This is a genomic window from Streptomyces sp. NPDC007971 (assembly GCF_042958635.1).
Taxonomy (GTDB): domain Bacteria; phylum Actinomycetota; class Actinomycetes; order Streptomycetales; family Streptomycetaceae; genus Streptomyces.
Genome location: NZ_JBIBJK010000020.1, coordinates 113,447 through 198,622, shown reverse-complemented (window position 1 = coordinate 198,622; position 85,176 = coordinate 113,447). Strand labels below are relative to the sequence as shown.

Annotated in this window: 82 protein-coding genes and 5 pseudogenes (1 of these 87 running past the window's edge); 46 read left to right on the top strand and 41 right to left on the bottom strand. The window is 71.6% G+C overall.

Going from position 1 to position 85,176, the window contains the following annotated elements:
* Nucleotides 1-343 precede the first annotated feature (343 nt).
* The 3 genes from ACFZCP_RS34765 to ACFZCP_RS34755 all read left to right on the top strand — a co-directional run bounded on the left by ACFZCP_RS34765 (nt 344) and on the right by ACFZCP_RS34755 (nt 2,250).
* Entirely contained in the window at nt 344-670 is a 327-nt protein-coding gene (locus tag ACFZCP_RS34765; protein ID WP_391435634.1) for an MmcQ/YjbR family DNA-binding protein, read from the top strand.
* 172 nt (nt 671-842) lie between these two features.
* Complete coding sequence (locus tag ACFZCP_RS34760) at nt 843-1,490, top strand: FAD-dependent oxidoreductase (protein WP_391435630.1); 648 nt, start codon at nt 843-845, stop codon at nt 1,488-1,490.
* A 124-nt stretch (nt 1,491-1,614) separates the two neighbouring features.
* Nucleotides 1,615-2,250, top strand: a complete 636-nt coding sequence (locus tag ACFZCP_RS34755) for a TetR family transcriptional regulator C-terminal domain-containing protein (protein ID WP_391435626.1) — start codon at nt 1,615-1,617, stop codon at nt 2,248-2,250.
* A 223-nt stretch (nt 2,251-2,473) separates the two neighbouring features.
* Here ACFZCP_RS34755 and ACFZCP_RS34750 read toward each other — a convergent pair whose 3' ends face one another.
* The 4 genes from ACFZCP_RS34750 to ACFZCP_RS34735 form a co-directional block, all read right to left on the bottom strand.
* On the bottom strand, nt 2,474-3,355 hold the full coding sequence (locus ACFZCP_RS34750; RefSeq protein ID WP_391435623.1) for a zinc-binding dehydrogenase: 882 nt from the start codon (nt 3,353-3,355) through the stop codon (nt 2,474-2,476).
* A 55-nt stretch (nt 3,356-3,410) separates the two neighbouring features.
* Entirely contained in the window at nt 3,411-4,037 is a 627-nt protein-coding gene (locus ACFZCP_RS34745) for an NAD(P)-binding domain-containing protein (RefSeq protein ID WP_391435620.1), read from the bottom strand.
* A 109-nt stretch (nt 4,038-4,146) separates the two neighbouring features.
* On the bottom strand, nt 4,147-5,121 hold the full coding sequence (locus ACFZCP_RS34740) for an alcohol dehydrogenase catalytic domain-containing protein (protein ID WP_391435617.1): 975 nt from the start codon (nt 5,119-5,121) through the stop codon (nt 4,147-4,149).
* A 793-nt stretch (nt 5,122-5,914) separates the two neighbouring features.
* Nucleotides 5,915-6,475, bottom strand: coding sequence for a MarR family winged helix-turn-helix transcriptional regulator (locus ACFZCP_RS34735; RefSeq protein ID WP_362685756.1), 561 nt, complete (start codon nt 6,473-6,475; stop codon nt 5,915-5,917).
* 87 nt (nt 6,476-6,562) lie between these two features.
* Between ACFZCP_RS34735 and ACFZCP_RS34730 the strand changes: the two genes are divergently transcribed.
* A complete protein-coding gene (locus ACFZCP_RS34730) occupies nt 6,563-7,471 on the top strand; it encodes an alcohol dehydrogenase catalytic domain-containing protein (RefSeq protein WP_391435613.1) in 909 nt (302 codons plus the stop codon).
* Nucleotides 7,472-7,517: 46 nt separating this feature from the next.
* Nucleotides 7,518-7,901 carry a limonene-1,2-epoxide hydrolase family protein gene (locus ACFZCP_RS34725; RefSeq protein ID WP_362685750.1) on the top strand — a complete coding sequence of 128 codons (384 nt, stop codon included), beginning with the start codon at nt 7,518-7,520 and terminating at the stop codon, nt 7,899-7,901.
* Between the two features lie 782 nt (nt 7,902-8,683).
* On the opposite strand, the gene ACFZCP_RS34720 is transcribed toward ACFZCP_RS34725, so the two are convergent.
* Entirely contained in the window at nt 8,684-9,379 is a 696-nt protein-coding gene (locus ACFZCP_RS34720) for an SDR family NAD(P)-dependent oxidoreductase (protein WP_362685747.1), read from the bottom strand.
* Between the two features lie 134 nt (nt 9,380-9,513).
* Between ACFZCP_RS34720 and ACFZCP_RS34715 the strand changes: the two genes are divergently transcribed.
* On the top strand, nt 9,514-10,440 hold the full coding sequence (locus ACFZCP_RS34715) for a helix-turn-helix domain-containing protein (protein ID WP_391435608.1): 927 nt from the start codon (nt 9,514-9,516) through the stop codon (nt 10,438-10,440).
* Between the two features lie 177 nt (nt 10,441-10,617).
* On the opposite strand, the gene ACFZCP_RS34710 is transcribed toward ACFZCP_RS34715, so the two are convergent.
* A complete protein-coding gene (locus tag ACFZCP_RS34710) occupies nt 10,618-12,093 on the bottom strand; it encodes an MFS transporter (protein WP_391435605.1) in 1,476 nt (491 codons plus the stop codon).
* Between the two features lie 507 nt (nt 12,094-12,600).
* Between ACFZCP_RS34710 and ACFZCP_RS34705 the strand changes: the two genes are divergently transcribed.
* Nucleotides 12,601-14,193, top strand: a complete 1,593-nt coding sequence (locus ACFZCP_RS34705) for an ISL3 family transposase (RefSeq protein ID WP_391435656.1) — start codon at nt 12,601-12,603, stop codon at nt 14,191-14,193.
* A gap of 63 nt (nt 14,194-14,256) precedes the next feature.
* A complete protein-coding gene (locus ACFZCP_RS34700) occupies nt 14,257-14,769 on the top strand; it encodes a hypothetical protein (protein WP_391435596.1) in 513 nt (170 codons plus the stop codon).
* A 214-nt stretch (nt 14,770-14,983) separates the two neighbouring features.
* Here ACFZCP_RS34700 and ACFZCP_RS34695 read toward each other — a convergent pair whose 3' ends face one another.
* Nucleotides 14,984-15,262 (bottom strand): hypothetical protein, encoded by a 279-nt coding sequence (locus tag ACFZCP_RS34695; protein WP_391435593.1) that lies wholly within the window; start codon nt 15,260-15,262, stop codon nt 14,984-14,986.
* Between the two features lie 32 nt (nt 15,263-15,294).
* Between ACFZCP_RS34695 and ACFZCP_RS34690 the strand changes: the two are divergent.
* The 3 genes and pseudogenes from ACFZCP_RS34690 to ACFZCP_RS34680 all read left to right on the top strand — a co-directional run.
* A pseudogene (locus ACFZCP_RS34690) lies at nt 15,295-15,741 on the top strand (transposase); the annotation flags it as partial.
* A gap of 97 nt (nt 15,742-15,838) precedes the next feature.
* Entirely contained in the window at nt 15,839-15,967 is a 129-nt protein-coding gene (locus tag ACFZCP_RS34685) for a transposase (protein ID WP_391435590.1), read from the top strand.
* Between the two features lie 1,209 nt (nt 15,968-17,176).
* Nucleotides 17,177-18,676, top strand: coding sequence for an FUSC family protein (locus tag ACFZCP_RS34680; protein ID WP_391435653.1), 1,500 nt, complete (start codon nt 17,177-17,179; stop codon nt 18,674-18,676).
* 49 nt (nt 18,677-18,725) lie between these two features.
* On the opposite strand, the gene ACFZCP_RS34675 is transcribed toward ACFZCP_RS34680, so the two are convergent.
* On the bottom strand, nt 18,726-19,190 hold the full coding sequence (locus ACFZCP_RS34675; RefSeq protein WP_391435586.1) for a tyrosine-type recombinase/integrase: 465 nt from the start codon (nt 19,188-19,190) through the stop codon (nt 18,726-18,728).
* A gap of 369 nt (nt 19,191-19,559) precedes the next feature.
* On the opposite strand from ACFZCP_RS34675, the pseudogene ACFZCP_RS34670 reads away from it, so the two are divergent.
* Nucleotides 19,560-20,243, top strand: a pseudogene (locus ACFZCP_RS34670) (FUSC family protein); the annotation flags it as partial.
* A 52-nt stretch (nt 20,244-20,295) separates the two neighbouring features.
* Nucleotides 20,296-21,321 carry a beta-propeller fold lactonase family protein gene (locus ACFZCP_RS34665; RefSeq protein ID WP_391435650.1) on the top strand — a complete coding sequence of 342 codons (1,026 nt, stop codon included), beginning with the start codon at nt 20,296-20,298 and terminating at the stop codon, nt 21,319-21,321.
* Between the two features lie 309 nt (nt 21,322-21,630).
* On the opposite strand, the gene ACFZCP_RS34660 is transcribed toward ACFZCP_RS34665, so the two are convergent.
* The 4 genes from ACFZCP_RS34660 to ACFZCP_RS34645 all read right to left on the bottom strand — a co-directional run bounded on the left by ACFZCP_RS34660 (nt 21,631) and on the right by ACFZCP_RS34645 (nt 25,631).
* Entirely contained in the window at nt 21,631-22,554 is a 924-nt protein-coding gene (locus ACFZCP_RS34660; RefSeq protein ID WP_391435581.1) for a sirohydrochlorin chelatase, read from the bottom strand.
* A 150-nt stretch (nt 22,555-22,704) separates the two neighbouring features.
* Nucleotides 22,705-23,670: a BadF/BadG/BcrA/BcrD ATPase family protein gene (locus ACFZCP_RS34655; RefSeq protein ID WP_391435578.1), complete on the bottom strand. Its 966-nt coding sequence runs from the start codon at nt 23,668-23,670 to the stop codon at nt 22,705-22,707.
* Complete coding sequence (locus tag ACFZCP_RS34650) at nt 23,667-24,344, bottom strand: uracil-DNA glycosylase (RefSeq protein ID WP_391435576.1); 678 nt, start codon at nt 24,342-24,344, stop codon at nt 23,667-23,669. Before ACFZCP_RS34650 ends, ACFZCP_RS34655 begins: the two co-directional genes overlap by 4 nt.
* A 201-nt stretch (nt 24,345-24,545) precedes the next feature.
* Entirely contained in the window at nt 24,546-25,631 is a 1,086-nt protein-coding gene (locus tag ACFZCP_RS34645; protein WP_391435573.1) for a WD40/YVTN/BNR-like repeat-containing protein, read from the bottom strand.
* A 282-nt stretch (nt 25,632-25,913) separates the two neighbouring features.
* Here ACFZCP_RS34645 and ACFZCP_RS34640 point away from each other — a divergent pair, with 282 nt between their 5' ends.
* Nucleotides 25,914-26,492: a hypothetical protein gene (locus tag ACFZCP_RS34640; RefSeq protein WP_391435569.1), complete on the top strand. Its 579-nt coding sequence runs from the start codon at nt 25,914-25,916 to the stop codon at nt 26,490-26,492.
* A 15-nt stretch (nt 26,493-26,507) separates the two neighbouring features.
* Here the strand turns inward: ACFZCP_RS34640 and ACFZCP_RS34635 are convergent, their stop codons facing one another.
* Together ACFZCP_RS34635 and ACFZCP_RS34630 are read right to left on the bottom strand one after the other, a co-directional pair.
* A complete protein-coding gene (locus ACFZCP_RS34635; protein WP_391435566.1) occupies nt 26,508-28,481 on the bottom strand; it encodes a HEAT repeat domain-containing protein in 1,974 nt (657 codons plus the stop codon).
* Nucleotides 28,482-28,625: 144 nt separating this feature from the next.
* Nucleotides 28,626-30,287 (bottom strand): acyl-CoA dehydrogenase family protein, encoded by a 1,662-nt coding sequence (locus ACFZCP_RS34630; RefSeq protein WP_362685626.1) that lies wholly within the window; start codon nt 30,285-30,287, stop codon nt 28,626-28,628.
* A gap of 72 nt (nt 30,288-30,359) precedes the next feature.
* Here ACFZCP_RS34630 and ACFZCP_RS34625 point away from each other — a divergent pair, with 72 nt between their 5' ends.
* From ACFZCP_RS34625 to ACFZCP_RS34610, 4 genes are all read left to right on the top strand, one after another.
* Nucleotides 30,360-31,109 carry a PaaX family transcriptional regulator C-terminal domain-containing protein gene (locus ACFZCP_RS34625; RefSeq protein WP_391435560.1) on the top strand — a complete coding sequence of 250 codons (750 nt, stop codon included), beginning with the start codon at nt 30,360-30,362 and terminating at the stop codon, nt 31,107-31,109.
* A 5-nt stretch (nt 31,110-31,114) separates the two neighbouring features.
* Entirely contained in the window at nt 31,115-31,549 is a 435-nt protein-coding gene (locus ACFZCP_RS34620) for a DUF6221 family protein (protein ID WP_391435557.1), read from the top strand.
* Nucleotides 31,550-32,050: 501 nt separating this feature from the next.
* A complete protein-coding gene (locus ACFZCP_RS34615; RefSeq protein ID WP_391435553.1) occupies nt 32,051-32,233 on the top strand; it encodes a hypothetical protein in 183 nt (60 codons plus the stop codon).
* Nucleotides 32,234-32,243: 10 nt separating this feature from the next.
* Nucleotides 32,244-32,987, top strand: coding sequence for an N-acetylmuramoyl-L-alanine amidase (locus ACFZCP_RS34610; RefSeq protein ID WP_391435548.1), 744 nt, complete (start codon nt 32,244-32,246; stop codon nt 32,985-32,987).
* Between the two features lie 224 nt (nt 32,988-33,211).
* Here the strand turns inward: ACFZCP_RS34610 and ACFZCP_RS34605 are convergent, their stop codons facing one another.
* A complete protein-coding gene (locus tag ACFZCP_RS34605; RefSeq protein ID WP_391435544.1) occupies nt 33,212-34,552 on the bottom strand; it encodes an FAD-dependent oxidoreductase in 1,341 nt (446 codons plus the stop codon).
* Between the two features lie 205 nt (nt 34,553-34,757).
* On the opposite strand from ACFZCP_RS34605, the gene ACFZCP_RS34600 reads away from it, so the two are divergent.
* Nucleotides 34,758-35,291, top strand: a complete 534-nt coding sequence (locus tag ACFZCP_RS34600) for a DUF6214 family protein (protein ID WP_391435541.1) — start codon at nt 34,758-34,760, stop codon at nt 35,289-35,291.
* Between the two features lie 192 nt (nt 35,292-35,483).
* Here ACFZCP_RS34600 and ACFZCP_RS34595 read toward each other — a convergent pair whose 3' ends face one another.
* From ACFZCP_RS34595 to ACFZCP_RS34580, 4 genes are all read right to left on the bottom strand, one after another.
* Nucleotides 35,484-36,161 (bottom strand): TetR family transcriptional regulator, encoded by a 678-nt coding sequence (locus ACFZCP_RS34595; RefSeq protein ID WP_391435538.1) that lies wholly within the window; start codon nt 36,159-36,161, stop codon nt 35,484-35,486.
* Nucleotides 36,162-36,447: 286 nt separating this feature from the next.
* Nucleotides 36,448-37,137 (bottom strand): HAD-IA family hydrolase, encoded by a 690-nt coding sequence (locus ACFZCP_RS34590; protein WP_391435536.1) that lies wholly within the window; start codon nt 37,135-37,137, stop codon nt 36,448-36,450.
* 194 nt (nt 37,138-37,331) lie between these two features.
* A complete protein-coding gene (locus ACFZCP_RS34585; protein ID WP_391435533.1) occupies nt 37,332-38,267 on the bottom strand; it encodes a M48 family metalloprotease in 936 nt (311 codons plus the stop codon).
* Between the two features lie 122 nt (nt 38,268-38,389).
* Nucleotides 38,390-38,941, bottom strand: a complete 552-nt coding sequence (locus tag ACFZCP_RS34580; protein WP_391435531.1) for a DUF5134 domain-containing protein — start codon at nt 38,939-38,941, stop codon at nt 38,390-38,392.
* Nucleotides 38,942-39,106: 165 nt separating this feature from the next.
* Between ACFZCP_RS34580 and ACFZCP_RS34575 the strand changes: the two genes are divergently transcribed.
* Nucleotides 39,107-40,789 (top strand): FUSC family protein, encoded by a 1,683-nt coding sequence (locus tag ACFZCP_RS34575; RefSeq protein ID WP_391435527.1) that lies wholly within the window; start codon nt 39,107-39,109, stop codon nt 40,787-40,789.
* Nucleotides 40,786-41,400 carry a MarR family transcriptional regulator gene (locus ACFZCP_RS34570; protein ID WP_391435524.1) on the top strand — a complete coding sequence of 205 codons (615 nt, stop codon included), beginning with the start codon at nt 40,786-40,788 and terminating at the stop codon, nt 41,398-41,400. Before ACFZCP_RS34575 ends, ACFZCP_RS34570 begins: the two co-directional genes overlap by 4 nt.
* Nucleotides 41,401-41,403: 3 nt before the next feature.
* Here the strand turns inward: ACFZCP_RS34570 and ACFZCP_RS34565 are convergent, their stop codons facing one another.
* The 3 genes from ACFZCP_RS34565 to ACFZCP_RS34555 all read right to left on the bottom strand — a co-directional run bounded on the left by ACFZCP_RS34565 (nt 41,404) and on the right by ACFZCP_RS34555 (nt 43,902).
* Nucleotides 41,404-42,456, bottom strand: a complete 1,053-nt coding sequence (locus ACFZCP_RS34565; RefSeq protein ID WP_391435519.1) for an aldo/keto reductase — start codon at nt 42,454-42,456, stop codon at nt 41,404-41,406.
* Nucleotides 42,457-42,549: 93 nt separating this feature from the next.
* A complete protein-coding gene (locus ACFZCP_RS34560) occupies nt 42,550-43,314 on the bottom strand; it encodes a VOC family protein (RefSeq protein ID WP_391435516.1) in 765 nt (254 codons plus the stop codon).
* A 195-nt stretch (nt 43,315-43,509) separates the two neighbouring features.
* On the bottom strand, nt 43,510-43,902 hold the full coding sequence (locus tag ACFZCP_RS34555) for a VOC family protein (protein WP_362685586.1): 393 nt from the start codon (nt 43,900-43,902) through the stop codon (nt 43,510-43,512).
* Between the two features lie 69 nt (nt 43,903-43,971).
* Between ACFZCP_RS34555 and ACFZCP_RS34550 the strand changes: the two genes are divergently transcribed.
* Entirely contained in the window at nt 43,972-44,511 is a 540-nt protein-coding gene (locus ACFZCP_RS34550; protein WP_391435512.1) for a GNAT family N-acetyltransferase, read from the top strand.
* A 57-nt stretch (nt 44,512-44,568) separates the two neighbouring features.
* Here ACFZCP_RS34550 and ACFZCP_RS34545 read toward each other — a convergent pair whose 3' ends face one another.
* Nucleotides 44,569-45,252 (bottom strand): glycerophosphodiester phosphodiesterase family protein, encoded by a 684-nt coding sequence (locus tag ACFZCP_RS34545; RefSeq protein ID WP_391435509.1) that lies wholly within the window; start codon nt 45,250-45,252, stop codon nt 44,569-44,571.
* A gap of 412 nt (nt 45,253-45,664) precedes the next feature.
* On the opposite strand from ACFZCP_RS34545, the gene ACFZCP_RS34540 reads away from it, so the two are divergent.
* The 6 genes and pseudogenes from ACFZCP_RS34540 to ACFZCP_RS34515 all read left to right on the top strand — a co-directional run bounded on the left by ACFZCP_RS34540 (nt 45,665) and on the right by ACFZCP_RS34515 (nt 51,488).
* Nucleotides 45,665-47,062, top strand: coding sequence for a DUF6421 family protein (locus ACFZCP_RS34540; RefSeq protein WP_391435504.1), 1,398 nt, complete (start codon nt 45,665-45,667; stop codon nt 47,060-47,062).
* A gap of 38 nt (nt 47,063-47,100) precedes the next feature.
* Entirely contained in the window at nt 47,101-47,865 is a 765-nt protein-coding gene (locus tag ACFZCP_RS34535) for an SDR family NAD(P)-dependent oxidoreductase (protein WP_391435501.1), read from the top strand.
* On the top strand, nt 47,862-48,932 hold the full coding sequence (locus ACFZCP_RS34530; protein ID WP_362685571.1) for a low specificity L-threonine aldolase: 1,071 nt from the start codon (nt 47,862-47,864) through the stop codon (nt 48,930-48,932). Before ACFZCP_RS34535 ends, ACFZCP_RS34530 begins: the two co-directional genes overlap by 4 nt.
* A gap of 83 nt (nt 48,933-49,015) precedes the next feature.
* Nucleotides 49,016-49,609 carry a transglutaminase domain-containing protein gene (locus ACFZCP_RS34525; protein WP_391435497.1) on the top strand — a complete coding sequence of 198 codons (594 nt, stop codon included), beginning with the start codon at nt 49,016-49,018 and terminating at the stop codon, nt 49,607-49,609.
* A gap of 10 nt (nt 49,610-49,619) precedes the next feature.
* Nucleotides 49,620-50,329: pseudogene (locus tag ACFZCP_RS34520) on the top strand (B3/4 domain-containing protein).
* A gap of 34 nt (nt 50,330-50,363) precedes the next feature.
* On the top strand, nt 50,364-51,488 hold the full coding sequence (locus ACFZCP_RS34515; protein WP_391435492.1) for a hypothetical protein: 1,125 nt from the start codon (nt 50,364-50,366) through the stop codon (nt 51,486-51,488).
* 366 nt (nt 51,489-51,854) lie between these two features.
* Here ACFZCP_RS34515 and ACFZCP_RS34510 read toward each other — a convergent pair whose 3' ends face one another.
* Nucleotides 51,855-52,583: a 1-acyl-sn-glycerol-3-phosphate acyltransferase gene (locus tag ACFZCP_RS34510; protein ID WP_391435489.1), complete on the bottom strand. Its 729-nt coding sequence runs from the start codon at nt 52,581-52,583 to the stop codon at nt 51,855-51,857.
* 208 nt (nt 52,584-52,791) lie between these two features.
* On the opposite strand from ACFZCP_RS34510, the gene ACFZCP_RS34505 reads away from it, so the two are divergent.
* The 4 genes from ACFZCP_RS34505 (at nt 52,792) to ACFZCP_RS34490 (ending at nt 55,943) form a co-directional block, all read left to right on the top strand.
* A complete protein-coding gene (locus ACFZCP_RS34505) occupies nt 52,792-53,184 on the top strand; it encodes a thioredoxin domain-containing protein (RefSeq protein ID WP_391435486.1) in 393 nt (130 codons plus the stop codon).
* Nucleotides 53,185-53,412: 228 nt separating this feature from the next.
* A complete protein-coding gene (locus ACFZCP_RS34500; protein WP_391435483.1) occupies nt 53,413-53,922 on the top strand; it encodes a flavin reductase in 510 nt (169 codons plus the stop codon).
* A gap of 219 nt (nt 53,923-54,141) precedes the next feature.
* On the top strand, nt 54,142-54,927 hold the full coding sequence (locus ACFZCP_RS34495) for an electron transfer flavoprotein subunit beta/FixA family protein (RefSeq protein WP_362685547.1): 786 nt from the start codon (nt 54,142-54,144) through the stop codon (nt 54,925-54,927).
* Between the two features lie 53 nt (nt 54,928-54,980).
* Nucleotides 54,981-55,943, top strand: a complete 963-nt coding sequence (locus ACFZCP_RS34490; RefSeq protein ID WP_362685544.1) for an electron transfer flavoprotein subunit alpha/FixB family protein — start codon at nt 54,981-54,983, stop codon at nt 55,941-55,943.
* Nucleotides 55,944-55,998: 55 nt separating this feature from the next.
* On the opposite strand, the gene ACFZCP_RS34485 is transcribed toward ACFZCP_RS34490, so the two are convergent.
* Nucleotides 55,999-56,904 (bottom strand): endonuclease/exonuclease/phosphatase family protein, encoded by a 906-nt coding sequence (locus ACFZCP_RS34485; RefSeq protein WP_362685541.1) that lies wholly within the window; start codon nt 56,902-56,904, stop codon nt 55,999-56,001.
* A gap of 294 nt (nt 56,905-57,198) precedes the next feature.
* Between ACFZCP_RS34485 and ACFZCP_RS34480 the strand changes: the two genes are divergently transcribed.
* Both ACFZCP_RS34480 and ACFZCP_RS34475 read left to right on the top strand, forming a co-directional pair.
* Nucleotides 57,199-58,518: a DUF6986 family protein gene (locus tag ACFZCP_RS34480; protein ID WP_391435476.1), complete on the top strand. Its 1,320-nt coding sequence runs from the start codon at nt 57,199-57,201 to the stop codon at nt 58,516-58,518.
* Between the two features lie 165 nt (nt 58,519-58,683).
* Nucleotides 58,684-60,687 (top strand): annotated as a pseudogene (locus tag ACFZCP_RS34475) (protein kinase).
* On the opposite strand, the gene ACFZCP_RS34470 reads toward ACFZCP_RS34475, so the two are convergent.
* Both ACFZCP_RS34470 and ACFZCP_RS34465 read right to left on the bottom strand, forming a co-directional pair.
* Nucleotides 60,633-61,427: a hypothetical protein gene (locus tag ACFZCP_RS34470; RefSeq protein ID WP_391435473.1), complete on the bottom strand. Its 795-nt coding sequence runs from the start codon at nt 61,425-61,427 to the stop codon at nt 60,633-60,635. The pseudogene ACFZCP_RS34475 and the gene ACFZCP_RS34470 overlap by 55 nt on opposite strands.
* A 7-nt stretch (nt 61,428-61,434) precedes the next feature.
* Nucleotides 61,435-62,484, bottom strand: coding sequence for a substrate-binding domain-containing protein (locus ACFZCP_RS34465; RefSeq protein WP_391435470.1), 1,050 nt, complete (start codon nt 62,482-62,484; stop codon nt 61,435-61,437).
* A gap of 216 nt (nt 62,485-62,700) precedes the next feature.
* Here ACFZCP_RS34465 and ACFZCP_RS34460 point away from each other — a divergent pair, with 216 nt between their 5' ends.
* Nucleotides 62,701-63,654, top strand: a complete 954-nt coding sequence (locus ACFZCP_RS34460) for an ROK family protein (protein WP_391435466.1) — start codon at nt 62,701-62,703, stop codon at nt 63,652-63,654.
* 40 nt (nt 63,655-63,694) lie between these two features.
* On the opposite strand, the gene ACFZCP_RS34455 is transcribed toward ACFZCP_RS34460, so the two are convergent.
* A complete protein-coding gene (locus ACFZCP_RS34455) occupies nt 63,695-65,713 on the bottom strand; it encodes an NPCBM/NEW2 domain-containing protein (RefSeq protein ID WP_391435463.1) in 2,019 nt (672 codons plus the stop codon).
* 209 nt (nt 65,714-65,922) lie between these two features.
* Nucleotides 65,923-66,276 (bottom strand): hypothetical protein, encoded by a 354-nt coding sequence (locus ACFZCP_RS34450; RefSeq protein WP_391435459.1) that lies wholly within the window; start codon nt 66,274-66,276, stop codon nt 65,923-65,925.
* A 279-nt stretch (nt 66,277-66,555) separates the two neighbouring features.
* Here ACFZCP_RS34450 and ACFZCP_RS34445 point away from each other — a divergent pair, with 279 nt between their 5' ends.
* Nucleotides 66,556-66,747 carry a hypothetical protein gene (locus tag ACFZCP_RS34445; protein WP_391435455.1) on the top strand — a complete coding sequence of 64 codons (192 nt, stop codon included), beginning with the start codon at nt 66,556-66,558 and terminating at the stop codon, nt 66,745-66,747.
* A 135-nt stretch (nt 66,748-66,882) separates the two neighbouring features.
* Nucleotides 66,883-67,938 (top strand): NUDIX domain-containing protein, encoded by a 1,056-nt coding sequence (locus ACFZCP_RS34440; RefSeq protein WP_362685514.1) that lies wholly within the window; start codon nt 66,883-66,885, stop codon nt 67,936-67,938.
* Between the two features lie 353 nt (nt 67,939-68,291).
* Here ACFZCP_RS34440 and ACFZCP_RS34435 read toward each other — a convergent pair whose 3' ends face one another.
* The gene (locus ACFZCP_RS34435; protein ID WP_391435451.1) at nt 68,292-69,005 is read right to left on the bottom strand and encodes an MBL fold metallo-hydrolase; all 714 of its coding nucleotides are present in this window, start codon (nt 69,003-69,005) and stop codon (nt 68,292-68,294) included.
* A 62-nt stretch (nt 69,006-69,067) separates the two neighbouring features.
* The gene (locus ACFZCP_RS34430) at nt 69,068-70,423 is read right to left on the bottom strand and encodes a M20/M25/M40 family metallo-hydrolase (RefSeq protein ID WP_391435448.1); all 1,356 of its coding nucleotides are present in this window, start codon (nt 70,421-70,423) and stop codon (nt 69,068-69,070) included.
* A 133-nt stretch (nt 70,424-70,556) separates the two neighbouring features.
* Here ACFZCP_RS34430 and ACFZCP_RS34425 point away from each other — a divergent pair, with 133 nt between their 5' ends.
* Entirely contained in the window at nt 70,557-71,798 is a 1,242-nt protein-coding gene (locus ACFZCP_RS34425) for a geranylgeranyl reductase family protein (protein WP_391435445.1), read from the top strand.
* Here the strand turns inward: ACFZCP_RS34425 and ACFZCP_RS34420 are convergent.
* Nucleotides 71,788-72,243 carry a nitroreductase/quinone reductase family protein gene (locus tag ACFZCP_RS34420; protein ID WP_391435442.1) on the bottom strand — a complete coding sequence of 152 codons (456 nt, stop codon included), beginning with the start codon at nt 72,241-72,243 and terminating at the stop codon, nt 71,788-71,790. The genes ACFZCP_RS34425 and ACFZCP_RS34420 overlap by 11 nt on opposite strands.
* A gap of 143 nt (nt 72,244-72,386) precedes the next feature.
* Between ACFZCP_RS34420 and ACFZCP_RS34415 the strand changes: the two genes are divergently transcribed.
* On the top strand, nt 72,387-73,079 hold the full coding sequence (locus ACFZCP_RS34415; RefSeq protein WP_391435437.1) for a WHG domain-containing protein: 693 nt from the start codon (nt 72,387-72,389) through the stop codon (nt 73,077-73,079).
* A 33-nt stretch (nt 73,080-73,112) separates the two neighbouring features.
* Here the strand turns inward: ACFZCP_RS34415 and ACFZCP_RS34410 are convergent, their stop codons facing one another.
* Nucleotides 73,113-74,150, bottom strand: a complete 1,038-nt coding sequence (locus tag ACFZCP_RS34410; RefSeq protein WP_391435432.1) for a zinc-binding dehydrogenase — start codon at nt 74,148-74,150, stop codon at nt 73,113-73,115.
* A 184-nt stretch (nt 74,151-74,334) separates the two neighbouring features.
* Here ACFZCP_RS34410 and ACFZCP_RS34405 point away from each other — a divergent pair, with 184 nt between their 5' ends.
* From ACFZCP_RS34405 to ACFZCP_RS34395, 3 genes are all read left to right on the top strand, one after another.
* Nucleotides 74,335-74,991: a WHG domain-containing protein gene (locus ACFZCP_RS34405; RefSeq protein ID WP_391435428.1), complete on the top strand. Its 657-nt coding sequence runs from the start codon at nt 74,335-74,337 to the stop codon at nt 74,989-74,991.
* A gap of 91 nt (nt 74,992-75,082) precedes the next feature.
* A complete protein-coding gene (locus ACFZCP_RS34400) occupies nt 75,083-76,303 on the top strand; it encodes a histidine kinase (protein WP_391435424.1) in 1,221 nt (406 codons plus the stop codon).
* Entirely contained in the window at nt 76,300-76,965 is a 666-nt protein-coding gene (locus ACFZCP_RS34395) for a response regulator (RefSeq protein ID WP_391435420.1), read from the top strand. The genes ACFZCP_RS34400 and ACFZCP_RS34395 overlap by 4 nt, the downstream gene beginning before the upstream one ends.
* On the opposite strand, the gene ACFZCP_RS34390 is transcribed toward ACFZCP_RS34395, so the two are convergent.
* Together ACFZCP_RS34390 and ACFZCP_RS34385 are read right to left on the bottom strand one after the other, a co-directional pair.
* Nucleotides 76,926-77,210 (bottom strand): DUF6332 family protein, encoded by a 285-nt coding sequence (locus ACFZCP_RS34390; protein WP_391435417.1) that lies wholly within the window; start codon nt 77,208-77,210, stop codon nt 76,926-76,928. The two genes, ACFZCP_RS34395 and ACFZCP_RS34390, sit on opposite strands and share 40 nt — an antisense overlap.
* Before the next feature lie 77 nt (nt 77,211-77,287).
* A complete protein-coding gene (locus ACFZCP_RS34385; RefSeq protein WP_391435413.1) occupies nt 77,288-78,778 on the bottom strand; it encodes an MFS transporter in 1,491 nt (496 codons plus the stop codon).
* A gap of 85 nt (nt 78,779-78,863) precedes the next feature.
* Between ACFZCP_RS34385 and ACFZCP_RS34380 the strand changes: the two genes are divergently transcribed.
* Nucleotides 78,864-79,262: a MarR family transcriptional regulator gene (locus ACFZCP_RS34380; protein WP_362685478.1), complete on the top strand. Its 399-nt coding sequence runs from the start codon at nt 78,864-78,866 to the stop codon at nt 79,260-79,262.
* 7 nt (nt 79,263-79,269) lie between these two features.
* Here the strand turns inward: ACFZCP_RS34380 and ACFZCP_RS34375 are convergent, their stop codons facing one another.
* The 3 genes and pseudogenes from ACFZCP_RS34375 to ACFZCP_RS34365 form a co-directional block, all read right to left on the bottom strand.
* Nucleotides 79,270-80,010 carry a maleylpyruvate isomerase family mycothiol-dependent enzyme gene (locus ACFZCP_RS34375; RefSeq protein WP_391435407.1) on the bottom strand — a complete coding sequence of 247 codons (741 nt, stop codon included), beginning with the start codon at nt 80,008-80,010 and terminating at the stop codon, nt 79,270-79,272.
* Between the two features lie 81 nt (nt 80,011-80,091).
* A pseudogene (locus ACFZCP_RS34370) lies at nt 80,092-80,406 on the bottom strand (cupin domain-containing protein); the annotation flags it as partial.
* A gap of 29 nt (nt 80,407-80,435) precedes the next feature.
* Nucleotides 80,436-80,891, bottom strand: coding sequence for a hypothetical protein (locus ACFZCP_RS34365; protein ID WP_391435404.1), 456 nt, complete (start codon nt 80,889-80,891; stop codon nt 80,436-80,438).
* Nucleotides 80,892-80,981: 90 nt separating this feature from the next.
* On the opposite strand from ACFZCP_RS34365, the gene ACFZCP_RS34360 reads away from it, so the two are divergent.
* Entirely contained in the window at nt 80,982-81,347 is a 366-nt protein-coding gene (locus ACFZCP_RS34360) for a MerR family transcriptional regulator (RefSeq protein ID WP_391435401.1), read from the top strand.
* Nucleotides 81,348-81,527: 180 nt separating this feature from the next.
* Here the strand turns inward: ACFZCP_RS34360 and ACFZCP_RS34355 are convergent, their stop codons facing one another.
* Nucleotides 81,528-81,806: a glutaredoxin domain-containing protein gene (locus ACFZCP_RS34355; protein WP_362685466.1), complete on the bottom strand. Its 279-nt coding sequence runs from the start codon at nt 81,804-81,806 to the stop codon at nt 81,528-81,530.
* A 201-nt stretch (nt 81,807-82,007) separates the two neighbouring features.
* Entirely contained in the window at nt 82,008-83,174 is a 1,167-nt protein-coding gene (locus ACFZCP_RS34350; protein WP_391435647.1) for an MFS transporter, read from the bottom strand.
* A 556-nt stretch (nt 83,175-83,730) separates the two neighbouring features.
* On the opposite strand from ACFZCP_RS34350, the gene ACFZCP_RS34345 reads away from it, so the two are divergent.
* Together ACFZCP_RS34345 and ACFZCP_RS34340 are read left to right on the top strand one after the other, a co-directional pair.
* Nucleotides 83,731-84,441, top strand: a complete 711-nt coding sequence (locus ACFZCP_RS34345) for a DUF899 family protein (protein ID WP_391435397.1) — start codon at nt 83,731-83,733, stop codon at nt 84,439-84,441.
* A 307-nt stretch (nt 84,442-84,748) separates the two neighbouring features.
* The gene (locus ACFZCP_RS34340) at nt 84,749-85,144 is read left to right on the top strand and encodes a luciferase family protein (protein ID WP_391435394.1); all 396 of its coding nucleotides are present in this window, start codon (nt 84,749-84,751) and stop codon (nt 85,142-85,144) included.
* A gap of 2 nt (nt 85,145-85,146) precedes the next feature.
* Here ACFZCP_RS34340 and ACFZCP_RS34335 read toward each other — a convergent pair whose 3' ends face one another.
* On the bottom strand, nt 85,147-85,176 hold the 3' end of the coding sequence (locus ACFZCP_RS34335) for a DeoR family transcriptional regulator (RefSeq protein WP_391435389.1). Its footprint extends 750 nt past the window's final position; 30 of the gene's 780 nt are visible here — the last part of the coding sequence; its start codon lies beyond the right edge, outside the window; its stop codon occupies nt 85,147-85,149.

The following is an 85,176-nucleotide window of genomic DNA, read 5'->3' as shown; positions in this document are numbered from 1 at the left end:
GCACAACCTCGCCCTCGCCGGATAGGCAAGCGGGCCGCACTGCGGCCAACCATGCCCGAGACGTCTCGGAGATCATTTACGGGACAACCCTTAGGCCGAAAATCTCAGTAGCGCTGATGGCGACTCCCAGCCGTCGGAGAAGTAGGGGTCGGAGCGGTCGTGATGTTGACCCCTGAGGAGCCGCTGCCGATCATCGACGTCCGGATTGCCCCACCGTTCCCCGTGGGGAATTCCGTCAGACTCCACGTGGCCGTCTGTGACAACGCTGCCGTCAAACTGGACGCGCCACATCGGATGAAGCCGAGTAGGTTGACCGTGTGTCGGCTATGGAAGCGAGGTAGCCATGACCGTGGACGACGTCAGGGAGCTGGCGCTTTCCTTCGCTGGAGTCAGCGAGTCGCGTCCGTTCGCCCCGGACCGTGTGGTGTTCAAGACCACGGCGAACAACAAGGTGTTTGCCATCCTCAGTGGCCACGAGTTCCCGGACGACCAGGTGACAGTCAAGGCTGATCCGGAGCGAGTCATTGAGTTGCTGGAACGCTTCGAGGCAGTGCATCCAGCGTACAAGCTGAACAAGCGAAACTGGGTCAACATTTCGTTGGCCGGTGACGTCCCGGACGAACTGATCCAGAAGCTGATAGGGGACAGCCACGACCTGGTCGCACCATGAGCGGCGCGCATTCAGGAGTTACGAGGGGACTGCCTTCCCTTCAAACTCGACGAGGGCACTAATGCGCACGCTAAAGCCCTTGCTCTTCCCGACTCGGAGGCTCTTCGATGCTTCCGGCAAGAATCAGCCCGTCAAGGACTGAGGTAGCAGCAGTTCCCAGACGCATCGACCAGTGGCTGCGTTTGGCCAAGACCGCGCTCAAGAGCCTCAGGCTCGTAGCCCGAGCCCGTCGGTGCGGACCCGTGCCCCGGCTCCTTCGCGTGCTGCACACCCCGGCGGGTGGCTCCTTATCTCTGCAGGCCAAGCGGCTCTGTTCCTGGCCGGTAAGTCAATTTCAGTGAACATCATCCTGCGCCGCGACGACATCGCGGCTCGTATGTCCTCCTATCTTGTTCGCTGGCTCCTCGCGGATCCGCGCGTTACCGTGCATACGTCAAGTGAAGTGACAGCACTCGAAGGGGAAGACTCCCTGGAGGCCGTCAGGATCAGAAATTCAGCCACCGGCGCCGAATCTCTGCTGAGATGCGGCGGGCTATTCTGCTTCATAGGTGCAACACCGGCAATCGATTGGCTGAATGCGGCCTGCGCAGCTGACAAGGATGGATTCATATATACTGATGTGCACATTGCTGACAAAGATCTGGGGCCGTCCTGGCAGGAACTGCAGCGCCCCCCTCTTCCCTTTGAAACGAATATTCCCCGTGTCTTTGCCGCAGGCGATGTACGGCATGGGTCAATCAAGGGTGTGGCAGTCGGCGAAGGGGCCTCTGCCGTTTCTTCCGTTCATCGGGTCATAGGGGTCCCTGGGGTGCCCTTCTGAGGGCGAGCGGGGCGGGAAGCGCAAGCTTGGCCGTCAGGGCGAGCCGGTGTCGCAAGCCTCGAAACAGGCTCGTACTGCCCTGTCTTCGCCCCGTAATGCCCCACTCGCGGCGTACAGTTTTCTCATGGCCCGGCCTCGGCAATTTGACGACGAGGAGGTTGTGCGGGCTGCTCGCGACCAGTTCTGGTCCCACGGTTACGACCGAACCTCCATCGACGATCTGAGCGCCGTCACGGGCTTGGGACGCGGAAGCCTGTACGGGGCCTTCGGAGACAAACACGCCCTGTTCCTGCAGGCTCTGGACAGCTACAACAGTGACGCGATCGGAGCCTGGCGTTCGGCTCTGCGCGGCCCGGGACCGGCCCTGCCTCGGCTGGAACGCCTTGTATGCGACATCTCCGAAGCGATCAGCAGGGACGTGGAGCGGCGCGGTTGCATGATGGCCAGGAGTGCCACGGAACTCGCCGCAGTCGACAAGAGCGTTGCCGAGCGGACTACTGCCACCGTCCGCGGGCTGTACGGCGAGCTGGCGGACTGCATCGCCCGGGCCCAAGAGGAGGGCTCGCTGGATGCCGACGCGGACACGGACGGGCTCGCAAGCCTTCTCCTTGCTGTGCTGCGAGGGCTGGAGGCCCTGGGCAGGGCGGGAGCCGCAGCGGAGGTTGTCATCGGGGCTGCCAAGCAGGCTTTGGACCTTCTGCCCCGCGCTTCGACGAACGAGCGGGCGCCGGATCGGCAGGAGGGCCGTTCAGCGCCGTGACCCGGGGCCTTACGTAGACGGCCCTTGGGTTTCAGTGCCAGGGTCGCACGCCGTGGAGGTCTGGCCCCGGACAGGACGATCAGCAGCGCAGGGGGCGTCTACCAGGGGCGGATGAGGACGGTTCCGACCTTGCCGGGCCGTTGCGCGTGTTCCACGGCCTCTGCCAGGTCACCAAGACCATAGGTGCCGGCTACGTCGAACTGGTCCTTGGCGGCCGTTGCGATCAGCTTCGCGGCGGCGACATCGGATGCTTGCCTGTCGAGGGAGGTGTCCGACAACCAGTGGCGACGGTCATGCCGCGCAGCGTCGGCGATTTGTGCAGCAGCGTCGACGCGGGCAGCGAGATCGGCTCCGCGGCCATCTGCCCGTAGCAGATGAGCGTTCCGCCTGGCGTCAGCAGGTCCACAAGGCTCTCGGCGAGTTTCCCGCCGATCGGATCGAGTGCCACGCCCAGCGGGCGGCCGTCGGCCGCGCCGCGGACTTCATCGGCCCAGCCTGCATGGTCCGTCGTCACCACCGGCACGTCCGGGAAGCGGTTTCGCAGTTCCGCGGCACCGCGTTCGCTGCGGACGACGTTGACGAGCGAGATGTTGTGGGCCAGGCTCACGGCGGTCAGCAGACGTCCGACCGACGAGCCGGCGGCAGTCTGCAGCAACACACCGTCGTACCCGATGGAGGCGTGTGCCTCCGCCTCGCGGCGCAGCATCACGGCGGTGATCGGGTTCACCAGCATCTGCGCGGCGACCTCGTCCGACACCCCTGGCGGTACGGCGACCACTGCCCGGGAGGCCGTCATGATCCACTGGGACCAGGCGCCCGGGTGCGGGAAGACCGTCACCCGCGCGCCGGGCTCGACCCCCGGCGGCACCGGGGTGCCCGGGCCTACGGCCTCCGCCACGCCGGTGGCCTCGACACCGGCCGGGACCGGTTGTCCGCCGCTGCCTTGATACGCCTCGACCGCTTGGAGGTCACCAGGGTGAATGGGGAACGCGGTGACGCGGACGAGTACTTGACCGGTCTGGGGCGCAGCCGGCTCGGGCTCCTCGATGACGGTCAGGACGTCGGCGGGAGACCCGCCGCAGGTGTAGACGACACGACGGCTCATGACGCTCCTCCTGTGTGTTCGGCGTGCGTGGCCGGGGTGCGCGAGGTCTGGGACGTCAGCCGGCATCCTGAAGCAGGAAGTGCCGTGCGCTGAGCGGGCCGTCGAGCTGCATCAGCCGCCCGCCCTCCCGCAGACCGCCAAGGTCCAGTGCGGCGAACCCGAACCGGTCCAGCAAACCGGACACGGCCGCCTTAGCGCCAGCGTCGTCGCCCGCGTAGAAGACCACCTGACGGCCCTCATCGTGCTGGGGGTCCGCGGCGATGAACGCGGCGAACAGGCTGTTGAACGCCTTCACGATCCGAGCTCCGGCAAGGCGCTCGGCGACCCACTCGCTGCCCGTGAGGTCACCGACGTCGTACCGGCCCCTCCAGGGGTTGGCCGCGGCGAACTGATTCGTCGTGTCGACGACGATCTTCCCGGACCAGTCGGTAAGGCCGGTCAGGTCCGGTACGGCGAAGAACGGCACGGCGAGGAAGACGAGGTCCGGCTGCGCCGCCTCCTTTGCTGTCACGGCGTGGGCCTTCGGCCCCAGCTGCTCCACGACCGCCTTGAGTGTCTCCGGGCCCCGGCTGTTGCCGATGAGTACCTCATGTCCGTGGCGGACGGCCTTGTCGGCGATGGCCTGCCCGATCTCGCCCGCGCCGAGGATGCCGATGGTGCTGTGTTCGGCCATGCTGCCCATCCTTGATCGTATGTCGGGGCCGTGCCGACGCCCCGGCAGCGGCGGTGTGATCGGCTCCGGCCGCTTCCTGCCGGGATGGTCCCGGCTTCAGCGGCAGGTGCGGCGGCGCCTACGCGCGATGCGGGTTGAAGTCCAGGAGGACCTTGCCGTTCTCCCGGAAGTACGCGAGTGCCTCGGGAAAGTCCGCCGCCTCGTAGACGGGCGCGGAGGGCAGGACGAGTCTTCCCTCGGCGACCAGCCGCGCGGACTGCGCGTTCAGAGCCGGAAGCCGAGGAAGAAACTCGTCCTGGTACATCCAGAATTCCGTCGTGGTGATGTTCTTCGTCCCCAGCACGTCAGGATCGGGCGTGAACGGCCGGCCGCTCAGATACCCGTAGATCACCAGCAGGGCGCCGTCGGTCAACACGTCCAGCAACAGCGCGGTCGCCGCCCCGCTGACACCGTCGAGGCCGAGGAGCACCGGATCGGATCCGATGGCTTTCCGCACGCGTGCGCCGGCGTCCGCGGAGTCAACCACCACGATGTCGGCGCCGAGGTCACGGAGTTCGCTCACGAGTTCCGTGCGGCGCACGATGTTGATCGTGCGCAGCCCTCGTTCCTTGGCGAACACGATGACAGACCGGCCTACCCCGCTATTGGCCGCGTTCTGCGCCACCCAGGAACCGGCCGGAAGGTCACGCATGCCGACCAGAAGCCCCGCGCTGACGGGATTGATGGTGAGCATCGCTGCCTGTTCCAGACTGATGGACTTGTCCACGACGGTCAGGTCCGCTGCCTCGGCCACGACCCGCTCGGACCAGGAAAAGACGCCGAAGGGAAGCAGGACTCTCTCGCCGGGACGGACCTCCGTGACGCCGGGCCCCACGGACACGACCGTGCCGACGCCCTCGTTGCCGATGGCGGTGGGCAGCTCAGGGCGTACGGGGTAGATGCCTTGCGCCAGGAGGAGGTCGTGGTGGTCGAGCGGGGCATACTCAACCTGGATCAGCGCCTGTCCGGCGGCGGGGGCCGGGGGCTCGGGCACGTCCGTCACCTCCAGGCTCTTCTCCGGCTCCCCGAACTCGGTGAGGTGGATGGCGAGCATGGGACACGACTCCTTGCCTCGGCGAAGTTCGAGAGACCGCCGTGGACGTCGACGACTCGGCCCCCGAGGATTTCCGCGGTTGTATCCAGTTCGGTTCTGCTCCGTCCGCGAGGGGAACGGCAGAGCCCTCGGAGAGGAACCGGTGGGCTGTAGACAGACTGATGCCGGTCAAGCAGCTACCAAACCGGCCTTGTCATTAAGTTGTCTGCTGATGTCCGCTTCTTCTTCGATGCAATCCCTCCGGAGACCGGCTGAAACCACAGCAGAGAGACACGCGGCAACTCGTGCCCGGCAACTTGGTCACGCGCCCACCGACGACGGATTGCTCCGGCACGCCACCTCGTGCAGCCAGATTTGTACCTACCAGTAAAGAATCCTTACCGGGGCGCCGCAACCGGAGAGGCACTCGCCCTGACCGGTGCCGCAGCTCCAGCCACACCGTGTCCTGCCCGGCGGCGAATCGGGAGAAGCGGCGCAGGCAGTACTCGAACGTCGGCGGCACCAGGAACGGTGTTCCTGCCTACCGTCCAAACTCCCGTCGCCACTGCGTCAGGTCACGCGCCATCTGCAGACCGAACGGCGAAGGCCCGGTTCGGACCTCGATGTCCCACAGGGTCGACCGGACCTTCTGCCTTCTTCCGATCACGAGGGAAGGTCATTCGGTCAATGAGCGAATTCCAACTTGAAGCTGCTGGTGGGCGGGCTGGTATGGCACTCATGTGGGGTACTCACCGTGGTAGGGGGTTGTGATCGCCGGGATTGATCGTCTGTCGCGTGACCTATCGGGTGGTCTCTAAGTCAAGCCCGGCGCCCGCCGCCGGTCACTCGCCCCGGGCGGGTGCCAGTCCACCGGCGGCGGCAGCGTACCCTGCGCGATTATGTTCGCGTAGACGCTCTCCAGCGCCTGGCTGAGCGGCCCGACAAGCTCGCGCGGCAAGCCGTCGAAGAACAGGCGACGCACGAGTTCCACGTGTCCCAGAGCCGCGGCCTCGAGCACCTTCCGGCCGTGTTGGGTCAGACTCACCTCGGTCACGCGCCGGTCGTTCGCTGACAGGCTGCAGCTCACCAGTTCCCGCTTGGCCATCCGCCGCACGTGGTGCGAGACCCGGCTGCGCTCCCAGCCGATCTGCGCGGCCAGCATCGTGATCGGCATCGGGCCCCCGTCGGCGACGCTCAGGGCCGTCAGGACGTCGTAATCCGGCAGGGACAGATCGCTGTCGGACTGCAGCTGGCGATTCATCTCGTAGGTCAGCCGCAGCTGAACCCGGATGTACGCCAGCCAGGCTCGTTGCTGTTCGCCGTCGAGCCACCCGCCCTCGGGCACCGGCGCGCCGCCGTTGGCATTGCGTGACATGTCACCTATGCTTTCTGTCTAGCACCACCGTCGAGGTGTGCCGGTCCCATATCATCTCGCGCGGACCGCCAGGAGCAGGAGGTACCGATGCCGTACGCCGCAATGCTCACCGGATACGGATCGCCCGAGACGCTCGTGTGGTCGGAAGTCGCCCTGCCCGCACCCGGACCTGGTCAGATCAGGATGCGCGTACACGCGGCGGGAGTCGGCCCGACCGACCTGAAGATCCGGCGCGGCGACCTCCGAGAGGTCTTCCCGCTGCCCGACCCCGCCGTTCTCGGCTTCGAAGCCGCCGGCACCGTCGACGCTCTCGGCCCGGGCGTGACTGGCGTGTTGCCGGGTGACGAGGTCGCCGCCCAGCTGCCCACGCTCGGTGGGTACGGCGAATACGCCCTCGCCTCGGCCTGGACCGTCAAGCCGGCCACCGTCAGCTGGGCCGACGCCGCAGCGCTGCCCGCCTCGGCCGAAGCCGCCGTCGGCGTCCTGCGTCAGCTCGGCGTCACCTCCGGCGAGACTCTGCTCGTTCTCGGGGGCGGAGGCTCGGTCGGCGTGATCGCCACCCAGCTGGCCGTATCCCAGGGCCTCACAGTCTTCAGTGCCACCGGCCCGAGCGACGAGCAGTTCGCCAAGGATCTCGGCGCGATCCCGGTCCGCTACGGATCGGCGCTCCTTGCGCAGATGCGCGCGCACGTCGGCAAGGTGGACGCCGTCTTCGACGCCGGAGGCAAGGGCGGCCTCCGCGACGCTGTCGAACTCGCGGGCGGCCCCGCGCGCGTGATCACCCTCGCCGACGAGCACGCGGCCGACTTCGGCGTCGCCCTCTCCGCCCCCACCCCGGACCGCGCCCCCGACGCGGTCGAGCAGACCATGCCACTACTCGCTTCCGGGCAACTCCGCCTGCGAGCACAGCGGCTGCTGCCGATGCGGGACGCCGCGCAGGCGCACGCCCTCCTCGAAGTGGGCACAGCGCACGAAAAGCTCATCCTCACCGCTTAGCGGCCTATCGCAGCGTACTGTCAAGATCAACCGCAGGGGGAGCCAGATGGAGAGCCCAATCGAGGTAGTGCGCAGGTTTTGCGCGGCGTGGTCGGACAACACTGGGGCCGCCGAACTGGCAGCATTTTTCACCGACGACGCCATCTACCACAACATCCCGCTGGCGCCGATCACCGGCCGGGAGGCCATCGCCAACACCATCACCTCGTTCATCCGCCCTGGCCCGCCAGGCATTGAGCACATCGAGTTCCGCGTCATCAACATCGCAGCCAACGGACCGATCGTGATGACCGAGCGGGTGGACGTCTTCAAGCTCCCTGACAAATCGTTCGAACTGCCGGTCATGGGGACCTTCGAGGTCGCTGACGGCAAGATCAACGCCTGGCGCGACTATTTCGACATGAACCAGTTCACCAGCCGGATGGGATAAGGCTGGACCTCCTCAGCGCTCCAGCTCACATTGAGGTTTTTCATCCTGTTTTCGCAGGTGGGATGGGGCGGCCTGGGTTCGGTCGGTGTGATCGGGCTGGTCGGCGGTCGTGATCGTCACTCGTGATCGTTTGCTGCACAGCGCCAGGATGTTCAAACTCAATGATGTCCCGCAACTGTGGGTTCGCTCGCTACGATTGTGTTGGTCGGCGGGCCCGCGGCCGCCTTCCGCACCGCCGACTCAAGGCGCGACGGGACGTCCCGGCCTGCCAGTAGTAATCACCGAAAACAACGGATATCCCTGACCAGCAGTGATCCGCCGCCGACGGCGGCCAGGGCAGGCTCAGAGAGCCTTCACGCGGCCGGCGGGGTACACGCCTCGGCCGACTTCCTCGACACCACCAACTGAGCGCACGTGCCTTCGCCGTGCCGGGAACTCGGGCGGCACCGGCAGGTGATGCGGAGACAACGGCTATGACCAGATACCAGATCGGCATCTGACAGGCAGTGATGCAGCTGCTTGCCTGACCGTGCTCCGCCAAGGGCGCTACGGCCGAACGCCTCGACCTGGCGGGCCGTCCCGGCGAGGTCCTCCGGCCTGGACATCAGGTAGTAGATGGTGTCGATCTGGTCCGCGAGATCGATGGCGATGATGTCCGCGCCTTCCTCGGCGAGCCGGACCGTATGGCTGCGGCCCTGGCCACGGGCCGCGCCGGTGATGAAGGCGACCTTGCCGTCGAGCTGTCCAACGCGTGTTGCTCCTCTGGTCCGGATGGAGTCGGCTCAGGCCCCGTTGAAGTGCTCGTCGACGAAACCCGGCTTGGCGTCGTCGATCGCCCGCCGGTACCGCTCGGCGATGTGCTCGGGGTCGAACGGGGTGCCCGGCTCGACCATCCCGTTCACCGTGAGGGTGAGGACCCGAATGCCGTCGTCGGCCAGCTGGGTGCCCAGCAGGCTCGCGACCCCGCGCAGCCCCAGCTTGCCCAGGGACAACGTGGCGAGGCTCGGGTGCGGCTGGTCGGCCAGACCACCACCGGTGAACAGCAACGTGCCGCCGCCGGCGGCTCGCATGGCCGGCACCGCGACCTGGGCGGCCACCACCCCGCCGACGACGTCGACGGTGTAGGCGCCCAGCAGGTCCTCGGGCGCGGCCGACAGGAGGTCGTCGGGCGTCAGCTGGGCAACGTTGTACAGCACGACGCCGGGCGGGTTCGGGGCCGCGTAGAGCGAGCTCAACGCCTCGCGCAGCTGCCCGGGGTCGGCCGCGTCGACGCGCACGACGGCCACCTCGGCCCTGGTTGGGTGCAGGTCGGCGGCGAGCTCCTCAAGCTTGTCCCGGTGCCGGGCGGCCAGGGTCACCCGGTAGCCGTCACGGGCGAAGCGACGGGCAGTGGCGGCGCCGATGCCGGGGCCGGCACCGATCACGAGCAGGTGGCGTGCGTCGGCGGGATGCGGCGAGGGGGACGTAACGGCGGACACGGTAGGAGGGCTCCTTCAGGGCAGGGTGCACAGGGCCGATGGCCGTATCGTTTCGGGTCTCAAGAGTGGTATCAAGTCACCGCTGATGCTAGTTTCCAGACTGAGTGGGGGCTGGCTGGCCCCGGAGGTTCCTGATGGTTGTGTACACCGTGCCGCGGCCCGAGGAGCCGGTCGCCCCGTCGCCCGGTTCCGGCAACGCGAGCGGTCTTGAGAGCCGCGGCGACTCCGACGGCGCGTCTGCCCGGCGCCGAGAGCTCGCCGTCTTCCTGCGCAGCCGACGCGAGCGCATGTCGCCGAGCGAGCTCGGTATCGCGGCGATCACTCGGCGGCGCACCCCCGGTCTGCGCAGGGAGGAGGTCGCGCAGCACGCCGGGATGAGCGTCACCTGGTACACGGCCCTGGAGCAGGCCCGCGACGTACGCCCCTCGCCGCAGGTACTCAACGCACTCGCCCGCACGCTGCGCCTGGACCACGACGAGCGCCACCACCTCTACCGGCTCGCCGGTGCCGCGGACGACGCCGTGGTCACGGAGTGCAACGCCGTGAGCGCCGAGTTGCACGCCGTGCTGGACAAGCTCGACCCCTACCCCGCCTGCGTCCAGAACGGCAAGTTCGACCTGCTCGCCTACAACAGCGCGATGCGCCTGCTGATCACCGACCTCGACGAGGTGCCGATCGCACAGCGCAACTGCGTCTGGCTCACCTTCACCGAGCCTCGCTGGCGCGAGCGCATCGTCGACTGGGAGCAGGCCGCGGCTCGCCAGGTCGCGAACCTGCGCGTCGCCATGGCCGAGCACGTCGACGACGGCCGATGGAAGGCGCTGGTTTCGCGGCTGCGCGCGGAGTCGTCGGAGTTCGCCGCACTGTGGGACCGGCACTCCGTCCGCGGTGTCGACGCCGGTGTGCTGCGCCAGATCGACAACCCGGCGATCGGTCGAATGACCTTCACTGTCTCCAACACCTGGGTCGCGCCCGGCTCGACGACCCGGCTGCAGGTGTTGCTCCCCGCGGACCCGCACACCGTCGAGCGGCTGACCAGGCTCGTCGCCGACGCCGGCTGAGCCAGCCCCGCGCTCGGCCCGGTCGTCGGGTCAGTCCCCCGCGGATCAGCAGACCGGCCAGAGCGGCATCGGCCACCGTCTCGCCGTTCGCCCCTGGTCAGCGGCGCGTGCCCGACGATCAGCCGCGGAGGCGGATCAACCCGTTATGGCCACGCCACTCCTGCGGTCCGCGGGCGATCACACGTCGACCGCAACCCCGGTCTCCCCTTGTCGCGCATGCAGGTGGGGCAGGGTGAGCGAGCCGCCCGCGATCGCGAGCATGATCGCGGCCTGGACCGCGAGCGACACCACGAAGGCGGTCCCGACGCCGGTCTTCTCGAGCCCGACGAACAACGTGCCCAGCGTCGCCACCCCGAGCGCCAGGCCGGACTGTTGCACCGTGGTGACCACACCGCCCCCCACCCCCACCAGGTGCTCGGGGACGTCGAGCAGGATCAGCCGGAAGAGGCAGGCGAAGACGAGCGCCTGGCCGGCCCCCGCCAGCACGAGTCCTGGTGCGAACGCCCAGTAGTCGGTGTGCGGCCACGTGGTCACGGTGACCAGGACGAGCGCCAGGAGGCCGAGGGCGACGGCCACCGCGGCGACGGCGACGACGCGGCGGGCGTCGAACCGGGCGATGGCGCGCGGCGCGGCGAGGGACCCGGCGAGGTAGGCGACCGCCAGCGGGAGGACCGCCAGACCCCCGCCGAGCACCCCGCTGTGCAGGCCCGTCTGGACGGTGAGGGCGAACACGAACATGAAGGCGCCGTAGGTGAGCATGAAGGGGAGATGCATCGCGAAGCCGCGCCGCATCGACCGCAGCCGCAGCAGCGAGGGGGGCAGCAGAGGCACCCGCCCGGCCGCCTCGGCGCGGCGTTCGACGACGACCGTCGCCGCCGCGAGCACCGGCACCAGCGCCAGCGCTCCCCAGCTCCACGGGGGCCAACCGATCGTCGGTCCCTCTGCGAGCGGCACCAGCAGGGCCACCAGGGTCCCGGCGAACAAGAGCGTCCCCACCACATCGAGCCCCAGCGGGTGCGGGGAGCGGGACGCCGGGACGAGGCGCCTGGCCGCGATCAGGGCCACCGCACCGATCGGCACGTTGACCAGGAAGATCGGCCGCCATCCGGTGCCCGCGACGTCGGCGGTCACCAGCAGGCCACCGACGAGCTGGCCGACCACGATCGCCGCGCCCGCGGCCGAGCTGTACAGCCCCAGGGCCCGGTGCCGCCGTTCCCCGCTCAGCGTCGCGTGGAGCGTCGCGATCACCTGGGGGACGACCATGCCGGCCGCGACCCCCTGCAGGATCCGCGCCGCGACCAGGACGCCGATCCCGGGAGCCGCCCCGCAGACCAGCGAGGTGAGCACGAAGCCGGACATCCCTGTCAGCAGCATCCGCCGGCGGCCGATCATGTCGCCCAGCCGCCCGCCGAGGACCAGTGTCGCGGCATAGGCCGTCCCGTAGCCGGCGACGACGAGTTCGAGCGCGCCGCCACTCGCCTCCAGTGACGACTGGATCGTGGGAAGCGCGACGTTGACGATGAAGAAGTCGACCTGGGGCAGAAAGACCGCGGTGATCAGCACGGCGAGGCCGGCCCTGGTCAGGCCGGCGGCCGGCTGGGCGGAATCGCCCGCGGTCCGGGCGGTGGCTGTAGGACGGGGGGACGAGGTCATGGCCCCCATGGTTGGCGCCCTCTGCGCGGGCAGCCAGCAACGCTTCATCCTAGGAGTCGCAGTGACCGGCTCGAAGCGGAAGCATCGGTTCGACAGGGCCGACAGACCGGGGCCACATGGCGCATTGCCGCCTCCCCGCCTGAGCGAGCAGCGCCGTGAACACACGCTCCCAGGTGCCGTCGATGCCCCAGTACCTCAGCCTGCTCTGGCATCGCCGATCCGGTTGGAGTGATGAAGCGTCGCTGCGGGGCAGCTGTCGAGTGGCCGAGGTGATTTTGGTGTTCGGGCATGGAGGAGTGCCGGCGCGGTGGTCGGGTTCTCCAGGGGCCTTCGGGTCGCGGCGGGCAAGGGTTTGCTGGCTCTGTTCGCCGAGTTTCGGTTCTGGCTCGCTTTCCGTGAAGCGCGCACGCTGAGTGACGGCTAGCGCTCCGATCGGGCTCCGGGAAGTTGCCTGAAAACGACCAGGGCCGATCTTGATGTGGTCGACAGTGCGGCGTCGTGGAAGAGATGGCGCCCCGCCTGGAGGGCCTGCTGTTACCGTCCATCGCGGACGTTTCGGTGCTGTCGCTGGACGTGAGCCACGAGGCGATACGCATGGACGTCTGCAGTACGGCGGACGGGGCGGCATGCCCGGACTGTGGGAGCGAGTCGACGCGGGTGCACAGCTCTTACCTGCGGTTTCCAGCGGACGTGCCGAGTGGGGGACGTCTGGTGATCCTGCAACTGCGAGTCCGGCGGTTCTTCTGTCGGGAGCCTTCGTGTGCTCGGCGGACGTTCGCTGAGCAGATGCCGGGACTGACCCGGCGGCACAGCAGGTGGACGGAGCGGTTGCGGTCGGCTCTCGCCGCGGTGGGTCTCGCCCTCGCCGGCGGGGCCGGCGCCCGGCTGTTACGGGCCTTCGGGGTGTCCATCAGCCGCAGCGCGGTGTTGCGGCTGCTCGATACATTGCCTGAACCCGAAGTCCCGGCCCCGCGAGTGGTGGGGGTTGATGAGTACGCCACACGCAAAGGACGGGTCTACGGCACCGTGCTCGTCGACGTCGAAACCCGCCGGCCGGTGGATCTGCTGCCCGACCGAGAGGCGTCCAGCCTGGCCGCATGGCTGGCGAAGCGACCCGGGATCGAGATCGTCTGCCGGGACCGCGCGCCGTTCTTCGCGGAAGGCGCCACAGCCGGCGCACCACAGGCAACGCAGGTCGCCGACCGCTGGCATTTGTGGCACAACCTCGGCCAGGCCGCAGAGCGGGCTGTCGCCCGCCACCGCCAGTGCCTTCGCGTCCTGGTCCCCGATCGCGAGGCGAAGGCCGAACCACCGGGGCTGCCCGAGGAGAAGGCGGACTCTCCATGGCGGAGCGAGCGGTTCGCCAACCGCGTCCGAGCGCGGCACGCCACGGTCCACGCGCTGCTGGAAGCTGGCCACAGCCGCCGTTCCATCGGGCGTCAGCTCCAGATGACCCACCGCACCGTCAAGAGCCTCGCCGACGCTGCGAAGCCGGAGGACCTCTTTCGCGGCCAGTGGCAGCACAACCGGATCTCCGTCCTCGACGAGTACAAGCCCTACCTGGACGAACGTTGGGACGAGGGCTGCACCAACGCCTGGAAGCTCTGGGAGGAGATCGTTCCCTTGGGCTATCGAGGCAGCTACGGCCGGGTCAGCGCCTACTTGCGAGGGAAGCGCACCTCGCCACGGCCGGTCACCGCACAACCGCCGGCACCCCGCGTGGTGACGAGATGGATCCTCAGCCGACCCGAGACGCTGACCGAGACCGAACAGCTCCGGCTCAAGGCCGCCCTTGCCAACTGCCCTGAACCTGACGCCCTGACCGGTCACGTCCGGTCCTTCGCCCAGCTGCTCACCGAGCGGCAGGGGGAACGACTCCCGCAGTGGCTCGACGCCGTCCGCCAGGACGACCTTCCCAGCCTCCACACTCTCGCGGCCGGCATCGACCGAGACCGCGATGCCGTCATCGCCGGACTGACCCTGCCCTGGAACTCCGGCGTCGTCGAAGGACACGTCAACAGGATCAAGATGCTCAAGCGCCAGATGTTCGGCCGAGCCGGTTTCAACCTGCTACGCAAGCGCGTATTGCTGGCCACCTGATCAACCACCCGGCTCTCGGTGATAGGACTTCCCTCTACGGAAAGATGATGAGAAGGCGACAGCGTGGACGCAGTAGTAGCGATCAGCCTGATCCGCATGGCCGCTGCAGACTTGGCCATGGAACCCTGGCAGCGCCCCTCGGATGCTTACCTGGTCCACTTGGGCCTAGACGCCCTGATGGCCGACATCGAGGCTCCCTCGCTTCCCCCGCTGGCTGGCCTCGCGCGTGGTGAGTATCCCCAGGCCCGCGAGCTGTTCGACCTTGTGCTGGAAGAGTTGGGTCTGCTGCCGCTGACCTCGGAAGATCTTGCCAAGGCGCGATGGTCCGCGGCCCAGTGGTGGGCCAGTCAGATCGTGGCGTGCCAACTCGATCCCGTGCACGGAGCGAAGCTGATCTATGAGGAAGCTGCAGCCGAACTCGACTACCCCGACGCGCTGCAACCCATCGTTGATCTGGCGAGAGCGCTCGACCTGCCGAACGATCAACCTCCGGACCAGCAGCACATTCGCGACCGGGTCACCTCCGCGGCGCGAGACCTTCTCGCCACAGAAGCGCACCAGAACCACAGCCCTTGAGCTACGTCGCATGACCCACCGTGACCGGTTCACGGAAAGCGAGCCAGAACCGAAACTCGCGAACAAAGTCAGTTTGCCGTTTCTCGCGGTGTTTCATCCGCGAATGTGCAATGGGTGTAAAGGTCAGGATCCGTCGGCGCTTCCACCGCCCAGCGTTTCGGGACCGCAGTGAATGCCCTCGGGCGCCCCGGTTGAGTTGGTTCTCAGCGGAGGCTTACTGCCCGGCGTCGACCAGTTCCTTGTCACTGATTGCAGCGTCGAACAGCGCTGCGGCTGCCGCGCGGGCGGTCGTCGCCGCGGACTTGTCGCGGTCCATATGGACCCAGACCCCGGCGCCGTCGTACAGAAGGTGCAACTGCCGCGCCAGGCCCTCGGCGTCGGTGACGCCGGCCTCCCGCGCCAGATCCGTGTACATGGTCCGCACCCACAGCCGGTACCGGTCCGCAGCGCACTCGACGGGGCTGCCGTGCCGCGCCTCCGCGCTGGCCGTCATGTGCGCACAGCCGTTGAAGTCGGGTTCGGTGAACAGCTGCCGCCCGCATCGTCGACCACGTCGGGCCGTTGCTGGTCCTCAAGCAGCGGCAGCGCTTCCGCGCCGGCACCGTGCTCATCGTAGACGGCACACTCGTGCCCACCCGCGACCACAGCGCCGCCGAGCAGTCCAAGAATTACGGGTATTCCACCAACCACCAAGTGGTCATCGACGCAGACACACGGCTGGTCGTTGTGGTCGGCCGGCCGGTGCCTGGGAACCGCAACGACTACAAGGCGTGGGCTGAGTCCGGCGCGAATGCCGCCGTCGGGAAGACCACCACGATCGCCGACGGCGGTTACCCGGGCACTGGACTGGTCATTCCGCACCGCTGTCCCGTCGGCGGCGAGCTGTGCGACTGGAAGCGAGAGCACAACCGCTCCCACAGGCAGGTCCGGGCCCGTGTCGAGCACGCGTTCGCGCGCATGAAGATTTGGAAGACCCGGACAGCGCCGTCACGCTCCTGATCACCATGGGAGACAACCCGAGCGGCTGAAAACCGAGGCGTCCATCGCCGCTTTGTGCGGGGTGAGCCCCGTGGAGTACTCCTCGGGCCGTCGGACCTCACGTCGGCTCAACCATGGCGGCGACTGCCAGGCAAACGCCGCCCTGCACCGGATCGTGTTCACCCGGCTGCGCGTCGACCCCCGCACCCAGGCGTACTGAGCGCCGCACTCAGGAGGGCAAGACCCGGCTGCCAGTTAGCCACCGAGCCTGGGGCCCAAACGGTGGGGCAGGTCAACCCTGTCACCCGAACCTGCATCAGACCCCAGTGCTGCCCGGACGCAGCGCCACGAACGGCCCTTGGTGCAGCAACTCCCTTGCAGTCCGTGGCCAACCCACGCTGATCCCTCCAAGACCGGACCGCAACGATCAGTCGCTGAAGCCACACCGGCCCGGGCGCGGCTCTTCCACCCTGACGCGAGGTGCCGGCCACGACGACCGTAGGCCGTCTGGCCGTCGTGGTCGATCTCGGCTGTGGGTGTGGCTGGGAGTCCCAATCCCAAGTGGATCTTCTGCTGCTCAAGCCACTTAAGGACCTCGGTCCTTTTGTGTGGAACCTTTGCATTTCGACCTTTACCGAGTTTGTAGCTCTTTAGTCCCATTTTTGCCGCTTCCCGGTAGACCCAGCTTGCCGACATGTTCAGCATCGCTGCGAGCTCATTGGTATCCATGAGGACGGGCTCCACTCGGTGGGCCCTTCGAGGGGGGTTGGGCGAAGGCTGGATGCCATCAGGAGGTGTATTCGCGGCGTCGAGCATCGGAGTCCTTCAGGCGGGTATCGGTCAACATCTTCCGCAGTGCGCTACTGCCACGTATCGCACACGGGCGACCCCTATGTTCCGGAGCATCCCCGGTTTCCATAACCGGGGATTCGCTGCCATATACGGTCGGTTCGCCAGCAGGTCTGGTGTCCATGGCGGTCGGTTCACGGGCGCTGGGCAGATCGGCTCGCCGTGAGCCGGAATCGGGTACGTCTTCACAATCGTCGGGGAGCCGGCCAAGTGAGGTGCGGCGGAAGTCGCCGTGAGATCGCAGATGGGCGTGGCGCGTGGCTACCAGAGTCCCGTGGGGTAGGCCAGGTGTTACCCAGGGCCTGGGTGAAGTCTGATCCATTGGCCTCCCGGCGGTCGACATCGAGACGGGCCAGCTGTGCCATTGGTGCAGTCAACGGTGCGACAGTTGAGCCAATGGGTAGGGCGGTGGTTACCTTTGTCCCATCCATGTACTTGTGGCGCCGCGTAGCGCCGGACGGTGACGAAGCCGATTCCGGACCGCGGTGCCTTCGTCGTGCCTGCTTGTTGTCCGCCACCCGGGACGACCGTCGGCAGGACGCGTACCACCATGAGGGGGCGGCGCACCGCCGTGAAAAGGATGTTCGTGGCTCCGGACCCGGGGCGCTTGAGGCTGCGGAACGCGACCCGTGCTGTCATCGGTGTCGCCGCCGCCGTCGCCGTTTCCGAACTCTGCGGGCTATCGCTCACCGCATCGATCACCGGAGGGCTCGCGGCACTTCTCGCCCTCTTCACGGTCACCGATGCGACCGTCCGTGGCCAACGGCTCACCACCGCCCTGCTTCCTATCGCCGGATTCCCCGTGCTGGCGCTTGCCACCACACTGCACGGCATCGCCCCGGCCCGTGACGCCGCGTTCCTGGCCGTCGTCTTCTGTGGGGTCTATGCCCGCCGCTGGGGCCCGCGGGGCCACGCGCTCGGGATCTTCGCGTTCATGAACTTCTTCATCCCGCAGTTCCTGCACGCAGTTCCCGTTCAGCTGCCCGAGCTGTACGCCGCCATGAGCCTTGCCCTCTTCGCGGCCGGTGCCATGCGCTTCGTGCTCTGGCCCATCGAGCGTTACACCCCACCCGCGGCAGCCCCGCCGGCCTTGCCCGGCAGCGGATTGGCGCGGCCCACCACCCGGCAAGCCTTCCAGGCCACCGCTGCCTCGACTCTCGCGCTTCTGGTCGGGCAGCTGCTCTCCGAAGAGCGCTGGTACTGGGCCGTCGGTACTGTCTGGTGGATCTTCGTCAACACGGCTTCTCGCGGCGAAACCCTGGTCCGCGGTTTCCGCCGGGTCTTGGGAACTGTGATCGGTATCGCCGTCGGCCTGCTGGTCGCCATCCCGCTGCATGGCGCGCCCGCGCCGACGGCCGCCCTCGTTGCCGTCTGTGTCTTCGGCATCTTCTACACCGCCGCCGTCTCGTATTCCTGGATGATGCTGGCAGTGACGGTTATGGTCAGCCTGCTCTACGGCTTGCTGGGCGTGCTGGACCTCAGCCTGCTCGGGCTCCGTCTTGCAGAGACCGGTGTGGGCGCGCTGTGTGCTGCGCTGGCCGTGGCCCTCGTCCTGCCGGTCACCACGCACGCCACGAACGATGCCTGGATCCGGCGGGCACTGCACTGTGTCCAAGCGGCCACCGCCGAAGCGACCGCTCGTCTCGCCGGAGACCCGAAGGGCGACCCCGGCCCGCACGCCGCCGAACTGGAACTGCTGCTCGGCCGGGTGCGGATGGCACTCGCTCCGTTGATGCACCCTTTGACTCCCTTTCGTGCTCGGAAATCCCGTGCCCGCCAGGTCATTGAGCTGCTCGACGACTGCGCCCGCGAAGTGCGGGGTCTGGTGTCCGTTGCCGCCGATCCCGTCGCGTCGCACGACGCCCGTCTGGCCGCCGCCTGCTGGCGCGTCGAGGCGGCGGTGGATGCACTCACTGTCAGCGACCTGGGGCGCAGACGAGTGGCGTCCGCTAGCGGCGGGCTGTCCCGGCAGGACGAGACGGAGTCGGCCCTCGTGCATCTGCATGGCTTGGAGAAGGCTCTGTCGGAGCTGGCGACGCCGCTTGGGGTGTCTTCGCGCCCTCCCCTTGTCCGTTCCTGAACGGGAGGAAGAGCGTCGACCCACGGTCCGGCGCTCTCTGCCGGACGGCTCACAGCCGCTCGTTGAGGATCTTGGTTGCTCTCGTGATAGAGCCCGGCACGAGGTGCCGGTAGATCCGGTAGGTGACCTCGATTGATTTGTGTCCCATCCACTCCGCGACATCAGTGATGGGAATGCCGTGGGTAAGGCAGTTCGATGCGAAATAGTGGCGGAGGGAGTACATCGTGTACTTGACCTCTACACCGGCCCGTTCGAGACACCTGTCCCATCGCCACCGCAAGGTCTGTTTCCCGTAGAAGTAATGCTGCATGTGCTGGTTGCCGGAGCCATTTCCTTGAAGAAGGTTCCCATGCCGCGGGTGAGGGTTTTGGTGGCCATTGCTTGATTTCTTCAGGGTGGGGTCGATCTGCTTTGAGGGGAGGGGCTGAGCTGAATCGGGAAGGTGCAGATGGGCAGTCAGGTCCGGTTCAAAGGCGTTCCATTGGCGAAGAAGGCTGCAGGGGACAATGGTCATGGTCCGGGGAATCCCTGATTTCCGTAACCGGGGATCGCGTGGTACGCGTGACCGCTGTCCTGGGCACAGACCTGTTGGGAGTCGGCTGCTGCCCATGCGAGCTGTCGGCTCAGGCGGGGCAGCTTGGGGAGTAGGGCTGGTTGTCGAGGAGGTTGTGCCACCGCAGCGAAGGCGAACCGTCAGCAGCTGGGATGGACCCGTCGAGATGTGACATGGCTTCGCTACGTCACGGATAGCGCACCGGCCTTCAAGCGCGATCGAAGTGGCGACGACTCCTGCCGTCGGCGCGTGGCATGCTGATGCTGACTCTTTGCTGACCCCCTCTCGGCCGGCAGCCTCTTGACCTGCGAGAACCGCTGCACCACAGCGTTCATGATGCTCTGGGTGACCCTGCTCGCCGAGCTTCTCTACGGCCTGCTCGGGGTCCTCGGCCCCGGTCTGCTCGCCCTGCGTCTCACCGAGACCGCCGTCGGCGCCCTCGGCGCGGTGCTCGCCGTGCTGTTCGTGTTGCCCGTCACCACCCCACGCCACCACCGACGCCTGGATCCAGCGCGCCCTGCGCTGCGTGCACGACTGCACGGCCGAGGCCGCCGCACGTCTGGCCGGCGTGGCCGGTGCCGATCCCGCGCCGCGTGTGGCCGAGCTGGAACAGCTGCTCGGCCGGGTCCGGCTCTCGGTCGCCCCGCTGGTCCACCCGCTGAACCCGATGCTCGGCCGCAAGCGGCGCGCCCGCCGGTGCTCGCCCTTCTCGACGACTGCGCCCGCGAGGTCCGCGGCCTGGTGGCCGTCGCCGCCGACCCCGAGGCCTCCCACGACGCCTGGCTCGCCGCCGCCTGCCGGCGGGTGGAGGCTGCGGTCGAGGCGCTCACCGAGGGCGGCTCGGACCACGTGCACCTGCCCGGCGAGCCCCCGGCCGAACCCGCTCTCGCCCACCTCCACGGCCTGGAACGGGCCCTCGCCGACCTTGCCGAGCCCCTGCGGGATCGCCGCTGGTGGGAGCCTGACGGGAGCCGACGCACCACGCCCCCTTCCTCCATTTGGTCTAGACCTTGAGTGATCGGCTGCTACCGTCGGCACTGGCTCCGACGGAGAGGGGACAGTGGTGGTGGCAGACGGCCGGCGGCACAGGGCGTTCATCGGGTCGTTCACGGCGGCGGGCGGCCCCGGACTGGTCACCGCCGAGGTTCACGAGGGCACCGGCGCCCTGATCCTCACCGGCGGTCTCGGCACCGTGCCCGATCCCTCTTACCTGGCCCTGTCGCCCGGCGGCGACATTCTCTACGCGGTCAGCGAGACGGCCGACGGCGCCGTCGCCGCGTTCCGCGTCGGTGACAAGCCGGAACCCGCCGGGCCGCCCGTGCGCGTCGACGGCAGCGGGCCCACCCACCTCAGTGTGTACGCCGGTCACGTCCTGACCGCCAACTACGGCTCCGGCAGCGTCACCGCCGTGCCGCTGCTCCCGGACGGCACCCTGGCCGCCGCACCCTCGGGACTGCTCCAGCACACCGGCTCCGGCCCGCACGACCGGCGCCAGCGCGGCCCGCACCCCCACCAGGTGCAGCCCGACCCCAGTGGCCGATGGGCGCTCAGCGTCGACCTCGGCACCGACTCGGTCCGGGTGTGCACCCTGGCGGGCGGGGCCCCCGCCGTGCACCGCGAGATCGCGCTGCGCCCCGGCTCGGGGCCGCGCCACCTGGCCTTCCATCCGGCCGGCGAGCACGCCTACGTGGTCAACGAACTCACCCCGACCGTCACCGTCTGCCGCTGGGACGCCGGAGCCGGTTCCCTGAAGCCGCTCACCGAGGTCCCGGTCCTGCCGGGCGCCCCCGCCGGTGACGCCCACCCGTCGGGCATCGTCGTCTCGCCCGACGGCCGCTTCGTGTGGACCGCGACCCGCGGCGAGGACGTCCTGTCCGTCTTCGCGGTCCAGGCGGACGCGCTCCGGCTGACCGCCACGGTGCCGTGCGGAGGACACTGGCCGCGCGCCCTGGCCGGGCACGCAGGCTTCCTGTACTCGGCCAACGAGCGCTCGGGCGACGTGACCTGGTTCGCGGTCGACGACAGGACCGGACTGCCCCGCTACGACGGCTCCGTCGAGGTCGCCGCGGCCTCCTGCGTCGTCTTCGGCTGAGGCGGCCCGCCGGACCCCGTGCCCCGGCCGAATCGGCCTGCCCGCCCGGTGTACCGGCCGAGGCGGTGTGCCCGCCGCACCCGACCTGGGGCATCCTGCCCACGCCGTACTCCGGCCCAGGCGGCCCGTCCCGCCCGTACCCCGGCCCCCGGTCGAGGCGGCCCGCTCCCTACGTGCGCCGCCTCGGCCCGCCCCGTACATCGGTCGAGGCGGGCCGCTCCGTACGTGGGCCGAAGTGGCCTGCATACGTCGCAGGGCCCGCTCCGATGACCGGAGCGGGCCCTGCGACGTTGCGGGTGCGGTGCCGCGTCAGCGGACGGGCGTGCCCTGCGCCTGCTGCGGGGCGATGCCCAGCGCGGTCGTGTACTTGGCGAGGGCGAGCTTGCCGATCGCCGGGTAGGCGCCGAGCGGCTCCGCCGTGGCGCAGCCCGCCTCCTCGGCGGCCGCTGCCAGCAGCCCCGGGTCGATCTCCGGGCCGATCAGGTACGGCGCCAGGGCCAGCTGCTGCGAGCCCGAGGAGCGCAGCTGGTCGGCGACGGAGGAGATCGAGCCCTCCTGGTCCAGGGCCGCGGCCATCACCGGCACGGCCAGGCGCGCGGCGAGCAGCATGCCCGTGATGCCGGCCGCCTGCACGGCCTCCTCGCCGCCCACCGAGGCCAGGACGATGCCGTCCGCGGCGGTGGCCACGGTGAACAGACGGGCACGGTCGGCGCGGGCCAGACCGGCCTCGGACAGACGCACGTGCAGCGCCTCGGCGAGCAGCGGGTGCGGGCCGAGGGCATCGGTCAGTTCGGCGGCGACCCGGCTGTCCATCACGGACTGGCGGACCTGGCGCAGCAGGGCGCTGTCCGGACCGGCCAGCAGTGGGACGACGACGGCGACCGGGCCGTCGGGCTCCTTGACCTCAAGACCCGCGGCGACGGCCTGCTCGTAGCGGGCGGTGCGCTGCTCGGCCGCGCGCGACAGCACCAGCCTCAGGCTCGGGAACTCGGCATCGTCCCCGTCCACGTACCCGATCCGGGCGTCCAGACCGGGCAGCTCGGAGCGGGCGATGCTCACGACCTCCTCGGCGAGGCTGCGCGAGGCGGCGCTGGGCGCGCCGGGCACCGCGAGGACGAGCGCGGGCGCGCCCTCGGGAGCCACCAGCGGCTCCGGTCGACGGTGCCGTCCGGGCTGGCGGGGTCGCGGCATTCGTACTGGCAGGCCGGACGCGGGTCCAGTGGGGGAGCTCATGGCGCCGCATGTTACTGGTTTCCTGGGCTCCTCTGTTCGGGGAGGGTGCAGGTGAGCGGTTTCCGTCCGCTTTTGTCTGATGAGTTACGCCCCTTTGGCACATGTTCCGGGCACGTGCCGGACACATGGTCCGTGCAAGGATCAATCCCCTTATGTGATGACCACGCAGAGCAGGTGCGATTCACCCGGAAGAGTGAGGTTCCCCGTCGCCAGCTCGGTCGCGATCCGTACACAGCCGTGCAACGGGTCCCCCTCGGCCGCAACCTGCCGTGCATGCGGCAGCTGCTCGGCCAACTCCTCACGCAGCGGGACGAGCAGTGGGTCGCCCATCCGGACGAGGCCGCCGGTGAGCGCCACTTCGGGTTCCCCGGCCGACGGGCACACGGCCGCGGCGGACTCGGCGATGCTCCGGGCCGCCGCGCGCAGGATCCGGGCGGCGACCGGGTCACGCGGGGCGCAGGCGGCCACCTGTGGTGCGAAGGACGCCAGCATCGCGGGGCGGTCGGTGCGCGGGTAGAGCCGGGCGGGCAGGCCCCGCACCGGGCCGAACTGCTTCTCGGCGCACGCCAGCAGATCGGCGGAGCCGCCGTCCCGGCCGTCGTGGGCGCGCAGGGCCGCCTCCAGCCCGGCCCGCCCGATCCAGGCGCCGCCGCCGCAGTCGCCCAGCAGATGGCCCCAGCCGTCCGCCCGCCGCCATCCGGTCAGGTCCGTGCCGATGGCGATCAGGCCGGTGCCAGCGGCGACGACGGCGCCCGGGCGGAGCCCGAGGGCGCCGACATAGGCCGTGACGGCGTCGGCGGCGAGCGCCACCTTCCGGACCCCCAGTTCCCGGGCGAGCGCGCCCGGCAGTTCGGCGCGCAGACCGTCACCCAGGCTGGCGAACCCGGCTGCGCCGACGACCGCCGTGCCCGGCTCGCCCATCCCGGCCTCCGCCGTCAACGCGCGGGCCAGGGGTACGAGTTGTGCCATCAGATGGCCGGGGTCGATTCCTCGCTCCCCGGTGCGTACCGGCTCCCCGGACTCGCCCCTGGCCGACGGCGGCTGCCCCGGAACACCGACGGCGACCCGGAGGCCGGAGCCTCCGGAGTCCACGGCCAGGTACCCGGGAAGGGTCACGGCAGGCGCCAGTCCACCGGCTGCCCGCCCTGCTGGATCAGCAGGTCGTTGGCCTGGCTGAACGGGCGCGAGCCGAAGAAGCCGCGGTCGGCCGACATGGGCGAGGGGTGCGGGGCCTCCACCGCCGGCAGGTTGCCCAGCAGTGGCCGCAGATTGCGGGCGTCCCGGCCCCACAGGACGGACACCAGCGGCCTGCCGCGGGCGGCCAGGGCCCGGATCGCCTGCTCGGTGACCTCTTCCCAGCCCTTGCCGCGATGGGCGGCGGGGCTGCGCGGCGCCGTGGTCAGCGCCCTGTTGAGCAGCAGGACACCCTGCTGCGTCCACGGGGTGAGGTCGCCGGTGGACGGCTGGGGCAGCCCCAGGTCGGTGTTCAGCTCCCGGAAGATGTTGATCAGGCTCGGCGGCAGCGGGCGCACCTCGGGCGCGACCGAGAACGACAGGCCGACCGCGTGCCCCGGTGTCGGATACGGGTCCTGACCGACGATCAGGACGCGCACCTCGTCGAAGGGCTGCTGGAAGGCGCGCAGGACGTTCGGTCCCGCGGGGAGGTAGGTGCGTCCCGCGGCGATCTCCGAGCGCAGGAAGTCGCCCATCGAGGCGATCCGTCCGGCGACGGGTTCCAGGGCCTTCGCCCAGCCCGCTTCAACGATTTCATGCAAGGGTCGTGGTGCCACGGGCGTCACCCTACTGCCGTACACCGGTCGGCGATCAAGCTGCGACCGGCACCCGACCGAGGTTGACCGGACCGGCTTGGCGCGGCATGGCGGAGTCGGCTGGTCTGTCCTGGCACGGCGGCGTCGGCAGGTCTCCGTGGTGATGTGGCGTGGCGTGGCGTGGAGTGGTGGCATCGGCCGGTCCGCAGTGGCCCGGCCGCGTCAGCCGGTCACCGCGGCCCGCACGCACAGGACGTCCGGCAGATGCGACGCCAGTTGCTCCCAGCTGTCGCCGTCGTCGGCGGAGGCGAACACCTCGCCGTTGCGGTTGCCGAAGTACACCCCGGCCGGGTCCGCGTCGTCCGTGCACAGTGCGTCGCGCAGCACGGTGCCGTAGTGGTCCTCCGTGGGCAGTCCCCGGGACAGCGGCTCCCAGCTCTGGCCCGCGTCGGTCGTGCGGTAGACCCGGCAGCGGTGGTCGGCCGGCACCCGGTCGGCGTCGGCGTTGATCGGGAAGACGTACGCCGTGTCGCCGCGGTGCGGATGGGCGGCCACCGTGAAACCGAACGTCGACGGCAGGCCCGCGCCGATGTCCGTCCAGTGCGCGCCCGCGTCGTCGCTGCGGTAGACGCCCCAGTGGTTCTGCAGATACAGGCGGTCCGGGTCGGCCGCGTCCCTGGCGACCTTGTGCACGCACTGGCCGAACTCCGGGTTCGGATCCGGCAGGAACACCGCGGAGACACCGGAGTTGGACGGCGCCCAGCTCGCCCCGCCGTCCGTGGTGCGGAACACCCCGGCCGTGGAGACGGCCACGGTCACCGCCCGTGGGTCGCGGGCGTCGGTGAGCACCGTGTGCAGTCCCTCACCGCCGCCGCCGGGCACCCACCGGGAGCGGGTCGGGTGCTCCCACAGGGGGCGCACCAGGTCGAAGCTCTCCCCGCGGTCCTGCGAGCGGTACAGCGCGGCCGGTTCCGTGCCCGCGTACACCACGTCCGGCTCGGCGGCGGCCGGATGCAGCTGCCACACCCGCTCCAGGGAAGCACCGGTTTCCTTGGGGAACTTGACGGCAGGCCGGGCCGGTTCCGTCCAGCTGCGGCCGAGGTCGTCGGAGTGGAACACCGACGGGCCCCAGTGCGCGCTGTCGCCGCCCGCGAGCAGCCGCGGTGTGCCGCTCCTGGTGTCGATGGCGACGGAGTAGACGGCCTGCGCGTTGAAATACGGACTGCCGTCGAACTCCCAGGCGCCACCGCGCCGGCGCCCGATGAACAGGCCCTTGCGGGTGCCCACGGCGAGTAGGACTTCGGCCATGCCGATCACCTCCGGGACGTCTTTGTCCAGGTAGTCGTCAGATACCGGCCAGTCTGCACCCAGCCACTGACAACCACCCCAGGTATGCGTGTCACCGCAGGTCACAGCCGTGCCATCGGCCTGTCGCGGAGATCGGCCGGGTCCGTTGCGGCATGTGCCTGCGCAAGAGGGGTGTCCCGTGCGACCGTCGACGAGAACGGCTCGTCGTGAGCAACGGGGCGGCCCTGCCCGTATGGGAGGTCGGTCCGGCCTGTCGGTGCGCTCGTGAGGAGGATGCCTTTGATGGCGTTCCGTGGTCCCAAGGTGTGGCTGTGGCGCTGGCGGCGCAATCCGCTCAGGCGCCGCGCCGATGTGGTGGAGGCCTGGGTGGTGCTGGCCGCCTGGCTGCTGACCGTCGTGGCCGGGGTGCTCGCCGGTCTTGCCGCCGCCCGGTCGGTGGAACACGGACTGGCCAGGGAACGCGCCGACTGGCACCCCGCCGTCGCCCGCGTCGTCGCCCAGGCTCCCGGAAGGCCCGCCGCCCCGGGCGTCGGCGGCGAGCGGGTCTGGGCCGAGGTGCGCTGGACGGTGGCCGACGGGTCGGCGCGCACCGGCCAGGCCCGGGTCGCCCCGGGCAGCAAGGCCGGTACACCGGTCACCGTCTGGACCGACTCGCACGGACACCTGGTCACCCGCCCCACGACCGCCTCCGAGGCCGCCTTCCGCGCGACCTTGATCGGCGGCCTGGTGGGCGCGTGCGCCGCGACCGTCCCCTTCGTCGGCGGACTCGTCCTGCGGGGACGTCTGGAGCGCCGCCGCATGGACCGCTGGGACGCGGAGTGGGCCCGACTGGGGCCCCAGTGGGGCCGGATGACCGGCTGAGCCCTGCCCGGGCGCCTACAGCCCCGCCAGCACCTCCCGGCACGAGCCGAGCAACGCCTCGTCCCGCGCGATGTCCTGGCCGGCGTACGCGCCCCTGCGGGCCGTATGACGCCGGGGTGCGGCCAGTTCCGCCGTCACCAGGTCCCGCAGGGGTGACGCCGCCGGGCCCAGGGCGGCAAGGCACCGGGCGATCGGACCGCGTGTGCGGGGGCTCTGCGACCAGGCGGCCCGGAACACCGGCAGCACGGGCTGCGGGTCCCCGCCGATGTGCCACAGCGCGCACGCGGCCGACGTCCGCTGCCGGACCGGCCCCGCACCGGCCGCCCGGCGCAGCTCGGGCAGGGCCGTGCGGGCGGCCGGGCCCAGCCTGCCCAGCTGCCGGGCGGCCAGGCGGCGGACCTCCGGCTCCCCATGGGTCAACTCCCGCAGGAGTACCGGCAGGACGGCCCGGGCGTCGCCGTCCGCCGACCACAGCGCGCCCGCCGCCACGGCCGCGTGCCGGGTGTGCAGCAGGCTCCGCAGGACCGGCACCGCCTGCGCGGCCGCCCCGAGCGCGTCCAGTGCCTGAACGGCCCGTGCGGTGAGGGCGCCCCGCGCCCCGAGTCGGTCCGGCGCACCGGACAGCAGGCGCAGGATCTCCGGTGCCGCATCGCTGTCTCCGGCGGCCTTCAAGGCGCACAGGAGCGGGGCGGCCAGCGTGTCGACGGCGGGGGAGTCCAGCGGGATCCGGCCCAGCCGGAACCGCAGCGCGGGGGCCAGGGGAGCCGCGGCGGGGCCCAGATGGGCGATCTCGAACCCCAGGCCGGCAGGCACGACCGCACCCGCCAGGACCTGGGCCAGAAAAGGGAGCGCTCGCGGATCGCCGGTCCTGGTCAGGGCCTTGAGCGGGCCGCCCAGGGTGGGGGAGCCGCGTTCCCAGCGGTGCGTCCACAGATCGGGCCGGGCGGCCACCAGGGCATGCAGGTCGTCCGCGGCGGGAGCGGCCAGGCCGGACAGCTCCGCCAGGACCGAGACCGCGGCGTCCCGTAATCGCTCGTGATCTGTGTCCAGTTGGGCGCCCACCAGCGCCACGGGCCGGGCGCAGTCGGTGCGCCAACCGCGGAACAGCGTCGCCGCCATCCACACCGCGTTGCACCGGTCCATCGGGTCCGGACTGGTCAATTGCCCGGTGAGCAGCACGGTCCGGTCGGCGGCCCGGTCACCGAGCGCGGTGTGCAGGGTGCGCAGCAGCTGGGCGCCCTCCTCGTCCGAGGGGCGCAGCCGCCGGATCCGCCGCACGAGGGTGTCCGTGCCGTCGTGGTCCGGGACGCGGGGGCGGTGCGCGGACCTGTCCCGCAGCAGCCGGACGGCGGCAGGTACCAGGTCGGCGGGGAGCCGGTCGGGGGCGGCGAGCGCGAGCTGGCCGAGTGCGGCCAGCCGCAGCCCCGGTCCGTTCGGTGGGGCACTCTGGGCGGTCAGGACGTCCAGCGCGGCGGTGTGCGCCGGATGGCGGCGGGCGAACAGACCGACGGCCTGTATGAGCGCGAGCAGGACCCGGTCCTCCCGCTCGGCCGGAATCCGCCGCCTCAGAAGGTCCAGGACACGAGCCGGACCGTCGACGAACCGCACGACCGCCCCGGGGGCCGCCCGGCGCACCCGCGCGTCCGGATCCCCGAGGAGGACCACGAACACCTCGCCGTGCGCACGCACCGCCTCACGCGCACGTGCGTCGCTGCTCTCCGCACCGATGCTGACCAGCAGGTCCACGATGCAGACCCGGTCCGGCACCGTCTCGCGGGCCGCGAGCGAGCACAGGAAGGGAACGCAGGCCAGCGTCGAGTCGTACACGTTTCCCTCGTGGTGCACCGTGCCGTACAGGCCGTCGAGCGCGCCCTGCCGCTCGCAGACGTCCTCGGAGGCCAGTGACCGCAGCCGTCCGGGCACGTCCTCCGCGCTGCCGTGCGCGTGCCGCAGCGCGGCCCAGTCGACCTCGTCGATCCCCGTGAACACGTTGTCCTCCCCAGGCCGGTGCCAGCTGATCGCGAGTGTGCACCACGGCACTGACAACGGTCCGGAACCGGGCGCTGACTGTGTGCGATCCGTCGGCTGTCACCGGCCACGGGAGCGGATGTGTTTCCGGGGCCCGGGAAGGGATCAGTTCCGGTCGGGCAGGGCCCGCTCCAGGATCGCGTCGAGGCCGGCTCCGGCGGGCAGTGTGCCGAACGCGTGGCCCCAGTCGCCGCCCAGCCGGGTCGCGCAGAACGCGTCCGCGACCGGGTGCGGGGCATACCGGACCAGCAGGGAGGCCTGCAGGGCGAGGGCCATCCGTTCGACCAGCCTGCGGGCGCCCACCTGGTCGGTTTCGGCCAGCTGCTGCCTGAGCGAGACCACGGCCGCGTCCAGGCGGGCGTCCGCCCCGCCCGCGAGGGCGAGTTCGCCGAACAGGGCCTCGGCGGTGTCCGGCTCCCGGCCGAGGGCGCGCAGCACGTCGAGCGCGTTGACGTTCCCGGAGCCCTCCCAGATGGACAGCAGGGGAGCCTCCCGGTAGTGGCGGGGCATGCCGGAGTCCTCGACGTACCCGTTGCCGCCCAGGCACTCCAGGGCCTCCGCGGTGAACGCCGGGCCCCGCTTGGTGACCCAGTACTTGCCGACGGCGGTGGCGATCCGCCTGAAGGCCCGCTCCCCGGCGTCCCCGCGCACCGCCCGGTCCGCCGCCCCGGCCAGCCGCAGCGTGAGCGTCGTCGCCGCCTCCGACTCCAGTGCCAGGTCGGCCAGGACGTTGCGCATCAGCGGCTGGTCGATCAGCCGGGCGCCGAACGCGCTGCGGTGGCGCGCGTGGTGGCCCGCCTCGACGAGCGACTTGCGCATCAGGGTCGCCGAGGACATCACGCAGTCCAGACGGGTGCAGTTGACCATCTCGATGATCGTCTTGACCCCGCGGCCCTCCGGCCCGACCAGCCATGCCACCGTCCGGTCGAACTCGGGCTCCGAGGAGGCGTTGGAGCGGTTGCCGAGCTTGTCCTTCAGGCGCTGGACGCGGAAGGTGTTGCGGCTGCCGTCCGGCAGGATGCGCGGCACCAGGAAGCAGGACAGGCCCCCCGGTGCCTGCGCCAGCACCAGGAACACGTCGCACATGGGTGCCGATGTGAACCACTTGTGCCCGCGCAGCGTGTACACGCCGGGCTCGTCGGTGGGGGTTGCGGTGGTGGTGTTCGTCCGGACGTCGGAGCCGCCCTGCTTCTCCGTCATGCCCATCCCCGCGAGCAGGCCGGGCTTCTCGGCGGGCACCCGCAGGCCGGGCTCGTAGACGCGGCTGGTGAGCAGCGGCTCGTAGACCTTGGCCAGATCCGGCTGGGCGCGCAGCGCGGGAACCGCGGCGTACGTCATCGACGTCGGGCAGCCGTGCCCGGCCTCGGTGTGGCCCCACACCAGCCCGCCCGCGGTGCGGGCCACATGGGCGCCGGGCCGGTCGTCCGCCCACGGCGCGCCGGCCAGGCCCTCGGCGACAGCCGTCCGCATCAGGTGGTGCCAGCTGGGGTGGAAGTCGACCTCGTCGATCCGGTGGCCGTAGCGGTCGTGGGTGCGCAGCTCCGGCTCGTGCCGGTTCGCCTGCTCGCCCCACTCCTGGGCCTCCTCGCTGCCCGCGCGCAGCCCCAGCCGCCGGACGTCGTCCTCGGCCCAGCCGGCGCCCTCCCGGCGCAGCCCTTCGAGCAGGGCACGGTCCTCGGAGGCGTCGTAGGGGGCCAGGGGCGGGGCCTGGTTGGTGACGTCGTGCGTGGCGGACTGCGGCGGCGACTGCGCGGGAATCGAGACCATACGGTCATGTTGCACTCTTCTTGCGGTTGTAGCAATAGTGCAACACCTGGAGCGCACGTACAGTACGTGCCCATGCGCATGAACGTGTCGGCCGAGCCGGATGAAGCGGTTCTGCGGCCCCTGTCCGCGCGGTCGGTCGTGCTGAGCCTGCTGCTGGGCGTGCACCCGCCCGAGCTGCCGGTCAAGGACCTGGTCCGGCTGGTGGAGCCGTTCGGCGTCGGCGGCTCCACGCTCCGGGCCGCGCTGAGCCGAATGGTGGCCGCGGGCGACCTCAGGCGCACGGACGCCGTCTACCGGCTCAGCGACCGGCTGCTGGCCCGCCAGCGCCGCCAGGACGACGCACTGCAGCCACGTACGCGCGCGTGGCGCGGCGACTGGGAGATGGTGGTGATCACGGCGACGGGCCGCGGCCCCGCCGAACGCGCCGAGCTGCGCTCCCGGTTGGCCGCCCTGCGCCTGGCCGAACTCCGCGAGGGCGTGTGGCTGCGGCCGGCCAGCCTCGGCCGGTCGCTGCCCGGCGACCTCGCGCGCGTGGCCCTGTCGTACACCGCGCGACCCGACGGCCCCCCACGGGACCTGGTCGCCCGCCTGTGGCCGCTGGAGGCCTGGGCGGACACCGCGCGGAGCCTCCTCGACCGCGCGGCGCACGCCCGGGGCCCGGCCGACCGTCTCACCGCCTTCGCCGCGGTCGTACGCCATCTGCTCACCGACCCCGTGCTGCCCCCCGAACTGCTGCCCGCGGACTGGCCGGGGGAGACCCTGCGGACCGCCTACGCCGGATACCGGCAGGAGCTGGCCGCCTCGGTCGGACGTCCGGAGTGACGGCCGTGAGCGGCCACGAAGCGCTGGTGCGGTTCCTGCGGGCTCGCCTCCAGGAGGACGCGCAGGTGGCCCGGGACGCGATCGACGGCGCCCCGGGCGCGGTCTGGGGCGTGATCGCGGACGACATCGAGCAGGTGCTCACCTCCCGGGCCGGCCGCACCACGCACACCCCTCTGGTGCAGTTCGGCGCCGACGACCCGGTGAAGCTGCTCACGCACGTGGCGCGGCACGATCCGGCTCGGGTGCTGCGCGACGTCGACGCCAGGCGGGCACTGCTGGACGAGCACGGGGCACGGCACGGCCGGTGCCGCACGTGCACCGGGCGCCGGCTGACGACCGGACTCCGCTCGCCGTGCGCCACGCTGCGCCTGCTGGCCCTGCCGTTCGCCGGTCATCCCGACTACGACGCGTCCTGGTGCGATCGGCCGCTGAGCCGGTGAGTCGCTGAGCCGGTGGGTCGGTGGGTCGGTGGGTCGGTGAGTCGCTGGGCCGGTGAGCCCGGAGAGCGTCGGGACGTCCTCCGTGGTCCCTGCGGTTCACATCCTCCCGCTCGTAGAGCGCGTTGTCGGCCACCTCGTCCTGGTGCACGAGCGGGAATGCCGCCGCATGAGATGCGCGGTGAAATCGAGCGCCTGACGGAGCGCTACGGCATCATGGAAGGGAGAGTCGAAAAGAACGCCAGTCAGGCCTCCACCACGCAGGACCAGCCGATACGCAAGTACTCCGCCGGCCGCGGGTGCCTGATCTCCGGTCACCACACGAACAGCAACCAGTGGGACCCCGGACTTCGGCGTGGCTTCCATGGCGAACCTTCGAAGGGTGACGGGACGGCGACAACCTGATCCGTCCTCCCTCGCAGGCTCGGCCCGAGTTCCTGCGCGCGCTCAGCGAGCAGCTCTGCTCGTGGTTCCCGGAGAAGCAGGGGCCTGACGGACACGGTCGTGGCGCCGTGGTCCGCGGAGTTCCGCTGCCGCGCACCCATGGCGCCGGACCTCTCCGGCCGGCCTGCGCAGACCTCGCAGTGCACGAGCGAGTGCGACCGGGCCGGACGGATGGTCATGGACCTTTACTTCGCCCTGCAGGAGCAGGGCCCCGGCGCCCGGAACGGCGTCATGAGCCGGTGAAGGAGCAGACGTGGCAACTCCGCTGACCGCCGATCGACTGGTCGCGGCCCTCAGGGCCGAAGGCCTGGTCGTGCACGAGGTGCGCGACTGGCGCCACCACAACCGCAACGCCAAAGGGGCCTGGGGCCCGGTGAACGGTGTGATGCTCCATCACACCGTCACCTCCGGCACGCCCTTCTCCGTGGACCTCTGCTACGACGGCCACCCAGGCCTTCCCGGCCCGCTCTGCCATGGGGTCATCGACAAGAAGGGCGAGGTCTGGATGGTCGGCAACGGCCGGGCCAACCACGCCGGAGGCGGGGACCCCAAGGTCTTGGCCGCGGTGGTCGCCGAGGACTTCGGCGACAGACCCCCGCCGACCCACGAGCACGAGGGCTCTGCGGGGTCCGTTGACGGCAATGCGCACTTCTACGGCTTCGAATGCGTCAACCTCGGGGACGGTGAGGATCCGTGGCCGGCCGTCCAGGTCGCTTCCATGGCCAAGGCCGCTGCCGCCCTCTGCCGCGCTCACCAGTGGAGCGCGAAGAGCGTGATCGGCCATCTGGAGTGGTCCGACGAGAAGTCGGACCCGAAGGGCGTTCCCGTGGCCATGCCCGACATGCGGGCCAAGGTCGCGGCCCGCCTCAAGGGGCAGCCGGGAGCCTCCGCGGTTCCGGCTCCGCCGAAGCGTGCCCTCGTACCGGACGCCGCTCTTGAGAAGCGCATGGCCGCCTTGGAGAAGCGCCTCACCGCCCTGGAATCAAGGGTGACGTGACCACTGTGCCGTTGGTTCGCAGGAGGTGATCCGGGCAGGCGTCCGGCAGCTCAGGCACCCGGCTTGGGACGCGGCGGCGGTCATCGGACCTGCCGCGATGCCGATCAGTACGTGCCGATGAGTACGTGCCGATGAGTACGGTGCCGATGAGTACGGTGCCGATGAGTACGGTGCCGATGAGTACGGTGCCGATCAGTGCGGTGCCGATCAGTGCGGCGGCCCGGCTACGCGGACCGGGCCGCCCCCATCAGCGCGTCCCAGTCGTCCAGTTTGACCACGCCCCGGCCGAGTTGGGCGCCGAGGGCGGCCTCGGCCCGTTCGATGGCCAGCCAGCCCGTCCACGGCACCGGTTCGATGCCCGCGGCCCGCAACGCGGCGAGCGGGTCCTCGGGCACCTCCTCGCGGGCGAGCGCGGGTGCGTCGGCGAGCAGGGAGGTCGCGGTCTCCTTGGCGCACGGCCGGTTGGTGCCGATGACGCCCGTCGGACCCCGTTTGATCCAGCCGGAGACGTACTCGCCCGGGGAGGCGACGCCGTCACGCAGGACACGGCCCTCCTGGTGCGGGACGGTGCCGCTCGCCTCGTCGAACGGCAGCCCCTCCAGCGGCACTCCGCGATAGCCCACCGAGCGCAGCACCAGCTGGGCCGGCAGGTCCTCGTACCGGCCGGTGCCCGTCACCCCGCCCTGCCCGTCCGGTGCCGTCCGCTCGAAGCGCACGGCACCCACGCGGCCGCCGTCCGCGAGCAGTTCCACGGGCCGCAGGAAGAACCGCAGCCTTATCGTGCGCGCCGTCCGCCGGGGCGGTCCGTCCGCCCAGCCGCGCAGCGCCTCCACGTTGCGGCGCTGCACGGCGGGCAGTGCGGAGGGGTCGGCGTATTCCGGGTCGAGCGCCAGCTCGCCCGGATCGACGCTCACTTCGGTGTCGGGTAGGGCGCCCAGCTCCCGCAGCTCCTTGGTGGTGAAGCGGGCCTGCGAAGGGCCGCGCCTGCCGACCATGTGGACCTCGGCGACCCCGCTCGCCGCCAGCACGTCCAGCGCCGCCTGCGGCATGTCCGTCGGGCGCAGCTCCCCCGCGCCCCGCACCAGCATCCGTGTGACGTCCACGGCCACGTTGCCCACGCCGATGACCACCGCCGACCGCACTCCGCGGACGAACCCCGCGTCGCCCGCGTCCGGATGCGCGCTGTACCAGGACACGAACTCGGTCGCCGACCAGCTGCCCGGCAGCTCCTCGCCGGGGATCCCCAGGTGGCGGTCGGCGGCGGCGCCGACGCAGTAGACGACCGCGTGGTACAGCGTCCGCAGCCGTGCCACCGGCAGTCCGCCGGGGCCGCCCACCAGGACACCGCCGAGGAAGCGCACCCGGTCGTGCTCCAGCACCGTGCGCAGGCTGCCCTGCAGGGACTTGATCTTCTCGTGGTCCGGGGCGACGCCGTAGCGCACCAGCCCGTAGGGGCAGGGCAGCCGGTCCAGCACGTCCACCCGTACCTCGGGATCCTGCCGGACCAGGGTCTGGGCGGTGTAACACCCGCTCGGTCCGGAGCCCACGACGGCGACACGCAGCACGGCGGTGCTCCTTGCTCGAAGGATTCGAAGGAGAAAGGTGTGCGGACGGCTCCAGCATGTCACCGCCCGGCCCACACCGGCAGGGGCCGGGGGGGTGACCCGGACGCGTGTCCGCCCGAATGGAATGTGATCATGAGGTTACGTTCCGTGTGTGCTAGAAGCATCCTTTCTTAATCTTTCCGATCGGCGTGTCCAGGACGGCACCGTGTCCGTGCGGCCCGCCTGGAAGGTGCAGGGGCACGGCGGCGTCTCGTCCTGGGTCCACGTCCGCCTGGCCTTCCCCGACGGGGCACGCGTCGACGCCATGGCCGTGGTGACCGGGGGAGATGTGTCCGTCGAGGACGTCAAGGCGCAGCCCGCACTGTCCCTCACCGATCTGACCGTGCTCGCCGACTGGATCGAGGATCCGCTGCTGGAGGCGTGCGGGGCGGCGGCCGAGGCGTCGCACGAGGGCTCGGGCGAGGGCTCCGGCCAGGGCTCGGGCCAGGGGGCCGACGCAGGAGGCCGGGCGCCGTGGGACGCGGAACACGCGGGAGGGCGGCGCGCCCGCCCCGCCTGGCCGCGCGGCATCGAGGGGTGCCGACTGGCCGCCCGGGAGTACCGCGCGGCCCAGGAGGAGGGCGTCGACCCGGTGCTCGCGGTGATGTGCGCGACCGGGCACAGCCGCCGGCGCTCCCTCTGGCTGATCGCGCAGGCGCGGGACGCCGGTTTCCTGGCGCCTCGCCACGCCAAGCGGTGAACGGGCCGGCGGTGAAAGGGACGGCGGCGAAGAGGTGGGCCGTGACCGGGTCGGCGGCGAAGGGGCGGGCCGCGAGCGGGCCGGCGGTGAACGGGCTCGGCGGTGGACGGGCCGGCGGTGACACAGGGCCGACAGGGAGCCGGGCGGCGGCGGGTCCGGTGCCCGCGGCGCGTCCACCCGCCGCTCGTCCCGCTACTGGTCCCGTTGCTCGTCCCGCTCCTCTGTCGCGAAGAAGCGCGACAGATCCTGCTGCCGCCCCGCCTCGGAGCCCGTTTCGCTTCCGGGGGGCGTGCCCAGCTCCCAGTCGAGCCCGTACCGCTTGAACAGCTCGGCCCGGAGCGCCGGGACGGGCATCGGCACCCCCGGGACCAGCACCGCGTACACCGCTCCCATCAGCAGGGCCCGCAGCAGGGGATAGTCGGCCGCCGGGTCCTCGGAGCCGTACCGGGCGACCGTGTCGCCGAGCAGTTCCGCCAGGCGCCGCTGCTCCGGACACTGCACGAAGCCCTCGGCCTGGAGCAGCCCCGCCATGTGCTGGCGCATGAGCACCGGCCGGTCGTGGGCGAGGCCCAGGATGGCGTCGACGGCCCGGGCCAGCCGTTCCCGGCCGTCCTCGGTGTGCGGCTCCCGCTCCAGCGCCTCCTCCAGCGTGCGGTGCATCAACCGGTGCACGGCGGACTGCACCAACTGGCGCTTGCCGGGGAAGTAGTAGGACACCAGTCCGCGCGCCGAACCCGCCCGGTCGGCGATGTCGGCCAGCGTGGTGGCCTCGAACCCGTGCTCGTCGACCAGCTCCACCGCGGCCTGCAGCAGCCGCTCCCGGGAACGTCGCCGCAACTCTTCATTGACCGAGGCGCTGCGCGGGGACATCCTGTAACTCCTGCGTTGACTGGCTGCCAGCCAACTATACTCAACGCGGACGGCACCGCTCTGCGCGGGGCCAGTTCAGAGCTGCCGCCCGTCTGGGGCGACGCGGGGGATCGTCTCAGACGGGCGGCGCGGGGGCGCCGGTCCCGCCGATCCGCCCACCGGGCCCCCGTTCCCGCAGGTGGCACGGGTGCCAGCTGGAGTGGGGCGGCGGTCCGCCCAGCCAGATCGGCGGTCCGCCCAGCAGGATCGCGCATTTCACCGGGGCCGGGACGCGGCGCAGCGCGGGTCAGCCCACCAGGTCCAGCACCGGCAGCAGCGCGTCGGGCCGCTCGGCCACCGGCCGATGGTCCACGAAGTGCACCCGGCAGCCCAGTGCGGCCGCACCGCCGTCGGCCGCCCTGTTGTCGCCGACCATCAGCACCGTCCGCGGATCGGCGCCGAGCGCCGCGCAGGCGACGGAGAACAGCCTCGGGTCCGGCTTCTGGACACCGTGTTCGTACGACAGCACGTACGCGTCCACGTATCCGTCGAGCCCGTGCTCGCGGAAGACCGGCCGCAGGTCCCAGCCGATGTTGCTGACCACGCCGACCCCGATCCCGCGCTCACGGAGCGTGTGCAGCACCTCGGCGGCGTCGGGGTACGGGGACCAGGCGGCGGGGGACATGTGCCGGTCGTACAGCGCGTCGTGGAGGCCGGGGTCGGGCAGGGGCACACGCCGGGACAGCCCGGTGTAGGCGGCCCGGTGCAGTTCGGCGCTCTCGTCCCGTACCGCCCACAGTCCGGCGAGGTCCTCCGGCACTTCGGTCGGGTCCGCACCGCCCGCCAGTGCGCCGGCCTCCTCCAACTCTCGTGCGATCGCGGCGAGTTCGGGTTCGTCGAGAGTGAAGGGTGTCCGTGCCAGCACGGCTCGCAGCCAGGACTCGGTGGACTCGATGCGGAAGAGGGTTCCGGAGAAATCGAAGAGGACGGCAGCCATGCGTCGGACCCTACAGGGGTCCTGTCCCGCGCCGACCGCCGTCCGGCGTGCGTCGGTTGCGTCGGTGGTGCGTCGGTCGTGCCGGGGCCGAACCTGAATATCGACAGGTCGACGCCGAACCTGATGTCGACAGGGTTCGATCAAGCGGCGGGCCGAACCGCGTCGTCCGCAGGCGCGGGCGCCCCGCCGACGGCTCAGCCGAGCGCGCGCAGTGCCGGCACGAGCGCGACCAGCACCGGGATCACCGGCACCAGGGATGCCGCCGCCGTCAGCCGCAGTCTGCGCATCGCGCTCAGCCGGTCCGGGGGCGTGAGCAGTCGGTGTACACGCTGCGGGACGTGGGCCTGCGGGGTGGGGCCGGGCCCGAACACGCCCCGGTCCTCGTTGAGTTCCACCAGGGCCAGCGCGGTCGTCAGGCGGCCGAAGCGGCGCGAGGCCATGTCGTCGGCGGCCAGTTCGACCAGCCGGTGCATCTCGTCGCGGAACGCGGCGAACACCGGTACCTGGGGGAATCCGCCCGCCAGCGCGGCCGAGCAGTGCAGCAGCCAGTCGTGCCGGGCCTGCGCGTGTCCCTGCTCGTGGGCGAGCACGGCGTCCAGCTGCCGCCCCTTCAGCCGGCGCAACGCGGCCGTGGTGACCACGAGCTGGGGCGCCGCACCGGGCAGCCACCAGGCGTCGGGGCGCTCCCCCTCCAGCAGGACGAGCCGCCCGCCCACGGGCTCCTCGCCCGGCAACAGCGGTGCGCGCAGCAGGAGTTCGGCCCGACGGCGGCGGCGTCCCGCCCCGGCCCGCACGACCTCACGGACCAGCATCGCCGCGCTCCACAGCCCGCCGCAGGCGAGCACCACCGCGACCGTCGCCGCCCAGGGGCCACTCGCGCCGAGCGCGTACGCGTCCACGACCGCGCGGGGCGCCCGGGCGAACACGTGCCCGCGCACCGCCTGCCAGGCCACCGCGGCGCTCAGCGTCATCGACAGCGCGCAGCACAGCAGAACGGCGGCCACGGCGCACTGCCACATCCAGAGGGCGACCACCGGCTCGCGGTCCGTCCAGTCGGCCCGGGCGAGAAGCCGTGGGCCCATGACGGCGGTCAGGGCGCCGAGCAGCAACAGTGCCACGGGGACCATCATGGGCAGCACCCTATGAGCCCCGAGCCGCTCGCGGGTACGGTCCCCGGCACCGAAGTGACGCAGGCAACGCCCGTGCCTCCCGCGGGCGACACTCGTGCCCGCCTCGGTGATGACCCGTCGGCTCACATCGTCATGAGCATCGCGACCATCCCTATCCCCATCGACAGCCGGCACGCCCGCGCCAGTTCGGGACGGTCGCCCCAGCGTGGTGCCACCGTCCCGCCCGCGGGGGCGGCCGCGGGCACCAGGCGGGCCCCGGACACCAGGACATAGCCGGTGAAGTAGAGCAGGAGCGCACCCGTCACCAGGGGTTCCCCGGCGCCGGTGTGCACGTGGTGATGTGAGGTGGGGGAGGCCGCCATGGCGAGGGACATGTAGACCATCGCGCCGGTGCCCACCAGGTGGTGCAGGTGGTGCGGGCCGCTGCGCGCGGCCCACAGGGTGCGCAGTGCCGCCGCCCCGAACACGGCCGCGTACAGCGGCCACGCCCATCCCGGCGGGGTGAACGCCGTGGCGGGCACGGCCATCACGGCCATCCCGAACCCCATCAGTGCCTCGCCGCCCGCGGCACGGCGTTGCTCCTCGACCCCGCTGCGCATCCGCAGCAGGCAGTAGGCCCCGGTCGCGGCGCACAGCGCGACCAGCAGCCAGGCCGGCGACGTCGATCCGTGCACGCGCACCTCCCCAGCTCGACGGAGGGTCGAGGGATGCGATGCCCACGCCATGCGGGGCGCACGCAAGCGCAAGGGTGTACACGGGGAGCATTCACCGGAGCACAGCAGGTGAGAGCGTGCCGACCGCAAATCTTTTACATATAAAACACATGCTAAATTGTTGCTATGAGCAATGCGACCCGCCACCGTCTTCCCGTCGCCGGTGCGCTCCGTCTCGGGCGGCCCTCCGACATCTGGTTCAAGCCCGCGCTGAGTGTGGTCGCCGCGGTCGCCCCGCCCAACCTGATCCTGCTGGCGCTCGGCCGACTCGACCTCGCCCTGTACACGATGGCCGGGTCCCTGTGTGCGCTCTACGGCCACAACCGGCCCTACGCCGCCCGGGCCCGGGCCCTCGCATGGGTCGTACTCGGCATGACCGGCGGTCTCGCCGTCGCGCTGGTCGCGGCGTCGCTCACCGGCGACGCCGTCGTGCTGGTCACCGTCGGCGCGCTCATGGCGGCCGTGCAGAAGGCGGTCTGCGACGCCACCCGCATCGGTCCGCCGGGCAACGTGGTGCTCACCTTCATCAGTTCCGCGTCCCTGTTCGCGCCGCAGGGCCTCGGACAGGTCCCCGGCCATGTCGCACTGGCCCTGGCGGCGGGCGCCTGGGCCTGGCTGATCGGCATGGCTCCGGGGCTGCTGCGCCCGCACGGCCCCGAGCGCCGCGCCACCGCCCAGGCCCTGAACGCGGCCGCCGCGTACGCCGGTACCGGCGGCACCGGCGAGGGCCACGCCCGGGCCCGTACCGCGTGCGCCGCCGCCGTCCACGCCGCCTGGCAGTCCCTCTCGGCCGCAGGAGCCCGCCCCGATCCCGCCGCCCGCCCCGATCCTGTCCGCCGCGCCCTCGAACGACTCCTCGTGCGCGCCGAGGCCGCCCTCGGCGCCCCTGCCGGCGCCGACCCCGAGCGGCTGCGCGGCTGGGCCCGTGACGTGCGCGGCACCGGCCGGATCCCACGGGCCGACCTGCCCCGCGACGCGGCCGGTGAACTGCTCGGCGTGGACACAGAACTCGCCTGCCCGAGACGCCCGTTGCGGCACCGGCTCGCGCCCCTCGCCCCCCTCGCCGTACGCACCGCGACCGGCTGCGCCCTCGCCGGCTACGCCTCCCTCGCGCTCGGCGTCGGCCGCCCGTACTGGGCCCTGGTCACCGCGGCCTCCCTCTACCAGGCGAACGTCACCCTGACCTGGAGCCGGGGCGTCCAGCGCGTCGTCGGCAATCTCGTCGGCGTCCTGGTCTTCGCCGCCGTCGCCCCGCTCGCCCACCTCCACCCCGCCGCCCTGGTGCTGTGCTGTCTCGCCCTCAACTTCGGTGCCGAGGCGTTGATCGGCCGCAACTACTGGCTCGGCAGCGTGTGCGTCACGCCGATGGCGCTGCTCATCACCGAGTTCGCCCGCGCCCAGGACCCCGGCCGGCTGATCACCGAGCGGATCGCCGACACCGTCGTCGGCGCGCTGGTCGGCTTCGTCGCGGCCGTGGCCGTCACCAACCGGCGTGCCGGTGACCGCATCGAGCACGCGCTGACCGCCGTCGAACGCGCCCGCGAACAGGCCGCGCGCCTGCTCGCCGGCCCGCACCCGGCACCGGGCGCCCTGGAGACCGCCCGCCGCGCCCTTGCCGCCGCCCTGGCCGACCTGCGCGCAACGGCCGACGCCGCCTTGGGCGAATGGTGGCAGCGCGCCCTGCCCGAGGAGCGGGTCGTGCTCGCCGAGCGGGCGGGACACCGTACGCTCGCGGCGACGGTACGACGCCAGGGGCTCGCCCCCCTGGACCAGGACACGGGCAGGACGACGGAGGACATACGGCCATGACGGCGACGAACGGACGGCCGCAGGCCCGGGGCGACGCGGCGAACGGTCGGGCGGGGAACGCGAGCGGCGCGCCGGGCGGGCAGCCGGGACACGGGAGCGGTGCGGGGCACACGGACACCGTCTCCGCCGTCGTCCGGCAGTGGCAGGACGTACACCCCGACCTGGACACCGGCCCCATGGAGGTCATCGGCCGGATCAACCGCTGCGCCGCCCTCCTGCAGCAGGCCGAGGACGCTCCGCTGCGCCGGGCCGGTCTCAGCCGCCCCGAGTTCGACCTGCTCGGCGCCCTGCGCCGCACCGGCCACGAGCTGACCCCCGGAGACCTGGTCCGGGAGACCTACTCCTCCGGGGCCGCCGTCACCAAGCGGCTCAAGCAGCTGACCGAACGCGGGCTGGTGGAGCGGCGCGGCGACGCCCGGGACCGGCGCGTGGCCCACGTCCGTCTCACCGACGCCGGCCGTGACCTCGTCGACGGCATCCTTCCGGAGCAACTCGCCTACGAGACGACGGTACTGTCCGCCCTGGCCCCCGAGGGCCGGGGCGAACTGGCCGAACTGCTCGGCGGCCTGCTCAGCCGCCTGGAGAGCCGGGCGGGCGCGCTGCACGCCTGAGCGCTAGAGCACGTCGTGCACTGTGCGGCGATGGGTCGAGCGGCGGTCCTCGATCTGTGCCCAGCGGTCGCCGTAGACGTTGCGCGTGATGGCCGGGTCCCGCAGGAATGCGTGCGGGAAGCCGAGCGGTACGGCGCTCACCTCGTCCAGTCGGGCCACCGCGTCCGCGTCGAGCCGGACCCCGGTGCTCGCCAGATTGTCGGCCAGCTGCGCCTCCTTGGTCGCCGCGACGATCGGCACGACGTTCCCCGGGCGGCCGCGCAGCCAGGCGAGGGCCACCTGTGCCGGGCTCCAGCCGCCCTGTTCGGCGATCTCGACCACGGCGCCGATGACGTCCTCCTCCCAGGCCTCGGTCCCGGTGCCCAGGGTCGCGAGGCGGCCCGCCTCCCCGCGCCGGTACTTCCCGGTGAGCTTGCCCGACGCCAGGGGTGCCCAGGCGAACACGGCCAGGTCGAACGCCCGGGCCTGCGGCAGCAGTTCGCGCTCCGGAGTGCGCTCCAGCAGGCTGTAGCGCAGCTGCGAGCCCGCGAAGCAGGTCCAACCTCGCAGCTCCGCAAGGGTGTTGGCCTGTGCGATCTCCCAGGCCGGCCAGTCCGAGACCCCGATGTAGAGCACCTTCCCGGAGCGCACCAGGTCGTCCAGGGCCCGCATCACCTCCTCGACCGGGGTGAAGTTGTCGCGGGCGTGCACCCACAGGACGTCGAGCCGGTCGGTGCCCAGCCGGTCCAGGCTCGCCTCGATTGACTGCACCAGGTTCTTGCGGTGGTTGCCCGCCGCGTTGACGTCCCCGTCGCGCGTGCCGCAGGTGTACTTGCTGGCCAGTACGAAGGAGTCGCGCCGCCCGGCGAGCAGTTCGCCGAGGATCCGCTCCGAGCTGCCGTCCGTGTAGTTGTTCGCGGTGTCGAGGAAGTTGCCGCCCGCGTCGGCGTAGGCGTCGACGATCCGGGCGCTGGTCTCCTTGTCGGCGCCCCACCCCCAGTCGTCGCCGATGGTCATCGCGCCGAGGGCCAGCTCGCTGACGCGCAGACCGGTCCGTCCGAAGAGCGTGTAACGCACGTGTGCTGTGTCCTTTCCGAGCAGGTACAGAACAGGTCCCGGGGCCGTGGGCACGACGCTAGGAGCTGGAGCCCGCTCGAAGGCAAGCCGTGGTCAGCCCTCCTGGCCCGCCCTGTGCACGCCGAACGCCGCTCCCTGCGGGTCCCGCAGCACCGCGATGCGCGGGCCGTCCGGCACGTCCGCGGGTGCCATGACGACCTCGCCGCCCGCCTGCCGGGCGACCTCGGCCGTGGCGTCCACGTCGTCCACCGCGAAGTACGGCAGCCAGTGCGCCGGCACCTCGGGCGGATACCGGTCGCCCATGTCGGCCATCCCGCCGAAGTCCTCCCCGCCGATGCCCCACTGCGTGTACCACTGCGAGGCGTTGACGCTCCAGCCGAAGACCGTGGTGTAGAAGTCCCGGGCCCGGTCGGGAGTGCGGGTCGCCAGCTCCACCCAGCCGAGCGTGCCGGGCGCGTTGAACAGCCCGGCGCCGGGGAAGGCCCGCGCCTGCCACAGCTGGAACGCCGCGCCCGTCGGATCGACGGCCACGGCGAACCGGCCCACGTCGAAGACGTCCATCGGGCCGAGGACCACCATCCCGCCCGCCTCCTCCACCCGGCGTGCCGCCTCGTCCGCGTCCGCCACCGCGAACGAGACGTTCCAGGCGACCGGCTGGGACTCCTGGTACAGCGGGGTCAGCGCGGCCACCGCCGCGTCGCCCAGGTGCGCCACGGTGTAGCCGCCCGCCTCCTGCCGCGGATCCGTCTCGGGCCGCCAGCCGAACAGCTCGGTGTAGAACCGCTTCGCCCCCTCCAGATCGCGGGTCCCCAGCTCGGTCCAGCAGGGGCCGCCGATCACCGGCCTGTCGAACTTCATGACGGTTCCTTCCGGATGCGGCCGCACGGGCCGGCGGACCACACGACGGGGCTTTCCTCGCACGCTAGCCCCGCTCGCGCGGCCCGGCCATCCGGGACCCGACGCCCCACCCGACGACGGCCCGCCCCCGCCCGGACGCCCCTGGGCACCCCGCCGCCTCCACGACCTTGACGAGCCGGACCGGCGGTACGGGGCCTAGATACCCGGGCGGTACCGCAGCGGATGGTCCGGCGGGATCTCCACCAGCACGATCCGGGTTCCGTCCGGGTCTGCGATCCACATCTCGATCAGGCCCCACGGCTCCTTCACCGGGGGCCGCAGGATCTCGACCCCCCTGGCGGCCAACTCCTGCTGCGCGCCGGTCGCGTCCTCGACCTGGAGCCACAGCTGTACCGAGGGCGACGCCGGTGCTCCGGCCCGGCCGGAGACCTCGAGGAAGCCGCCGCCGAGGAAGTAGACCGTTCCGCGCTCCGGGCCCGTGCCGAACTCCCGGTAGACGGCCAGGCCCAGCTGCTCGCCGTAGAAGGTCCGGGAGCGCTCGGGGTCCACGGGGCGCAGAAGTGTCCGGCTGCTGAGTACGTGCACCATGCATCCGGAGCCTAGTGGCAGGGTTAGGCTCGACTGGCTCAGCCGCGCCCGAGATCGGAGAACGCCCCCATGGACACCGCCGCCACCGGACTCACCTTCCGTGACGCCACCGATGCCGACGTCGACGCGCTGGTCGCGCTGATCGAGTCGGCCTACCGGGGCGACTCCAGCCGGGCCGGCTGGACCACAGAGGCGGACATCCTGGAGGGCCAGCGGACCGACCCGGAGGGTGTCCGGCAGGTCATCAAGTCACCCGCCTCCCGGCTGCTGACCGTCGAGCAGGACGGCCGGATCGTCGCCTGCTGCCAGCTCGAACACCGCGACAGCCACGCCTACTTCGGGATGTTCGCGGTCAGTCCCACCCTGCAGGGCGCGGGCCTGGGCAAGATCGTCATCGCGGAGGCGGAGCGCCTGGCCCGCGCGGTCTGGGACGTCACCGAGATGCACATGACCGTGATCTCGGTGCGCGAGGACCTGATCGCCTGGTACGAGCGCCGCGGCTACCGCCGTACGGGAGAGACGACGCCCTTCCCGTACGGCGACGAGCGCTTCGGCATCCCGCAGCGCGACGACCTGCAGTTCGAGCTGCTGGTCAAGCCGCTGGTGTGACGGTCACCGGTGTGACGCGCACCGGTGTGACGTTCGTGCGGGAGGGTGCGCACCGGATCACGCGGTGAAGCGGCCGGTGCGCTTGATGTCCGGAAAGTCGGTCGTCGCGCCGTCCAGCTGGAGCGCGCGCACGAGCCGCAGGTGGTCCTGCGTGTTCACCACCCACCCGATGACCTTCAGGTCGGCCGCGCGGGCGCGCTCGACGATCTCCAGGGTCAGCCTGCGGATGTTGAGACAGACCGTCGCGGCCCCCACCTCGGTGGCGCGCTGCACCACGTCGGTGCCGTAGCCGCTGGCGATCAGTGCCGTGCGCACCCCCGGCACGAGCCGGGCGATCTCGGCGACCGCCTCGTCGTGGAACGAGGACACCTCCACCCGGGAGACCAGGTCCCGGCGGTGCATGACCTCGGCCAGTGCCCGGGCCGCCGCCACATCCTTGATCTCGGCCTGCAGCGGCGTCTTCACCGCGTCCAGGACCTCTTCGAAGACCGGCACGCGCTCGCCGCGGCCCGCGTCCAGGGCGCGTAGCTCCGCGAGGGTCTTCTCGGCGATCGGTCCGGTGCCGTCGGTCGTGCGGTCCACCTCCGCGTCGTGCATGACGACCAGCGCGCCGTCCTTGCTCAGGTGCAGATCGAGTTCGATCAGGTCGAGGCCGGCCTGCTGGGCGGCGACGAACGAACGGAGGGTGTTCTCGGGCTCGACACCCATGACCCCGCGGTGACCGATGGTAAGGAAGTTCAAGGTTCGACTCGCTTCCGTCGACGGCGGCTCGGCGACGCGCGGACCGAACGGCGGACGTCACTGTCCACGCGGCAGGGTCGCAGCCTAGTGGCCTGGTCCCACGATGAACCCGCACCTGCGCGGGGGGATCGGGGCGCGGGTCGCACGGCGCCTGGCTCATATCCGCCCCCGGCGTCACCCGGTCGTGGGCGAGTCCTGGTGATCATTGACCGGCCGGATCTGATCGGTGCCGCAACTTCTGCGCACCGTCCCCTCTCCCGATGGCGAAAGTGACCGCCGTCACGGTTTCGCACAGGAAAAATGGCGGTGTTCATGCGGCTCGGCAGAATAATTTCCCGAGGGGCCTCTTGCTGGGAGAAAGGGGCTATGCATACGGTGTGCTTACGCGAGGTTCTCCCGTGGAGGATGGGACATGACGGAAATTCTTGTGCAGGCGGGTACCGAGGGACAGGTTCCTTCGCTGACCAGGGTGATTGAGCACCCGGCCTGGCCCGTGCTCAAGGATGCCGTGGAGCAGATCCGGCCATGGCAGTCCAAGGACGGGTCGATCGACTTCGAGGCCGGGGGCGCGCCGGACCGGGCGGACGCCGAGGCGGCCCTGGACCGTGTCGTCGAGGCGGTCGAGCAGCTCTCCGCCCTGCTCCCGCACGACGCCGCCTACCACCAGGCCCTCGTGAAGGACCTGCGCCGCTGGGTCGAGGGTGGTTTCCAGGTGCCGGACTTCCTGGACTCCCTGCTTGCCTTCCACCCCGCCGCGAACCGCGCGGACGGCCTGCAGCACCTGGTCGTCTTCCCGATGTACACGCAGAACGGCAACCCGGACCGCAACCTGGAGGCGGTCGTGCTGCGCATGGTCTGGCCCGAGTGGCTGGCCGAGCTGGAGCGCACCCGGTACGACAACCCGCTGTTCTGCGGCATCAAGTTCGAGGACTTCACGGCGGGCTACGACACCAACTCCGCCGTCCTCTTCCCGGAGACGATCGCCGTGCGCGAGGCGCCGGAACGATTCACCTGGGGTGGCATCTTCTGCGACCGCGAGGCCGCCCGCTTCCGCCGGGTCACCGACGCGGCCGTCGGCATCCTGGGCCTGGAGCTGCCCGAGGACATCGCCGCGATGGTCCACGACCAGAAGCGCTGCGAAGAGGCCTTCGTGCTGTGGGACATGGTCCACGACCGCACCCACAGCCACGGCGACCTGCCGTTCGACCCCTTCATGATCAAGCAGCGGCAGCCGTTCTGGATGTACGGCCTGGAGGAGCTGCGCTGCGACCTCACCGCCTTCAAGGAGGCCGTCAAGCTCCAGGCGGACGGCGTCCCTCAGGCCCGTGACGTGCAGTACGCGGTGCTCTTCGACCGCATGTTCCGCTTCCCGCTCTCCGGTGACCGGGTGCGCAACTACGACGGCGTCGGCGGCCAGCTGCTCTTCGCCTACCTGCACAAGCACGACGTGATCCGCTGGACCGACAACAAGCTCTCCATCGACTGGGAGCGCGCCCCGCAGGTCACCAACCAGCTGTGCGCAGAGATCGAGAAGCTGTACCGGGACGGCATCGACCGCCCCAAGCTGGTGCACTGGTTCGCGGGCTACGAGCTGGTCTCCGCCTACCTCGCCCCGCACCCCGGCTCCAAGTGGGCCAAGGGTCCGGACGCCCTGGACCTGACCCAGCCGCCGCGCAAGCTCGTGGACGACGTGCTTCCGGACGAGTTTCCGCTGAGCATGTTCTTTGAGGCCCTGTCCAAGAAGCTGAAGAATGTGATCGCCTCCACCAAGGGCATCACGGCGGACAGCGCCGAGCGGCTCGCCGCGTGAGCGACCGCGTCAGGAACACTGCTTCAGAGGGGAAGATCATGGGGAACGGCGCGAACGGGGCGCTCAGCGGCGCGGTGATCGCGGTGGCCGGTGCGGGCGGACCCGCCGGGCGCGCGGCACTGATGCGGCTGGCCGAGGCCGGTGCCACCGTCGTCGGGGCGGACAACGACCCGCAGCGTCTGTCGGAGGCCGTGGACGCGGCCCGGTACGCCTCCGGTGGCGCCACCGTCACCGGCGACACGGTGGACCTGCTCGATCTGCAGTCCACCCGGGAATGGGCCGCCCACATCGAGAAGGACTTCGGGCGCGTCGACGGCCTGGTGCACCTGGTCGGCGGCTGGCGCGGCAGCGAGACCTTCACCAAGACCAGCCTGGACGACTGGGACTTCCTGGAGATGCTGCTGGTCAAGACCGTGCAGCACACCTCCCTCGCCTTCCACGAGGCGCTGCAGCGCAGTGACCGCGGCCGGTACGTGCTGATCAGCGCGGCCGGCGCGAGCAAGCCGACCGCGGGCAACGCCGCCTACTCCGCCGCCAAGGCCGCGGCCGAGGCGTGGACGCTGGCCATGGCCGACTACTTCCGCAAGGCCGGGATCTCCGAGGGCGCCGAGGGTCCCACCTCCGCGGCTACGATCCTGGTGGTGAAGGCGCTGGTGCACGACGCGATGCGCGCCGAACGCCCCAACGCGAAGTTCGCGGGCTTCACGGACGTCAAGGACCTGGCCGAGGCCATCGAAGGCGTCTGGAGCAAGTCCGCCGCCGAAGTGAACGGAAACCGTCTGTGGCTGACCGAGAAGCCGTGAACCCTCCCAAGACCGACGCGCGTCGCCACCACGACCCGCAGGTCCGCGGTTTCGCCAGTGACAACTACGCCGGGGCGCATCCGGAGGTGATGGCCGCCCTGACCCTGGCCAACGGCGGCCATCAGGTGGCGTACGGCGAGGACGACTACACCGAGAACCTCCGGGGGATCATCCGAGGCCACTTCGGTGCCACCGCGGAGGCCTTCCCGGTCTTCAACGGCACCGGCGCGAACGTGGTCGCGCTCCAGGCGGTCACCGACCGCTGGGGCGCGGTGATCTGCGCCGAGAGTGCGCACATCAACGTCGACGAGGGCGGCGCACCCGAGCGCATGGGCGGCCTCAAGCTGCTCACCGTGCCCACGCCCGACGGCAAGCTCACGCCCGAGCTGATCGACCGGCAGGCCTGGGGCTGGGAGGACGAGCACCGGGCGATGCCGCAGGTCGTCTCGATCACCCAGAGCACCGAGCTGGGCACGCTCTACACGCCCGAGGAGATCCGCGCGATCTGTGAGCACGCCCACGCGCACGGCATGAAGGTGCACCTGGACGGCTCCCGGATAGCCAACGCCGCCGCCTCGCTGAACGTGCCGATGCGGACGTTCACGAACGCGGTCGGTGTCGACATCCTCTCCCTCGGCGGGACGAAGAACGGCGCCCTGTTCGGCGAGGCGGTCGTCGTCATCAACCAGGACGCGGTGCGGCGGATGAAGCACCTGCGGAAGCTGTCGATGCAGCTCGCCTCGAAGATGCGCTTCGTGTCGGTGCAGCTGGAGGCCCTGCTGGCCAAGGACCTGTGGCTGCGCAACGCCCGGCACGCCAACGAGATGGCCCAGCGGCTGGCCGAGGGTGTGCGCGCGGTCCACGGTGTGGAGATCCTCTACCCGGTGCAGGCCAACGGGGTCTTCGCGCAGCTTCCGCACGATGTGAGCGAGCGTCTGCAGAAGCGGTTCCGCTTCTACTTCTGGGACGAGGCCACGGGCGTCGTGCGCTGGATGTGCTCCTTCGACACGACCGAGGAGGACGTCGACGCGTTCGTGGCGGCGCTCAAGGAGGAGATGGCGCGCTAGCGTCCCCTCAGAGATTGCATAGATATGCGGTCACCTGAAAAGTCATTGACTCTCGGGTGATCGCATTTCTATGCTCTGCGGCCATGGAGCTGATCCAGAACACCGCCGACCTGTCCGCATACTTGGCCGCGAATGAGGCCGTTGACCACCATCACCCCGTGGTGCGCCAGACCGCCGCCCGCCTCGCCGAGGGGGTCGCTGACTCGTATGCCTATGCGCGGGCCGCCTATGAATTCGTGCGCGACGCCATCCCCCACTCCGCCGACGCCGGCGATCCGCGCGTCACCTGGCGCGCCTCGGACGTGCTGGAGCAGCGCACCGGCATCTGCCACGCCAAGGCGCACGCGCTGGCCGCGCTGCTGCGCGCCGAGGACATCCCCACTGCCCTCTGCTACCAGCGGCTGTTGCATGACGACGGCGGCGGTCATGCCGTGCACGGGCTGGTCGCCGTGCGCTTCCGCAGTGCCTGGCACCGGCAGGATCCCCGCGGGAACAGGCGGGGCGTGGACGCACAGTTCTCCCTGGACGGCGAGCGGCTGGCCTGGATCCCGGACCGGCAGTCCAATGAGTTGGACTATCCGGTCCTGTACGCTGAACCGCATCCGGCCGTCCTCGGCGCGCTGCAATCCGCCCCGGACCGGTCGCACCTGTGGCAGACGCTTCCCAGCACCCTCTGAGGCGAGACAGATGACGTTCACGCTCACCGTGTCCGACGAGGTACGCACCCTCGTGCCCGGCTTCACCCACGTGGCGATCGAGGCCCACGGCCTCGTCAACGGACCCAGCACCGAGGAGAGCTCGGCTCTGCTGGACGAGGCGGCCCGGCGTCTCGCGAAACGCCTGGCGGGACGGGCGCCGCACGAGGACCCGCACATGGTCGCCTGGCGCGATGCGTACACCGCCTTCGGCGCCAAGCCGTCGCGTACCCGCAACTCGGCCGAGGCGCTGGCCAAGCGCGCCCTGAGCGAGGCCGGACTGCCCCGGATCAACCTCCTCGTGGACCTCACAACGCGATCAGCGTGGCCCGGCTGATCCCCGTCGGCGGCGAGGACGTCGACCGCATCCGGGGCGGTATGCGGCTGGTGCGGGCCACCGGCGAGGAGGACTTCGTGACCGTCGCGGGCGGTGCGGAAACGGTCGAACATCCCGAGGCGGGGGAGGTGGTGTGGTGCGACGACTCCGGCGTGACCTGCCGCCGCTGGAACTGGCGCCAGGGCCCGCGCACCCGGCTCACCGAGGAGACGGTCTCCGGTATCTTCCTGCTGGAGACGCTCGCCCCGATGCCGGTCGCCGAGGCGGAGTCGGCCGCCGCGGAACTCGCGGAGCTGCTGGAGAAGTTCAGCCCCACGGCCCGCATCCAGGTGCACCCTCCGGCCCCGGCCGGGACCCCCGCCTGACCCGCACCCCGTCGCGCTCGCCAATCTCCCCGTCATGAGTGACGGCGGGCGCGTGCTGGGCCGGGTCGTGGACGCCGCCACCCGCGCCACGGCCCCCGGCAGACCGCACACCACGGCCCAGGCCGGCGCCGTCTACGTCGTCGCCGTGGTCTACGGCGACCGTGACGTACCGCCGGGCATGGAGCCGGGCCTGGCCCGGATGATCGCCGGGTACGTCGCCGATACCGACCCGTTCAGCGGCATGGACGACGATGTCAACACCCCGGCGGTCTCCGGCGAGTCCGCCCACGGCCGCTTCCTCGACCCGCAGGAGGCGCACCCGGCCTTCGGGTTCAGCTACTCGGGCGCGCTCTGTACCGACCCCGGCCGGCTGTTCCAGCGGCTGGCCGGGGATCCCGAGGCCTTCGGGATCCTGTACGACGCGGAGCGCGCCTACTTCGCGTACTACCTGGAGCGGCTCACCCGCCAGGGCACCGACCCGGACGCCCGTCCGCAGAAGGGGCGGGGAGCCGAACCCTCCGACGCCACTCTCGGGCCCGATCTCGACCTTGAGGAAATCGGCCGCCACATCGGTGCCCTGATGAACGTCAGGGCGAGCGGCGCCCGCGACGGCACCATCTCCGACCTCGCCGCCTACGACGCGGCCGTGAGGGTCTTCCACGAGGCGTCGGTACCGGTCGTCAGGTCGCAACGCCCCGTCGGAGCCCTGTTGTTCACCAGTACCGCGACACTCCATCGCTCGGCGTGGGGCACCCGCGCACGGGTCGCCCAGCCGCAGGCGGTGTCGCCGGCCCGGGTGACCGGGATCGCCGCCGGCCGCTGCTCGGAATCCGGCGGGGCGATGTCGCCCTTCGGCACCACCAGCGGATCGGCACCGCAACCGAGCCGGTCCGAGGCGGAGTTGACGCGGGCGACGGCAGCCTCGTACGCGGCATGGGTGGTGTTTGCCGAGGCGTGGCCCAGGGCGACACTCGCCAGCAGCATTCGCTGCCTGCCTTCGGCGTCCCTGCCCAAGTCCGGGCACCGCAGCAGGAACTGGAGGTCGCCGAAGTCGTCCATGAACCCGGGCAGCCCCTCGGCCAGTGGCTGCTGGGCGGAGAAGCCCGCCTGCGGAAAGGCGTCCAGGAACACTCCGTCCTGGTCGTCGCGCCGGGTGTAGGCATCCATCCGGACCACGAGCGTGCCGTCCCCGTTCTCCTGGAAGCGCAGGCTGCACCGGTAGTCGCCCAGGCGCTGTGGGACGCCGCGTCCACCGTGGTCAGATGGCCGCCGGGCGCCGCCAGTTGCCGTACCGCACCCGCGGGCAGCGCCCCGTCGCAGGCCGTGCGCACCAGCCACCAGTCCTTGACGTACGGCGCCGCGAACCACCCGCCCAGGGCGAGAGTCGCCGCAACCGCCCACGCCGCCTTCATCCAGCGCCGCATCGATACGCCCCCGTAGCGCAGTCGTTCCGGAGAGTCGGCGAAGCAATCCCGTTACGACCGCGAACCCTGTCGAGGGGCGTGCGCCGTCCCGCGGCCGGGTGTCAGCGGGCGTCGGCCGCCTTCAGCTGCTCCACCGTCGGCGCCGTACCGCCGAGGTGGGCCGGCAGCCACCAGGAGTCCTCCGTGCCCTTGGGGCGGGCGGGGTAGGCGCGCTGTGCGGCCTCCAGCAACTCCTGGACGCCCTCGCGCAGGCGGCGGCTGATGGCTCCCGCGTACTGGTCGCGGGGCGCCTCGACCGGCTCGCCGACCCGGATGGTGATCGGGGTGTGGCTGCGCTTGAAGTTGCGCGGCTGGCCCTTGGTCCACAGCCGCTGCGTCCCCCACACCGCCATCGGGACGAGCGGGACGCCCGCGTCCTGGGCGAGACGGGCCGCGCCCGACTTGAAGCTCTTCAGGGTGAAGGACTGCGAGATCGTGGCCTCCGGGAACACCCCGACGACCTCGCCGGAGCGCAGCGAGTCCAGGGCGTGCGCGTACGCCGCGTCGCCCTGCTTGCGGTCCACCGGGATGTGCTTCATGCCGCGCATCAGCGGCCCGGACACCTTGTGACGGAAGACCGAGTCCTTCGCCATGAAGCGCACCAGGCGCTTCTGCGGCAGAGCCGCCAGGCCGTTGAAGATGAAGTCCAGGTAGCTGATGTGATTGCTCACCAGCACGGCGCCGCCCGAGCGCGGGATGTTCTCCGACCCCTGGCAGTCGATCTTCAGGTCCCAGGCCTTGAACAGCGTCTTGGCGAGACCGATGACGGGACGGTAGACCAACTCTGCCATGGGCGGGGCGGACCCTTTCTGCTCTGCTCGGGAAAGGGATCCCGGCGGGAAAGTTACGCAGCCGTAGGTTTACGGCGTCTCGCAGATCGTGCCCGAAGAACGGACGGGTAGCCAGTCCTGGTGCCTCGCGACGGGGAGATTCTCGTCACGTCGGCCCAATGTCCCACCTCGGATCTTCCGGGTGCGGGAATCTCCGCGGCCCCCCTGCATGCTGGTGCGGAAGAAGACCGGATCGGCGGAGCGGAGGGCGCGGGTGCGCGGGCGGAACGACGGTGAGCGGCTCGGGGCGGCCGAGCTGGGCGGTGAACGGGGGGAGCGGGCCACGCTGGTGCAGTTCTCCAGTGCCTTCTGCGCACCCTGCCGGGCCACCCGGCGCGTCCTTGCCGAGGTGGCCGGGATGGTCCCCGGCGTGACCCACGTCGAGATCGACGCCGAGGCCCGTCTGGAACTCGTCCGCGAGTTGGGGATCGTCAGGACGCCCACCGTGCTGGTCCTCGACGCGGACGGCCGGGTGGTGCGGCGGGCCGCCGGGCAGCCGCGCAGGGCCGATGTGATCGCGGCGCTGGGGGAGGCGGTGCAGGGACGTCCGAAGGCCCGGTGAGGCTTCCGGGGGTGCCGTGGGGCCCTTCGGGAACACGGTGAGGCATCTCCCAGATACCGGAACGAACTTGACTGCACGCGCCACCCATCGTCAGCCTGACCCTATGCCGATGGAACTCCTTCTCTTCTCGCGGGTCCATGTCGACCTGGCCCGCACCGCGAGCGCGCGCTGTACGGGCTGTTGAGCAGCACCGGTCCAGCCCGCCCCGCCTCGCAGAAGGACAACTCCATGACGGCCACGCCCGACCTCGGCACCTTTCAGCTCGCCTCTCCCGACCTGCTGCGCTCCGCCTTCCGCCGGCATGCCGCCGGTGTCGCTGTGATCACGGCGCGCGGTGCCCGCGGCCCGGTCGGCTTCACCGCGACCTCCCTCACCTCGGTCTCCGCCGAGCCCCCGCTCCTCTCCTTCGGCATCGGCACCGGCGCCTCCAGCTGGCCGGCCGTCGCCGAGGCGGAGCACGTCGGCATCCACATACTCGGCGAGCACCAGCGCGAGCTGGCCGCCACCTTCGCGCGCAGCGGCGCCGACCGTTTCGGAGCGCCCACCGCCTGGCGGGAGGGGCCGGAAGGCGTCCCCGTCCTGGACGACGTGCTGGTCTGGCTCGTCTGCCGGATCGTCGGGCGCGTCCCGGCCGGTGATCACCGGATCGTGCTCGCCGAGGTGGTCCTCGGCGACTCCACCGGCACCGGGAACCCCCTGCTGTACCACCAGGGCCGCTTCAACGGCCTGCGGGATTGATCACGCACCGCCCCACCTGCGAAGCCGTCGAGTTCCGGTTACGCTGCGTTGCGAAGGTCACAGTTCAAAGCGCTTGCTTAGCGGGCATGAACTGGGTGTACTGGCGAGTAATATTTCGGTCGGAGCGCGCCGACGCCCCGACCGGGATCGGCCGCTTGAGGCGCCTATGCTGCCTCCAAGAGGCAGCCCGGAAATAGACGATGCAGTAGGAGAGCCGGCGTGAGCTTGAGGATCGTTGTCACTGTGAAGTACGTGCCCGACGCCACTGGCGACCGGCACTTCGCCGATGACCTGACCGTCGACCGCGACGACGTGGACGGTCTGCTCTCCGAGCTGGACGAGTATGCGGTCGAGCAGGCGCTGCAGATCGCCGAGGACGCGGACGACGCCGAGGTCACCGTCCTGACCATCGGTCCCGAGGACGCCAAGGACGCGCTCCGCAAGGCCCTGTCGATGGGTGCCGACAAGGCCGTCCACGTCGAGGACGACGACCTGCACGGCACCGACGCCATCGGCACCTCCCTGGTCCTGGCCAAGGCGATCGAGAAGGCCGGTTACGACCTGGTCATCTCCGGCATGGCCTCCACCGACGGCACCATGGGCGTCGTTCCCGCGCTGGTCGCCGAGCGTCTGGGCGTCCCGCAGGTCACCCTGCTCTCCGAGGTCTCCGTCGAGGACGGCACGGTCAAGGGCCGCCGTGACGGCGACGCCGCCAGCGAGCAGCTGGAGGCCTCCCTCCCGGCCGTCGTCTCCGTCACCGACCAGTCGGGCGAGGCGCGCTACCCGTCCTTCAAGGGCATCATGGCGGCCAAGAAGAAGCCGGTGGAGTCCTGGGACCTGTCCGACCTGGACATCGAGGCCGAGGAGGTCGGTCTCGACGGCGCGTTCACCAAGGTCGAGGCCGTGGCCGAGCGTCCGGCCCGCACGGCCGGCACCATCGTCAAGGACGAGGGCGAGGGCGGCAAGCAGCTCGCTGAGTTCCTCGCGAGCCAGAAGTTCATCTAAGGGCTCGCCCCCGCTGACCGCCCCTCAACTTCGTTACGCAGGAGAGCAATCCCATGGCTGAAGTCCTCGTCTACGTCGACCACGTGGACGGTGCCGTCCGCAAGCCCACTCTTGAGCTGCTGACCCTGGCCCGCCGCATCGGCGAGCCCGTCGCCGTCGCGCTGGGCAACGGCGCCGCCGACACCGCCGCCGCGCTCGCCGAGCACGGTGCGGTGAAGGTCCTCACCCACGAGGCCGCCGAGTACGCCGACTACCTGGTCGTCCCGAAGGTGGACGCCCTGCAGGCCGCCCACGAGGCCGTCTCCCCGGCCGCCGTGCTGGTCCCGTCCTCCGCCGAGGGCAAGGAGATCGCCGCCCGTCTGGCGCTGCGTATCGGCTCCGGCATCATCACCGACGCCATCGACCTGGAGGCCGGCGACGAGGGCCCGGTGGCCACCCAGTCGGTGTTCGCCGCGTCCTTCACCACCAAGTCGCGTGTCATCAAGGGCACCCCGGTCATCACGGTCAAGCCGAACTCGGCCGCCGTCGAGGCCGCCCCGGCCGCCGGTGCGGTCGAGGCCCTGTCCGTCTCCTTCTCCGAGAAGGCGACCGGCACCAAGGTCACCGGCCGTACGCCGCGTGAGTCGACCGGCCGTCCGGAGCTGACCGAGGCCGCGATCGTGGTCTCCGGTGGCCGTGGCGTCAACGGCGCCGAGAACTTCTCGATCATCGAGGCGCTCGCCGACTCCCTCGGCGCGGCCGTCGGCGCCTCGCGTGCCGCGGTGGACGCCGGCTGGTACCCGCACACCAACCAGGTCGGCCAGACCGGCAAGTCGGTCTCCCCGCAGCTGTACATCGCCAACGGCATCTCCGGTGCGATCCAGCACCGTGCCGGTATGCAGACCTCGAAGACGATCGTGGCCGTCAACAAGGACGCGGAGGCCCCGATCTTCGACCTGGTCGACTACGGCGTGGTCGGCGACCTCTTCGACGTCGTCCCGCAGCTGACCGAGGAGATCAAGACCCGCAAGGGCTGATCGCCGGCAGATCGTACGAGGCCCCCGTGACCACCGTGGTCACGGGGGCCTCGGCTCATCCCAGGCCGAGCCACGCCTGGACGGGAAGGTGGTCGCTGGGGAACTGGCCGTCCACGGAGAAGGTGTTGACCGCCGCCCGGTGCACGGTCACCCCCGGCGTGGCCAGGATCCAGTCGATGCGGTCGCCGCCCGGCGTGAGCGGCTTGTAGCCGTGGAAGGTGCCGTACGGCGCGCTGCGTTCGGCCGCGCTGTCCCAGGTGTCGACGAGCCCGGCGCCCAGCATCGTGTCGTAGACCGTGTTCCGGTGGGCCGCGACATTGAAGTCGCCGGTCACCACGACCGGCAGGGAGCGGTCGAGGGCGGCGATCCGCTGGGCCATCAGGGCGGCACTGTGCTCGCGTGCGGACTGGCTCGCGTGGTCGAAGTGGGTGTTGAGCAGGTAGAACTCCCGGCCGCCGTCGCGCAGGTCCCGGAAGCGGACCCAGGTGACGATGCGCGGGAAGGCGGCGCCCCACGTGTTGGACCGGATCACCTCCGGGGTGCCGGAGAGCCAGAAGGTGTAGTGCTCGACGGGGGCGAGGCGCCGGACGTCGTAGAAGACCGCCGCGGACTCGTCGCGGCTGCCGCCCTCGCGGCCGGTGCCGATCCAGTCGTAGCGCGCTCCGAGGCCGGCTTCGATGTCGCGCAGCTGCTGGTACAGGCCCTCCTGGGTGCCCAGGACATGGGGGTGCTCGCGCCGCAGCAGATCGCGCATCACCGGCCTGCGGTCGGCCCAGCTGTTGGGCTCGGCGGTGCTCGCGAAGCGCAGATTGAACGACATGACCTCCAGGCGGGGGGCTCGGCGTGCCGCCGCCGACGCGGACGGGGCGGGCAGCGCCGCACTGGAGAGCGGCACGGTGACCGCAGCGGCCAGCGTGGCCTTCAGGCCCACACGTCGGGTGACTCGGCGTTGGTTCGGCATCGGGGCTCCTTCGGTGGGAATGCCGGACGCGCTGTGGAAATACCGGACGACTCCAGGAAATACCGGACGGGTGCGGTAATGGCCGGAAGAGCCGCCGGAAATGCGAACGGGTCGCGCACATGGCGCGCCGTGTCCATTCCCGGCGTGGTACCCGGATGCGTGGCATGGGCGTGAACATGGCGAAATGGCGGAGTGGCAGCATGGGGAAGTGAGTGTTGACCATCCCGAAGGTCGCCGGATAACTTCATTCTACGGATTGTTGATTCCGTAGAGCGGAAAATAGGAGGGTGTGGGATGGGGCAGGGCCAGCAGGAGCAGGGCCGGCAGCACAAGGTGGCGACGAGCCTCGCGGGTGCCGTCAGCGAGGAGATCAGCGCCTCCCTCGCGCCGGTCGACGCGGAGCTGGAGCGCCGCTACCCCGGTGACCCGGGCACCCGCCAGCCCGTGCACACCGTCTATGTCCCCGGTGACGCCTTCGCCGCCGACACCATCCGCTCCTGGGGCGACCAGGCCCTCGCGGCCCTCGACGAACACGCCCCGGACGCGGCCTCCTTCGCGGCCGTCCTCGGCCTGTCCGAGGACCTCGCCGAGCCCGTCTACTCCCGCGTCCGCGCCAAGCTGGAGCGCGAGCCCGTCGAGGACCTGCGTGTCGACTTCGAGGACGGCTACGGCCCCCGCCCCGACGCCGAGGAGGACGAGACGGCCGCCCGCGCCGCCCGTCTGATCGCCGAGGCCTGCAAGAACGGCACGGCCGCCCCGTACATGGGCATCCGCATGAAGTGCATGGAGGCCGCCGTACGCGAGCGCGGCATCCGCACCCTCGACGTCTTCCTCACCGGCCTCGTCGCGGCGGGCGGCCTGCCCGAGGGGCTGGTGCTGACCCTGCCGAAGGTGACGTACGCCGAGCAGGTCGGCGCGTTCGCCCGTCTCCTGGAGGCCTTCGAGAAGGTCCACGGTCTGGAGGCCGGGCGCCTCGGCTTCGAGATCCAGATCGAGACCAGCCAGTCCATCCTCGCCACCGACGGCACCGCGACCGTCGCCCGTATGATCCAGGCCGCCGAGGGCCGCGCCACCGGACTGCACTACGGCACCTTCGACTACAGTGCCTGCCTCGGCGTCTCCGCCGCCTACCAGGCCAGCGACCACCCCGCCGCCGACCACGCCAAGGCCGTCATGCAGGTGGCCGCCGCCGGCACCGGCGTACGCGTCTCGGACGGCTCCACCAACGTCCTGCCCGTCGGCCCGACCGAGAAGGTCCACGACGCCTGGCGGCTGCACTACGGCCTCACCCGTCGCGCCCTCGGCCGGGCCTACTACCAGGGCTGGGACATGCACCCCGGCCACATCCCGACCCGCTACGCGGCCGTCTTCGCCTTCTACCGCGAGGGCTTCGAGCAGGCGGCGGGCCGACTCGCCCGGTACGCCAACCGGGCGGGCGGCGACGTCATGGACGAGCCGGCGACCGCCAAGGCCCTCAGCGGCTATCTGCTGCGCGGGCTGGACTGCGGCGCCCTCGACATCGCCGAGGTCGCCCGGCTCAGCGGCCTGACCCGGGCCGACCTGGAGGCCTTCGCGGCCCCCCGGCGCGGCGACCTGACGGCCTTTGCCAAGTAGCGAAGCTGTCGCAGCCCCGGCCGCCCGCCGGCGCCGTCACCACCGCCCCGTAGTCTGAGCGCCGATCACCGAACAAGGCGGACGACGAACGGGGCGGCGGTGTCTTCGGGGGAGTACGGACCGGCTGCAGACGGTGCGGGACGGCGTGGCACGCACAACGACCAGGTGCCCGACGGCCAAGGGCGGGCCGGGCGCGGGGACACTGACGCCGTCGGCCGGCTGCTCGCCGGGGCTACCGGGTCGCCGCCCGGCTCGGCCGCGGTGGCATGGGGTCGTGTGGCGGGCGGTCGACGAGGTCCTCGGCCGCGAGGTCGCCGTCAAGGAACTGCGCACCTACACGGACGCCGCCGGGCCGGAGCTGTCCGAGCTGCGGCTGCGGATGCAGCGTGAGGCCCGCGCCGCCGCCCGGGTGCGCCACCCCGGCGTGGTCGCCGTGCACGACATCGCCGAGGTCGACGGACGCCCGCTGATCGTCATGGAGCTGATCGACGGGCCGTCCCTGGACGACGTCCTGCGCGAGCGCGGCACCCTCGACCCCCATGAGGCGGTCCGGATCGGCGCCGCGGTGACGGACGCGCTGGCCGCCGCACACCGCGCGGGTGTCCTGCACCGCGACGTAAGCCCGGCAACATCCTCCTGGACCGCTCCGGGCGGGTCGTCCTGACCGACTTCGGCATCGCCACCATGGAGGACCCGGGCGACGGCTCGGCCACCCACCTCACCCGCAGCGGCGAACTCGTCGGCTCCCTGGACTACTTGGCGCCCGAGCGCGCCCGGGGCGCCGTCCCCGGCCCCGCCTCCGACGTCTGGGCCCTGGGCGCCACCCTGTACGCGGCCGTCGAGGGCGCCTCGCCGTTCCGCCGTTCGTCCACCTACTCCACGCTCACCGCGATCGTCTCCGAGCCGCTTCCCGAGCCCCTGCGCGCGGGCCCCCTGGCACCGGTTCTGCGGCGCCTGATGGACAAGCGCCCGGACGGGCGCCCGGACGCGGACGAGGCCTTCGAGCTGCTGCGCGAGGTGGCCGGGACGAGGCCGCCGGACACCCCGACCGCCGCCCTGCGCGGCACGGCTCCACGCGGCCCCGAACCGACGGAACGCACCGCGCCGCAAGTGCCGCCGGGATTCGGCCCGCCGGCCCCGGGCGACGGCCTGCCGCCGGCACAGCCCTCGGGTCCGACCGCACCGACCGCGATGACTACGCCGACCGCACCGACCCCGGCGAGCGCGGGGACCATGCCGACCGCGGCCGGCGGGCCTTCCGCGCTGACCGGCCCGAGTGGCCCGAGTGCTCTGAGTGGCCCGAGTGGCCCGAGTGGTCCGACGGGCCCGACCCTCCGGACGGGGCAGGGCGGCCCGACAGGGCACGGCCCCGGCGGCTTCGAGCCCCTCGGCACCCCCGCCCCGCCGAACACCGGTGCCCGCACCCCCTGCACCGGCACCCCCGGCCCGTACACCCCGTCCTCCGCGCCCTACGTCGGCGCTCCCACCGGTCCCATGGGCGCCGCGTCCGCCGCGCCCCGGCGCAAGGGCCGCGCGCTGCTCGCCGCCGTCGCCGTGGTCGTCGTACTCGCCGCCGCGGGGGTCACCGTCGCCCTTCTGCACGACAAGGGGGAGCCCGGCCCGGCCGCGGCACCCGCCGGTTCCCGCAGCGGGGCCGGTGCCACGGGCCGGGCCGACACCGAGTGGTCCGCACAGCCGGATTCCACCCGCAGCGGCGCCGCGAAGAGCGCCGCACCCACGGACAAGACCGGCGGGGCGAGCGGCGGCGGGCCCACCCACCGCGCCTCCGCCTCCCCTTCCGTCTCCACGCCTGCCACGGACTCCGGCAGCCCCACGCGGGGTACCGGCACGGCGGGCGGCGGCACCGGCGCCCCGGCAAGCCCCGCCCCGGCCTGTCAGCCCGTCGGCGGTGGCAGGTACGACTGCCAGGTCTGGCGCACCGCGAAGTCCTACACGGCGTCCGGCGCAGAGGCGGGCGTCCTCAACGCGGGGACCAACTACTTCTACTGCCAGTCGAACCTGGGGCGCCGGGAGACGTACGACCGCTGGACCAACGTCTGGTGGGCGAAGACCGACGACGACAGCGGCCACACCGGCGTCTACATCAGCGACGTCTACCTCAAGGGCGGCGGCAACGACGCGCCGGTGCCCGGGCTCCCCGCCTGCTGACCGGCGGCGTACCGCTCCAGCCCGGACTCCGTCACCCACCGGTGCTCGGCGAACAGCCGCGTGCCCCGCGCACACAGGGTGACGTCGGCGCGGGCACGGGCACAGAACTCCTGCGGCGTGTCGCCGAACAGGTCCCTCAACGGGGCCGAGCCCCGGAGGAGTTCGGTGATCAGGGCGTGCTGGCCGGGATGCCCGCGCGGCGCACCGGCGCCGTTGTGCAGCACTCCGTGCCGGTTGACGTACGAGTACGCCCCGGGCAGGACCCGGCCGTCCGCCAGCTCGACACGGACGTCCGGCGCGGGCAGCCAGGTGCGGCGGAAGTTGCCGTCGGGCAGCGGTACGCCCTCGCTGGCGTCGATCACGTCCAGCTGCCGCGCATCGAGCCACAGGACGAACAGCTCGCGCGACGCGCGCGGCGACCCGACGGGCGAGGCGGAGACATAACCCAGCCGGCTGACGTGCGCGGACACGCCCACATCGAGCCCGTGCGCCCGGGCACGCACCATCGGCAGCGGGGAGGTGATGCCGAACTCCGCCATCTTGTGGCGCAGCTGTCCGGGACAGGCGTTGGAGCCGACCGCGAGGACGGGCACCCGGTCGTCGTGCACCAGGCGCTCCAGCGGCAGCATCCGGTCGCCATGCAGCAGCCCGGAATCCGCGGGCCAGGCGCCCGGATAGAGCAGCGGATGATCACGGGGCGCCTCGGCGAGGCCCAGTTCCTCCAGGGTGCGGCCGGTCATGGCCGGCTCACCCGGAGGGCGGCAGTTCGCCGGAGCCGCGGGTGATCAGTCGCGTGGGCAGCTCGATGCGCTCCGGTGCGACGAGGGAGCCGTCCAGCTGGCGGAAGAGGCGCTCGGCGGCGGTGCGGCCGAGGGCGGCCGCGTCCTGGGCGACGACCGTCACGCCCGGCTGGAGCAGGTCGGCCAGCTCGATGTCGTCGAAGCCGACGAGGGCGACCGGACGGGACTGCTCGGCGAGGACGCGGATCACGGTGACCGTCACCCGGTTGTTGCCCGTGAAGATCGCGGTGACGGGGGAGGGGCCCGCGAGCATCTCCTCGGCGGCCCGGCGCACCCGCACCGGATCCGTCTGGCCGAGGGACATCCACTGCTCCTCGACGGGTATCCCCGCGTCCTCCATGGCGGCCCGGTAGCCGCGCAGCCGCTCGGCCGCGGTGTGGATGCGGGGCATGTCGCCGATGAACCCGATCCGGCGGTGGCCGTGCGCGATCAGGTGGGCGACGCCGTCGCGTGCCCCGCCGTAGTTGTCGGACAGGACGACGTCGGCGTCGATCCGCCCGGCGGGGCGGTCCACGAACACGGTCGCCACGCCCGCCCGGATCTCCGGCTCCAGATAGCGGTGGTCGTCCCCGGCCGGGATCACCACCAGACCGTCCACCCGCCGCGCGCACAGCGCCAGCGCCAGCTCCTGCTCCCGCTCCGGGTCCTCGGCGCTGGAGCCGTTGATCAGCAGGGCCCCGTGTGCGCGGGCCACCTCTTCCACGGCACGGCTCAGCGGGCCGTAGAAGGGGTCGGCGAGATCCTCCAGGACCAGGCCGATGCTGGCGGTACGGCCCTTGCGCAGGACGCGCGCGCTGTCGTTGCGGCGGAAGCCGAGCGCGTCGATGGCCTCCTGGACACGGCGCTCGGTGTCGGGGGTGACCCCCGGTTCGCCGTTGACCACGCGGGACACCGTCTTCAGGCCGACCCCGGCGCGTGCGGCCACGTCCTTCATCGTGGGACGGTTGCCGTAGCGGGTCCCGGCGAGGCGCTCAGCACGGCGGGTGGTCTCGGGCACGATGCGCTGTCCTGTCCTGTCGTCCGGCGTTCCCCGGGAAGTGGGGTGCGCCGGTGCATGGATTCATATGAGGATGTGGCGTCGAGCATAGAGCCTGGACAACGTTGTCAGATGCGCGAGAGACTGTCCAGCGCTGTCTCCGGCCTGCGCCCCCACCGCTTGACCGGCCTGCTTCTGCTTCTGGTTCTCAAGGTTCAACGGGGAGATCTGACACTGATGCACACCGAACTCGTGGCGGCCCTGGACATCGGCGGTACCAAGATCGCCGGCGCGCTGGTGGACGGCCACGGACGGATCCAGGCGCGCGCACAGCGCGCAACGCCCGCTCAGCAGGACGGCGAAACGGTCATGCGGGCCGTCGAGGAGGTGCTCGGCGACCTCGCCGGGTCGCCCCTGTGGGGACGCGCCGGCTCGATCGGTATCGGCAGCGCGGGCCCGGTGGACGCCTCGGCGGGCACGGTCAGCCCGGTGAACGTGCCGGGCTGGCGTGACTTCCCGCTGGTCGAGCGGGTACATGCGGCGACCGGCGGCCTGCCGGTCGAGCTGATCGGCGACGGCGTGGCGATCACGGCCGCCGAGCACTGGCAGGGCGCCGCCCGCGGCCACGACAACGCGCTGTGCATGGTGGTCTCCACCGGCGTCGGCGGCGGCCTGGTCCTCGGCGGGCAGCTGCATCCCGGCCCGACCGGCAACGCGGGCCACATCGGCCACATCAGCGTCGATCTCGACGGCGACCCCTGCCCGTGCGGCTCGCGCGGCTGTGTCGAGCGCATCGCCAGCGGACCCAACATCGCCCGCCGCGCCCTGGAGCGGGGCTGGCGGCCGGGGCCCGACGGTGACGCCTCCGCCGCCGCCGTGGCCGCGGCGGCACGGGAGGGCGATCCGGTCGCCGTGGGCTCCTTCGAGCGGGCCGCGCAGGCCCTGGCCGCCGGGATCGCAGCCACCGCGACCCTGGTGGAGATCGACATCGCGGTGATCGGCGGGGGTGTCGGCAACGCCGGCGACATCCTGCTCGCGCCCCTGCGCAAGGCGCTCAGCGACTACGCGACGCTGTCCTTCGTGCGGCGGCTGACGGTCGCGCCCGCACAGATGGGCACGGACGCGGGACTCGTCGGTGCCGCCGCGGCCGCGCTGGCCCGCAGGCCGGACGCGACCGCAGCGGGGGTCTGAGCGATGCGCGGACCGGCGCCCGCAGCCCCCCGGAATCGTTTCAGCAGCTGAGCCGGGCGTCCGCCCAGTCCGCGTGGTCCGAGTCGATGCCGTCGCCGCCGTCGGTGACGACGAGCCGGACCACCTGAGCGCCGGTGACGTCGGCGGTGAGCGGCTGGGCGGGCTGGGCGTTGGTCAGCACACCGGTCGAGGCGACCTCGGTGCCGTCGGCCCAGATCTCGAAGGCGACGGTGCCTTTCGTGCCCTTCTCGTCGTCCACGCCGACGTCGGCCGTGACCTTCTCGCAGGCCTTGCCGGTGTAGTAGGAGACCTCGCTCTGCGCATGGACGCCGAGCCCCTTGGCGTACACCACGCCGTTCAGGGTGATCGGGTGGCCGTCGCCGGCGGCGCTCTCCCCGTTGCTGGTGTCGCGCTCGACCGGTCCCCAGCCGCTCGCCGCCGACAGCCACGGCAGATCGCTGAGGTGTGACGTCCCGGCGGGCGGCGGCAGTACGACGGACGCGGTCAGCGGGAGGGTGCTCACGACGCTCTCACCGGCCGGTGAGCGGTAACTCGCCCTGAGCGAGAGGTCGTACGACCCGGTCGGCGTTCCCGTCGGCGCGGTCACCGTCCAGCCGGTGCGCAGGGACCTGCCGGTGCCGAGGGCGGCGGCCGTGGCCGCCGAGGTGGGGCGGACGGTCCATCCGTGCGGGCCCGTCAGCGACACGGACACCCGGCGCGCGGGCGTGCGGCCCAGGTCGGTGACGGCGCTGGTCAGCGTGGCCGGGGTGCCCGCCTCCACCAGGGGACTCGCGTCGAGGCCCAGTTCCACGGCGGGCGGGTGGGCGGCCCAGCGGGTGTCGGCCGAGACGCGCAGCATGACCGTGCCATGGGCCGGGACGGTCGCGGCGACGGTGCCCGCGGTGTTGTAGCTGCGGTGCTGCCACAGGTCGCGCAGGGTGTAGCCGGGGGCGCCGGGCAGGCCGAGGGCGGCGGCGCTGGTGGCGATCCGCTGGGCGGAGCCGGACTCGTTGAACAGGGCGACCGCGCGGCTGCCGTCCTTCATCTCCTTGCCCACGACCCAGCGCCCGCCCGCGGAGGACACGACGGTGCCCTGCTTGCCCAGCGGGTCCTGGTCGACGGCGATGACCTCCTTGTTGTCCAGGATGTCGAAGGTCGCCGGGGAGGCCTTGCGCAGGTCGGTGCCGATGAGCAGCGGCGCGGCCATGACCGACCAGAGGGAGAAGTGCGAGCGGTAATCGGTGTCCGTCATGCCGCCGTTGCCGACCTCCAGCATGTCGGGGTCGTTCCAGTGGCCGGGGCCCGCATGGGGGGCGAGCGGGAGGTTCTGCTTGAGGATCGAGAGCATCGACCCCCAGCTGTCGCTGATGTCACCGGTGGTCCGCCACAGATGGCCGACGTCCGCCCACTCCCACGGCTTGTTCTCGCCCCATTCGCAGATGCTGTAGACGATGGGCCGGCCGGTCGCCTTGAGGGCGTCGCGCATGGTGCGGTAGCGCTGCTGGGCGTCGACGCCCAGGTTGTTGCAGTTGTCGTACTTGAGGTAGTCCACGCCCCAGTCGGCGAACTGCTGCGCGTCGCTGTACTCGTGGCCGAGCGCGCCCGGGAAGCCCGCGCTGTTGCAGGTCCTGAAGCCTGCGCTGGTGTAGATGCCGAGCTTGAGACCCTTGGCGTGGACGTAGTCCGCGACGGCCTTGATGCCGTGGGGGAAGCGGGCCGGGTCGGGCACGAGCTTGCCGTTCGCGTCGCGGTTCGGCAGGGCCCAGCAGTCGTCGAGGTTGACGTACCGGTAGCCGGCGTCCTTGAGGCCCTTGTCCACGAAGAGGTCCGCGATCCCCTCGACCATGGCTTCGTCGAAGCCGGGGCCGCACTGCGTGGAGTTCCAGTTGTTGAAGCCCATCGGCGGGGTGAGGGCGAGGCCGTCGGCCAGGGAGGGGGCGGCGGGCGGCCGGGTGGGGGCCGCGATCGCGGGGACGGCGAGGCCTGCCGCGCTCAGCAGCCCCGCGGCGAGCGCTGCGGCCACTCTTCGGCGGGTGGTGCGGGTGTGAGGGTGACGCATCGTTGACGTTCCTCCGACTCGCGGGAGATGAGATGACGGCATGTACGTGTCACCGGTGCGCGTTTACGGTAGGACGTGTCGGACTGTGTTGGAAGAGGTGCGTCAACATGGTTCGATATGCCGTCAGGTCTCCTGACAGCGGCGGAAGTCGAGGGATGACGGGACGGCCGGGCGTTTGATTGTGTTGGTTCCCCCGGCCGTCCGTGGCCTCAGTGGAACTCGTGCACGACGGCGATACGTCCCACGATGTGGGCGTTGAACTCGTCCAGCTCCTCGGCGGGAACCCACAGCTCCAGGATCGTCTCGCCGCCGGCCTGCCGGACGGGATAGCGGCCGAGGAACTCCGAGTCGACCTCGAAGCGGGTCACGAACCCGGCGCCGTCGTGCTTGACGTTCCAGTCGCGTGCGATCCTGATCGCGTAGTCCTCGTTGAGCACCGGGTAGAAGATCGGCTGCTCGGGCAGTCGAGGCGGCCACGCCCTCCACTCCAGCTCCCGCACGAGATCCAGCTCCTTGGGGCCGGTGGGACGCCAGAGGGTCGTCGTCGGGCGGGTGCTGCTCATGGCCGTCGTCTCTCCTGCTCGTGGTCCGCGGGCTGCCCGCGGTCCGGGACCCGGAGGATACCGGCGCCATGATCACCACGGCCACGAGGTTTCGCCCCGGCCGGGGGTGCATCCCCGCAGCCTCGGCCCGTAGCGCACCGCAGCCTCGGCCCGTAGCGCACAGCAGCCTCGGCTCGAAGGGCACAGCAGTCTCGTCGGAAGGGCACAGCAGTCTCGGCCCGAAGCGCACAATCGCCGCCCCGTGCGTGACTCCCGGGCGGTTGCGCAGTTCATCACGGCATGAAGAAACGCAGCATGCTCGCCCTCGCCTCCCTCGCCACCGGCTTCGTCGTGGCCGCCGTCACCCCGTCGCACTCCGCCGACCACGCACAACCCGGTGACCTCAAGGCCGCCGGCGCCCTCGACAACGCCGACCACGCGGCCGACCACGACGGCCCGGCCCACCACGACGACGCACCGGGCCAGGAGTAGCCCGAGCCGCCGGGCGCCGGTGTCCCCGCCGCAGGGGGCACCGGCGCTCTCGTGTGCGCGCCCTCAACCGAACGTGGTTTCCGTGGCAGGGTGGAGCGGGCAAGCCACAGGGGGCCAACAGAAGAGGGGGAGTCCGTGACCGTCGTCTGGATCAACGGCGCGTTCGGTGCGGGGAAGACCACCACCGCACGGGAACTGATCGAGCTGATCCCGAACAGCACGCTCTTCGACCCCGAGGTCATCGGCGGAGGGCTCGCACAACTGCTGCCGCCCAAGCGCCTCGCCGAGGTCGGCGACTTCCAGGACCTGCCGATCTGGCGCCGCCTCGTGATCGACACGGCGGCCGCGATGCTCGCCGAGCTGGGCGGGACGCTCGTGGTCCCCATGACCCTGCTGCGCCAGGAGTACCGCGACGAGATCTTCGGCGGTCTGGCCGCCCGCCGGATACCCGTACGCCATTTGCTCCTCGCCCCGGCCGAAACGATACTGCGCGAGCGGATAGCCGGGCGGGAGATCCCGCCGGACCTGCCCGACGGCGAGATGCGGGTACGGCAGTGGTCGTTCGACCACATCGAGCCCTACCGCGCCGCCCTGGGTTCCTGGCTCACCGCCGACGCCCACCTGGTCGACACCAGTGCCCTCACCCCGTACGAGACCGCCGTCCGCATCGCCGAGGCCGTCGGCAGCGGCTCCGCGCCGCCCTGCGACATCGTGCAGACCCCCGAGCCCACCGCCGAGACGCTGGCCGCCGGGGTGCTGCTCTTCGACGAGCACGACCGCGTACTCCTCGTCGACCCCACCTACAAGCCCGGCTGGGAGTTTCCCGGCGGCGTGGTCGAGCGCGGCGAGGCTCCCGCCCGCGCCGGCATCCGCGAGGTCGCCGAGGAGACCGGGATACGGCTGCGGGAGGTGCCGCGGCTGCTCGTCGTCGACTGGGAGCGGCCCGCACCCCCCGGCTACGGCGGACTGCGCCTGCTCTTCGACGGCGGCCGACTGGACTCCGCCGAGGCGTCGGGGGTGGTGCTTCCTGGGCCGGAGCTGCGGGCATGGCGCTTCGCCACCGAGCAGGAGGCGGCCGGAATGCTGCCGCCGGTCCGCTATGAGCGGCTGCGCTGGGCGTTGCGCGCCCGCGAGCGTGGAGCCGCGCTCTATCTGGAGGCCGGTGTCCCGGTCGCCGGTCAGGCCGCCTGAGCCGCACCCGGCCGACGGGCCGGCCCGAAGGGCGAGGCCGCGACGCGGTCGGGGGCGACGGACCGGGCGGTGGCGGCCGGGCCCCGTGACCGGCTGAGGGGCAGGGTGTCTGTCCGCCCGATCGTCTGACGGCACGGGGTGTCTGCCGACAGGGACCGGCCGACGGGGCAGGGGCGCGGCTGTCCCCTGTGATCGGCCGACGGGGCGGGGCGGCCGCCTGCTGTGATCGGCGAACGGGACGGCGCGGCCGCCTGCTGCGATCGGCTAAGGGGCAGGGCGGTCGTCCGTTGTGATCGGCCGCTGCCGGGCGGCTGTCCGCGATGGTCAGCCGGCCGGATGACGGTCGGCGGCGGTCAGCCGGCCGCAGGGCTGTCCGCCGCTGTCCGCAGCGCGGCCGAGGCCCCGCCCACCACCGGGTCGCCGTGCCCGAAGCAGGCCACGTCCGCGTCGAGGGACGCCAACCGGTGGAGGGAACCGAGGAGCCGGCCGCGGTCGAGGTTGAACACGCCCGGCATCACCGCCCCGTCGACCGGTGAGGCGGCCACCGTGTCGCCCGTGAACAGGACGCCCTCGTCGGGGACGAACACGGCGATGCTGCCGTCCGTGTGCCCGGGGACGTGGACCACCCGTGCCCCGCCGCCGAAGCCGAGCACATCGCCGTCGGACACGGGCGTCACGCCCCGCGGGGGCACCGGCTCGCCCTCGGGCAGGTGCCGTGACACCTCCGCGTGGACCGGCAGCTCCCAGTCCTCGAACCGCGGCGGCGGGCCGGGGCGTTCCCCCCGGACGAACGGCGCGTCCAGGTGGTGTGCCAGCACCTCGGCGCCGCTCAGCGCGGCGAACTCGCCCGCCCCGCCCGCGTGGTCCTCGTGGAAATGGGTCACCACGATCCGCGTCACGTCCCCGGGGGAGCGACCCAGCGCCGTGACCGCGTCGGCGATCGTCCGGCCCGAGCCGAGCACTCCCGCGTCGATCAGCGTCAGCTCCTCGTCGTCACGCCAGAGATAGGCCTGTCCGACGGCGAAGCGCAGGAGGTGGAGGCGGGGGAGCAGCTCGATGACGTCCATGCGCCGACCGTAGGCAGGGCCCCCGCCCCCGGGCGAGGGCTGTCTGCCGTGGGCAGAGGGGTTCAGCCCGCCGCGTAGTTGCGCAGGAACAGCGCCTCGGCGACCGACAGCCGCTCCAGCTCCTCGGGGGACACGCTCTCGTTGACCGCGTGGATCTGCGCCTCCGGCTCGCTCAGGCCGATCAGCAGGATCTCCGCCTGCGGGTACAGGCCCGCGAGGGTGTTGCACAGCGGGATGGAGCCGCCCTGGCCGGCGTACTGCATGGTCTCGCCCGGGTAGGCGAGAGCCATCGCGTCGGCCATCGCCTGGTAGGCGGGGCTGGAGGTGTTGGCGCGGAAGGCCTGGCCCTGGCCGATCTGCTCGGTCTGCACCCGGGCGCCCCACGGGGTGTGCGCCTCGACGTGCGCCTGGAGCAGCTTGGTCGCCTCCGCCGCGTCCACGCCCGGCGGCACACGCAGGCTGACCAGCGCGCGGGCGCTCGACTGCACGGACGGGGTGGCGCCCACCACCGGCGGGCAGTCGATGCCGAGCACGGTCACCGCCGGGCGGGCCCAGATGCGGTCGGCCACCGAGCCGCCGCCGATCAGACCGACCCCGTCCAGCACCCTGGCGTCCTTGCGGAACTGCTCCTCGGTGTACTCCAGGCCGTCCCACCGCTCGGTGGCGTCGAGACCGTCGACCGTGGTCGAGCCGTCCTCGGCGCGCAGCGAGTCCAGCACGCGGATCAGCGCGGCCAGCGCGTCCGGGGCGGCGCCGCCGAACTGGCCCGAGTGCAGGTTGCCGGCGAGGGTGTCCGTCTGGATCCGGATCAGCGTCATGCCGCGCAGCCTGGTGGTCACCGTCGGCAGGCCGACGCGGAAGTTGCCCGCGTCGCCGATGACGATGGTGTCGGCCTCCAGCAGCTCCGGGTGCTGCTCGGCGTACCGCTCCAGACCGCCGGTGCCCTGCTCTTCGGAGCCCTCGACGATGACCTTGACGTGGACGGGGACGCCGCCGTTCGCCTTCAGGGCGCGCAGCGCGAGCAGGTGCATGATCAGGCCGCCCTTGCAGTCGGCGGTGCCGCGGCCGTACCAGCGGCCGTCCCGCTCGGTCAGCTCGAACGGCGGGGTGGCCCAGCCGGCCTCGTCCAGGGGCGGCTGCACGTCGTAGTGCGCATAGAGGAGAACCGTTTTGGCGCCCTCCGGTCCCGGCAGCAGGCCGTACACCGACTGCGTGCCGTCCGGGGTGTCCAGCAGGGCCACGTCCTGGAAGCCCTCGGCCCGCAGGGCGTCGGCGATCCAGTTCGCGGCGCCTTCGCTCTCGCTCTTCGGGAACTGCGTGAAGTCCGCCACCGACTTGAAGGCGACCAGTTCGGTCAGCTCGGTCTTCGCTCGTGGCAGCAGCGAGGCGACGGTCTCGGCGACCGGATTCGACGACATGGGCACGCTCCTCGTGGGTGCGACGTTGAACTGCTGAGATAGACCGATCCTCCCACAGCTGCCTGCGACGACGGCCGCCGTAGGATGCGGGGGGACAGGTGCGGCAGCGGCTTGATCGGAGCAGTAGACCATCGTGAGCGGCGAGAACTCTTCGGCGGACGACGTGCAGCGGGTGTGGGACGTCGTCGTGGTGGGCGCGGGACCGGCGGGGGCCTCGGCTGCCTACGCGGCGGCGGTCGCGGGACGGTCCGTGCTGTTGCTGGAGAAGGCGGAGCTGCCCCGCTACAAGACCTGTGGCGGCGGCATCATCGGGCCCTCGCGCGACGCGCTGCCCCCCGGCTTCGAACTGCCCTTCCGGGACCGGGTGCACGCGGTCACGTTCTCGAACAACGGGCGCTTCACCCGCACCCGCCGCTCCAGGCACATGCTGTTCGGGCTCATCAACCGGCCCGAGTTCGACCAGCAGCTGGTCGAGCACGCGCAGAAGGCGGGTGCCGAGGTGCGCACGGGCGCCGCGGTGCAGCGGGTCGAGCAGCACGGCTCCGCGGTCCCGGACCGGCGCACGGTCGCCGTGGTCCTGCAGGGCGGGGAGACGGTGCTGGCCCGCGCGGTCGTCGGCGCCGACGGGAGCGCCAGCCGGATAGGCGCGCACGTCGGGGTGAAGCTGGACCAGGTCGACCTCGGTCTGGAGGCGGAGATCCCCGTCCCGGACTCGGTCGCCGAGGACTGGAAGGGCCGGATCCTCATCGACTGGGGCCCCATGCCGGGCAGTTACGGCTGGGTCTTCCCGAAGGGCGACACGCTGACGGTCGGCGTCATCTCGGCGCGCGGCGAAGGTGCGGCCACCAAGCGCTACTTGGAGGACTTCATCGCCCGGCTGGGCCTGGCCGGCTTCGAACCGAGCATCTCCTCCGGGCATCTGACCCGCTGCCGCGCCGACGACTCGCCGCTCTCCCGGGGCCGGGTGCTCGTCTGCGGTGACGCGGCGGGGCTGCTGGAGCCGTGGACCCGCGAGGGCATCTCCTTCGCACTGCGCTCGGGCCGGCTGGCGGGGGAGTGGGCCGTCCGGATCGCCGAGGCGCACGACGCCGTCGACACCCGTCGCCAGGCTCTGAACTACGCGTTCGCGATCAAGGCGGGGCTCGGCGTGGAGATGAGCGTCGGCAAGCGCATGCTGGCCGCGTTCGAGCGCCGTCCCGGTATCTTCCACGCGATCCTCACGGGCTTCCGTCCCGCATGGAAGGCGTTCAAGGAGATCACGCAGGGTTCGACGTCCCTGGGTGAGCTGTTCCGCTCCCGCCCGATCGCCCAGCGTGCCCTGACCGCGCTGGACCGGGGGCCGGCCGCCCCGGTGGAGGACACCGTCAGTTCGTGACGGTGATCCGGAAGACCGGGTGGTCGGGGGCGATCGCCAGGATCTCCTCGTCGGAGGAGGCGGCCGTGACGCCCGCGAAGTACTGCTTGACCTCCCAGCCCCACTTCTCCAGGTAGGTCCGCAGGATCGGGAGCTTCTCCTCGTCGGGAAGCTCCACCGCGGTGAACACGCGGGCCTTCCTGCCGGCCCGCAGCTCCCCGCCGCCGGCAACCCGCATGTTGCGCACCCACTGGGAGTGGCCGCGCGCCGAGACGAGGTACTGCCCGCCCTCGCAGGTGTGGGGGTTGACCGGGATGCGCTGCATCTTGCCGCTCTTGCGCCCGGGCACGGACAGTTCGGCGCTGCCCGCGAAGCCGAGCCCGAGCCGGGCGAGCCGGCCGACGATCCCGTTCACGCGCACGGTCATCGGGCTGCTCTTGATGTAGAACGGCGAAGAAGACGACATGGTGACCCCCACTGTTGGGAGAGCGGTGCTCTCGCTCGACTTCAGTGTGGGGGAGACGGGTGTCCAAAGCAAGAGCAGTGCTCTCTGATTTGTTCGGTGCTCTCGTTCGTGTGCACTGCTCTCGGTCGTGGCAGACTGCTCGTATGAGCACTGCACAGGGCGCCCGCGCGCGGGCCAGGACCGAGATCACGGCCGCCATCAAGGACGAGGCCCGCAGACAGCTCGCCGCGGAAGGTGCCGCCAAGCTCTCCCTGCGGGCCGTCGCCCGCGAGCTGGGCATGGTCTCCTCCGCGCTCTACCGCTACTTCCCGAGCCGCGACGACCTGCTGACGGCGTTGATCATCGATGCGTACGACTCCCTCGGCGAGGCGGCGGAGGCGGCTCACGCGAAGGTGGCCGACGCGGACTGTGCGCGGCGCTTCACGGCCGTGTGCGAGGCGGTCCGCTGCTGGGCGCTCGCCCATCCGCACGAGTACGCGCTGATCTACGGCTCGCCGGTGCCCGGCTACTCCGCCCCCGAGAGCACCGTGCGGGCGGCCTCCCGTGTCGGCCTGCTCCTCATCGGCATCGTCCGTGACGCCCGTCGGAGCCCCGGCCTCGCCGACCTGCCCCTGACGGCCGAGCTGCGCCCGGAGGCCGAGCGCATGGTCGCGGACTTCGCGCCCGACCTGCCTCCCGAGGCGGCGGTGGCGCTCGTGGCCGCCTGGGCCCAGTTGTTCGGACTGGTCGGCTTCGAGCTGTTCGGGCAGTTCCACCGGGTCGTGGAGGACCGGGAGACGTTCTTCCGGCAAGCGGCCGACCGGCTCGCCCGGAGCGTGGGACTGATCAGCCCCTGACGCCTGGCGGCCGGGCCCGGCCGGCGGCCTCACCTACGCCTCCGGAATCAGGACGACCTTCCCGGACACCGCGCCGGACTCGGCCAGCCGCATCGCCTCCGCGACCTCGGTGAGCGGCATCCGGGCGGCGATCCGCGCGGTGACCTCGCCGCGCTCGAGGGCGTGGAACACCTGGGTGAGGTCGGTGCGCAGCCGGTCCCGGAAGCGGTCCTTGTTCAGGGCGCGACCCGCCCAGACATTGAAGAAGTAGGCGTGCCGGCCGTTGGGCAGCGCGTTCCACCGCCACACCCGGCCGAGGATCTTCAGGACCGGCCACTGCTTGGACCCCGAGTCGTCCCTGGTGGTGGCGCTGCCGTAGGCGACGAGGGTCCCGCCGGGGGCGAGAAGCCGCCAGGAGTCGACGACGCTGCGCCCGCCGAGGTGGTCGAAGACGCCGTCGACCCCGCCGGGGGCCAGCTCCCGGACCCGGGCCGGGACGTTCTCGGTGCGGTAGTCGACCGGGGTGACCCCCAGGTCGCGCAGGGTTGCGTGGTGGCGCGCGGACGCCGTGCCGATCACCTTCAGGCCCGCGGCGCGCGCCAGCTGGACCAGGACCGTGCCGACGCCGCCGTTCGCGCCGTGCACCAGGACCGTGCCGCCGCTGCGCACCCGCGCCGTGCGGTGCAGCATCTGCCACGCGGTGATCCCGTTGACCACCAGCGTCTCGGCCTCGGCCGCGTCGATCCCGGCCGGGACCTCCACCGCGTCGGCCGCGTCGAGGACCACATGGCTGGCCCAGCCGCCGACCTTGACCAGTGCCGCCACCCGCTTGCCGACGAGACTCGGCGCGACGCCGGCGCCGGCCGTGAGAACCGTGCCCACCAGGTCGTAACCGGGCACGAAGGGGAACGGCGGCTGGTCGTAGTAGCGGCCCCGGCGCATCTGCTGCTCAGCGAAGGACACCCCGGTGGCCTCCACCCGCACCACGATCTGGCCGGCGCCCGGCTGTGGGACGTCCCCGCGCCGGAACTGCAGTTCCTCCGGCTCGACCGTTCCCGGCAGGACGACCTCGACGAGTTCCTTGCTTTCCATGACGACCTCCGGGTCGAAGAGGGAGTGCTGACGCCCTTGGTGTCTAGAGCGCTTCGCTTGCGTTAGAAGCTATAACTAAAATGACGTCTGCTATTGATGGTGTCAAGCTCTCGCGCAAAAATCCGTTACGACCTCTCTCGCCAGTGATAGGTTGAAACAACCGACGACGAGGAGCGTGAAGGCGATGGCGGCAGACACGGCGAGTCCCAGTCCCCGGGAGCGGTACCGCAGCCAGGTCCGGGCGGAGATCAAGGCGAAGGCCTGGGAGCAGATCGCCTCGGCGGGCGCATCGGGGCTGTCCCTGAACGCCATCGCCAAGGAGATGGGCATGAGCGGCCCGGCGCTCTACCGGTACTTCGGCGGCCGGGACGACCTGATCACCGAGCTGGTCCGCGACGCCTACCGCAGCCTCGCGGACACCTTCCGCGCCGCGGCCGACGAGGGCGCCGACCTGCCAGGCCTCGCCGGGGCCCTGCGCCGCTGGGCGCTGGAGGACCCCCAGCGCTACTTCCTCGTCTACGGCACACCGGTCCCCGGCTACCGGGCGCCGGACGACATCACCGCGATCGCCCAGGAGATCATGGCCGCCCTGCTCGACGTCTGCGCCGCCGAGGAACCCGGGGACGCGTCGTCCGACGCGCTCGACTCCCACCTCGAGGACCACCGCCGGTGGGCGGGCGACCACTTTGCCCCGCCGCCCGTCCTGCGCCTGGCCCTGACCTTCTGGAGCCGCCTGCACGGAGTCCTCTCGCTGGAACTCGCCGGCCACTTCACGGGCATGGGCTTCGACCCGGACCTGCTCTTCGCCGCGGAGGTGGAGGGACTGCCCGGCGGACGCTGAGGGCACGGGCGGGCGTACTCCCCGGGGAGTATCCGCGACCACCTCACCCGGCTGACGCCCACGGGGCCCGGGGCCGTCTAGCGTGGCGGGCATGGAAGAGCAGCGCGAGCGCGGTCCCGCGCACTGGTGGCGGTACGGGCCCCCGTGGTGGAACCGCGCCGCGGACCCGGAGCCGCACCCCGCCCGCCTGCCCTGGCGCTCCACCGTGCTGCTCACCGCGTTCGTGCTCGTCGGCTCGAACTTCGCCGCGCACGCGCAGCCCCACCGCGTACCCCTCGACGGGTACGCGCGCGTGCTGCTGCTCGTGGCCTCGGTCCTGCTGCTGTGGCGGCAGCGCCACCCGGTGGCCGTCGCCTTCGGCACCTCGGGCGTGGCCCTGGTCTACCTGGGCGCGGGCTACCCCTACGGCCCGGTCTTCCTGACGGTCGCGGTCGGCTGCTTCAGCGCCGTCGTCACCGGGCACCGGCGGGCCGCCTGGTCGGCACTCGCTCTGCTCTGGGCCGGGCACGCCCTGGTCGCGCTGTGGCTCTACCGCAGGCTTCCGCCCCAGGGCGACCGGGCGGCGAGCGTGGGGCAGGAGATCGTCGTCGCCACCTGGATGCTGGTCGTCGTCGCGCTCTCCGAAGTGGTCCGGGTGCGGCGCGAGCAGTGGGCGCGCGAGCGCGCGGACCGGGCCGAGGCCGCCCGGCGGCGCGCGGACGAGGAACGGCTGCGGATCGCCCGCGAGCTGCACGACGTGCTCGCGCACAGCATCTCCGTCATCAACGTGCAGGCGGGCATGGGACTTGCCCTGCTGGACAGCGATCCCGAGCAGGCGCGCACGGCGCTCACCACCATCAAGGCCGCCAGCAAGGAGGCCCTCGGCGAGGTGCGTCAGGTGCTCGACACCCTGCGCGCCCCCGGTGCCGCACCGCGCGCCCCCGCGCCCGGTCTCGGCCGGCTGCCGGAACTGGTCGAGCAGGCGGCGGCCGCCGGACTGGCCGTCGAGGTCCGTGGCACGCCCCCGCACCTGCCGCCCGGCACCGACCTCGCGGCCTTCCGCATCGTGCAGGAGGCCCTGACCAACGTCGTACGGCACTCCGGCTCCCGGCACGCGCGCGTGCGTCTCGACCACGACGGCACCGCACTCGGGCTGCGGATCGACGACGACGGGCCCGCGACCGGCGGCGACGCCGGCGGCAGCGGGAACGGACTGGCCGGCATGCGGGAGCGGGCGGCGGCGCTGGGTGGCACCATCGAGGCGGGCCCGCGTTCCGACGGCGGATTCCGGGTGCTCGCCGTACTGCCCTTGCACACCGGGGAGGATCAGTGATCCGGGTACTGCTCGCCGACGACCAGTCGCTCGTGCGGGCCGGTTTCAGCGCACTGCTCGACGCCCAGCCGGACATCGAGGTGGCCGGGGAGGCGGCGGACGGCGAGGAGGCCCTGCGCAGGGTGCGCGAACTGCGGCCCGACGTCGTCCTGATGGACATCCGCATGCCCCTGCTGGACGGGCTGGCAGCGACCCGGCGCATCACCGGCGACGCGGAGCTGAAGGACGTCCGGGTGGTCATGCTGACCACGTTCGAACTCGACGAGTACGTCTTCGAGGCGATCCGGTCGGGCGCGTCCGGATTCCTGGTGAAGGACACCGAGCCGGACGAACTCGTGCGCGCGGTCCGGGCGGTGGTCGAGGGTGACGCCCTGCTGTCCCCGGGCGTCACCCGCCGGCTGATCGCCGAGTTCGCGGCCCGCTCCAAGGAGCCCGCGGCCGCCGGCGCCCTCGGCCGGCTCACCGAGCGCGAACGCGAGGTGATGGCGCTGGTCGGCATCGGTCTGTCGAACGAGGAGATCGCCCGTCGCCTGGTCGTCAGCCCGCTCACGGCGAAGACCCATGTGAGCCGCACGATGGTGAAACTGGGCGCCCGGGACCGCGCCCAACTCGTCGTCCTCGCCTACGAGTCGGGATTGGTGCGGCCGGGCTGGCTCGGCTGAGACTCCCGCCGGAAGTGGACCAGCACGCTCACCACCCGGGCGAAGAAGACCACCGGCGCCAGGGCGAGACCGAGCCGCAGCAGCACCGTCGAGGGCAGTTGCGGCAGCGGGAAGAGCAGGGCCGGCCCGGCGACGGCCCCGAACAGGACGGCCGCGGCGAAGGCGGCGCCGGCCGGCGCGTAACCGATCTCGACCGTGGCCGCATCGTGTTCGGCCCTCGTACGTCGTCCCCCGTGTGTGTACATGCCGTCAGTCTCAAGGAGTGCGCCCGGCGGGGCAATCCCACTCCCGCCGGGCGCACTCGGGGAGGCGTTCCCCCTTCTCAGTCGCGGACCGCCACGCGCTCCGCTTCCGCCTCCTCCACGGTGGACCTGGCTACCACGACCGAGGGCCGGGTACGCCGGCCGCGCAGTCCGGTGAGGGTGATCAGCAGGCCGGCCAGGGCGATGCCCGTGACCACCATGAAGCCCGGCCGGTAGCTGTCCAGGACGGCCTGCGGGGTCGCGTGCGCCGGCGCGGCCGCGGTCACCACGGCCGTCACGACGGCCAGGAAGATCGCCCCGCCCACCTGCACCGACGTGTTCAGCAGTCCGGAGACCATGCCCTGCTCGTGGTCCTCGACCCCGTTGGTGGCCTGGATGTTGAGCGAGGGGAAGACCAGCGCGCAGGCGGCGCCGATCAGCAGCATCGAGGGCAGGACGACGGCCGCGTACACCGGGTCGAGGTCCACGCGCAGGAACAGCGCGTACCCGACGGCCATCAGCGCGAAGCCGGCCGCGATCAGCCGCGGGGTGCCGAACCGGTCGACGATCGCACCGACCTTCGTGGACGACACGGCCACCAGCGCGCCCGCGGGCAGGAAGGCGAGCGCCGTGTGCAGCGCCGACCAGCCGAGCAGTGTCTGCATGTACAAGGTGGTCAGGAACTGGAAGCCGACGTAGGAGCCGAAGAAGGCGATCGCGCCGAGCTGGGCGCGGACCTGACTGCCCGAGCGCAGCACCCCGAGCCGGATCAGCGGGCTCGGCGAGCGCCGCTCGACCAGCACGAACGCGGTCAGCAGGACGGCGACGGCCAGGAAGGACAGCAGGGTGCGGGCCGAGGCCCAGCCGGCCTCGGGCGCCTGGACGACGGTGAAGACCAGCAGCAGCATCGAGGCGGTCCCGATGACGGCACCGGGGATGTCGTAGCCGTCGTGGTTCTCCTCGCGGGTGCTGCGTGGCAGCAGCCTGAGACCGGCGGCGAGCGCGATCAGCGCGATGGGCGCCGGCAGCAGCATGGTGAGGCGCCAGCTGGCCTCGGTGAGCAGCCCGGACAGGACCAGGCCCATCGAGAAGCCGGTGGCGGCGCAGGTGGTGTAGATGGAGAGCGCCCGGTTGCGCAGCGGGCCCTCCGGGAACGTCGTGGTGATGATGGACAGGCCCGCGGGGGCGGTGAAGGCCGCGCTCAAGCCCTTGATGAAGCGGCTGGCGATCAGCAGCGGGCCCGAGTCCACGAGCCCGCCGAGCAGCGAGGCGAGCGCGAAGACTCCGAGGGCCACCAGGAACACCTGGCGCCGGCCGAGCAGGTCCGCGGTGCGGCCGCCGAGGAGGAGCAGTCCGCCGTATCCCAGGATGTAGCCGCTGACGATCCATTGCAGCGTCGACGTGGACAGATGGAGATCGGAACCGATGGACGGCAGCGCGACGCCGACCATCGACACGTCGAGCGCGTCCAGGAACATCGCGGCGCACAGCACCAGGAGCGTGCCCCACAGCCGGGGAGTCCAGCGAACTGCCGGGGGCGGTGCCGCGGGGGTGGTGAGCGGAGAGGTCATGGCGACGACACTACATGCATGTGCATCGGATGCGAGCGCATTTAATTACGGTGCAACAAATTCATTTCTCTGCTACCGTGCGCCCATGGCGGCGAACAAGGCCGAGCAGGCGCTCGTGGAGCAGTGGCGGGACATCCTGGCCCTGCACGCCCGTACCCAGTGCGAGCTGGACCGGGCCCTGCACGGACACGGCCTGTGCGCCAGCGACTTCGAAGTGCTCGACCTGCTCGCCGAAGGCGAGTCGGCGGGCGGCGACTGCGCCTACCGCGTCCAGGAGATCTCGGAGCGCGTCCATCTCAGCCAGAGCGCCCTGTCCCGGCTCATCGGCCGTCTGGAGAAGGACGGCCTCGTCGAGCGCGCCATGTGTTCCGAGGACCGGCGGGGTGTGCGGGTGGTGCTCACGGTGAAGGGGCGCGCGCTGCACGGTGAGGTGCAGCCGGTGCAGCGCGCGGTGCTGGCCCGGATGCTGGCCGACGTCGACTGACGAGGCGTCAGATCCCGGCCCTCTCCTGCCACAACGCCGCGAGAGAGCGGTCACCCGTCACGCTCGGCACCGGTACCCGGTTCCACAGTGCCAGATACAACCGGTCCGCCGGGCCCGCCAGTTCCGCTTCGGCCTCCCCGGCTCCGTCCCGCGAGGTCACGGGCGGCTCCGCCGACAGCCGTACGGTCCACACCGCGTCCGCGTCCCCGTCCGCCGCGCGCACCCGCAACACCCGCGGCCGCTCGGTGCGGACCCGGCTCCTGGAGCGGGCGTGGAAGCCGCGCAGCAGTTCGTCGATCCCGTCCGCCGCGAAGTCCGTGGCGATCGGCGACGCGGCCCCGCCCCGCGCCGCCTCGGCGTCGTAGCGGTGGACGGTGGTCTCGTGCGCCTGCCGCCGGGTCCAGAACGCCAGCGGTGAGGGACTCGGCACCGGAAGGAAGGTCCAGCACTCCACATCGGCGGGCGCCGCGGCCAGGGTGTCGACCAGCAGGCGGTGGCTGTCGCGGTACCAGGCCACCAGCTCGGCTCCGTCCAGGTCCGGGGCGTCTCCCAGCGGCCGCGGCGCGGTGTGTCCGTCGGCGACGTACGAGGCGGCCCACCGGTGTACGGCGCCCGTGTGCCGCAGCAGGTCCCCGACCTGCCACTCGGGGCAGGTCGGTACCTTGGCGTCGGTCCCCGCCTCCGCGGCGGCCGCGGTCAGCAGCCGACCCTCCCGGTCCAGGGTCTCAAGGAATTCAGCAGTCTCCATGCGGCCGAGTCTGCCGGACGGAGCGCGCTCGCAGGGACCTGTTTTCCTGCCGGCCGCGGTGACCCACCCGCGACCCGTGCCTCACGACGGCCGGGGTGCGCGCAGGTGCCGGCGCCGGGCCGGCTCCTCCTCGTCGACCAGGGTGAGCATGGGCCGGCCCGGCGCACGGAGCATGGTGACGAGGAACCGGCTCCAGGAGTCCGTCCGGTTGTTCCCGTCCTGGGAGTGGATCACATCGCCGCCCGGCTCCCAGAACGTCTCCCCGGCCTTGATCACCCGCTCCGGCTCGCCTTCCAGCTCGAAGAGCATCTCCCCCGCCAGCACGTAGCCGAAGGCGGGTCCCGCGTGCCGGTGCGGGGGAGTGCCGGGATCGCCGGGAGGGAACTCGACGACAACCCTTCGTCGCGCACCGACAGGTCAGGTGTTCAGGGTGCGACGGCCCGAGGCGGAGCGCAGGCGGGGCCGGTGCGCCGGTCCCGCCACCACGGCCACAGCTGAGCGAGGCCGAATGCCGCCTCCACCACGAAGAAGAGCCACAGCAGCCGCGTTGCCCCGTGGCCCAGCGCGTACGCCTGCCAGGTGGCGAACAGTGCGCGTGCCACGCCGTCGCACAGCCCGTGCACCGGCAGTGGCCGGAGGATCCGCAGGAGTGCCCAGACCACCACGACCGAGCCCATCAGATTCGCGTACAGGGTCTGCATCGGATCGAGGGCGGGCAGCACGCCCAGCCCGAGCGCGCCGCCGAGCGACGACAGCGCGTCATGCACCAGGGCATAGGTCCACGGCGTGGCGAATCCCGCTGTGACGACGAGGTCGTACCAGGCGCTCGCGCGTACGACGCGCAGATAGGCGGCGCGGGAAGGGGTGCGAAGGGGGATCACGGCGGGTCTCCTGGTGGTCTCCTGACAGCGACGCCTCACGCTAAACAGTGGAGTACTCTCCAAGGTCAAGTCCCAGTCCGGCGGAGGGTCATGCGTATCGGAGAGCTGGCCGCGCAAGCGGGCATGACCAAGGACACCATTCGCTTCTACGAGAAGATCGGCCTCGTCGCAGGGCGACGCCTGGCCAACGGCTATCGCGACTTCCCCCCGGAGACCGTGACCTGGCTGCACTATGTCCGCACCGCGCAGACGCTCGGCTTCTCGCTGGCCGAGATCTCGCAGCACTTCGCGGAACTGGGTGAGGCGCCGGACACGGCCGAGGCGTTGTCCGTGCTGTTCCGGGAGAAGATCCAGGTCATCGACGCGCGGATGGCCGAGCTTGCGGCGCTGCGCGCCGACCTCGAAGCGCGCGTCGGTACGGGATGCCCGCTGCGGGCGACGGGCCGGGCCGGCTGAGCACGGGTGCCGGTGACCCGGCCCCGAGCCGTCTCCTGCAGAGCACTGGACGTCTGCTCGACCACGGCGCCGTCCCGCTCGGTGCGGCTCAGAGACATGAGCGCACCAGCCGCTCCTCCGTACCTCCGGTGCGGGTGACGGGAATCGGGCCGGGCAGGCCGGTGCCGTACCGAGCGGGTGTCAGCCGGTCTTGGAGAGCAGATGCGGTGCGTGGGCCGCGACCGCTTCCATCAGCTGCTTCTTCGACGGGTTCACCATGGCACGGCCGGCCACGGTCACGGTCGGCACCGTTTCGTTCCCGTCCGCGACGGAGCGGACGAACGCCGCCGCGTCGGGGTCTGCCCAGATGTTGACCTCGGTGTACCGCAGCCGCGTGAAGCGCAGGCGCAGACGGAGTTTCATGCAGAACGGGCACATGGGCCGCCAGTAGACGACCACGCCGTCCTGGTCCTTGTTCACCGGGCTCCCCCTCGATCGCGCCGTGATGCGCAAAGCCTAGAGGAAGAGGGGCCGTTCCCGGACGGTGCTCGCGCGCCTCCCCTTCAACGGGGGGGGGCCGGGCGCCGGGGGTTCGGGGGGCTCGGGGTGGTCGTGCTCGGCGTCCGGTGGCGGCAGGCAGCTCTTCCCACTGCCCCCCCCGGCACAGTGCCCGGCGCAGCGTCAGGCGCCCATCACCCGCCGGGTCGTCAGGCCGATGAGTGCGGCGACGGCGGCCAGCACGGCCACACTGGTGAGCGCCGTGGGCAGGGAGAACCAGTCGGCCATGAAGCCGATCGCGGGCGGCCCGAGCAGCATGCCGCCGTAGCCGAAGGTGGAGGCGACGGCGACACCGGACGGACCGGCCAGCGCGCCGGCGCGCTCCACGGCGACCGGGAAGAGGTTGGCCAGCCCGACGCCGGTGACCGCGAAGCCGATCAGCGCCGCCCACACGGTGGGCGCGAGCGCCCCGACCAGCATGCCGGCCGCCGCGGTGGCGCCGCCCGCGATCACGGTGGGAGCGCGCCCGAGTCGCTCCAGCAGCGCTGTCCCGGTCAGACGGCCGACGGTCATCGCGAGCGCGAAACACGCGTAGCCGGCGGCCGCCGTGCCGGAGGACGCCGCGAGGTTCTGCTGGAGATGCAGGGCGCCCCAGTCGGCCATGGCCCCCTCTCCGTAGGCGGTGCACAGGGCGACGAGGCCGAAGACGGCGACCAGCCCGCGGGTGCGGCCGTTCGCCCGCCGGGTTCCGCCCTCCTGCACAGGCTGCCGGCGGTCCGGCGCCACCGGCGCCTCGTGCCGCAGCAGGGACCGTCCGGCGACGGCGGTGACCAGCAGCCCGACGAGTGTGATGCCGAGCAGGTGCCGCGTGGGGGAGAGGGCGCCGGCCACCAGGCCGCCGAGGCCCGCGCCGGCCATCCCGCCCAGGCTGAACGCCGCGTGGAAACTGGGCATGACCGGCCTGCGCAGGGCGGCCACCAGGTCGACGGCGGCGCTGTTGAACGCCACGTTGAGCCCGCCGTATGCGGCGCCGAAGAGGAGGAGTACGGCGCCGAGGGCAGGGGCGGAGTGGGTGAGCGGGGGCAGCAGCACGCTGAGGGAGAGCAGGGCGGCGCAGACCACGGTGACCGGATGGCTGCCGTAGCGGCTGCAGAGACGTCCGGTGAGGGTCATGGTGACGACGGCTCCGGCGGAGACGCCGAGCAGTGCGAGGCCCAGCGCGCTCGCGGAGGCGTGGGTCTGCTGCTTGATGTCGGGGATGCGTACGACCCAGCCTGCGAAGATGAACCCGTCCAGGGCGAAGAAGACGGTGATCGCGAGCCGGAGCCGAGTAAGTCCGGTACCCGGCACGACGGTGTGCGAACGGGTTTTGTTTATTTGCGGCACAAAGTCAGGCTAGGTGGGGCGCCGCATCTGGGCAAGGGGATTCCGGCCGGTCCCTGCCGACGGCAACTGGCGCGGCACCAGCGCGACGAACCGGATCCCGAGGGCACGCGGTGACGATCAGGAGGGCGAGTCCGGGGACTGCCGGCGGGAGGGGCGCATCGGGGCGCCGATGCCGGATCGCACCGAGACCGCGACTGCCGGTTCGCCCTGCCGGCGGCCGGGGCCTCGCGGCGTGTGGTGGCCGGCATGACGGTGATCTCCTCGTTGCCGTGGAACGCGGTCGCTTGTCGAGACACGGTCGTACTCGGAAATTCACCGATGACTTTCCGCCCCGGCCGCTGTCTTTACCAGAAGAGGGAGCGATGGAGGTCCCGGCAGGTGGCTGGCCGGACCCTCGGCGAGCGAGAGCACCCGCTTCGGCGACAGCGGCCCCATCCCCGTGTTCGGGCTGCCCCGAACGCTCCGCGATCACACGGTCCCTCGGCCTGAGTTCGGACCGGACTGAAAGGTGGGAACCATCATGAAGACACCCGAGATCGTCTCACCGCAGGAGTGGGAGGCCGCCCGCCAGGAGCTGCTGGTGGAGGAGAAGCGGCTGACCCGCGCCCGTGATGCCCTGGCCGCCAGGCGCCGGCGGATGCCCTGGCTGGCGGTGGAGAAGCCGTACGAGTTCGAGGGGCCCGGGGGCAGGGCGGGTCTGCTCGACCTGTTCCAGGGGCGCCGGCAGCTGGTCGTCTACCGCGCCTTCTTCGAGCCGGGCGTGTTCGGCTGGCCCGACCACGCCTGCCGTGGCTGCTCCATGCTGGCCGACCATGTCGGCCACCTCGCGCATCTGAACGCGCGCGGCACCACCCTCGTCTTCGCCTCGCGCGCCCCGCAGCCGGACATCGAGCGGGTGAAGACGCGGATGGGCTGGACGATGCCCTGGTACACGCTCACCGACGACTTCGACACCGACTTCGGTGTGAACGAGTGGCACGGCACGAACGCGTTCATCCGCGAGGGCGAGAGCGTGTTCCGCACCTACTTCATCAACAGCCGTGGTGACGAAGCGATGGGGAGCACCTGGAGCTACCTCGACATGACCGCGCTCGGGCGCCAGGAGACCTGGGAGGACTCGCCCGACGGGTATCCCCGGACCCCGCCGTACGCATGGTGGAACTGGCACGACGCCTACGACGACGCCGAGCCGGCGCAAGAGTGGCTGGACCGGATCCACCCGGACGCCTAGAAGCGGTCTCCGTGAACCCCTCACATACGTCGCGAGTCGTTCACGGAGTATGGGAACGGATGCCCGTATTCGTCACGCGTGAGGGTGTTTGTCATACGGAGTTCGAGAGGTGAAGCGGACTCGTGCACCGCCTTGCGCCGGCCCGGACCGGCTGTGTCCGCCCTGCGTGCGGGGTCAACGGCCGCTCACCTCGGTCCTGTTCGGAGTGCCCGAGAGGAAGGAGGTGTTCGAGTCGGCTCGGGATACGGGTTGGTTAATGCTTGCTCACGAGCTGGTTGCGAGCGGGTGAGCAGGCCATGATGGAACCATGACGTTGGCCTTGCGCGCGCTGGCGCAACTGGCGACCTGGCCGGACCTGGCACCGGCGGTCCCGAGCTGTGGTCTGGGGCAGGCGGTGAGTTCGGCCCAGGGCGAGATCGCCCACTTCCACTCCGACCACGATGTCGATCTGCGGCTGACCGACCGGGCCATCCGGCGGTTCGCCAAGGACCTGAAGGGCTCGGGCGTCATCCGGATCGTCCCGGGCTCGCCGTGGGTCACCCTCCGGCTCGACGCCGCGAGCGACGTCGACCTGCTGCTCACCCTGGTGAGCGTGGCGCTCCAGGCCCAGCAGGCCTGGCCCGACCCGGTCGGACGGGTGGTGACCGGCTGCAACGACCAGCGCGGGGCAGGGTTCGTCAGAGCCGACCTCAGCGGATTCTGACCTCACACGGCCAGGACCCGGACGCCCGCCTC

Bases quoted from the DNA above. Each gene is read 5' to 3' on its own strand.
- ACFZCP_RS34420 (WP_391435442.1), bottom strand. From the start codon at position 72,243: ATGTCGTCTTCTTCGCCGTTCTACATCAAGAGCAGCCCGATGACCGTG.
- ACFZCP_RS34645 (WP_391435573.1), bottom strand. From the start codon at position 25,631: ATGGCCGAAGTCCTACTCGCCGTGGGCACCCGCAAGGGCCTGTTCATC.
- ACFZCP_RS34710 (WP_391435605.1), bottom strand. From the start codon at position 12,093: ATGACCTCGTCCCCCCGTCCTACAGCCACCGCCCGGACCGCGGGCGAT.
- ACFZCP_RS34750 (WP_391435623.1), bottom strand. From the start codon at position 3,355: ATGAGCCGTCGTGTCGTCTACACCTGCGGCGGGTCTCCCGCCGACGTC.
- ACFZCP_RS34360 (WP_391435401.1), top strand. From the start codon at position 80,982: ATGCGTATCGGAGAGCTGGCCGCGCAAGCGGGCATGACCAAGGACACC.
- ACFZCP_RS34525 (WP_391435497.1), top strand. From the start codon at position 49,016: ATGGAGCTGATCCAGAACACCGCCGACCTGTCCGCATACTTGGCCGCG.
- ACFZCP_RS34745 (WP_391435620.1), bottom strand. From the start codon at position 4,037: ATGGGCAGCATGGCCGAACACAGCACCATCGGCATCCTCGGCGCGGGC.
- ACFZCP_RS34595 (WP_391435538.1), bottom strand. From the start codon at position 36,161: ATGTCCCCGCGCAGCGCCTCGGTCAATGAAGAGTTGCGGCGACGTTCC.
- ACFZCP_RS34345 (WP_391435397.1), top strand. From the start codon at position 83,731: ATGAAGACACCCGAGATCGTCTCACCGCAGGAGTGGGAGGCCGCCCGC.
- ACFZCP_RS34680 (WP_391435653.1), top strand. From the start codon at position 17,177: ATGTTCGTGGCTCCGGACCCGGGGCGCTTGAGGCTGCGGAACGCGACC.
- ACFZCP_RS34380 (WP_362685478.1), top strand. From the start codon at position 78,864: ATGGCGGCGAACAAGGCCGAGCAGGCGCTCGTGGAGCAGTGGCGGGAC.
- ACFZCP_RS34410 (WP_391435432.1), bottom strand. From the start codon at position 74,150: ATGGAAAGCAAGGAACTCGTCGAGGTCGTCCTGCCGGGAACGGTCGAG.
- ACFZCP_RS34560 (WP_391435516.1), bottom strand. From the start codon at position 43,314: ATGAAGTTCGACAGGCCGGTGATCGGCGGCCCCTGCTGGACCGAGCTG.
- ACFZCP_RS34725 (WP_362685750.1), top strand. From the start codon at position 7,518: ATGGAGAGCCCAATCGAGGTAGTGCGCAGGTTTTGCGCGGCGTGGTCG.
- ACFZCP_RS34715 (WP_391435608.1), top strand. From the start codon at position 9,514: ATGGTTGTGTACACCGTGCCGCGGCCCGAGGAGCCGGTCGCCCCGTCG.
- ACFZCP_RS34340 (WP_391435394.1), top strand. From the start codon at position 84,749: ATGACGTTGGCCTTGCGCGCGCTGGCGCAACTGGCGACCTGGCCGGAC.
- ACFZCP_RS34415 (WP_391435437.1), top strand. From the start codon at position 72,387: ATGAGCACTGCACAGGGCGCCCGCGCGCGGGCCAGGACCGAGATCACG.
- ACFZCP_RS34625 (WP_391435560.1), top strand. From the start codon at position 30,360: ATGCGCATGAACGTGTCGGCCGAGCCGGATGAAGCGGTTCTGCGGCCC.
- ACFZCP_RS34450 (WP_391435459.1), bottom strand. From the start codon at position 66,276: ATGAGCAGCACCCGCCCGACGACGACCCTCTGGCGTCCCACCGGCCCC.
- ACFZCP_RS34535 (WP_391435501.1), top strand. From the start codon at position 47,101: ATGGGGAACGGCGCGAACGGGGCGCTCAGCGGCGCGGTGATCGCGGTG.
- ACFZCP_RS34405 (WP_391435428.1), top strand. From the start codon at position 74,335: ATGGCGGCAGACACGGCGAGTCCCAGTCCCCGGGAGCGGTACCGCAGC.
- ACFZCP_RS34630 (WP_362685626.1), bottom strand. From the start codon at position 30,287: ATGGTCTCGATTCCCGCGCAGTCGCCGCCGCAGTCCGCCACGCACGAC.
- ACFZCP_RS34590 (WP_391435536.1), bottom strand. From the start codon at position 37,137: ATGGCTGCCGTCCTCTTCGATTTCTCCGGAACCCTCTTCCGCATCGAG.
- ACFZCP_RS34550 (WP_391435512.1), top strand. From the start codon at position 43,972: ATGGACACCGCCGCCACCGGACTCACCTTCCGTGACGCCACCGATGCC.
- ACFZCP_RS34555 (WP_362685586.1), bottom strand. From the start codon at position 43,902: ATGGTGCACGTACTCAGCAGCCGGACACTTCTGCGCCCCGTGGACCCC.
- ACFZCP_RS34705 (WP_391435656.1), top strand. From the start codon at position 12,601: ATGGCGCCCCGCCTGGAGGGCCTGCTGTTACCGTCCATCGCGGACGTT.
- ACFZCP_RS34430 (WP_391435448.1), bottom strand. From the start codon at position 70,423: ATGTCGTCGAATCCGGTCGCCGAGACCGTCGCCTCGCTGCTGCCACGA.
- ACFZCP_RS34435 (WP_391435451.1), bottom strand. From the start codon at position 69,005: ATGGACGTCATCGAGCTGCTCCCCCGCCTCCACCTCCTGCGCTTCGCC.
- ACFZCP_RS34375 (WP_391435407.1), bottom strand. From the start codon at position 80,010: ATGGAGACTGCTGAATTCCTTGAGACCCTGGACCGGGAGGGTCGGCTG.
- ACFZCP_RS34500 (WP_391435483.1), top strand. From the start codon at position 53,413: ATGACGGCCACGCCCGACCTCGGCACCTTTCAGCTCGCCTCTCCCGAC.
- ACFZCP_RS34390 (WP_391435417.1), bottom strand. From the start codon at position 77,210: ATGTACACACACGGGGGACGACGTACGAGGGCCGAACACGATGCGGCC.
- ACFZCP_RS34540 (WP_391435504.1), top strand. From the start codon at position 45,665: ATGACGGAAATTCTTGTGCAGGCGGGTACCGAGGGACAGGTTCCTTCG.
- ACFZCP_RS34455 (WP_391435463.1), bottom strand. From the start codon at position 65,713: ATGCGTCACCCTCACACCCGCACCACCCGCCGAAGAGTGGCCGCAGCG.
- ACFZCP_RS34470 (WP_391435473.1), bottom strand. From the start codon at position 61,427: ATGACCGGCCGCACCCTGGAGGAACTGGGCCTCGCCGAGGCGCCCCGT.
- ACFZCP_RS34735 (WP_362685756.1), bottom strand. From the start codon at position 6,475: ATGTCACGCAATGCCAACGGCGGCGCGCCGGTGCCCGAGGGCGGGTGG.
- ACFZCP_RS34695 (WP_391435593.1), bottom strand. From the start codon at position 15,262: ATGACGGCCAGCGCGGAGGCGCGGCACGGCAGCCCCGTCGAGTGCGCT.
- ACFZCP_RS34400 (WP_391435424.1), top strand. From the start codon at position 75,083: ATGGAAGAGCAGCGCGAGCGCGGTCCCGCGCACTGGTGGCGGTACGGG.
- ACFZCP_RS34660 (WP_391435581.1), bottom strand. From the start codon at position 22,554: ATGAGCTCCCCCACTGGACCCGCGTCCGGCCTGCCAGTACGAATGCCG.
- ACFZCP_RS34730 (WP_391435613.1), top strand. From the start codon at position 6,563: ATGCCGTACGCCGCAATGCTCACCGGATACGGATCGCCCGAGACGCTC.
- ACFZCP_RS34445 (WP_391435455.1), top strand. From the start codon at position 66,556: ATGAAGAAACGCAGCATGCTCGCCCTCGCCTCCCTCGCCACCGGCTTC.
- ACFZCP_RS34505 (WP_391435486.1), top strand. From the start codon at position 52,792: ATGCTGGTGCGGAAGAAGACCGGATCGGCGGAGCGGAGGGCGCGGGTG.
- ACFZCP_RS34480 (WP_391435476.1), top strand. From the start codon at position 57,199: ATGGGGCAGGGCCAGCAGGAGCAGGGCCGGCAGCACAAGGTGGCGACG.
- ACFZCP_RS34515 (WP_391435492.1), top strand. From the start codon at position 50,364: ATGAGTGACGGCGGGCGCGTGCTGGGCCGGGTCGTGGACGCCGCCACC.
- ACFZCP_RS34765 (WP_391435634.1), top strand. From the start codon at position 344: ATGACCGTGGACGACGTCAGGGAGCTGGCGCTTTCCTTCGCTGGAGTC.
- ACFZCP_RS34740 (WP_391435617.1), bottom strand. From the start codon at position 5,121: ATGCTCGCCATCCACCTCACCGAGTTCGGGGAGCCGGAGAAGAGCCTG.
- ACFZCP_RS34460 (WP_391435466.1), top strand. From the start codon at position 62,701: ATGCACACCGAACTCGTGGCGGCCCTGGACATCGGCGGTACCAAGATC.
- ACFZCP_RS34385 (WP_391435413.1), bottom strand. From the start codon at position 78,778: ATGACCTCTCCGCTCACCACCCCCGCGGCACCGCCCCCGGCAGTTCGC.
- ACFZCP_RS34485 (WP_362685541.1), bottom strand. From the start codon at position 56,904: ATGCCGAACCAACGCCGAGTCACCCGACGTGTGGGCCTGAAGGCCACG.
- ACFZCP_RS34585 (WP_391435533.1), bottom strand. From the start codon at position 38,267: ATGATGGTCCCCGTGGCACTGTTGCTGCTCGGCGCCCTGACCGCCGTC.
- ACFZCP_RS34755 (WP_391435626.1), top strand. From the start codon at position 1,615: ATGGCCCGGCCTCGGCAATTTGACGACGAGGAGGTTGTGCGGGCTGCT.
- ACFZCP_RS34575 (WP_391435527.1), top strand. From the start codon at position 39,107: ATGAGCAATGCGACCCGCCACCGTCTTCCCGTCGCCGGTGCGCTCCGT.
- ACFZCP_RS34490 (WP_362685544.1), top strand. From the start codon at position 54,981: ATGGCTGAAGTCCTCGTCTACGTCGACCACGTGGACGGTGCCGTCCGC.
- ACFZCP_RS34570 (WP_391435524.1), top strand. From the start codon at position 40,786: ATGACGGCGACGAACGGACGGCCGCAGGCCCGGGGCGACGCGGCGAAC.
- ACFZCP_RS34675 (WP_391435586.1), bottom strand. From the start codon at position 19,190: ATGACCATTGTCCCCTGCAGCCTTCTTCGCCAATGGAACGCCTTTGAA.
- ACFZCP_RS34640 (WP_391435569.1), top strand. From the start codon at position 25,914: ATGGCGTTCCGTGGTCCCAAGGTGTGGCTGTGGCGCTGGCGGCGCAAT.
- ACFZCP_RS34510 (WP_391435489.1), bottom strand. From the start codon at position 52,583: ATGGCAGAGTTGGTCTACCGTCCCGTCATCGGTCTCGCCAAGACGCTG.